The sequence below is a fragment of the Yoonia sp. genome, from assembly GCF_014859355.1.
In the GTDB taxonomy this organism is placed as follows: Bacteria; Pseudomonadota; Alphaproteobacteria; order Rhodobacterales; family Rhodobacteraceae; genus Yoonia.
Map to the genome: position 1 here is coordinate 1 of NZ_JACUUJ010000004.1, position 110,356 is coordinate 110,356.

Here is a 110,356-nt window from a genome sequence, read left to right on the forward strand (position 1 = left end):
CGCCGGTGAAGGGGGTTCTAAGCCCAGTAACAAACACCCGCAACCCCTTTTTTCGACAAAGATGCATTTTTTGTGACAAAGCCCATTTTTCTTATGTTTTCAGCAATCTAGCGAAACTTCCATGCGCGGACCCTGGGTCATTTCGCAATTTTCTTAGGCGGAATGAAAACAGAACACCCTACATCTTGGGTTATCCACAGACTTGCCCACAAGACCCTTTGGACAGTTTGCAGACTCACCCCGCAAATTCGGAATGGATCGCCTCGATTCAACCTTTCTGCGCCACGGGAAAAGCGAGTCGGCGGGATGAATCGGCAAAATGAATCGTCAAAAAATCATAAACCCGGCAGATTTTTCTGCCGGGTTCCCGGATTCCACCACATCCGGCGATTCATGCAGGCTGTCGATGGCAGTTACGGGTCACGTAGCGCATAGCAATCAGACCAAGAATGACGAACAGATAGACGATCGGCGAGATCTGAAACCCTTTGACCAGCCAAAGATAGTGAACCGCCCCGAGGATGGCTGCCGGATAGGTCAGCATGTGCAACTTGCGCCACCGCAATGGGCCAAGTTTGCGGACCGACAGATTGTTCGATGTCGCCGCAAGGGGAACCATCATCAAAAATGCCGTCATCCCAACAGTGACATAGGGGCGTTTGAGGATATCTTGCCAAACGCGATCCAGCGTCTGCACATCCAGCACGGCCCAGACCACGAAATGCGCAACGATCACGAAAAAAGCCGTCACCCCGATGGCACGCCGAAATTTCAGCAGGTTCACCCCGGTCCATTTGCGCAAGGGCGTAACCAGCAGACCCAGAACCAACAGCTTTAGCCCCAGTTCACCATAGGCGCGTTCCAAGGTATTTATCGGCTCGACCCCCAGCCCCCCGGTCAGGCCAAAATAAAACAGCCGGCCAACCCAAAGCACCGCCACAATATACACAGCCCACGGTGGAACCTTGCGCAACGCGCCATTGATCGTCCGGGATACCGACATATTCTAGTAGAACGCAGTCAGGTCCATACCTTCGTAAAGGCTGGCAACCTCTGGGTAGCCGTTGAACATCGGCGTTGGTTGACGCGCGGCAAACAGCCCCCCGCCCACCTTGCGTTCGGTCGCCTGTGACCAGCGCGGGTGATCCACCGTCGGGTTCACATTACTATAAAAACCGTATTCGCGCGGATTGGCCTTGTTCCAGCTTGTCGGGGGTTCCTGATCGGTCAGGGTAATGCGCACGATCGACTTGATGGATTTAAACCCGTATTTCCACGGCACCACCAGACGGATCGGCGCGCCGCACTGGTTCGCCAGCGGTTCATCATAGACCCCCGTTGCCATGATCGTCAGCGGGTGCATCGCCTCGTCCAGGCGCAAACCTTCGACATAGGGGAAATCCAGCACGCGCCGCCGCACGCCGATCATGTTCTCGGGCTGCACCACGGTTTCAAAGGCCACGTATTTCGCACCCGCCTGCACGCCCACCTTGTTCAGGATATCGGCCAGTTCGATGCCGTTCCATGGAATCACCATCGACCACGCCTCGACGCAGCGAAACCGATAGATCCGGTCTTCGACAGTCAGGCCGGCCAACAGATCGTCCAGCGCGTAATCGCCGGGATTATCTACCATCCCGTCAACCTTGACCGACCAAGGCGATGTGACCAGCGCACCTGCGTTTTGGGCCGGGTCTGTCTTGCCGGTGCCGAATTCGTAGTAGTTGTTATATGTTGTGATCTCTTCCAGCGTATTCGGCTCTAGCGTTTGCGCCTGCGCGCCCGTGCCGACAAGGCCGATCGCGCCCAGCCCTGCGGTGCCCGCCAATATCTGACGACGATTCAGAAATGCAGCCTTTGGGGTAACGTCCGCGCGGGTCAGATCGTTGTTCCAGCGATGTGCCATGTCAGTCTCCGGTCATTTTGTTTCTGTCTCTATATACGCAGACATCCGGCAATCAGTTTCATGATCACGCGAGATCAGTGAAATGCGCTGAAAACTGGGCAAGTCGGATCACGTATTTTCACACAGTTGTGACTGGAAAAAACGATTTACCCCAGCTTAGGCGGCAAAGCGTTTTCGTCAACTCACATCAGCGGAAAACCCCGCTGATCCAGGACCGATCCCGGCCGTAAAAACCATGATGCCAACAAAGGCATCCCAAACACAAATGGGAGATCGACAATGCTACGCAGAACTTTTCTTGCACTGACAACAACCGCAGCCATGTCCACCAGCGCCTTTGCCGGGGGTCATTCGATGGATATCGTTGATACTGCCGTCGGCGCCGGTTCCTTCACCACGCTGGTCGCCGCCGTTGAGGCCGCCGGTCTGGTTGACACACTCAAGGGTGATGGCCCCTTCACCGTTTTCGCACCAACCGATGATGCATTCGCCGCCCTGCCCGAAGGCACTGTCGAGGCCCTGCTGGCCGACCCAGAAGCACTGGCCGCCATCCTGACCTATCACGTGGTTGCTGGCAAAGTGATGTCGGGCGACCTGTCTGATGGTATGACAGCCGCGACTGTCAACGGCGCAGACATCACCATCGGCACCGAAGGCGGCGTGACCGTGAACGGTGCCAACGTGGTGACAGCCGACATCGAAGCATCGAACGGCGTGATCCATGTCATCGACGCGGTGATCCTGCCGCCAAGCTAAGCAACGCAAAAGCCGCAAAACAAAGCCCCGGTCACCTGGCCGGGGCTTTTTTGTTCAGGTCATGACACCCCGCCATACGCAATGCCCGACAGCGCAGCCATGTCGCGTTTCCAGGTTGTAAGGTCATTGTTGTTAAAGTTTGACAGGTGACTATGGCCGCAGGCCCGCGCCATCACCTGCATCAGTTCAATACTGGCCGCAAAAAAGTTTGCCAGTTGTCTGGCGGAATTTTCCACGATGATACGGCTGGCCAATTCCGGTTTTGTTGACGCAATTCCAACCGGACAATTGTTGGTATGACAGGCCCGCATGGCCAGACAGCCAATCGCCTGCAGCGCCGCGTTTGACAGGGCAATCGCATCCGCCCCCAACGCCAGCGCCTTGATGAAATCTGCCGGCTTGCGCAGCCCGCCGGTAATCACGAGCGTCACATCCTTGCGCCCCAGTTTGTCAAGGTGACGCCGCGCACGTGCAAGCGCCGGAATTGTCGGGACCGAGATATTATCACGAAAGATAATCGGTGCCGCCCCTGTGCCACCGCCGCGCCCGTCAAGAATGATGTAATCCACCCCAACCTCCAACGCGGCATCGATATCTTTTTCGATATGCTGTGCAGACAGTTTATAGCCAATCGGTATGCCGCCCGTCCGGCTGCGCACTTCATCCGCAAAGTCACGAATCTGCGCCGGTTCTGTCCATTCGGGAAAGCGGGCTGGCGATATGGCATCCTGACCCTCCTGCAACCCGCGCACCTGCGCTATCTTTCCGTTTACTTTGGCACCAGGCAAATGCCCGCCGGTTCCTGTCTTGGCCGCCTGCCCGCCCTTAAAATGAAAAGCCTGCACATGGTGCAGCTTGTCCCACTCAAACCCGAATCGGGCAGACGCAAGTTCATAGAAATACCGGCTGTTCGCTGCCTGTTCTTCGGGCAACATCCCGCCTTCACCCGAACAAATGCCCGTGCCGGCCATTTCCGCCCCCATCGCAAGCGCGACTTTCGCCGGTTCGGACAAAGCACCAAAGGACATATCCGAGACAAACAGAGGAATTTTCAAGCGGAGAGGCTTTTGTGCGTTTGGCCCGATCACGACATCAGTGCCAACAAAGTCATCATCCAGCAACGGTGCCTTGTGCAATTGGGCGGTCAGCAGTTGGATATCATCCCAATCGGGCAAATCCTGCCGGGGCACACCCATCGCCGCAACTTTACCGTGGTGTCCCGTTTTTGAAAGCCCGTCGCGCGCATATTGCTGGATCAGGCCAGTGTAAGGTTCCTCTGACGCGCCAGATGTCGGATCGGCGTAAAGCCCAAGATATGCTGCGCGGTTAAATGGCTGCGGATTTTTCAGCGCCCAGGCGGCGATTTCATCGGCATCCACCAGCACATCATCCCCTTCCACCCAGGATGTAAATTTGGGCAAGACTTCTTCGTTGGCATAAGCTGACACACCACTATCAAGGCGATAATCCCAATTATGCACGCCGCAAATCAGGTCTTTTCCCCGGACAAACCCGTCCGACATCAGCGCGCCACGGTGCAGGCAACGGCCATAAAAGACCGAAATTTCATCATCAAACCGCACGACGACCAGATCAACGTCAGCCACAAGGGCATATTGCGGTTTGCGGTCGGGCAGAACGCCCAACGCTGCGACAACAGTTTTCTTCATGGCATGTGCTTTCTGTTTGTGATGCCACAGACAAAGCACGAAACCCTTAACAAACCCAGTCCGCCACAGACGTTATCACCACAGCGTGAAAAGGGCGCCCGCAGGCGCCCTTTTTTACAAGATCAGTGAACCACCGCGTCCTCTGGTGGTTGCCGGGTGCTGGATGACACCCGATCCCCAACCTTCAGTCCATCCGGCCCGGCGCTGACCCGCACCGTGTCACCTTCGCCCACATCACCGGCAAGGATCATTTCCGCCAGTTGGTCCTGCAACGAGCGCTGGATCACCCTTTTCAGCGGACGTGCGCCAAACACCGGGTCATAGCCTTCGTCGGCCAGCCATTTCAGCGCAGCATCATCCAGTTCAATCTGGATATTGCGCCCGGCCAGCCGTTTGGCCAGCAGACCCAGCTGGATCGTGACGATCCCGGCCATATCCTCGCGGGCAAGACGATCAAAGATGATCGTTTCATCCAGACGGTTCAGAAATTCAGGCCGGAAATGCGACCGCACAGCCGCCATCACTTCGCGCTTGGCTTCACCAACATCCGCACCATCGGGCAGCTGGCTCAGGGCTTGTGCGCCAAGGTTGCTTGTCAAAATGATCAGCGTTTGCTTGAAATCGACCGTGCGCCCCTGACCATCGGTCAGCACACCGTCATCTAGCACCTGTAACAGAACGTTGAACACATCAGGATGCGCTTTTTCAACCTCGTCGAACAGGATCACCTGATAAGGCCGCCGACGCACAGCTTCGGTCAACACGCCGCCTTCGTCATAGCCGACATAGCCGGGAGGCGCCCCAATCAGGCGGGCCACAGCGTGCTTTTCCATGAATTCCGACATGTCAATCCGCACCATCGCGTGTTCATCATCAAACAGATATTCGGCGACTGCCTTGGTCAGTTCGGTCTTGCCCACGCCGGTTGGCCCAAGAAACAGAAATGAACCCAGCGGGCGCGCCTCGTCGTTCAAACCCGCACGCGCACGGCGCACGGCATTGGCCACGGCGCGCACGGCCATCTTTTGTCCGATCACGCGCTTGCCCAACTGGTCTTCCATATGCAGCAGCTTGTCGCGTTCGCCTTCCAGCATCTTGGATGTGGGGATACCGGTCCAGCGTTCCACGACTTCGGCAATCTGTTCGGGGCGCACCGCCTCTTCGACCATCAGGTCTTCGTTGGCTTCCACCTCGGCCAGTTTGCGTTCCAGTGCGGGGATCACGCCATAAGACAATTCACCGGCCTTAGCCAGATTGCCTTCGCGTTTGGCGATATCCAGATCGGCGCGGGCCCGGTCCAGCCGTTCCTTGACGCCACGGGTGTCTTCCATCTTGTCCCGCTCGGCCTGCCATTTCGCCGTCATTTCAGAGGCGCGTTCCTGCAGATCGGCCAGTTCCTTTTCCAGCTTTTCCAGACGATCCTTGGACGCCTTGTCGTCTTCTTTCTTCAACGCCTCGGCTTCGATCTGTAATTGCAGGATTTGCCGATCCAGCGCATCCAGCTCTTCTGGTTTGCTGTCCACCTCCATGCGCAGGCGGCTTGCGGCCTCGTCCATCAGGTCGATCGCCTTGTCAGGCAGAAACCGGTCGGTGATATAGCGGTGCGACAGCGTTGCCGCCGCCACCAGCGCGCTGTCGGAAATCCGCACGCCATGGTGCAGTTCATATTTTTCCTTGATCCCGCGCAGAATGCTGATGGTATCGGTCACGGTCGGTTCTTCCACCATCAAAGGTTGGAAACGCCGCGCCAAAGCTGCGTCTTTTTCCACATACTTGCGGTATTCGTTCAGCGTGGTGGCACCAATGCAATGCAATTCCCCGCGCGCAAGGGCGGGTTTGATCAGGTTGGCCGCATCCATTGCGCCATCAGATTTTCCTGCACCGACCAGCGTGTGCATTTCGTCGATGAACAGGATGATTTCACCGGCGGCGGCTTCGATTTCCTTCAGCACGGACTTGAGCCGTTCTTCGAATTCGCCGCGATACTTTGCACCGGCGATCAACGCACCCATATCCAGCGCCATCAAGCGTTTGTTGCGCAGGGACTCCGGCACGTCACCGTTGACGATCCGCAGCGCCAACCCTTCGGCAATCGCTGTTTTCCCCACCCCAGGTTCACCGATCAGCACCGGGTTATTCTTGGTCCGGCGCGACAACACCTGCATGGCACGGCGAATTTCCTCGTCCCGACCGATGATCGGGTCGATCTTGCCCTGTTCGGCGGCTTCTGTCAGGTCGCGGGCGTATTTTTTCAGCGCCTCAAAGCTGTCTTCGGCCGTGGCACTATCGGCGGTGCGGCCCTTGCGGACATCATTGATCGCGGCATTCAGGTTCATCGCCGTCACGCCGCCAGCGTCCAGCGAATCCTTGGCCTTGGATTTCACAACCGCCAGCGCCGTCAGCAAACGTTCAACGGCAACAAAACTGTCACCGGCTTTCTTGGCAATCTTTTCCGCCTCGTCCACCACTTTGGCGGTCGTGTTATCCAGATAGACCTGCCCAGTATCGCCACTGACCTTGGGTATCTTGGCAATGGCAGCATCAACAGCCATCTGCACCATCTTGGCATTACCGCCCGCACTGCTGATCAGGTTGGATGCAAGCCCTTCTTCATCGTCCATCAGGGCCTTAAGCAGATGTTCAGGCGTCAACCGCTGGTGGTTTTCGCGCATTGCGATCGTCTGTGCGGCCTGCATAAAGCCGCGCGACCGCTCGGTGAACTTTTCAAGGTTCATGGGTCTCTCCTTTGTTAAGCGCCCGAATGTCGGCATGCCCGGCTTGCGGCACATGCCCTTGGTGGGCCTCATAGCCTAGATGGGAACAGAGTGTCGTTGACGCAAGTCAGTTGATGAAGATTCCGTTTCACATCGTCTGGGCAATTGCGCCCCACCGACCCAGCGGATAGACCGCGCCAAACCAAATCTGAAAGGAACCCCCATGTCCGATGACCGCCTGATCGTTGCGCTGGATCTGCCAAATGTGATTGCCGGGCTGGAATTGGCCAAAACGCTGGGCGATGCCGTCAGTTTTTACAAGATCGGGTTGGGGATGCTGACCGGTGGCGGGCTGGCGCTAGCGAATGAATTGAAGCAAGAACACGGCAAGCGCATTTTTCTGGACATGAAATTTTTTGATATCGGCGCCACAGTCGAAGCCGCGGTGCGTGGCATCGCGCAATTCGATCTGGATTTTCTGACCGTGCATGGCGACCCACATGTCGTGCGCGCCGCACGTGAAGGGGCCGGCGGGTCTGATCTTAAAATCCTTGCGGTGACGGTGCTGACATCACTCGATCGCGCCGATCTGGATGCATCCTGTATCAAGGCGGGCAATATGACCGATCTGGTGCAGGAACGCGCAGCACACGCCTTTGACGCCGGGGCGGATGGTGTGATCGCATCCCCGCAAGAGGCCGCGCTGATCCGTGCGCTACCCCAAGCGGCGGGCAAGCTGATTGTCACACCGGGTGTGCGCCCTGCCGGTGCCACCTTGGGCGACCAGAAACGGGTGACAACACCAGCACAGGCGATTGCCAACGGGGCCGATCATATCGTTGTGGGCCGCCCGATCTGGCAGGCAACTGACCCGCGCGCCGCAGCACAGGCCATTCTGGATGAATTGGCATCTGCCTGAACAGCGCCCCTTAATCGTTGATATCGGTGTCCCAGATTTTCACCTGACCTTTGCGCAGGGCAAAGAACTTGCGCATGGCAAGATAAGATACCAGCGACATCACCGCAAAGATCGCGGTGGTCAGCGCGAATCCGGTCGCTGACAGGCCCAGCAGGGTCAAAATCCCCATGATCACCGCGCCGATTGCAAACCCCAGAAAGATATATCCTGGGATCAGCACCTCCAGCGTGGCAAGGACCAACGCCGCCGAAAACCACGCCCACCACATTGTCCAAAGCGCCATTATCCGCGCCCTTTCAACATCTTAAAGGCATCGGCGAAGGCATCCAGCGCATTGGCGGGCAGCACGACAGTCTGGCTGCCCTGCCCTGCGCCAAGTTTCTGCAATGCCTCGACCTGTTTCAGCGCCACTTGATACTGGGCTGCCTCCAGCCCGTTTTCTGCAATCGCCACGGCGACGACCTGTGTGGCATATGCTTCTGCATCGGCCAGCACGCGGCGGGCCTTGGCCTCTTGCTCGGCTGCGTAAAGGTCCGCATCGGCCTGCAGTTCAACCGCGCGTTTCTTGCCCTCGGCCTCGGTCACTTGGGCGCGACGGGCGCGTTCGGCGTTCAGCTGTTGCAGCATCGCGGCGCGGGTCGCCTGATCAAGGTTCACATCCAGAATTTCGGCGCGCGTCACCTCGATCCCCCAATCATCCACCTGTTGGGCAACTTGTTCACGCACCGCATCAATCAGCGTGGCGCGATTGGCCTGCACCTGATCCAGTTCCATCCGGCCAATTTCAGACCGGACAATGCCAGCCACCGTCGTGGAAATCGCCGCATCGACATCACGAATGCGATAAACCGTCTTTTCCGGTTCGATGATGCGATAAAAGACCGATGTTTCCACCTGCACCAGCACGTTATCGGATGTGATGGCATCCTGCGTCATCGACGGCAACTGCCGTTCCAGCACCGATACCTGGTGCCGCACCCGATCCAGAAACGGCACGATAAAGTTGATGCCCGGCCCCAACACCGACCGCAGCCGTCCCAAGCGTTCCACCACGAATTTTTCGGATTGCGGCACGATCCGCACACCTGCCGAAATGCTGACAACGATAAACACCGCCAACAAGATCAACACAATATTCTGACCGAAAAATTCGGCGATCACGCTTTCAACCGGCATATGTCCATTCCCTGAAATCTAGAGAATGGACATATGCACGCATCAGGCATCCTGCAACGTCGCTGTTTTGTCCTGCGCGGTAGTGTTGCGCCGAAAGCGCGCCGCAACCGCAGCCCCGATCACATCCGCCGTTGCCGGGCTGAGCGTCCAGCCCAGATGACCGTGACCGGTGTTATAAAACACGCGGTCATTCTTGCCCGGTCCGACACGCGGCATCATGTTGGGCATCATCGGGCGCAAACCCGCCCAAGGCACATAATTTTCGGTAGAAACGTCAGGGAAATGCGTTTCACACCACGCGACCAACGGGCGCACACGCCGTTCCAGAATATCGCGGTTTTCTCCGTTGAATTCGGCTGTCCCAGCGATCCGCAGGCGGTTCAGCCCCAAGCGCGAACTTACGATCTTGGCCTTGTCATCCAACAAAGATGTGGTCGGTGCCGCCCCCTGACTGGCCGCATCATCAAGATTAACCGTGATCGAATAACCCTTGACAGGATAGATATTCACCCGGTCGCCCAGGATCTGCGCAAACTTGCGGCTGGCCACACCGGCCGACACGACGATCCCGTCAAATCGGGTTTCATCGCCGCATTCCACATAAACGCCATCATCGCGCAAATGCAGATCTGTCACCGGCACGCCCAGACGAAACGTCACACCCTGCGTTTCCAGCCAGCGCGCCAACCCCATGGTGAATTTATGAATGTCACCGGTGCTGTCGCTTTCGGTCCAGAAACCGCCAATAATGTCGCCGCGCAGGGCGGGTTCGCGGGCCATCACCTCATCCACGGTCAGCTCACGCCGTTCCAACCCGCCTTCGGCCAACAGGTCATTGACCATGCGGGCATGTTTCAAGTCTTTTTCGGCCTTGTAGAAATGCAAAATCCCGGCTGGGCTGAAATCGAAATCAACGCCCGATTTTTCCGCCATCTCGGCCAGCCCGACACGGGCCGCCACGGCCATACGTGCCGTTCTCACGGTGTTTGTCTTGTAGCGCGGGATATTGGCCAGAAATTCGGTCATCCAGCTAACCTTGTGCCAGCCCGGACGCGGGTTGACGAACAGGGGCGCATCGCCCTGCAACATCCACTTGATGCCCTTCAGCACCGTAGACCACTGGTTCCAGACCTCGGCGTTCGATGCGCTAAGCTGGCCACCATTGGCAAAACTGGTTTCCATTCCGGCATAACGCTGGCGGTCATACACCGTCACGTCAAAGCCGCGGATCATCAAGGAATAGGCCGTTGTGACTCCGGTAATTCCGGCACCAAGGACAGCAATAGTAGGCATGGCATTTCTCCGCCAATCGGCGCTTGCGCGCGTTGCCCCCACCGTGTCTGGGCCTGAGAGATTCACCGCATGTCGCGGCTTGCTCCTTCGGCGGGCCAATGGCCACTCTTCGGCGTGTTGCACCCCAACCGGTCCGTTTGCCTGAGAGTGACCGGGGCGGTTGCTCCTTCGGCGACGGGCTTGACCGTTCTCTCCCGGTCGGCGTGTACCTGTCGCGGCTGATACGGCAAAATAATGCACCAAGCAAACAAAATCGCTGCCTGCCTCATGCTTCTTCCGCGCACATATATCCCCGCCGGAGACACCAAATTTCTAGAAATTTGGTTCGCCGGCGCAGACCAAGGCGCATTGTGTCCGTTTCAGGCGATCCGTATGATGCATCATGCCTGCACTTTGCCGCGATTGCCTGACCACATTCGACAGTGAAACCCGCTGCCCGGTCTGCCGCAGCCCGCGCGTGACGCTGCATCCGGAACTGTTTGACCTGACCATCGCGCATATGGATTGCGATGCATTTTATGCATCCGTCGAAAAACGCGACAATCCTTCACTCGCCGACAAACCCGTCATCATCGGTGGCGGACGGCGCGGCGTGGTATCGACTGCCTGCTACGTGGCGCGGATTAAGGGTGTGAAATCGGCCATGCCGATGTTTCAGGCGCTGAAACTCTGCCCCGAGGCCGTGGTCGTAAGGCCCCGTTTCGACGCCTACACCGAGGCATCCCGCGCGATCCGCGCGATGATGGATGACCTAACACCTGTGGTCGAACCCTTGTCACTGGACGAGGCGTTCATGGATATGACCGGCACCGCCCGCCTGCATGGCGCACCGCCTGCGGTCATGCTGGCGCGGCTGATCAATCGGATGAAAACCGAACTTGGGCTGACCGGATCGATCGGGCTAAGCCATAACAAATTTCTGGCCAAAGTGGCCTCTGATCTTGATAAACCGCGCGGTTTTTCAATCATCGGCAAGGCGGAAACCCCCGCATTCCTGCGCCCAAAGTCCGTGCGCCTGATCTGGGGGATCGGCCCTGCGGCACAGGCCAGCCTGAACAAGGCGGGCATCCGCACTTTCGATGATCTGCTGCGCTGGGACAGGCGCGACCTGCATGACCGTTTCGGCGGCATGGGCGAACGGCTCTATAGTCTGGCGCGGGGCGAGGATGCGCGGCGTATTTCAGCCCATACCCCAGTCAAGACACTTTCCAACGAAACCACCTTTCACGAAGACACGGGTGATACCGACATTCTGGATGGACACATCTGGCGCATGTCCGAAAAGGTCAGCGCCCGCGCCAAGGCAAGGGAAAAGGCCGGGCGCGTGGTGACGCTGAAGCTGAAAACATCCGATTTCAAACTGATTTCCAAACGCCACAGCCTGCACCACCCCACCCAACTGGCTGATACGATCTATCGCACCGCGCGCGCGCTTTTCGATCAGGCGGGCGATCGCGGCCCTTATCGCCTGCTGGGTGTGGGACTGTCAGAAATCACGTCAGCCCAAGATGCCGACCGCACCGGAGATCTGCTTGACCCTGACGCAGGTAAGCGCGCCCGCGCCGAACAGGCCACGGACTTGATCCGCAAAAAATATGGGGCCGAAGCGATTATCAAAGGCCGGGCGCTGCGATGACGCGTTTATTCCGCCGCGACGCGCTGTTCTTTGGCGCGGCCAATTGCGGTAATCGCTGAAATAACCCTGTCCAGCAGCACCTTGAAGGCGTCAAAATCGACGTGCGGTTCCAGTGTGCGTTCGTTCATATAAAGCGCACGGTCAATTTCGACCTGAATCGCGTGCTGATTCCGGACCGGCTTTCCATAATGTTGCGTATTATACGCCCCCGCAAAGGGCATGTTGCGCGCCACCCGCAGACCAGCGTCGGTAAACGCAGATTCAACCTGCGCGATCACATCCGCACCTGCAGCCGCCCCAAAACGATCACCCAATACAACCTCGGGACGGATCCCACCGGCGGCGCCGATGTTTTCCAGGGCTTCATGCGGCATGGAATGGCAGTCGATCAAGATCGCCTGACCAAAGGCATTATGGCCTTCGTCCAGCAATGTCTGAAGCTGGTCATGATAAGGCCACCAGTTATTTGTGATACGATGATGCGCCTCGGCCAAGGTGATCTTGCCGCGATAAATATGGCGGCCATTGGCAACCACCCGTGGCACAACCCCCAGCCCGCTGGCGATCCGGGGGTTATGCGGCACGCGGCGCACCCCCATGATCAGTGCGGGATCCAGTTCATCCGGGGCGCGGTTCAGATCAAGATATGCGCGCGGCGCTGTAGCTGTCAGCAGGGGCGCACCATGATCGGGTGCCGACGCAAACAGCTGATCAACAAAAGCATCTTCGGATGACCTGATTTCGCGCGCGTCCAACACCGCCTGCCCCAGAAATGTCGCCGCATAATCCCGCCCGCTGTGCGGCGAGGCGAAAACGACGCTGCTGGTGCGTGTCGCCGGACTAAAAAGATGATAAGGTGAATGGGACAATGGCGGCTCCTTCAAGATAATAGATAGCGCAAAAGATGAATTCACCAAAAGCCCTTGATCCCTGTTCCGACTCCTTTTATAGACCGCACACCTGACGCGGTTTGCCCCGCGTCCTGTTTCGTTATGGGACGGGCGGCAAGACGTGTTGGTCATGGATGATTAGCTCAGCGGTAGAGCACTTCGTTGACATCGAAGGGGTCACTGGTTCGATCCCAGTATCGTCCACCATGAATTCGACAGGCTTCGGCCTGAATTGTAACCCAAGGCGCAATCCGCGCGCCGCGACATGAAGGACACGCGACATGAAAGTCCGTAACTCCCTCCGCTCGCTCAAGCAGCGCCATCGCGATTGCCGCGTCGTGCGCCGCAAGGGCCGCGTCTATGTAATCAACAAGACGCAACGCCGGTTCAAAGCCCGTCAGGGCTGAACCTGTAAAAAAGCAGTTGTAAAAGGGTCGCGTAATATACGCGGCCTTTTTTCATTTAAAATCAATAACGTAGCAAAAGGCCCCGCCGTTGATGCAGGCGGGGACATGGGCGCGTGGACGATGGCCAGCGTCATCGCCCAAAGGTATCCGCCAACAGCCGCGCCAGCGTTGGCTGGTTCAGATAGCCTGTAGCGGGCAGGTTTCGCTGGGCCTGATACCGTGCCAGGGCCCGCCGCGTGTCATCGTCAAACCGCCCGTCAACCGGACCCGGATCAAAGCCAAGCTGGTCCAGTCGGCTTTCGATCAGCCGCGCCAGAACAGGGTTGATGTTCAGCGCCTCTTCCTCGGCGCGGGCCAGATCGTTTCCTTGCGATTGGTTGGCTTGCAATTTCTCCAGCGCTGCGCGGGCTTCTCGGGCGAAAAGCCCCTCGGGGTAACGGTCCAGATAGGCGCGATAGCCTGCCTGATCGCCACGCGCGCCGGTTTCTTCCCAGAATGCGCGGTCAAGGCGTTCCGCCGCAGCGCGGGCCTCTGCTTCTTCTGCAGCGATGGCCGCGGCACGTCTGCTGGCCTGACCATCGATTCGGCTGATCTGTTCGGCTGTCAGATACCCGGTCTGGGCAAACCCGTTGGTTTGTTGCCAGTTTCGGATCGCGCCGCGAGTCCCGGGGCCAAAGATTCCGTCCACCCCGCGTGTGTTATAATCCAACAGCGTCAGATTTTGCTGAAGCGCGCGCCGTTCGTTGCGCGACAGGTTCAGCGCCTCCTCGGCCAATTGGGCTATGCGAAGGGGGTCATTTTCGATGTCGCCCAACCGGCGGCGCGCCTCGGCGGCATAGGGGCTGTTGGGATGGGTTGACAAAAAATCGCGGTAACTGTCGGCCGTATTGGCCGCTTGCGCGCGTTCCCAAAGCACCAGTGTGGAGTCCAAAACAGGCGTTTGAACGGCCGGGGTGCCTTCATCAGGCTGCAATACCAGAACTTGCGGGGCATAGCCCTGCACCGCTAGCCGACGATTACCGCTGACATAGGCCATGATGTTGCCACCGGGGCGGGCCACGGCATCGGACAGAACGTCATCTGTCAGATTGGGCGGGCTGATAACAACGCTGACACCCTGTGGAATGTTCAAGCGGCCAAGACCTTCACGCAGGTATTCATCCTGCGTGGCATTGGCGCTGGCATCCAATCCCAGCACCAGCACGGCCTGCCCCGGAACACGCGCCAACACAGCCATCAGGCTTTCCAGCGACACCGCAGTGCTGGCGATCGTGAACAGGCTGGGTTGCCTTGCATCGGCCGTCAGGAACCATGTGCGTTCCCCGTCGGTCATAAATCGCCCCGACAGGCCGACAACCAGCCGGTCGGCATTGCCCACATCGGACATAAATTCCCCCAAAACGCGCTGTGTGTCGCGGGCAGACCCGTTTGTCAGCGCTGTGACGACATAGCCCGCGTCGCGCAGATCACGGTTTGCGCGTGCCACATCGGCCCCACCCGACAAACGGCGCAGATCCTGATAGCGTTCCACCCCGATCAGCAGGGCCGCATCATCGGCCAGCGCAGGCAGCCCCAGCGCGATCAGGGCAGTTGTCAGCATCAGGTTACGCATCGGGTTACTCCTTTAAGTCTCATAGGTCCGGCGATCCTCGATCACGAGTCCATCGCGCGGCAATGTTCCGGGGGCGCAGCATTGCACATCGCCCTTCAGTTTCAGCACATCCTGCACCGCAGCGGCGATGACAGCAGGGTCAAACCCCGCACCTTCCAGTTGCACGGTCATGATGTCGGCATCGCCGGCACGGTCCGCAATCACGCGGGCGCGGGCGGCACCGGTTTTCACCACCAGATCGGCAACCTGTTCGGGGCGCACGAACATCCCCTTGATCTTGGTGGTTTGGTCGGCGCGACCCATCCAGCCCTTGATGCGCATATTGGTGCGCCCGCAAGGGCTTTGCCCCGGCATCACGGCGCTCAGATCGCCTGTGGCAAAACGGATCAGCGGGTAATCGGGGTTCAGCGATGTCACGACAACCTCGCCCACCTCGCCCGGTTCTACCGGCGTGCCGGTTCCGGGCGTGACAATTTCAACGATCACGCCTTCGTCCACGATCATCCCCGCGCCGGGCGTGGTTTCATAGGCGATATGCCCCAGATCGGCAGTGGCATAGCATTGCAGGCAAGCGATACCGCGATCGGCGTAGAACTGGCGCAGTTGCGGGAACAGCGCCCCCCCCGACACTGCCGCCTTGGTGATTTGCAGGCTCACGCCCATTTCATCGGCTTTTTCCAGAATAACCTTCAGGTAATCCGGTGTTCCGGCATAGGCGGTGGTGCCCAGATCGACAGCGGCACGCACCTGCAATTCAGTCTGGCCCGTGCCGGCGGGCAGCACCGTCGCACCGACCGCCCGCGCCCCGTTTTCAAACATCGTGCCCGCCGGTGTCAGATGATAGCCGAAACAGTTCTGCACGATGTCACCCCTGCCGATGCCACAGGCATGCAAGAACCGACCAAAGCGCCACCAGTCGTGCGACACACCACCCGGTTCGTAGATCGGGCCGGGAGACTGAAAAACGTGGCTGGGGTGCGAAACAGCCATGCCCCCAAAGGGGGGGGTCGCCTTTTGCCGCGCGCCCAATTCGGATTTACGCAGCACAGGAAACAGCACCAGATCGGCCAGCGATGTCATCTCGACATCTGGCAAGGCAACCTTTTCGGTCGCACGCAGGCGCAGCAGCTGCTTTTGCAACAGCGCCATGTGCCGGGCTTCGCGGCTGGCTGCGGTCTGCACTTCCAGATCGTCATATTGGGTCGTCATCGTATTCTCCTGTCCGTCATTGTGGCAATGCGGACAAGCAACGCTAGGCCCGGCACCGCCTGCTATTCAATAACCAGCATGAAATTGCCCGTGCAACGCTTACGCCAGCCACCGCTTGCGGCGGCGATAACTGCGCACGTCACGAAACGATTTGCGGCCCTCGTCCGACATCCCCAGATAGAATTCCTTCACATCCGGATTCTCGCGCAACTCGTCTGCTGGCCCTTCCATGACAACGCGCCCGCTTTCCAGAATATACCCCTGATGGGCAAAGCGCAGCGCGACATTGGTGTTCTGTTCAGCCAGCAGAAACGACACGCCTTCGTTTTCGTTCAGGTTCTTAACAATCGTGAAAATCTCTTCCACCAGCTGCGGGGCCAGCCCCATCGACGGCTCATCCAGCAAAATCGTCTCGGGTCGCGACATCAGCGCGCGCCCAATGGCGCACATCTGTTGTTCCCCACCCGAAGTATAGCCCGCCTGACTTTTGCGGCGCTCACGCAGGCGCGGGAAATAGTTATAAACCAATTCAAGATCGGCACTGACTGCGGCGGCACCATCGCTGCGCGTGTAGGCCCCCGTCATCAGGTTTTCCTCGATGGTCAGATGCTCGAAACAATGTCGGCCTTCCATCACCTGCACGACACCGCGTTTCACCAGATCGGATGGTGACAAATGCTGCACCTTTTCCCCGCGGTAGATAATCGACCCTTTGGTCACCTCACCCCGCTCGGATTGCAACAAATTCGATATCGCCTTGAGAGTCGTGGTCTTGCCCGCGCCATTGCCACCGAGCAAGGCCGTAATCCCGCCCTTGGGCACGTTCAAAGATACCCCCTTCAGCACAAGGATCACGTGATTATAGATCACCTCGATATTGTTGACCTCTAGCAGGGTCTCGGTCTTGGCGGTGTCTTGGGGCATGGGCACTGCGTGCTCCTACTTCATCTTGGCCAAAAAACTCAAATCGGGTGGCCCAACGGGCCACCCGAACACGACAGGTTACATACAGCCCGGCGTGATGTTGTTTTCCGCAGCAAATGCAGCGGAATCAGCGGCGATCAGCGGGTCGATCACCGATGCATCTGGCGTGATGAAACCGGTCAGCGGCACCCAGACACGGTCAGCCGCATTCCACTGTTGCAAAAGCCCCTGACCAGACCCGCCATGGTTTTCGCAAGTGACCGCAAACTCTGGCCCGATGCCCGCCATGCCCAGTTTTTCCATCCGGGCCTCGGTGATGTTCAGCGCCTCCATGCCGTCACGCACCATCGCAGGGGTCACAGCCGCGACGCCATGGATTTCCTGCGCATTGGTAATCGCCTCGGCTGCCAGCATCGCAGCATACATCCCCCGCACATAAAGCACGGAACCAAGATTGCTGCCGTCACCGGCCGCATTGCCCGCATCATGAACCTGCGCTTTGATTTCAGCCAGAACCGGATAATCTTGGACGGGGTTCATGTTCAGCGATTTGTAACCATTTGCCGCCATGCCCGCAGGTGTCACATCATGTTCGGCTCCGGCCCACCAGTTCCCGATAAAGTTTTCCATCGGGAAACCGATATTCGCGGCTTCCTGCACGGCGACCTGGTTCATCACGCCCCAGCCCCACATTACAACGTAATCGGGACGTTCGCGGCGAATTTGCAGCCACTGCGATTTCTGCTCCTGACCGGGGTGGTCTACGGCAAGCTGGCTCAATGTGAACCCGTGTTTCGCGGCCAGGTCTTCCAGCGTGCGGATCGGCTCTTTGCCATAGGCAGAGTTGTGATAAATCAGCGCAATTTTCTTGCCGCTCAGATCACCGCCGTTTTCGTCCAGAAGGTAGTTGATGGCCACCGATGCCGCATCCCAATAGTTCGCAGGGTAGTTGAACACCCAGTTGAACACCTCGCCATTGGCCGCCGATGTACGGCCATAGCCCATCGTGTGCAGCGGGATGCCATCCGCGGTGGCCTTGGGGATCAACTGATAGGTGATGCCAGTGGACAGCGGTTGATAGATCAACGCACCTTCACCCTTGGTCGCCTCATAGCATTCCACGCCACGTTCGGTGTTATAGGCGGTTTCACATTCGATCACGCGCACAGGTTCACCGCCGATGCCGCCATCACGCGCATTCAGCAAGGCAAAGTAATCCTGGTAACCATCCGAAAACGGTGCGCCGCCTGCCGCATAGGGGCCGGTCCGATAGCTTAGGTCAGGAATGACCAGTTCGGCCATCGCAGGTCCGGCGGCCATTGCCCCGGCCAGGGCCATTGCGGCCAGTGTTTTCAGTGTCATCGGTTCTTTCCTCCCATTGGTTGATCCGATTGTAGGCCGGGGTTTACCCCGACTCGTTTCTTAATAAGGAAACGGCCAAAGCCGCAGCTTTTCTTTCGTCAGGCGCCACAGTTGCGCCAACCCGTGCGGTTCCTTGATCAGAAAGAACATGATCAACGCCCCCACGATGACCAGCTGCAAATGTGCCACCAGATCAGTGGGCCAGCCCAGCAGATCAACGCCAATCACCTTAAGTGCGACAGGCAGCAGCACCAGAAACGCCGCACCCGCAAAGCTGCCAAAGATCGACCCAAGCCCGCCGATGATCACCATGAACAGCACCAGAAACGATTTCTGGATACCGAATGCCTCGCCCACTTCGACGGCGCCCAGATAGACGGCAAAGAACAGCGCCCCCGCGATCCCGATGAAAAACGACGACACCGCAAAGGCCGTCAGCTTGGCCTTGAGCGGGTTCACCCCGATAATCTCGGCCGCAATATCCATATCGCGGATCGCCATCCACGACCGGCCAATCGTCCCGCGCGTCAGGTTACGCGCGATCAACGCACAAACGGTCAGGAACACCAGACAAATCAGGTATTTCGCTGGTGCCGCCGTATTCGCTCCGGTCACGGCAAAACCGCCGACAAACCGTTCAGGCGCACTGATCTGCCCCGATGCGGAATAGTTGTAGAACCACGGCACCTTGTTGAATAACCAGATCAGGAAAAATTGCGCCGCCAGCGTCGCCACCGCGAGATAAAACCCCTTGATCCGCAGCGATGGCAGGCCAAATGCCGCCCCCACCACCGCCGTGATGCCGCCCGCAAGGATCACATGAATGATGATCGACACATCGGGAAAGCTGGTCATCAGCTTGTAACAGGCATAGGCCCCCACCGCCATGAACCCCCCCGTGCCCAAGCTGACCTGCCCGCAATATCCCGTCAGGATATTCAGCCCGATGGCCGCAATCGCGTAGATCAGAAAGGGCACAAAAATCGCATTGGCCCAGTAATCATTGATCATAAACGGGATCACGCCAAAGGCGATGGCCATGATCACCCAGAACCCGATGCGATCAAACCTGATCGGAAAGGTCTGGCTGTCGGCCTCATAGGATGTCTTGAAGTCACCCGCTTCACGATAAAGCATCAAAAATCCTCCGTTGCATCATACGACCATCAGAGGCGGAAATACCATCACACACGTTCAATGATCTTCTCCCCGAACAGGCCCTGCGGGCGGAACACCAGAAAAATCAGCGCTAGCATATAGGCAAACCAGTTTTCCGTCGCGCCACCCAGAAACGGCGCACCGATGGTATATTCGAACAGCTTTTCACCCACCCCGATGATCAGCCCGCCCACAATGGCCCCGGGGATCGAGGTAAAGCCGCCCAGCATCAACACCGGCAAAGCCTTGAGCGCGATCAGCGACAGCGAAAACTGCACGCCCGATTTCGCGCCCCACATGATACCGGCCACCAATGCCACCAGCCCGGCCAACGACCACACCAGCACCCAGATAAAGTTGAGCGAAATCCCCACGCTCAATGCCGCCTGATGGTCATCGGCCACCGCCCGCATCGCGCGCCCCTGCTTGGTATATTGGGCAAAGATGATCAAACAGATCACCAGCACCGCCGCCACAACCGTTGCCACCATGTCCAGCTTGTCGATGAAGAACCCGTAAAAATCAGCGCCACCGAACCCCGATGTCAGATCCTCGACCCAGATAGACCCGCCCTGCGGCAGCCCCAGCGCCAGCGTCTTGATGTCCGACCCCCACATCAGATCACCGACCCCTTCCAGGAAATAGGCCAAACCAATGGTTGCCATGAACAAGATGATCGGCGCCTGCCCCACCAGATGCCGGAACACGAATTGCTGCACCGCCCATGCAAAGACAATCATCACCACCAATGTCAGCAAGATCGCCAGCAGCGCGGGCACCTCCCATCCGAAATTGTGGATGTTCGTGCCAAAAACAGCATTGATCAAATGGCTGAACGGCACCTGCCCTTCCATGATCCCCACCAGCGTCAGCGCCGCGAACAGCGCCATCACACCCTGGGCAAAATTGAAAATCCCCGACGCCTTGAAGATCAGCACAAACCCCAACGCCACCAGCGCATAAAGCACACCCGCCATCATGCCGTTGATGACAACCTCGATGCCGTAAAGAAAATCAGCAGACATCGGTCATACCTCGCTTAATCATGGGCCACCCCCAGATAGGCATCAATCACCTCTTGGTTGCCGCGCACCTCGTCCGGCGTGCCATCCCCGATCTTGCGCCCGTAATCCATCACGACAACACGGTCGCTGATATCCATCACCACCCCCATGTCATGTTCTATCAGCGCAATCGTGGTGCCAAATTCATCGTTCACATCCAGAATAAAGCGGCTCATGTCCTCTTTTTCCTCGACGTTCATGCCGGCCATGGGTTCGTCCAGCAGCAACAGCTTGGGTTCAGCCGCCAGCGCCCGCGCCAGTTCGACACGCTTCTTCAACCCATAGGGCAAGCGGCCAACGGGTGTCTTGCGAATCGCCTGAATTTCCAGAAAGTCGATGATGCGCTCTACCACTTCGCGGTTCGCCACCTCCTCGGCCTGCGCCCGCCCATACCAGAGCGCCTGTGACAGCATCCCCGTCTTCATATGGGTCAAACGACCGGTCATGATGTTATCCAGCACGGTCATCCCTTCGAACAAGGCGATATTCTGAAACGTCCGGGCAATCCCTAACCGGGCCACCTGATAGGGCTTCATCGCAGCACGCTTTTCCCCGCGAAACCAGACCTCGCCCTCTTGCGGATGATAAAATCCCGAAATGACATTCAGCATGGATGATTTGCCCGCACCATTCGGCCCGATGATCGCCCGAATTTCCCCCTCGCGGATATCAAAGGAAATATTCTTGATCGCCTCGACCCCACCAAACCGCAGGGTGATGCCGCGCATGTCCATCAGCACACCACCAATGGTGCGGCCATCGGCGGTCACATAAGGCTCAACACTGTCCAGCATGCGACCCTCCTTCATCTTGGCCAAAAAACTCCCGCCGGAGGCAACGGGATGGCGGGCGGGGCGATAGCGAAGCTGAGCGCCGCACCGTCATTCCGCCGCCACCTGCCGCGTCGGGGCCACAATCGCATCCCGCAGATCCAGCGTTGCCTTGATCTTGCCTTTGCGGCCATCCTCATAGGTCACTTCGGTCTCCGTATAAATTTCGTCCTTGCCGCCATACAGCGCGGCAATCAGATCAGCGTATTTCTCTTCCACCGTCCGGCGGCGCACCTTGCGGGTGCGGGTAATCTCGCCATCGTCAGGGTCCAATTCCTTGTGCAGCACAAGGAAACGGTGCACCTGGCAGCCCGCCAGCATCGGATCGGCAGCGACTGATTTATTCACTTCCGCCACGTGGTCGGAAATCTGCGCCAGGACCTGCGGGTGCTGCGACAATTCCTGATAGCTGGAATAGGCGATATTGTTGCGCTCGGCCCAGTTGCCCACCGCCGTCAAGTCGATGTTGACAAACGCTACGCAAAAATCGCGCCCTGCGCCGAACACCACCGCTTCAAGGATATTCGGATAGAATTTCAGCTTGTTTTCAACGTATTTCGGCGCGAATAGTCTGCCATCGGCCATCTTGCCCACATCCTTGGCGCGGTCGATAATCCGCAAATGGCCGCTGCCTTCCTCGATGAAACCAGCATCGCCCGTGGCAACCCAGCCTTCGGCGTCCTTGGTGTCTGCCGTGCTTTCGGCGTTCTTGTAATACGCGACGAAAACCCCGGGCGAGCGATAGAACACCTCGCCATTCTCGGCGATTTTCAGTTCCACCCCCGGTGACGGCACGCCCACGGTATCGCTGCGCACCTCGCCATCGGGTTGCTGGGTGATGAACACCGTCGCTTCGGTCTGGCCGTAAAGCTGTTTGAGATTGATGCCCAGCGCGCGGTAGAAATCGAAAATCTCGGGGCCAATCGCCTCGCCTGCCGTATACCCCACGCGGACACGGCTTAGCCCCAGCGTATTTTTCAGCGGGCCATAGACCAGCAAATTGCCCAACCAATACCGGAACCTGTCCACCCCGCTGACCGGCTTGCCATCCAATATCGCGGGGCCGACACGGCGCGCCACGGCCATGAAATGATCAAACAACCATTTCTTGATCCGGCCCGCATCCTCCATCCGGATCATGACGGTGGTCAGCTGGTTTTCGAACACCCGTGGCGGCGCAAAGAAATAGGTCGGCCCGATCTCGCGCAAATCGGTCATCATCGTGTCGGGGCTTTCGGGGCAGTTCACGCAGAATCCCGTCCACATCGCCTGCCCGATAGAAAAGATGAAATCGCCAACCCAGGCCATCGGCAGATAGGCCAGCACTTCGTCGCCCGCTTTCAGGTGATCGAATTCAGCAGAGTTTTTAGAGGTCTCGATCACGTTGCGGTTGGACAGCACCACGCCTTTGGGGCGCCCTGTGGTGCCGGATGTATACAGCATCACGCAAGTGTCGTCATAGCTGCGCGCGGCGCTACGTCCCTCGACATCGGCGATCCTGCCTGATTTGCGCCCGGCTGCCTGCACATCGGCATAACTGGTCATATGGGAATGGTCGTATTTGCGCAGACCGCGCCCGTCCAGATAGATGATATGTTCCAGCGCATGCAGACTGGCGCGCACATCGGCAATCTTGTCCACCTGTTCCTGATCACCCACAACGGCAAACCGCGCGCCGCAGTGATCCATCGCATAGGCGACTTCCTCGGCGGCGGCATCCTGATACAGCGGCACCGGAACGCAGCCGATCCGCTGCGCCGCGACCATCGCCCAATACAGCGCGGGGCGGTTGCGCCCGACAATGGCAATGTGGTCACCCACATCCGCGCCCATCGTCAGCAGCCCCGTGGCCAGCGCGTCGATTTCGGCGGCGGCCTCGGTCCATGTCCAGCTTTGCCAGATCCCGAATTCTTTTTCGCGGTAGGCGGTTTTTGTGCCATGCCGCGCCACGTTCCGGGCCAGAAGGTCCGGAATGGACTTGATTCCGCTGCTGGCGGTCTCGTTCATCGCAATGATCCTCCCTCACTGACGTTACGCCAGCGCCGGGGCGAGTCGCCTCCTCGCGATCCACCCCTTTACGGTATACTGTGGGCAAGCCCCCGATCCGTCAAATCATTTTTTGAACAAGCGTTCAGTTAACTGGGCTGGTAACGTCAAGGCCGCCGTTGCCAAGCGTTCGCTTTAAACCCAGAGTTGTCGTTAGACTTACCTTAGCTTGACCGCTAGCATCACTCCAACGAAAACGAGGAGACACGATGAAAGGTAGATTTTTGGATGGCTTGGCGCTGGGCTTGCTTCTAGGATTCGCCATTAGCACAGGATCACTTTGGCTAATTGACAGCACGCAGGGTGTGGTCCGCGAATCTTTCTACGACCACCTTACACACTTCTTCACTCTGACCGCAGCTGGCCTCGCGCTATGGGGAGTCTCTCGTCAAATCCAAAGCAATGTTGAACTCGCGGAGCATCATCGGAAAGCGAAACTAGATGCGGCTCGCAGCAGTCTACCGATCGTGCTCTCGAATATTCACGAAATGTCTGAAGCGCGGTGCGATGCTATTTCGCGGGGCAACAAGACGCGACCTGAAGACAAACACTGGGAAATCACGGATTTTGAACTCTCTACTTTACGCTCTTGTATCGAACACGCTGAAGGTATCGAGAAGGATTTGATGCAGCAAATCATACGAGTTATCAAGTGCTCATTGCTCGTTGGAGAGGGTTGGAATTGACCGATCTGTTCTCCTCAGAAGTTTTGGCTGAAGGCGATCATCGACTTCTGGCCCGCCGAGAGCAGTTCAATGCAATGCTAAATTGGATCACCTTGAGGACAATAAGTGACGCGCTGTTTGACTATTCAAGAGGTAAGGACTCAAACCCTGACAGAGACGCGATGAAAAAATCTATCTTCTTCACGCTTAAACATATTGGGTGCGGCGGTTCCGTTGGCGACGGTGGTTGGCTTCTGGAGAACAATGCTAACTACTCAGGTTTTCTAAAACGCAGCATGGAAAGCAACCATGTTGCCTTTATCGACGACGACTGGAAGTGAAAGATGGTTCCTTTCATACGACACTTTGCTTGCGCCACCGGATTGGGAATCATGATTCTATAGGCTTAGCAGTCACACGGAATCTATGAGCGGAACACGCACCGAACGCATCATCAACAGACTTTCGATTTACTTTCGTCCGGTCAGCACGCACCGGAGGACACGGATTTGTCTGCTGATTGTTGAGTGGTATCGTTTCTATAGGAGCAAGATCAAGTTCGAAGGCGCGAACGAACAAGCTCACTTGCGTCAGCATTACGCAAATCCGTTCCGCAAATCGACAGCAGCCGTCCCCCTTCCACTACTCCGCCGTGACATCTTCCTCTACCCTCTCCACCCGCACCGCTGCAAACTTGAACTCGGGGATCTTGCCGTAGGGGTCCACTGCCGAATTGGTCAGGATGTTCGCCGCAGCCTCTACATAGGCGAAGGGCAGGAATACCATGTCGGGCGATACGGCGCGGTCGGCGCGGGCCATGACGGTGATGCTGCCGCGCCGTGTGGTCAGGCGCAGCATGCCGCCGGGTTCAACCCCAAGCTGGCGCAGGGTGGCGGGGTGAAGGGAACAGTTCGCCTCTGGCTCTACCGCATCCAGCACCTTTGATCGCCGCGTCATCGACCCGGTGTGCCAGTGTTCCAACTGCCGCCCCGTCGTCAGGATCATCGGATAATCTGCATCGGGGGTTTCATCTGGTGCGATCACGCTGGCGGGCGTAAACCGTGCGCGCCCGTCGGGCCGGGGGAAACCATCGGAAAACACGATGGGCTGGCCCGGGTCAGTCGGCGACAGCGACGGATAGGTCACGGCGCTATCGGTTTCCAGCCGGTCCCACGTGATGTTGTTCAGCGACCGCATGACCTGCGTCATTTCGGCAAACACCTCGCGCGGGTGGGTATAGGGCCAGTCAAGGCCAAGGCGTTTGGCCAGTTCCACGGTGATCCACCAATCCTCGCGCGCGTCACCGGGTGGCGGCACGGCAGGGCGACCCATCTGCACCTGACGGTTGGTGTTGGTCACGGTGCCTGTCTTTTCGGCAAAGGCCGATGCGGGCAGGATCACATCCGCGAAATTCGCGGTTTCGGTGATAAAGATATCCTGCACCACCAGATGATCCAGCTTGGCCAGCGCATCGCGCGCGTGGTCCACATCAGGGTCGGACATGGCGGGGTTTTCGCCCAGAATATACATCCCCTTGATGTCGCCCGCATGAACTGCATCAAGGATTTCCGTCACCGTCAGCCCCTTGTTCGGGTTTACATCGGTGTCGTCCCAGATGCGGCGGAATGCGTTGCGCACGCGCGGGTCGCCGACGGGCTGGTAGTCGGGCAGGAACATCGGGATCAGGCCCGCGTCAGATGCGCCCTGCACGTTGTTTTGCCCGCGCAACGGGTGCAGACCCGCGCCGGGGCGGCCCACCTGCCCTGTCATCAGCGCAAGGCTGATCAGGCAACGCGAATTGTCAGTGCCGTGAATGTGCTGGCTGACCCCCATCCCCCAGAAAATCATTGCCGCCTTGGCACCGGCGAACGTGCGCGCCACGTCGCGCAGGGTATCGGCATCAATCCCGCAAATACCGGCCATCTTTTCGGGCGCGAAATCGGCCAGATGCGCTTTTTCGGCCTCCCAGTTTTCGGTATAGGCAGCGATATATTGCTGGTCATACAGCCCTTCTTCGACGATCACGTGCATGATCGCGTTCAGCATCGACACATCGGCGCCGGGGCGGAATTGCAGCATATGGCTGGCAAAGCGTTTCAGCGCCTGACCGCGCGGGTCCATCACGATCAGCTTGCCACCGCGTTTGGTGAACTGTTTGAAATAGGTCGCGGCGACAGGGTGGTTTTCAATCGGATTGGCCCCGATGACGATGGCCACATCGGCGTTTTCAATTTCGTTGAACGTGGCCGTCACGGCCCCCGATCCCACGTTTTCCATCAATGCCGCCACGGATGACGCGTGGCACAGCCGCGTGCAGTGATCCACATTGTTGTGGCCAAAGCCCTGCCGGATCAGTTTCTGGAACAGATACGCCTCTTCATTTGTGCATTTTGCTGACCCGAAACCGGCGATTTCCTGCCCGCGCCCCTTCATGCCCTTGGCGGCGGCATCCAACGCCTCGTCCCACGTTGCCTCGCGAAAGTGTGTCTGCCAGTTGCCAGGGTCCACGTTCAACCCCTTGGCGGGGGCGTCATCACGGCGAATCAGCGGTTTGGTCAGCCGGTGCGAATGGTGGATATAGTCAAAGCCGAACCGCCCCTTGACGCACAACCGCCCTTCGTTCGCGGGGCCGTTGATACCTTCGACGAACTTAACCTTGTCGTCCTTGATCTTCAGGCTGACCTGACAACCAACACCGCAGAACGGGCAAACCGATTTCACCGCGCGGTCATAATCCGCCGTATCGCCCTGCTGGTTTTCATCCGTCACAGTGGCGGGCAGCAGCGCACCCGTCGGGCAGGCCTGCACACATTCCCCGCAAGCCACGCAGGATGACGCGCCCATCGGATCATCCATGTCGAACACCGGATAGGCATTGTGCCCGCGCCCCGCCATGCCGATCACGTCATTCACTTGCACCTCGCGGCAGGCGCGCACACACAGGCCGCATTGGATGCAGGCATCAAGGTTGACCGACATCGCCACATGGCTGTCATCCAGCAGGGGGATATGATCGGCATCCATCGTGGGAAAACGGCTTTCGTGCACGTCCTGACGTGCGGCCATGTTCCACAGGTGGCTGGATTTGTCATGCGCTGCGGCCTGTTCCGGCTGGTCGGCCACCAGCAGTTCCATCACCATGCGGCGGGCCTGCACCTCGCGCGGTTGGTCGGTGGTGACGACCATGCCTTCGCTGGGCTCGCGGATACAGGATGCGGCCAGCGTGCGTTCGCCCTCGATCGCGACCATACAGGCGCGGCAGTTGCCATCGGACCGGTAACCGGGGCTGGGTTTATGGCACAAATGCGGGATCACCAGACCGCGGCCATGGGCGACCTCCCAGATCGTTTCGCCCGGTCGGGCGGTGACTGTCTGGCCGTCAAGCGTGAATGTGATCGGGTCTGGCATGGGGCATCTCCGCCTTGGTGTTAGACAGACTAGACCACGCGCCCCAAATCACCGAAAGGTCAGGGGCGACCGCGTTAGGCGTTTTTGCGGCAACCCAGATTTCCGATAGGCAACATTGGTTGCGTTTCGCACCGCGCAGGGTGGGTTTTAATCCACCTGACCTGCCAGTTCGCGTTCAACCTGCAACAGGTTCGCGCGCACTTCGGGGATCGTCGGATCCATTGCGCGGGCCTGTCGCAGCGCGCGGCGCGCACCGTGCAGATCGCCCATGCCATAGCGGGCATTTGCCAATCCAAAGGGCCACAGCCAGTTGTCGGGCCAGCGCGCTGCCCCCGTCTGATACAGCATCGCAGCCGCCTGATACTGGCCCACCCGTTCCAAGGCGGCACCAGCGTTCAAGACATCAACTTGCGGCGCGCTGGCAGGAAGGCGATCAGGCGGCAACACAACCAACCCCCAATGATCCCCCCGCCGCCACGTCCGTTCAAAAACGGCAAAGGGCATCACCATCTGATCGCGCTGGCCTGAATTCAGGTAAACCGCATCCTGCACAAAATCATAACCCGTCACGACACCGTAGTGCCAGACCGGCGCGACCCCCAGCCCAAGGTTCTGAAACACAATCACCGGATGACCGGCGGCAACTTCGGACAGAAGCTGATCAAATGTTCCAATCTCGACGGCCAGTTGCCCCTGACGCCGGGCACTGCCGATCATATCCGCCAGATAGGTGCCGCCCGCACCGGGGCTGAAGGCAAGCGCCGCGATCTCGTCTTGGGTCACATTACTGCCGGCCCACTGCATCACCATGGCAAGCGATGCAGGGCCGCAGTAGAACGCGGCTTGCTGGATCAGCGGCACGTCGGGCACCATCGCCCACGTCGGCCTGTCCGCGACACCACGCGCGACCGGGTCAAACGGCGGCGCGCACCCTGCCAGCCAGACACAGACCAACAGACAGGCGGCGCGGCGCAAAATCCGCCTTAGCGGATACAACGGGTAAAGTTATAGATGCGGGTGAAGCACAAAAAGTCCGTCACCAGCAGGATGATGAACACCGTAAACAATGTGCCGACGATGTCTGCCCCGGCCGAGCCATCTTGCATTTGCTGCACCATCGTGGCGACTTCGGCGTCTGATAGGGCGGCAAGACGCTGTTCCGCCTCTGCGGGGTCCACGCCCTGTTCTATCATCGCGGCCTGCACATCGTCGCGTTGCAATTCATTCAACAGAAAACTGCGGTCTGCATGTGTGGCATATTTCGTAATTGCCGCATTGGTGCCAATCATTTCAGCCTGCGCCATTGTCACCGCTTGGGTGGCCAGCACCAATTGCGCCGAAAGAAAAATTGCGGCACCTGTTTTGGTCAGATTCAATAGGCCCATTCGCTTATCCCTCTTGTTTGGCGTGCCCTCAGCAAGGTGCGTGCCTGTCATCAACATTTTATGGTGCAGTTTTGAGGAATTTCAGCCCTTGTGCAACCCTTCGACCGGCCCGCGCCGGTAGGATCAGCGAAAACCCGTTTCCCTCTGCGATCAATAGAACATGGCCGCATTGTTTATCAGCAAAATGCGCAAAATCTCGATCCCGATCAGCGCCACGATGGGCGACAGGTCAATCCCGCCAAGGTCAGGCATGAACCTGCGGATCCGCGAATACAGCGGGTTCAGGATCCGTTCCAGCGTATACCAGACCTGCCCCACGAATTGCTGGCGAATATTCAGCACCTCGAACCGGATCAGCCAGCTCATGATGAAATGCGCAAACACAAAGAACCGGGCGACCCCAAGGATCAACAGCAGGATTTGAAAGATAGATACCATGATTGCGCAGTCCTTTGTTTTTCCCCGCCTGATCTAAGGCTTTGCGCCCAATCCGGCAAGGCCGCAGCTTGCCCCAAGGTTAAAGTTGACCTTGCGCTCGATTTTCTGCACCCCCAAGCTATCGAAAAAGGGGCCGCAATGTATCCGCTGATCCGACTTGCAAAGGAATATCTGCTGCAACGCAAGGCACCTGCGCTGTCCATTCTAGGCACCCATGTGTCGCATCACCGTTGCTGGCCGCAGGATATCGACATTTTCATGGAAATGAACAACGGGCGCATCCTGACCATCCTTGATCTGGGGCGCACGACGCTGGCGTATCGGGTGGGGATGTTGCGCGCCTTGCGGCAAAATGGCTGGGGGTTGACCATGGCGGGCGTTTCCGTGCGCTATCGCAAACGCATTCGCCCCTTTGTCAAATTTCGCACTGTCAGCAAGGCGGTGGGCTGGGATCACCGGTTTTTATATCTGGATCAATCTATCTGGATTGGTGACGACTGCGCAGTGCAGGCGCTGTATCGGTCTGCTGTGACAGACAAAAACGGGATTGTGCCACCGCAGAAAATCGCCGACGCGATGGGGCATCAGGGCGTCAGCCCACCCCTGCCCGCATGGGTGCAGGCGTGGATTGATGCCGATGCAACACGGCCTTGGCCCCCCGTCGATGACGGGTCAACCCAAGGGTAAACCATTGCTTGCCAATCCCCTGCGCGCCGGTGTTCTATCAATGCAATGAACAAAAGGTCGGGCACATGGCAGTCAGCAAAAAACGCATCTGGGGGTGGATGGCCTTTGATTGGGCCTCGCAACCCTATTACACGCTTGGTCTGACCTTTATTTTTGGCCCTTATTTCGCCTCTGTTGCCACAGATTTCTTCATGACGCAGGGCACAGACAGCGGGCAGGCCCGTGCGCAGGCGCAAAGCCTTTGGTCATCGGGGCAGACCATCGCAGGGTTGATCATTGCGTTTTCTGCGCCATTCCTGGGGGCATGGGCCGACAGATCAGGCCGTAAGATTCCGTGGATTGCTTTCTTTTCAATTGTCTATGTCATCGCATCCTGGATGCTGTGGGGGCTGACGCCCGACGGCAGCCGCCTGATCTGGACACTGGTGATTTTCTACATCGGCTTTATCGCAGCCGAATCCGCGCTGAATTTCGTCAACGCGATCCTGCCGTCGCTGGGCAATGATCATGAGATCGGGCGCATTTCGGGGTCAGGTTCTGCATTTGGCTATTGGGGCGGGGTGCTGGCACTGTTTGCAATGCTGCTGTTTCTGGCTGAGAACGATCAGGGCGTCACATTGCTGGGCATTGCGCCGCTGTTCGGGCTGGATCCTGACATGCGCGAAGGCACGCGGTCGGTCGGGCCGTTTATCGCCATCTGGTTTGCCATTTTCATGGTGCCGTTTTTCCTGTTCGTCCGCGATGCCCCCCGCATAAAGGGTGCTGCGATGCGCGGCGGCACGGTATTCAGCGAACTGGTCACGACCTTCAAATCCCTGTTCGTGCGCCGCAGTCTGGGGGCTTTCCTGCTGGCGTCGATGTTTTATCGCGATGCGCTGAACGCGCTTTATGCCTATGGCGGGGTCTATGCGCGGCTGGTGCTGGATTGGAGCATCATCCAGATCGGTGTCTTTGGCATCGTCAGCGCGATCACGGCAGCCATTGCCACGTGGATCGGCGGATTGGCCGACCAACGGATTGGGCCAAAGCCCGTGATCACGACAACGATCATTCTGTTGGTGGTCGTCAGCACCATCATCGTGGGCATGTCGCGCGCCAGCCTGTTCGGTATTCCGCTGGCCGAAGGATCGCTGATCCCCGACATCATCTTTTATGTCTGCGGCGCTGCGATTGGCGGGGCGGGCGGGGCGGTTTATGCTGCATCACGGTCGATGATGGTGCGCCACACCCACCCCGATCGCCCAGCCGAGGCATTCGGCCTGTTCGCCTTGTCCGGCAAGGCAACGGCCTTTCTTGCACCTGCGCTGATCGGCCTTTTCACATGGCTGACCGGCAATGTGCAACTGGGATTCATGCCCGTGATCATCCTTTTCCTGACGGGTCTTTTCCTGTTACGGTGGGTCAACAAGGAAGGAGACCGCGCCCAATGGTCCGCATCATCATAGCCGCATGTCTTGCCCTTGTTCTGGCGGCCTGTCAGGCAGGTAACCCGGAAGAAATATCGCTTTCCACCCAAAGCGCGCAGGATACACGCGTGGCCAAACTGTTGTTCGGGGCCATGCCGCGCGCGTCCAGTCAGCCGCCTGCGCCCTATGGCACATATGCCGGCGGCTGTCAGGCCGGTGCCACAGAACTGGCCGAAACCGGCCCTACATGGCAAGCCATGCGCCTGTCGCGTAACCGCAACTGGGGGCAACCCGAAATGATCCGCTTTATTGAGGATCTGAGCAAATTCGCCACGACCCAACCGGGGTGGGCCGGGCTTTATATCGGCGATATCAGCCAGCCGCGCGGCGGCCCGATGCTGACCGGTCACGCCAGCCACCAGACCGGGCTGGATGCCGATATCTGGATGCTGCCACCCCAACGGTTGAACCTGAGCGTGCAGGAACGTGAAACGATTTCTGCGGTATCCATGCGCCGCAGTGCTGGCGCTTTTACCAACGACCAATGGACCCCGCAGCACCAGGCGATCATCCGCGCCGCCGCATCCGACTCAAGGGTTGCGCGCATCTTTATCTTTCCCGGCGCCAAGGTCGCGATGTGCAACGCCGCAACGGGCGATCGGGCCTGGCTCAGCAAGGTCAGGCCCTGGTGGGGGCATCATTATCATTTCCACGTGCGGCTGACCTGCCCTGACGGGGCTGCAGGCTGTGTAAACCAGCCGCTACCGCCCGATGGTGATGGCTGCGAAGAAGCACGGGGCTGGGTGGACCAGATCCTGAACCCACCGCCGCCAGACCCAAGCGCGCCGCCGCCCACACCGCGCGCTGACCTGACCATGGCGCAACTGCCGGGTCAGTGTCTAAACGTCCTGAACGCCAACTAAGTGCTGCACGTCATCTGGATTTGCGCCCTTGCCTGGGCCATCCCTGCATGGGCAGACGCGGTGCTGGTCGGGCAATACCGCTGGCAAAAAGATGACGACCCCGCCTTTGGTGGATTTTCGGCCATCGAGGTGATCAACGATGGCATGGAATTTGTGGCCATCAGTGACCGGGGCGGTTTCACAAAGGGCCGTTTTGAGCGGGAAAACGGGATCATTACCAACATCGTCGCATCGCCCGTGCAACGCTTGCGCGGCACCGACGGCGCCCCGATCCCTGCCGGCGAAAACGACAGCGAAGGTCTGGCGATCGGCGCGGATGGGCGGGTGTTCATTTCGTTCGAAGGTGTGCATCTGGTGCGTGCGTTTGACGACCTGAGCGCTGCATCGATGCCGCAGCCGCAGCCGCGTGAATTTGCGAATATGCAAATCAATGCATCGCTTGAGGCTCTTGCAATCGGCCCTGACGGCGCGCTTTATACCCTGCCCGAACGGTCGGGGCGGGCGGATCAGCCTTTTCCTGTGTATCGGTTCAAGAACGGGCGCTGGGACCAGCCCTTTGATATTCCCCGGCGCGGAACGTTTCTGGCGGTTGGGGCTGATATCGGCCCGGACGGGCGGTTTTACCTGCTGGAACGCGATTTTTTTGGCATCGGCTTTCGCAGCCGGGTGCGCCGGTTCGACCTGACGGGCGGGTCCGAAGAAAGGCTGCTGCAGACGCGGATCGGCCTGCACGACAATCTGGAAGGGATCAGTGTCTGGCGCGCAGAGGACGGGCTGCGACTGACCCTGATATCGGACGATAATTTCCTGTTTTTCCAGCGGACAGAGATCGTGGAATACCGATTGACGGATTGAGGGGCCGGCGTTACATCACGGCGTCCCCGATCGGGGGCCAAGTGCCGCACCCTTGTCAAAACGGAAAATCATATGACACGTATCCTTCCCGGCGTTCTCGCCATGGCCACCATTGTCGTGGCGTCCAATATCCTTGTGCAATTCCTGATCCTTGATGGTTTCCTGACTTGGGGGGCGTTCACCTATCCGCTGGCCTTTCTGGTCACCGATGTGATGAACCGGATCTACGGAACATCGGCGGCGCGCAAGGTCGTGTTTTCCGGGCTGGTCGTGGGGATCATCTGTTCGCTGATCGGCAGCCAGATCATGCTGGAATTCGGGCCTGCCGTGCCGATCCGGATTGCGATTGCATCGGCAACCGCCTTTGCCGTGGCCCAATTGCTGGATATTGCCGTGTTCAACAGGTTTCGTGGCGGGGTCTGGTGGAAGGCACCGTTGATCAGCACGCTGACGTGTTCGGTTGTAGATACCGCGATTTTCTTTTCCATCGCTTTCGCTGCGTTTTTCAACCCATTCAGCGCGATGGCCGCCGAACAGATCATCTGGGCGCAGGATACGGTGCCATTTCTGGGGGCCGGGGCACTGGTGCCGTTGTGGGTGTCGTTGGCCATAGCCGACTGGGGGGTCAAGGTCGCCGTGGCCCTGATCGCACTGGTGCCATTCCGCCTGATTGTGGGGCAGCGGGCGCAGCCGATCACTTAATTGCTATCCGTGGTATATTTTTACTTGAAATATACCAAATCTGTGCGAATCTAAGCACAGGCAAAACAATTGAAAGGAGGTGATCCAGTGCATCATGAGGTATTGGAGACGTGTGGCGGGACAACTTGGGGGGTGTGCAGCTAAGGCAGCCCTTGGCTGAATTAACCCCAAGGTGGTGATCCTAACCGAACCACCTCCGACATTCAGGAAAGGGCTATCCATATCGGATAGCCCTTTTTGTTTGACGTTGGGGGCTATGACTCGACAGAAGGTGCGCAGAGCCTGAACATCCGCAATGCTGCCAGTGTCGGAGCCTCCGGCGGGAGTTTTTTTACCAAGATGAAGATTAACGACCAGATCACGATTGCCGATTGGGAGCTGACGGAGAGCTTTACCCGCGCGTCCGGCCCCGGTGGGCAGAACGTGAACAAGGTGTCCACAGCGGTCGAGTTACGGTTCGAGGCGGCGCGGTCCCCCCACTTGCCTGATCCGGTAAAGTCACGGCTGCGGCGGCTGGCGGGGCGGCGGTGGACGACGGACGGCGCTGTGGTGATCTTTGTACAAGACACCCGCAGCCAGGCCCGCAACCGCGACATCGCGCGGGAGAGGTTAACGGAGTTGATCCTGAAAGCCTGCGAGCGGCCCAAACGGAGGCTGGCGACGAAACCGACCTATGGGTCGGTCAAGCGGCGGCTAAAGGCGAAAAAGGTGCGCGGGGATGTGAAGGCGTTAAGGGGAAAGATAGAGGAATGACCATGCTGATCTATCAACTGCTTTAGCACCGCGATGACCTGTACCATGCTTACATTAGTATCTTCATTCGAAACTCTCCTGGTTATCAGGAAGAATTCTAATTCTCGACCACTTACTATCGGCGGCTTGACCCAAAAGAGTTATTTAACGAACGATGAATTCAGCATGTAAAGCCCCACTTGCCTTGATGCTTTTTAAGATGTCGATCATATCCTGCGGCGCAACGCCTAATGCATTTAGACCCGCCACCACCTCGCTAAGGGACGTGCCGCCAGACACTTCAGCCAGCCCGATACCGGGTTCATCGATGATTGCGGCCTGCGTGCGCGGCACAACAACCGTTTCCCCCGGAGCAAAGGGATTTGGCTGTACCACCAGTGGCGCCTCTTGAATTCTCAGTGTCAAATTGCCCTGACTTACGGCAACACGACTGATGCGTACGTCCTCCCCCATCACAATAGTGCCAGACCGTTGATCAACGACAACGCGCGCACGACGTTCCGGTTCAACCAAGATATTTTCAATCCGCCCCAATGCATGCGCAGGCGATGACATCTGCGTTGCCATGATATTCAATTCAACCGTTCCCGCATCCAGCATCATGGCGACCGGGCGCGCGAAATCATGGTTGATTGCCTGTTCAATCCGGCCAGCTGTTGTAAAGTCCGGAGTCCGCAGCGCCAACCGCAATGTTGACATGCCGCGAAAGTCGAATTGCACCTCGCGTTCTACGGTCGCGCCGGACGGGATCACACCCGCTGTCGGAACGCCGCGGACAACCGATGCTCCTTCGCCATTGGCGGCCGTACCGCCTGCGATGATCGTCCCCTGCGCCACCGCATAAATATCCCCATCAGCTGCGTTTAATGGCGTCATGATCAGCGTGCCACCCATCAGACTGCTGGAATCACCAATTGCTGAAACCGTGACATCCACAGGGCTTCCTGCGCGTGCGAAAGGAGGAAGGCTGGCCGTCACCAGCACCGCAGCAACATTTTTTGGCCGAAACTGTTCACCAGTGACGTTGACGCCAAGACGTTCCAGGATGCTCGAGAGTATTTCTTCGGTAAACGGCGAATTGCGCAACCCATCCCCCGTACCATTCAAGCCAACGACCAAGCCATAACCAACCAGATCGTTCGTGCGAACACCGTCAAATTCCACAAGATCCTTGATCCGGATGGGTGCGGCCTGGCCGCACAACGGAAACAGAAAGATCAGAACGGCGATAAGGCGTTTCATTATATATACCTTAAAAGACTTAATTGCGACATTCGGGCGGTCACAGTGTAATGCGTCTCGAGTTGCAGCTGCACTGCCTGCAAACGGGAGGCTGTGTCAAAAGGATCCGCTGAAATCAAATCGTTTGCGACAATTTTCAACGCAGCCTGCTGCGCATTCATCTCAACCTCTGCTCGCTGGACCGTTTCTTCGACGAGACCGATACGAGACTGCATCGCAACCAATCCACTTGACGCTGCAAAAAGCCGGGTTGCAGCCTCTTGCAAAAGCTCATATTTTGCTGCGTCGACTAGGGTTGGCACCTCGGAAACCAGCGCGGCAATCGCCGCCGCCTTGAGGGTTTGTTTGACGGCTGGATCATCGGCACGCGCATCCACACGCACTAAAGTATCGTTGTTCAGGCGCTTCTGGATTGGGTCACCGGTATCCCCAAGATAACCAATTGTGGCAAAACCACCTGCTGGATCATCAAACCAATTATCGACAGCAGTCATGATTGCAATCGATGTTGTCGCACCACCCACAAAGACCTGAAGGTTTGCCAACATGTCATCAGCGTCCGCCAAAGGTTGCATGTCAACACTGACCCCACCCATAAGCGCTCGATCCGCCAAACGCGTGTTCAATGCGCTGACCATCGAGGCAAAAGCACCACGCGCAGCGGTGGCTGCTTCGTTGATTTGCGTTGGCTGACTGTCTGGCGTGATCGACAGTAGCTGCCGGCTAGTTTCGGCCCGCACAAGGTCCACCCGTTGAAATATCATTTGCATGTTTGCAAGCATCTGCGAGGTTTCGCGCGCTGATTGCAGATGTCCATCCAGCTGCGCGATGCTGTGCCTGACACCCGAAAACCTTTCCGTTCGTCCATTCAAATGGGTGGTCACATCCTCTACCCGGCCGCTGGACATGCGCTGGGTTAATCGGGACAGTTCCGATTTTATTGTACCGCCATTGCGCATCGCAGAGAACTGTTGGGCCATATCACCCAGGGAAATAACCGGCATTACGAGATCTCCATCAGGCGTTGCATCATGAATTCGGCAGACTGAATAACTTTGGCATTAGCCGCATAAGCCTGTTCGATCCGAAGCAGCATTTGCAGTTCAACATCAGTATCGACCCCCTGCGAAAGCTCTGCCTCGCGCAAGAAATCCCAGCGTGCTGCCGCAAAGCTTAGGTTCTCTTCTGCAAGAAGGCGGGTGCTTCCCAGATCAGCTGCAAATGCGCCAATACGCCCCGCTGCGGAACGGACCGGCGTCCCGGCCACGTCTGCGCGCACCATAGCAAGACTTGTAACCCAGCGGTTCAATTGTGTCGCGTCACCCACTGGCCCTGGGGTTGGGTTGTTCATCCCATCACGGACCAAACGTAGCGTTCCTCCAGTCGCCGGATCAATGGCCGTGTTGACCTGAATGCGCCCCGCCAAGCCAACCAGATCGGAGAAATCAAGCGATCCACCAAGATCAGTCAACAAGCCCGGATTACCAGCGGTTAAGGTCGGGTCATTTCCAGGGTCTTGAAACCGCGCGATCAGGTCAGCAGCAATTCCATCAAGCCCCATTTGCATGTCAACCAGGGTTTGATCGCGCAAGGCGAAGGCTGCGCCGAGTGTCCCCCCCGAAAGCCGGCCGACCCCGTTCACCGGATCAAGTGGTTGCCCATCAAGCGTGATCCCGGATAACGCACCAGACATCAGCGTCATATCGGCCGTGATCGTCGGAGTTGGTGTAAAGCCGAACTGCATTGGCCGACTTTCCAACAGTAGGACACCATTCGTCGTGCGCAAACCAATTGTGCCGTTCTCACGAACCATTTCACGCACGGGGACGATCTCGGCAATTTGATCGACGACCTGCTGCCGCGCATCAATCAGGGCCGAAGGATCATTGCCAATAGAGCCAACACGCAAGATATCACGGTTCAGGTCGGCAACCTGCGCCAACGCGCGATTAAGCTTTTTGACGTCTTGGTGAATGAGCGCATCCGCCTCTTGGCGCAGTGTCTGGGTTGTCGACGTGTTTTCCCGAAGAGTCATCGCGACATTGCCAAGGCGATCCACAACAGTTGCAAGGCGCAAGTCGGACGCCGGATCGCTGCTGGCGCTGATCAATGCTGATTCGAACGCGGCCAACCGCGACCCCAAGCTTGTAGCATCATCAGGCTGACCCAATGTCTGTTCAAGGCGCGTCAATATTGCAGCACTGCGATCTTCACTCCCCAAGGTCGCACTAGCTTGTCTGCGGTCGGATAACAGACCCGCGTCAACAAAACGGCTGATCGTTTCGAGCCGGACGCCGCCCCCCACCTTGCCAACCTGCGATGCATTGAGTTCAACGGAACGGCGGCCATATCCATCGGTCAAAGCGTTCGACAGGTTTGACGACACGACCTCGGCCATGCGCGCGGTGGCGCTCAGGCCGGAAAGGGCGTTGTTGAGGGCGCTGGAAATACTCATCTGCCAGTTATCCTGTCAATTTAACGTTTGATGTTCGTCGTTTCCTGCAGCATTTCATCCACGGTCTGAATGACCTTTGCATTTGACGAATATGCGCGCTGGGTCTGGATGAGTTCAGTCAGTTCGCCTGCCACATCAGTGGCGGATTCTTCGCGGGCATAGCTAACGATATCGCCTGTGGGACCATCGCCTGCGTCCCAAAGGAAGAAGGTGCCGCTGTCAGGGGTAACACGATAGCTTTGTTGATCAAGCGTTTCCAATCCATTCACATTTGGCACGTCCACTAAGGGAATTTGATACAGCACGCGGTTGATACCAATATCGAAAGACGCCCGGACAAATCCGTTCTGGTCAACCTCCACCGATGTCAGGCTGCCAACCGGCGTGCCATTCTTGGAAATGGACACAGGAGCAAACGCATCCGACAATTGTGTCAATCCCAGCGAACTGCCAAGTTCACCAATTTTTATCTCCATCGGGCCGCCATCCACTGCAACGGTCACTGTCCCGGTCGCGGCATCATAAGCGCCACCAGTCGTTGTTCCAACAGCGGCAAGCGTGCCACCACCGCCGCGCGTCGCGTCGAATTGCAAAGTGTATTCGCCAACAACATCGGGAATGCCGTCCAGATCAACATCCGACTCGCTGTCGCGGACAACCATCGTCCATTCATTAGATGCCCCCGTGGCAGGCACCGTTGGTGTAAAGGTGAAATTCAAGTTGGAAGACGCCCCAAGGTTGTCAAAATATTCAACCGACAACGACTCCGATTGGCCCAGATCCCCGGCCCGGGTCGCGGTTGCAGGTAAATTGACCGAAAGATCAACCCGCGTCGTAGGTTCGCCCGCAAACTGGTTTGCGTTGATCTGAACCGGCACAAGACCATCGATCGAATCACGTGGATAATTCGGTATTGTGCCGTCAGCCAAAGCAGGCACACCCAACAAGACCAATCCGCCCGCGCTGCGCAGATACCCCTGTGCGTCTGGGCGAAATGACCCTGTTGTCGTTAGCAAGAGTGGGTTTTCACCGTTTGCAACAGCCACGGACGTTTCAGTTGTCACGGGCAACATTCCGCGCCCACGAACTGCCAAATCTGTTGGATTCGATGTCGAGACCAGCGCGCCACGTTCGTCAATCAGGCGCTGTGTTGTTGTGCGCACCCCTCCCGCCGAATAAGTGCCGCGTCCGCTTTCAATCACCATTGACTCGAAATCGGTCACCGCACGTTTGTAGCCATACGTGGATGAATTCGAAATATTGTCAGAAATCGTGGCAAGCCGGGACGCGTTGGCCGCCAGCCCCGCCACGCTTGCATTCAAAGAAGACGAAATTGTCATGTTGAGCCTTTCTGAAATGGGGTGACTACACCTGTTTCATTCCACCTAAAGGTATCGGCTTAACATTGGCCTAACGGATAAAATCCAACACAGTTTGCCCCTAAATATCTGTGCGGAGCAGAACGACTTCGATCCGGTTGTTGCGCAGGGCAGTTGTGTCGCGCACTGCGGGCACCCGGTCGGCCATTCCCGTCAGCCGCGCGATGCGCGCAGATGACAGGCCCGCATCCTCGAGCAGCACACGCATTTGTGCCGCGCGCCCCAGCGACAGATCCCAGACAGGGTTATCCAATTGCAACACGGATTTCGCGCGCAAATGGGCTTGGACGGCGACAGGATTGCGAACGCTGCGGAATAAACGCCCGAGAATTCCCCCGATTTCAACGGCAATAAGGTTTGGTGTGGTGCTATCTTCTGCAAAAAGAGCTGCCCCAGGCAGATCAAAAATTTCGATCACCAAACCTTCATCGGTCAGACGGGTCACAATGTGACGCAAAGCCTGCTCTGACAGCATGCTTTCACCGCCCAGCCCCAACAACACCTGTTCGATATCCCGCAGGGCCGCAACCTGTGCGGCAATCGCACTATCATCGCCATTCGTTGCCTCGGCGCGGACAGGGGCCATGCCGATGGTCGGCTGGTTGATGCCGGTCCCGCTTTGCGCAAGGGTTTCTTCCGTGAAAATATTATCGCCGCCAAACGCCCCTGATCCCCCACCAGACACGCGGTTGATCGGTATGGTAGGCGAAAAATAATCCGCAATCCCCTTGCGCTGCTGTTCCGTGGTCGCGTTCAGCAACCACATCAACATGAAAAACGCCATCATCGCAGTCACAAAATCGGCGTAGGCAACTTTCCATGCACCGCCATGATGCCCGCCGCCCGACACAACCTTTTTGCGTTTGATAATTGTCGGCGCATTTGATCGCGTATCCATTCCACACCTCTGTTTTCACCCAAGATGCGGCGTAGCAGGTCAAAAATGAAAGCGAACTTAATGCCCACATTTTATGAAAATTTGCTGATTTCCCCCAACCTAATGGGTGTGCCCGGTGTGGGGCTGGTCGGCATTTTCCAACAGCGCATTGATTTGCTCCTTGATCTGGTGGCGGCTGTTTTGGGCGACAAGATAGGCTCGGGACATGGCCACAAATCCGGGGCCAAAGTCTGACGTATCCTCGCAGCGGCACAGATCAGCCCAAAGCGCAAACAGATCTGCATTGGTATCAGCAAGGTCAGACCAGAGACGTGACAGACAGTCCTGAGCCGGCAGCGCATGGTCAGCAGCTTGCTGCAACTGTGCGATCTGCCGCAAGAGCGCGGCCCGGGCCATTGGCGGACGCGCCTGTTGCAGCGCAAGCTGGAGCCGGGTCAACCTGTCAATCAGTTCAGCAGGCGAGACTGGGACCAATATCTTTGTCATCAGTTGCGCCCTAGCTGTGACTGTGGTGACAATATGCGCATTTGTTCTAACGTGACTTTCCTTTTGGGTGGTGATCCATCTCAACGCAGCTATCGCAGAAGACGCGCAACCCCTGATGAATATGCCGCCAAAGGTGTAAAAAATCGGTTCCTCCGGGCCAAGATGGCAGAAGCGAACGCTATCAGCGCCGTCTTGTCAAAGTCACCCCACCGAACGCTGCCTCGAATAACCCACTTGATTCACATGCGATTCCGTGCATTGCCATGCTACAGCGACATGTTGGCGCAGTGTCTAGTTGTGTTTACACTTGCCTATTCGAATAATGTCTAGATAAACTGACATAATGAGTGTCACATCCGCCTTGCCCTTGCCCGATACCGTCCGCCGCTGGCCACAGCCGCGCGCGACGCTGCGCCTGATCAAGCCGGTCACATGGTTTCCACCGATGTGGGCCTATCTGTGCGGCGTGGTGTCATCAGGGGCTAGCCCCTCTGGCCAATGGTTGCTGGTGGTTCTTGGGGTGATCCTAGCCGGGCCGATTGTCTGCGGCATGTCACAGGCCGCAAATGACTGGTGCGACCGGCATGTAGATGCGATCAACGAACCGGACCGGCCTATTCCATCGGGGCAAATTCCGGGGCGCTGGGGGCTTTATATCGCATTGGCGATGACGGTGTTGGCGCTGGTCGTGGGGTATCAACTGGGGCCTTGGGGCTTTGGCGCGACCATTCTGGGCATCGCGGCTGCATGGGCCTATTCCGCCGAACCGATTCGCGCCAAACGGTCGGGCTGGTGGGGGCCGGGGCTGTGCGGTCTGGCTTATGAAACGCTGCCTTGGGTTACGGGGGCGGCGGTTGTATCAGCGGGCGCGCCCAGCCTGCAGGTTATCGTCATCGCCGTGCTTTACGGGCTAGGTGCGCATGGCATCATGACGCTGAACGATTTCAAGGCGATCGCGGGCGACCGGCAAACCGGCCTGCGGTCACTGCCCGTGACACTTGGCCCGGACAAGGCCGCGCGCGTTGCCTGCTGGATCATGGCGGTGCCACAGATCGCGGTGATCGGCCTGCTGACCTATTGGGACAAACCGTTTCATGCGCTTGGCGTTGCCGCGATGCTGGCGGTGCAACTGGGCGCGATGCGCGTTCTGCTGCGCGACCCCGAAGGCAAAACGCCGTGGTATCAGGGCATGGGCATTCTGTTCTACATCAGCGGCATGATGATCGCCGCCACCGCACTGCGCGGCATCGGAGGCTGATATGACCCTTTCATGGTTCCAGATTTTCCGTCTTGGCCTTGTGCAAATGGCGCTTGGGTCCATCGTCGTTCTGACCACATCGACACTGAATCGGCTGATGGTAGTGGAACTGTCCTTGCCCGCCATCCTGCCCGGTCTGCTGGTCGGGCTGCACTATGGTATCCAGATGACACGGCCGCATTGGGGGTTCATGTCCGACGCAGGCGGTCAGCGGACACGCTGGATCATTGGCGGCATGGCGATGCTGGCGTTGGGGGCGTTTATCGCGGCCTGCGGGGTGCTGGTGCTGGAAAGCAGCTTTGCGATGGGCCTGGTAATCTCTGTCATTGCCTACGCGCTGATCGGGCTGGGCGTGGGCGCATCGGGCACATCATTGCTGGCGTTGCTTGCCACGACCACCGCACCACACAGGCGGGCAGCAGCGGCGACAATCACATGGTTGATGATGATTTTCGGAATCGCGATGACCGCCGGTGTCGTCGGGTCGCTGATCGACCCCTATAGCCCGCAACTGTTGATCGAAATTGTGGGCATTGTCGTGCTGACCGCCGTCGCCGTGACCTGCCTTGCCGTCTGGCGGATTGAACGCGGGCTGAAAGTCGTGCGAGAGCCCGACCCGACCCCGTTCCGCCAAGGTCTGGCCGAGGTCTGGGCCGAACGCCGCGCACGCAATTTCACGCTGTTCGTATTCCTCTCGATGACTGCCTATTTCATGCAGGAACTGATCCTTGAACCTTACGCCGGGTTGGTCTTTGGATTTACGCCGGGGCAGTCCACCACGCTGTCAGGCGCACAGAACGGCGGCGTCTTTATCGGGATGCTGGCTGTGGGGATAATGGCGACAGGCCTGAAAATCGGCGCGCTGCGCAATTGGGTCATGGCCGGATGCCTTGGGTCTGCCGCCACGCTTGCGGTGATCACGTTGCTTGGGCCGCTTGGCCCCGGTGCGCCGCTGCTGCCTGCCGTTGTGGGCCTGGGCTTTTTCAACGGCATGTTCGCCGTCGCCGCCATTGGGTCGATGATGGCGCTGGCCGGTCAGGGGCGCGGTCAACGCGAAGGCACCCGCATGGGGCTTTGGGGTGCCGCACAAGCGATTGCCGCTGGTTTTGGCGGGCTGGTGGGCGCAGGCTTGGTTGATCTGTTGCGCCTATCCTTCACTGACGCGCAGGCCTTTGGCGCGGTGTTTCTGTTCGAGGCCACACTTTTCATCGCCGCCACCATCATGGCCGCCAAAATCATGGAGGGCAAAGCGCCCTCTGCCACCCTGGTTCCGGGAGAATAGCAAATGCAATATGATGTCGTTGTCGTGGGCGCAGGCCCGTCCGGGGCCACTGCCGCCGAAGACCTTGCAAGGTCGGGCCATTCAGTCGCCTTTATTGACCGCGAGGGGCGGATCAAACCCTGTGGCGGGGCCATTCCACCGCGTTTGATCGCCGATTTTTTCATTCCCGACGACAAGCTGGTGGCGCGCGTCAACACCGCACGCATGATTTCGCCCACCGGGCGGCACGTGGATATCCCCATCGAAAACGGCTTTGTCGGGATGGTTGACCGCGAATCATTTGACCCGTTTCTGCGGCAACGGGCGGTTGATGCCGGCGCGCATCGCTATGCGGGCACATTTACCCGCATTGACCGCGATGCCAATGGCACACATGTCATTTACCGCGACAAGATCAGCGGCAATGAAATGAAACTGTCAGCAAAGTTGGTCATCGGTGCCGATGGCGCGCGATCAAACGTCGCACGCGCCGAAATCAAGGACGGCGACAAGATCCCCTATGTGATCGCCTATCACGAAATCATCGAAGCGCCGCAAGCAACCGCAAACTATGATCCGCTGCGCTGTGATGTGATCTATGATGGCCGCATTTCCCCTGATTTTTATGGCTGGGTGTTTCCGCATGGCGGACAGGCCAGCGTTGGCATGGGGTCGATGATCAAATCGGTCGATGTCAAACAGGCCACCGCCGATCTGCGCGCAGCATCCGGACTTACTGACTGCAAGACGATCCGCAAGGAAGGCGCGCCCATTCCACTGAAACCGCTGGATCGCTGGGACAACGGGCGTGACGTGGTGCTGGCGGGCGATGCGGCGGGCGTTGTCGCACCGTCATCGGGCGAAGGCATTTATTACGCGATGGTCGGCGGTCGTGTTGCGGCAACGGCGGCAGCGGCGTGTCTGGCCAGTGGGCGAGTCAAAGATCTGCAAATCGCCCGACGCCTGTTCATGCGCGAACACAAACAGGTTTTCAGGGTTTTAGGCGCGATGCAAAACGCCTATTACCGCAGCGACGAACGGCGCGAACGCTTTGTGTCGCTTTGCCATGACGTTGACGTACAAAAACTGACGTTCGAGGCATATATGAACAAGAAACTGGTCAAGGCCCGGCCTATGGCGCACCTGAAAATCGGGATCAAGAATCTGGCCCACCTGACCCGGCTTGTGTCGCCTTTGCGCACATGACGGTCATGATCCCGGCTTGGGTGAACGGCACGCTGACACCGGTGGAAAAACTGGAAGCCCATCAAAAGGGTCTGAAACACAAGGCCGTCAGCGTTTTTGTGATGAACCGGGGGCGCGTGCTGATCCAGCAACGCGCCATGCATAAATACCACACACCGGGGCTGTGGGCGAACACCTGCTGCACCCATCCCGCATGGAACGAGGACGCCACCGACTGCGCTATGCGCCGTCTGGACGAAGAACTGGGGATCACCGGGCTTTACCCCAGCCACCGCGATCAGATCGAATATCGTGCCGACGTCGGAAACGGGTTGGTCGAACATGAGGTGGTTGAAGTTTTCGTCGCCGATGCCCCCGACACGCTGAAAGTCACCCCGAACCCGGACGAGGTGATGGCGACGCGCTGGGTCGACTTCTATGACCTGACAGCAGATGTTGTGCGGCACCCGGGTGAATATACGCCTTGGCTACAAATCTACCTGCGGGACCATCAAACCGCCATATTTGGCGACTTGATCCGCGCCTGATCCGGTCAACCTGCACCTATTCCTGTTGGCCCCCTCTTCCTGTTGCACCTGTCCGATGCTATGGCAGTGGGGCACGAAAAAGGGCGGATCACCATGTCATTTTGGGTTTTTGGTTACGGTTCACTGCTCTGGAATCCCGGTTTCACACCTACACAATCTGTCAAGGCGCGTTTGCACGGCTACCACCGCAGTTTTTGCATGTTGTCGATCCATCACAGAGGCACTGAAACCGACCCCGGGCTCGTGCTGGCGCTGGATGCAGTCCCAAGCGGGCAATGCACCGGAGTTGCCTTGCAGGTCGCAGCCACAGAACAAGACAGCGTATTGACGGCCCTGCGCGAACGCGAACTGATCTCGTCCGCCTATATAGAACAGCACGTGGACCTTGAAACGGACGCAGGCGACGTGATCAGCGCACTCGCCTATGTGATCGACCCTGATCATCCGCAGTACTGTCAGTTTGAACTTGAAAGACAGGCACAGATGATTGCCCGTGCCGCTGGCGGCCGCGGACCGAATACAGAATATCTGTATAACACCGCCGCACATCTGACTCAGTTGGGCATCAAGGATTCCGACATGGACTGGCTGGTAAAGCGTGTGCGTGCTTTGACAGCAACATAAACGACCTGCGATTTTATTTGGGTTTGTGTCAACCCGGACCTATGGTCCAAATCGAGGCAGATCAGCAACAACACACAAGGACTCCCATCCGTGACGGACAAACGGGAACCAAAGACAACACCGCAGTTTTCACAACCACTCCGCCAGATCCTGTTCATGTCAGTCGTGCTTGGGCTCGCAGCGGTTGGTGTTTATTTGGGGCAGAGACAGTTTATCGCGATCTATAACTCCAACCCCTATTTGAACGGGGTGATCGTCGGTGTTTTTGTTCTCGGGGTGTTGTCATGCATCAACCAGGTGTTCCTGTTGATCAAATCGGTGCGCTGGATCGAACATTTTGCACGCGAAACCGGCGGCCATGGCTATACAAAGGCACCTTCGCTATTGGCACCTTTGGCGACCTTGTTGCGCTCACGCGGGGCCCGCACACAGGTGTCGTCCAGTTCCGGTCGGTCGATCCTTGATTCCGTCGCGCAACGTATCGACGAAGACCGTGAAATCACCCGCTACATCGGAAACGTTCTTATTTTCCTTGGTCTTTTAGGCACGTTTTATGGGCTGGCCACCACTGTGCCGGCCCTGGTCGAGACGATCCGGTCGTTGAACCCGGTCGAGGGCGAAGACGGCGCGGGCATTTTCGCCCGCTTGCAATCGGGCCTAGAAAGCCAGCTTGGCGGCATGGGCACGGCTTTTTCCAGCTCGCTTTTGGGGCTGGCAGGATCCTTGGTGGTGGGGTTGCTGGAACTGTTCACCGGTCACGGGCAAAACCGCTTTTACCGCGAACTGGAGGAATGGCTGTCCACTATCACACGCGTCGGTTTTGACGGTGATGACGGGGTCAGCGCGGACATGGGGGCCATGGCGGGCTTTGTCGAACATCTGGGCGAACTGATGGACACCATGCAAATGATGATGGGCCAGACCGATGCCGACCGCGAACAGAACGACCATAGGTTTGCCAGCTTGGCCTCCGCCATGGAACAGTTGGCAACAGCCCAACGCGCCGACGATAGCGCAGACCTGCTGCGCCGGGTCGCGGAAGGGCAAGAAAAGCTGATAAAGAAACTAGATGACAGTGGCATGGAAGGAATCGATGCCGAAAGCCGGATGCGCCTGCGTTCGATCGACGTGCAATTGCTCCGCATTCTCGAAGAAATGTCCACCGGCCGTTTGGAAAGCACCGGCGACCTGCGTGGCGACATTGCCAAACTGACCGACGCCATCAAAGATAGGGGTTGATCCATGGCACTGCGCCGCAGGTCATCCAACAGATTTCAAAACGCCATCTGGCCGGGGTTCGTTGATGCCATGACCGGTCTGCTGCTGGTGCTGATGTTCGTGCTGACGATCTTCATGGTGATCCAATTCGTGCTGCGCGAAACGATCACCGGGCAAGAAAGCGAACTGGACCTGCTTAGCAACGAAGTAGCCGCGCTTGCCGCGACATTGGGGATGGCCGAAGATCGCAACGCCGCACTGACCGCTGATCTGGACGCAGCCAATGCGCAAGCCATCCAACAAGCGAACCGGATCGCCGGGCTGATTGCAGAACGCGATGCGCAAGCCAGCGCATTGGCGCAAGCGCAAAGCCAGATCACCACCTTCGAAGCACAGGTTGCCGGGCTTCTTGCGGATCGCGCCACAGCGCAGGTCACCATCGCTGACCTGCAAGACACGCAAGCCCGCTTGTTATCGCAGCAAGAGGCATTGAACCTCGCCCTTGCCCAGGCGCGCACCGAAATCGACGCCGGGGCAGAGGCTGCGCGCCTTGCCGCCGCCCGCCGCGAAGCGTTAGAGGCGCTCGTTGCCGATCTGCGTGATGAAACCGATACCCAGGCCGCAGCAATCACTGAACTGGAAGCCGCGCGCCTGACCGACGCCGCCGCAGCAGCAGCCCTGCGCGACAGGTTGGAAAATGCCGACACCGAACTGACCGCGATGACCCTGAACCTTGAACAGCAACGTCGCGAGGCCGAGGAAACGCTGACCTTGCTGGCCGCCGCCCGTCTTGTCCGCGCCGAACTGGAACAAGAGCTTGCCGCGATACGCAGCGCCCAATCCGAAAGCGCCCGTTCGCTGACTGCAGCAGAAGCCGCGCGCGAGGCCGCCGAAGCGCAAGCCGCGGCCACTACCGCTGAAAATGCCGACCTGAACGCCCGGTTGATCGACGCGCTGGCTGCATTGTCACGTGCGCAAGGGGATCAATCAGCAACTGCGACAGAGGCAGAGCGCCAGGCGGCCCTGCTGGCCCAAGCCAATCGGGCGCTGGCCGAGCAAGAGGCGCGATCGGCTGAAAGCCAACGGCAAGTTGCCTTGTTGAACGAACAGATTACCGCGCTGCGCATGCAGGTTGGCAATTTGCAGGATTTGCTGAACCTCGCCGAAGACGCCGATCGCGCAGCACAGGTGCAAATCGAAACGCTTGGCGCACAATTGAACACCGCACTGGCCAGGGTCGCGTCCGAAGAACGCCAGCGTCGCGTGCTGGAAGAAGCAGAGCGTATCCGGCTTGAGGCCGAAGCTGCCCGCCTGGAACAAGAGGCCGAACGGCTAGCTGCCGAGGCGCAAGACCTCGCGCGGTTCAAATCCGATTTCTTTGGACAATTGCGGCAGGTGCTGGAAGGACAAGATAGAATTCGCATCGAAGGTGACCGTTTCGTCTTTGCATCCGAGGTGCTTTTTGCGCCGGGGCGGGCAGAACTGTCTGCCCAAGGCGAAGCTGAAATCGCCAATATCGCGGGCATCTTGCGTGGCATCGCCGATGATATTCCACCGGGGATCGACTGGATCATCCGGGTGGACGGCCACACCGATGATGTCCCCATCGCACCCGGTGGACGCTATGGAGACAACTGGGAACTTAGTCAGGCCCGTGCGCTATCGGTCGTGCGGTTCATGTCCCAGGATCTTGGCATTCCATCGAACCGGCTGGCGGCCAATGGTTTTGGCGAATACCAACCAATCGTCCCCGCAGATACGCCACAGGCCCGCGCCGCGAACCGGCGAATCGAGTTGAAATTAACTGAAAGGTAAACCGGGCCTGCGTTAACATGTGCAACCGCAGAAAATGACGGTTTCATCATTTCAAACAAATTGGCCTGCCACACAACAGGTGACAGGCCAATTTTCATGGGTACAAGTTGCAGCTCACTCCGCCGTTAACAGCGGGGGCTTGTCGCCACCGCTGGTCAGGCGGCCTTGCTGCGGGGATTCGAACGTCAAGTCCAGTGCGCCTTTTTTGACCCCTACCTTGACGATGCCACCTTTGACCAGCTTGCCAAACAGCAATTCTTCGGCCAGCGGCTTTTTGATGTATTCCTGAATGACACGACCCAAGGGCCGCGCGCCCATTTTTTCATCATAGCCTTTATCGGCCAGCCATTCAGCCGCAGCCTTGGTCAGTTCGATATGCACGTTACGATCGATCAACTGCGCCTCAAGCTGGAGGATAAACTTTTCGACAACTTGCATGATCACCGGTTTCGGCAGGGCACCAAAGCTGATGATCGCATCCAGACGGTTGCGAAACTCTGGTGTGAATGTCCGTTCGATTGCGGCCGTATCTTCGCCAGTGCGCGCTTCACGGCCAAAGCCTAGCGCATTCTTTGACATTTCAGCCGCACCCGCGTTCGAGGTCATGATGATGATCACATTGCGGAAATCCGTTGTCCGGCCATTGTGGTCGGTCAATTTCCCGTGGTCCATCACCTGCAACAGGATGTTATAGACATCCGGGTGCGCCTTTTCCATTTCGTCCAACAGCAACACACAATGCGGGTTCTGGTCCACACCATCAGTCAGCATACCGCCCTGGTCGAACCCGACATAGCCCGGAGGCGCACCAATCAGCCGGCTCACAGCGTGTTTTTCCATGTATTCCGACATGTCGAACCGCAGCAGTTCCACACCCAACGTATCGGCCAGTTGTTTCGCCACCTCGGTCTTGCCCACACCAGTCGGCCCAGCGAACAGATAGTTACCAATCGGCTTTTCAGGTTCACGCAACCCGGCCCGCGCCAGTTTGATCGCAGAAGCCAGCGATTCGATCGCATGATCCTGGCCAAAGACAACGCGTTTCAGCGACCCTTCCAGATCTTTCAGCACCTCGGCATCGTCCTTCGACACATTTTTGGGCGGAATGCGCGCAATCTTGGCCACCACGGCCTCGATCTCTTTGGTGCCGATGGTTTTGCGGCGCTTGGATTCGGACAAAAGATGTTGCGCGGCACCGGCTTCGTCGATCACGTCAATCGCCTTGTCGGGCAGTTTGCGGTCATTGATGTAACGCGCAGAAAGTTCCACCGCCGTTCTGATCGCATCTGCGGTGTATTTTATGTTGTGATGTTCCTCGAAATAGGGTTTCAGCCCGCGCAAAATTTTCACGGTATCTTCCACCGACGGCTCTGTGACGTCGATTTTCTGGAACCGGCGTGACAGCGCGCGGTCCTTTTCAAAATGCTGGCGGAATTCCTTGTAAGTCGTGGACCCCATGCAGCGCAGTTTGCCGCCCTGCAAGGCGGGTTTCAGCAGGTTCGATGCATCCATCGCCCCGCCTGATGTCGCACCAGCCCCGATCACGGTGTGAATTTCGTCGATGAACAAAACCGCGTCCTTGTGGTTTTCCATCTCGTTCATCACGGCCTTCAGCCGTTCTTCGAAATCACCGCGATAACGGGTGCCGGCCAACAGCGCGCCCATATCAAGCGAATAGATTGTCGTATGCGCCAACACTTCGGGCACTTCGCTATTGACGATCTTGTAAGCCAAGCCTTCGGCGATTGCCGTTTTGCCCACGCCGGGGTCACCCACCAGCAAGGGGTTATTCTTGCGGCGACGGCACAGCACCTGAATACAGCGTTCCACCTCGTTGGCGCGCCCGATCAGCGGGTCAACGTCACCCTTGGACGCCTTGGTGTTCAGGTCCACACAGTATTTCGCCAGTGCGCTTTCCTTGTCTTGGCCTTCACCGCTTGAAATCGTTTCCGATTCTTCATTTGAGCCGGTCACGGGGCGCTGTTCGCCGAATGCCGGATCCTTGGCCACGCCATGTGCAATGAAATTCACCGCGTCATAACGGGTCATATCCTGTTCTTGGAGAAAATAGGCCGCATTGCTTTCGCGTTCGGCAAAGATGGCGACCAGCACATTTGCACCGGTCACTTCGTTGCGGCCAGACGATTGCACATGGATCGCGGCACGTTGAATCACGCGCTGAAACGCCGCTGTTGGCACAGCTTCCGACCCTTCAACATCGGTGATCAGCGTTGACAGATCATCTTCGATGAATTCTTCCAGATCCTTGCGCAACTCGTCAAGGTTCACCGAACAGGCCCGCATCACGCGCGCCGCGTCAGGTTCGTCAATCAGCGCAAGCAGCAGATGTTCCAGAGTCGCAAGCTCGTGCTTGCGCGCATTTGCCAGCGCCAACGCGCCATGAATGGACTGCTCAAGTGTTGTCGAGAATGATGGCACCTTCGTGCTCCTTCACATCGGGGGTCGGCATCTGATGCACATCTGCAAACCGTGGCCTCTTATCCTTAAGGTTTGGTTTTATTCGCCAAGCTTCAAGGACTATTTTTCAATTCTTCGTCACAAAGCGCGTCAATCTTTGTTAAGACGGTGATTTCATCGGCTTTGATCACGGTATCACACATCCGTGGTCAAAATCTGTCTTTTCGCGCCCTGATTTCGGCAAATACGTCAACATCAGGGCTGTCAGTCATCGTCAAAGCAACTTTCATACCCGGATCGTCTGCACGCAAAAACGGATTGGTGCGTATTTCATCATCAAGCGCCGAGGGAACAGTGGGCCGGTTCGCCGCGCGTGCGGCCGTGATCCTCTTGTAACGAGAGATAAGCGCGGCATTGTCCGGGTCAAGGGACAGCGCGAAGCGCGCGTTCGATTCTGTGTATTCATGCCCCGAACAGACGGTCGAATCCGCAGGCAACGCCCGCAACTTTTGCAGACTGTCCCACATTTGCGCTGCTGTCCCTTCAAACAAGCGACCGCATCCCAGCGCCATCAGGCTGTCACCGGTAAACACAAGCCCCGCGTCGGGCATGTGATAGGCAACATGGCCCAAGGTATGCCCTGGCACCTCCATGACATGGGTTTTCACACCACAAATTTCAATCATATCGCCATCAGCGACATTCACATCAATCGCTGGCAGGCGGTGGGCATCGCGGGCGGCCCCGATAACACGGGCACCGGCGCGCAAATCCGCCAAGGCACCGATGTGATCATCGTGATGATGGGTGATCAAAATATCAGTCAGGGCCCACCCTCTGGCTTGCAACACACGCCTGACAGGCAGGGCTTCGGGCGCATCGACCAAGGCTGTCTGCTCTGTCTGATTATTGTGCACCAGAAAGGCATAATTATCCGACAGGCAGGGCACGACCACCAGTTCGATGGGTGGCAAATCGTTTGTCATGGCAAAACCGCTTTCTGTTGTTATGCTTGCCCCGAGCTTTGCCGAAGGAGAGCCGAACCGCAATGCATCTGGACGTTTTGGACCTGCAAAACTTTTATTATCGGAGCGCTTTGGGACGTGCAGCGCAAAAGGTGATCCGCGATGAATTGACCGGGCTCTGGCCCGAGGCGAAGGGCCAGATGGTCGCAGGTTTTGGCTTTGCGGTACCTCTGTTGCGGCCCTATCTGAAAGATGCGCGCAGGGTGGTCGGCCTGATGCCAGGCCCACAGGGTGTAATGCGCTGGCCCCCCGATGGTAAAAACGTCAGTGTTCTCTGCGAAGATACGCTTTGGCCTATTGAAACGGGCCATGTGGATAAACTTGTGGTGATGCACGGGCTAGAAACAACCGATCAGCCCGCGGCCTTGCTGGACGAAGTGTGGCGCGTTCTTGGCCCCGGCGGGCGCGCGGTATTCGTGGTGCCGAACCGCGCCGGCCTATGGTCACGGTCGGACAAGACGCCGTTCGGCTATGGGCGGCCCTATTCGCTGGGCCAGCTTGAGGCGCAGTTGCGCAAACACAGGTTTTTGACCGAATGCACAATGTCGACGCTGTTTCAACCACCATCGACCCGCAGGATCTGGCGCAAATCCGCAGGGTTTCTGGAACGTATGGGCCACCGGATGCCCCTGATTGCAGCAGGCGGTGTGCTGATCGTCGAGGTCAGCAAACAAACTGTCGCCCCCACCCGCCCCGGGTTGGGCGAAACCGTCAAACGCCCCCTGCGCGTGTTGGAAGGCATCGGAAGACCGCAGCCCAAGCCCAAAGGTGCCTGACGTGGCTTGCGCCCGACCTGATCGTAGCGCAAACACAGGACGATGACGCAGCCGTTTGAAATTTTTATGACCGCCACGCCTGGGCTGGAACGCGCCCTGCACGCCGAGGCGTTGGAAAACGGCTTTGCCGATGCGCAAATAACCCAAGGCGGCGTGACCGTCATGGGCACATGGCCGGATGTCTGGCGCGCCAATCTGACGATGCGCGGGGCCAGCCGTGTTCTGGCGCGGGTGGGCGATTTCATGGCGTTTCATCTGGCGCAACTGGACAAGCGGGCGCGCAAGTTTCCATGGGGCGACATCCTGCGCGCCGATGTGCCGCTGCGGGTCGAGGTGTCGACGAACCGCAAATCGAAAATCTATCACGCCGGTGCGGCGATCCAGCGGTTTGAAACCGCCCTTACGGCGAATGGCTATCAGATCAGCCCCGATGCGGCGCTGGCGCTCAAGGTGCGGATCGACGACAACCGCGTGACGATCAGCATCGACACATCGGGCGAAAGCCTGCACAAACGCGGCCACAAGGAAGCGGTGAACAAGGCGCCCATGCGCGAAACGCTGGCCAGCCTGTTTTTGCGCGAATGCGGCTATCGCGGAACCGAACCGGTGCTGGACCCGATGTGCGGATCGGGCACATTCGTGATAGAGGCCGCGGAAATCGCCGCCGGCCTGCACCCCGGACGCACGCGGCATTTCGCCTTTGAACAGCTGGCCAGTTTCGATGCGGATGCATGGCAGGATCTGCGGAAGATGGGTGATATCACCCATCCTACCGGCCTGCGATTTTACGGATCAGACCGCGACGCCGGTGCCACCCGGATGAGCCGCGCCAACGCGGAACGCGCGGGTGTGGCGCACCTCACGACATTCGAAACCCTTGCTGTTCGTGACTTGCAACGCCCCCACGGTCCTGCCGGATTGGTCATCTGCAACCCGCCCTACGGCGAACGCATCGGCAACCCCAAACTGCTGTTCGGGCTTTACGCAAACCTTGGGCAAGTGCTGCAAGAACGATTCAAAGGCTGGCGCGTGGGGATCATCACCAGCGACGCAGGATTGGCCAAGGCGACCGGCCTGCCCTTGAAACCCAAAGGCGCGCCGGTGCCGCATGGCGGAATCAAGGTCTGGCTGTTTCACGCCCACCTGTAGGATGGGTGATTTCACCCATCCGTGACGCGCATCTTGTGCACATCCACCCCAGCCGCCTGCATCGCCATTGCGGCGATATCAACCGCCGTCATGCCCGCATCGGCATACATCGCATCGGGGGCGGCCTGATCAATGAAACGATCTGGCAATGTCATCGTGCGCACCTGGCAGCGCCCATCCAGCAGGCCATCATTGGCCAGATCATGCAACACCATCGCGCCAAAGCCGCCGCGGCTGCCCTGTTCCACCGTCACCAGCGCCTTGTGATGGCGCAGCAACTGCCGGATCAGTGCATGGTCCAGTGGTTTGGCGAAACGCGCATCGGCAATGGTGACAGACACACCGCGCGCTTCCATCGCACGGGCGGCCTTGCGGCATTCGCCCAGATGCGCCCCAAAGGACAAAAGCGCCACATCGGTGCCTTGCTGCACGATCCGGCCCTTGCCGATCTCGATCACTTCACCCCGGTCAGGCAGGTCCAGCCCCTCGCCTTCGCCGCGTGGATAACGGAACGCGATGGGGCCATCGTCATAGGCGGCGGCTGTGCGGACCATATGCATCAGCTCCAGCTCGTCGCCCGCCGCCATCACCACCATATTGGGCAGTGCGGCCATATAGCCAATGTCGAACGCGCCAGCGTGCGTCGGCCCGTCAGCCCCGACCAGCCCTGCACGGTCAATCGCGAAACGCACAGGCAGGTTTTGCAGCGCGACATCATGCACCACCTGATCGTAACCGCGTTGCAGGAAAGTGGAATAAATCGCGCAGAAGGGTTTCAGCCCGCTGGCCGCCATCCCGGCGGCAAAGGTCACGCCATGCTGTTCGGCAATGCCTACGTCAAAAACACGCGCCGGAAAACGCGCACCCATGATGTTCACACCCGTGCCATCCGGCATCGCCGCTGTCACCGCCACAATGCCAGGGTCAAGTGCTGCCTCGGTCGTCAGGGCGGTGCCGAATACCTTGGTATAGCTTGGCGCGTTCGGTTTTGATTTCGCCTGTGTCCCGCTGACCACATCGAATTTCGATACCCCATGCCCGCGGTCGGCACTGGTTTCAGCGGGGGCGTAGCCCTTGCCCTTTTTCGTGCAGACATGGATCAGCACAGGGCCGGTCGCCCGCGTGCGGGCCGCGCGCAAAACCGGCAAAAGCTGCGACATGTCGTGCCCGTCAATCGGGCCGATATAGCTGAACCCCAATTCTTCGAACAAGGTGCCAGACCCGCCGGTCTGCATCCCCGTCACCAACTGCCGCGCACGGCGGGCGTGGTCGCGCAGCGGGCCGGGCAATGCGGCCTCGAACCCTTCAGCCATCTTGTGCAATTCGCCCATAGGGGAAGCATAAAGCCCCGACAGGTATTTCGACATCGCGCCCACAGGCGGGGCGATGGACATTTCATTGTCGTTCAGAATGACGAACAACCGCCGCCCTTCGGCACCGGCGTTGTTCATCGCCTCATAGGCCATGCCCGCGCTGATCGACCCGTCACCGATCACGGCAATCGCGTCGCCGGTGGGCATCCCCATGTCGCGGCCAATGGTAAACCCAAGGGCTGCGGAAATCGACGTGCTGGAATGCGCAGCACCAAAGGGATCATAATCGCTCTCGGTGCGTTTGGTGAACCCGCTCAACCCGCCTTCCTGGCGCAGTGTGCGGATGCGATCGCGCCTGCCGGTCAGAACCTTGTGAGGATAGCATTGATGGCTGACATCCCAGATCAGTTTATCCCGCGGGGTGTCGAACACCGCGTGAATGGCAACAGTCAGTTCCACCACGCCCAGCGATGACCCCAGATGCCCGCCGGTCTCCGACACCGCCGAAATAACCTCGGACCGCAGATCATCGGCCAGATTGGCCAGCGATGTGTCATTCATCCGCCGCATATCCGCGGGACTGGTCACACAATCAAGAAACGGGGTCTCGGGGCGATTGGTCATGACGGCACCTTTATATGAAAAAGGCGTCGCAAGCGGGGCAAACCGTCTGCGACGCCAGTCTCCTGTAGCCAACAGGAAGGGAACTGGGGCTATACCCCAAGACGGACCCACCAGGGAGGGTTGGTCCGACGGCGAAGGGCCGTGGGCGGCAGCGTCACGCGCCGCCCGGGCCCAATCTGCTCAGCCGATCGTAACCTCGGGGGCCATGATCACCAGCGACGACAGCGGGGTTGGATCAGGCTGTTGCCGGCTTTCCTCGGGCAAAGCCCGCCCGATCAGCGCGATCACCGCGATCACAAACCAGACCGACAGCACGAACACAGCTGCATAACCGGCCCCTTTGAGCATCAAGAGCGTGATATCAGCGGTTAACCTGCTTTTTTCGCTCATATGGAGGATGTTTTCGTTTTTCATCATCTCTCTCCTTAGTTGACTGGCGCATAGCCATGGATTTGTGCCCAGACGAACCAGTTGTCCACAACCGTGCCTGACAAAAGGATCCCGATCCCACCAGTCAGCGGGGTCAACACGGCAAACCACCAGGCCCAACGGTGAATCCCTTCCATCGTGGCGTTGAAACCCATAGTCCAGCGCCAGAACAGGGCGGCCCGTTCGGTGGCCGTGCCACGGTCAACGATCTGTTCCAACTCGCGGTCGCCGCCGAAACGGGTTACCGCCAGAATGGTCGCACCATGCATCGCAAACAGCAGGGCCGATCCATAAAGGAACGCAATCGAAAGCGCGTGGAACGGGTTATAGAACAGGTTGCCGTGGGTGATCGAGAACAGGTTGGTCCAGTCCAGATGCGGGAAGATGCCGTAGGGCACTGCCTCTGACCACGACCCCATCAGGATCGGACGGAAAAAGTTCAGCACAAAGATCAGCCACAGCAGCGCCGCAAAGGCCCATGCCACGTGCAATCCCATGCCCAGCGCCTTGGCGCGGGTATAGGTCCGCATCCACCACGCCCCGCAACCGACAGCAAAGAAGAAGCTGGCGATCATCCACCATCCGCCTTCGGCCAGTGGCGCAAAGCCCAGCCCGTATTCCGGGCCCGGTGGTTCCAGCGCCAGCCAGAACAGATCGCGCAGGAACACACCGGGGCTATAATCGACCTGCGCCCAGAAATTCATGCCGATGATAAAGAACCACGCAGCAAACCCGATGACAGCAACCAACCCGTAAGAGCCATAGTGCACCGGCCCGACCTGGGCGTTCCCGAACAGACCAAACAGCGTGTTGAACCCTGCCTTGCCGGACCTTTCGCGCATCGTGTCAGCGTCGGCGGGTACGCCCATTTCGGGCGGCCCCTGCACCTGAACCTGCGTAAAGATATTCTGATATTCAGCCATTTTTCATACCCTCCTACAGGTTCACCCACCAAGGCAGTTCATAGTACCAATCCCACCACACGATCCATTCGTCGAACCAGATGGTGCCGGAAATCACGATGCAGACCGCGCTCCAGAAACCAGCCATCAGCGCAAGGAACAGGCCCAGACGGTGAATGCCAAGTGGCCCGATCGAGTAACCGATCAGATCGCGGAAATAGGTATCTTCGTGGTCTGGCGTGCGGATTTCATCACCCTTCTTGCCCGGATTGATCGCCGACAAAATCAGCGACCCGTGCAACGCAAGTGCAACCGCATTGATCCAGAAGAAACTGATCGCGATCATATGGGCAGGGTTGTAGTGAAAGTTGCCATAGGCATAACCCACGTTGTTCACCCAATCGAGGTGGCTGAAGATGCCATAGGGAAACGCATGCCCCCAGGCCCCCATCAGCACCGGACGGATAACGACCAGCGTGACATATGCAAAAATCGCCACACCAAAGGCAAACGGCACGTGATAGCCGATGCCCAGTTTGCGGCAAATCTCGACCTCGCGCATCATCCAGCTGACAAAGGCGCCGATGGCGCAAATCGTGATGACCTGCCACAACCCGCCTTCCAGCAGCGGTGCCGCACCCAGACCATACTCCAGCGATGGCGGATTGATCGAGATCAGCCATGGATTCCACGTGGGGCCTTGGCTGGCCCCGTAAAATATCAAAATCGTCCCAAGGACGGCGAAAAAGAACGTCGTGACCCCGAAGAAGCCAACGTAAAATGGCCCCACCCAAAAGTCGAACAGATCACCGCCAACCAAAGTCCCGCCACGGACCCGGTATTTTCTTTCGAAGCTGAGCTGTGCCATCTTCCTACTCCATTCATGGACAGGCCCTGCATCCGCGTTCCGGTGCGCCCTGTCATCGTCAATGTCTTGCGGTTGCCCCGGGCGGGTCTAGCCCCGCCCGTCGCTATGATATTGCCGTGAAACGGCTGGTTATTGTGCGCCAAAGGCGAGTGTGAACCAGTTTGTTTCAGGGTTGCTAAGCAGGACGAGGTGAATCATCGCTGCCAGCAGGAACAGGAAAACGCCCTGTGCCACGAAAACGCGGCGTGGGTCGAAAACCAGCCAGATCTTGTAGAACTGTGCCATGTGAATATTCCTCTTCTTACCAGCTGAACCAAGGAAGCTTGATGTACGTCAGGACATGCGCAACGACGGCGACGATCGTGAAGATCGTGAACCCGCTCATGTACACTGTGTGCAGCTCTTGGGCCTGCTCGTCAGTGAGACCTGTGAAAGAAAGGTCAGATTTGTCAGCCATGTTTTGTCTCCAAAAATAAGTACTGACGCCGCGCACCCCCCGCGGCCGGGTTACGACAGAAGCTCGTCTTCTGCCCCAATCCATCATCCCGGGGGGGAATGATGAACATCGGATGCCCCGTAGGGCAAATGTCGTGCCAGCAGATCAAGCGCTGAAGATCTGCGGCGTAATGATACGGGCCTGTGTCCACGCTTTGGCCAGCGGGCCCTTTTCGGGCAATGCCATCCGACGCGCCGCACTCAGCACCCATGTCAGGATGCAAAGCGGCAATGTCGCCAGAAAGATCAGCGCGAAATAGGCATAGTATTCACGTTTGGGCGGCGTTGTGCGGGCCCGTAGAACCGGTGCGTCGGTTGTGAAATCAGTCATTTGCGTCCTCCAAAGGATGGTTGCAGTGTCTCGACGGTTTCCAGCACGACCCTGTCGTTGCCGGCATCAAGCGCGGCCCGTTCTGCGGCATCGCGCAGAGTCTTGGCCGCGGAAATTCGTGTCAAGATCGGGTGCGTCGCCACGATCTCGTCCAGCTTGGCCTGCGCATCGGCATCCCAGGGGAAATCGCGACGCAAGGGTGTCAGCGTGGCGTCAGTCGCGTCCATATCCGACCCCAGCGGCAGAATGTGGAACAGCGCGTCAAACAACCCGTTGCAAACCTCTTGCAGCACATATGTCGCGCCGGCATAGCCCATGAATGGCGTGCCCGTAGCGCGCCGGATCGCGGCACCGGGAAAACTGGCAGGGATAAACACGGGGCTTGGCCCATGCCCGGCCTTCATTTCGGCCAAATACATCTTTTCATTGATCGATCCCATCACGATCAGCGGACGCTTGGTGTGCAACATGTTGCGCACCTCGTCATTGTTGGTTTTCTTGCCACGACAGCGCGCCACGGCAAAGGCGCAAGGAAAGCCCAGATCACCTTCTAGGTAATGGCGAATGCCGCGGGCATAGGTTTCATTCGCGACAATCGCGAATTCCGCCGTAGCAAAGAAATCCTGTGTCACCGACCGCCACAAATCCCAGACCGGTTTGATCGTCGAATGTTTCTCGCGTTCGATGAACGGTTCGGGGTCCAGCCCCGTCAATTCACCCAGCTTGCGCAGGAACTTGGTGGTTGAATCAATCCCGAAGGGCGCTTGTAGATAGGGCTTGCCCAACACCTCGCAGAGGCCCCGGCCAAATTCGCGGTACATGCAGATATTCACATCCGCATTCACAAGGTTGCGCATCTCGGCCAGATGTGCGCCCAGTGGCATCACCATATTGACCTCGGCCCCGATCCCTTCGACAAGGCGGCGGATTTCAGCCAAATCGGATGGCATGTTGAACGCGCCATACATCGGCCCAAGGATATTGACGCGCGGTGCATCACCCTCTGCCCGCTTCTTCTCGGGCGGCATCCGGCCCTTGGTCATGCCGAATTCGGTGAAAATCCACGTCATCGCACGGTCGGCGCATTCCCACTGATCCTCGTCAATGGTGCGCGGTAGGAACCGCTGGATATTCGTGCCCTGCGGTGTCACGCCGCCGCCGATCATCTCGGCAATCGACCCGGTCACGACAACGGCAGGTAACGCAGGGTCCAGAACCTTCCAGGCGCGTTTCATCGCAGCCTCGGTGCCTTCGCCCATTTCGCTTTCGCCCAGACCCGTCACGACAATCGGCAATTCATGCGGAGGAAGGCCATCAGTATAGTGCAGCACCGATGTCACCGGCAGGTTTTCACAGCCCACAGGCCCGTCGATGACAACCTGCAATCCCTTCACGGCGCAGAAAGCATAGACCGCCCCCCAATAGCCGCCAGCGCGATCATGATCAGTGACAAGCATGACGCACCCCCTGCTTCATCTTGGCAAAAAAACTCCGGGGGAGCGAAGCGGGGGCAGCGCCCCCTCCAACATATGCAGAACGCACCATCATATCATCTGCTCCGCCGCTGCCACACGCGCTTGCTTTTCGAGCTTTTTCTGATGCTGGGCGCGGAAATCCGGGCGCAGGTTCGGCGCACCTTCCCAGACACCGGCGGTATCACCATTACCGACGCCTTCGAAAAACGCGCGCATCGTGTCCATCTTTGCCTTGCCCGCAATCGCGGCATTCACCACCTGCGCCAGTGAACCAGCACCCGCCGGCCCCATCAGTGGACGGGCCGAAATTAGGTTCGTGAAATAAAGCGCCGGGATGCCATGTTCCTTGGCGTGCTGCACCACGGGTGTCGTGCCAATCGCCAGATCTGGCTTGATCGCATCGACCGCCGCCAGATCATCCTCAAGCGAGGCACGATAAACCACTTTTACACCACGCACAGACAGCCATTCAGCATCGGCGCGGGACCATTCCGTTTTCGGGCAGGCAGTCCCGACATAGGGCACATCCGCGCCGCTTTCGATCAGCAGACGTGCAACCAGCAATTCAGATCCTTCGTAGCCGGACAGTGTGACCGTGCCAGTGATCTGCGATCCGGCCAATGCGGCCTTGATCGCGGGAAGGAAAGCATTTTGCGCTGCTGCAATCTGGTCGGGGCTGACGTTATACGCGTCGCCAATCGCGGCCAGCCACGCAGCGGTGCCATCATGCCCCACCGGAGCCGATCCGATAATCTTGCGGCCTGCGGCCTGAAATTCACGGATACTGGCGGTATAAAACGGGTGGATCGCCGCCGCGACACCACAATCAAGTGCTGCATAAAGCTCGCGCCATTCGCGGGTGGGCACAACCGGACCAGCGGCCAGGCCCATGGGGGCCAGCATCGCGCCGATCATCATCGGATCAGCGGGGAACATTTCCCCCAACAGCGCCACGGTCGGACGGTCCGATTTACCGCCCACAGGGCGGGCAACGGGGCCTGCCTTGATCTCGGCGCGGGCGTAATTCAGCATGGCACCTGCCAGCACATCCTTGGCCTCGGCATGGGTCGGGATGCCGAAACCGGGCACGTCTATGCCCACGATGCGCACGCCGTTGATTTCCTTTGGCAGCAGCCGCAGCGGCACACCCGATGCCGTCGGCACGCACAGGTTCGTCACCACGATCGCGTCATAACGATCAGGATCGGCCATATCATGGACCGATTCGCGGATATCCTCGAACAACTTGCCCGTGACCAATGTTTCGGAATTGAACGGCACATAGCCGACTGACCGGCGCGCGCCATAGAAATGCGACACGAATGTCAGGCCATAAACACAGCAGGCAGACCCTGACAACACCGTCGCCACGCGTTTCATCCGCAGGCCCACACGCAAAGATCCGAACGCAGGGCACATCGACTGTGGCTGGTCATGTGGCCCTTGCGGATAATCCCGCGCATACTGATCCAGAATTTCCGATTTGCCAGCGGCACGGGCCGCGGCTGCCATCGTGGCAGCACCGGCGCTGCAACCGCCATCCAGCGCTGTCTTGGCAACATCAGGCGACAGGTCATGCGGCACGTCATCGCGCGCCACACCTTCGATGATACGGACCTTGCCCGCCTCGTCATAGCCGACTTCATAACCTTGGGTGTCTGCATCATGCGTCATCATAAATGACCTCAAGGCTTTCCATCGGCTTGGCGTTCTTACCGCGCATGTCGATGTCGGTGGCTGGAACAAGCTTGTAATCGCCGCCGGTATCCTTGGCATCGAACAACCCCAGCAGTCCGTCCTGATCCAGCGGGTTCGGGCGTACGGGCGGGGCAATACCCACGGCATCGGCCAGACCTTCAAACATCGCGCCCCATTGGCTTTGGTGGGTGCCGACAATCTGGTAATTCGCGGATTTCTTGCGCAGGTCATCATCTTGTGGAATTGCTGCCAAAATCGGAATGCTGACCGCCTTGGCAAAGGCCTGCGCCTCGCCGGTGCCGTCATCCTTGTTGATCACAAGACCAGCCACACCGACGTTGCCACCCAGCTTGCGGAAATATTCCACCGCCGAACAGACGTTGTTGGCCACATAAAGCGATTGCAGATCGTTGGATGCGACCAGAATGACCTTTTGCGCCATATCGCGGGCAATCGGCAGGCCAAAGCCGCCACACACCACATCACCCAGAAAATCCAACAGGACATAGTCGAAATCCCAATCATGGAACCCCAGCTTTTCCAGCAGTTCGAACCCGTGGATGATCCCGCGACCGCCGCAACCGCGGCCCACCTCTGGCCCGCCAAGCTCCATCGCAAAGACGCCGCCGCGTTTGAAACAGACATCGCCAATCTTGACCTCTTCACCGGCGATTTTCTTTTTCGCCGATGTTTCGATGATCGTCGGGCAGGCCTTGCCGCCGAACAGAAGGCTGGTGGTGTCGGATTTCGGGTCGCAGCCGATCAGCAGCACGCGTTTGCCCATTTCGGCCATCATGTGCGACAGGTTGGCCAGCGTGAACGATTTGCCGATCCCGCCCTTGCCATAGATTGCGATAATCTGGGTTTTCGATGTCGGTTCGCCCTGCGGCACTTCCAGCGACGGTTCTTCATGCGCTTCGTCACGCAGACGCTGATCGAAATCCTTCAGGTTCGGAATTTCGTCTTTCATGCGGTTCCCCAGTTCAAAATCATTTTCAGGCAGGCCGGATCGGTAAAGGCCGTTTCATAGGCCTGCGGCGCTGCGTCTGCCGGTTGTTGGTGTGTAATCAGATCGGCCAATTCCAACGCGCCCGCCTCGACCAGTGACTTGGTTGCGGTCATGTCGGCAGGTGTCCATTCCGCGCTAACGCGGAAACGGGCCTCTTTCATGAAAGCGGGAGGAAAGGCGAATTGCAGCGGCGCGGTATAAAAGCCCGCCAGCACGATTTCGCCACCCTTGGAGATGCGGCCAATCAGGTCATTCAGTAAATCACCGCGACCCGATGCATCGTAGATCGACATGTAATCGCGGCGCGGATCCGATTCCGGTGTCATCACCTGATATCCATCAGCGCCATCCATGCGCTGCGGGTCAATTTCCCAAACAGTCGGCGCAGGCGCACCGGCGGCAATCGTCAGCCGCGCCAGCAAACGCCCCAGCACACCGTGGCCAATAATCAGGTCAGGCACAGCCTTGTTCGGCCCGGCCATCGCGTGGCGCGCCGTGGCAGCCAACGCAAACAACGCGCCCGCAGCGCCCATGCCGGGATCAATCCGTGTGACGCGCGCAGCCTTGGTGACAAGCGTTTGCGCCGCACCGCCGAACAGGCCAAAGGCCCCGTCGTAACAACTGGCCCCCGGCACAAAGACATGTTCACCAACGCGAAAACCGCTATCGGCGCCCGCCTCGACAACTTCGCCGGCGGCCTCGTATCCGGGGATCAACGGGTATCCCATGCCGGGAAACGGCGGCATCTTACCGGACCAGAACAGTTTTTCGGTGCCCGTGGAAATGCCGGAATGCCGGATCGCAACAATAATATCATCCGCAACCGGCGGGATCAGCCCAACGGTATCAAGCCCCAATTGGCCCGGTGCGGTTAATATTACGGCGTTGCTTTCCAACGGGTTTTCCTCCTGTCGCGGCCCCCTGGTAGGGTTTCTCACGACGCTTTGTCCTATCTGTCAGTTTAACCTGACATTACGATCTGTCAATTACTTTAGACATAATTGGTGTCAACTTTACCTGACACCCTGCACAACCGACGTGACAAAGGGCCGGGCGCTGCGCATTTTGCTGACATTGGTGAACCCGGCTTTTTGCAGCAGGGCGCAAATTTCATCTGCAGACCGCGCCCGCCCTGTGCGCATCGCCATGCAATACAGGGCAAAATACGCATCCCCCGCGCGCTGCGGTTTGTTACCGCCGGTCATGGGTTCGGAAATCACGATGCGGCCACCAGCGGGCAGGGCAGCATGGGCCGCGCGCAACAGCGCCACGACAGTGCTGTCAGCATGATCATAAAGCACCCGCACAAGGCTGATCACATCCGCCCCGGTTGGCAGCGAATCATCCCGGAACGACCCGGACACAATCTTTGTGCGCGCGGCGATGCCGGCCTTTTCGAATCGTTCCTGCGCGGCAGGCACCACGGCAGGCAAGTCAAACAGCGTCAGCGACAGGTCGGGATAAGCGGCGCCAACTGCCTGCACAAATGCCCCGGTGCCGCCGCCCACATCCATCAGCCGCGCAGCACCACGCAGATCGACAGCGGCCAGCGTATCATCGGCCACCAGCACTTGGCTGTCAGCCATCAATCGCGAATAGGTGGCGGTCACCTCTGGGTCGGTCGCGCCGCCAGCGCCAAAAACATAGGGCCAGAAACCGGCCAGTTCGGTTTCCACCTCTCCCCTGAAGAACGCGACCGGATCGGCCAGATCACGATACAGCACATCATGATGGGCGATCATCCCCGCCAGCCCCGGCACACCGGCCAGCGCAGCCCCGCGCGTAGTCAGCGCATAGCACCCGTTGCGCCGCCGTTTCAGCAGGCCAAGGGCCACGGCGCCCGATAACAAAACCTGCATACGCGGCGATGGCACTTGGCAGGTAGAAGCCAGCGCATCCAACGGCATTTCGCGCTGCAACAACATCAGCGGCACATCCAGTTTAACCAGCGCCTGCAAGATTTGCGAATGGCAAAACCCGGCCACAAGGTCGAACATCGCGTCGCCTTCGGACCGGACAATGCGCCGCGTCAATGGAAACCGCGCCGCCCATTTCTGAAAACCGCGCGATGCGGCAAGCCGCGTCAGCCAAGACGACGCGTGCCCGGTGTCACGCGCAGGCCGCAGCCCCGGCAGATCCACGTCGGCCATTATTCACCCGGCACTGTCGGTTTCACGCGGGCACCGGCGGGCACCAGTTTATCCGCATAGGCGCGCACCATCTGCGCCAGCGCCGCTTCGCCCGGGCAGGCCGGAATCGACGAAATCGCGCCGCCAAGAATATCATCAAACCGCCGGATGGCCCCCTGCACACCCAAGGACGCCACCGCGTTGGGCCGCCCGTGCAGATCATCCTGACCGGCGGGTTTACCCAGTTCATCCACATCGCACAACGCATCGCGCAGGTCGTCAGCGACCTGAAACGCCTCGCCCAGTCGCGCGCCCAGCTCTTCCCATGGCTCGGCGTCCTGTCCGGCGGCAACAGCGCCCATTTGCGTCGCCGCAATGAACAGCGCGCCGGTCTTGGCTTGGTGATAAGCCGACAGATCAATCTGATCTTCGCTTTCCCATCCTTGCCCCGCGCAGATGCCAAAGGGCATGCCGGTGCGCTTGCCCAGAATGTCGATCAGGCCCAGCGCGCGTGCGGGCGTCACAGCCCCGGCCTGGGCCAATATCTGAAACCCCATGATGATCAGGCTGTCACCCGTCAGCACCGCCAATGGTTCGGAAAACGCGCGATGCACAGCGGGTTTGCCCCTGCGCAAATCGGCATCGTCAAAACAGGGCAGGTCGTCATGGACAAGGCTCGCGCAGTGGATCAGTTCAAGCGCGACAGCCGCCGCATTGGTCAGACCGGGCCGGTCATCGCCACAGGCCATGGCCACCGACATCAGAATGGTCGGCCTGATCCGCGCACCGCCCGGCGTCACTGCATATTCCAACGCCGCCGCCAGCCGCGCCGGGGCAACCCCGCCCTGACCTTGCTGAATAGCCGCCGTCATCGTCGCCGCGATCCGGTCCGAGATTTTCATGCGCGTCTCCTTTTCCATTCCATAGTGTCCATTTTAGTTTACATGTGTCAATGTAAATCCAATGAGACACAGCGATAGAAAGATCGGATGACGCAGAAATCACCCAAGGTGGTCATCATCGGTGCAGGCATCGGCGGGTTGGCGACAGCGCTGCGGCTGGCCCATCAGGGGTATGCGGTCACGGTGCTGGATATGCATGGCGCGCCTGGCGGCAAAATGCGGGTGGTGCCATCTGCCGCCGGGCCGGTTGATGCAGGCCCAACTGTGCTGACCATGCGTCCGGTGTTCGACGCATTGTTCGCCGATGTGGGCACGGCGCTGGACGATCACCTGACACTGACACCCCTTGCAACATTGGCGCGGCATTATTGGGACGATGGGGCCATGTTGGACCTGATGGCAGACCCGGATGCCAGCCTTGCCAATATCATCGCCACATTTGGGGCCAAGACGGGCGCAGAATTTGCCGCCTTTTCGGCCCGCGCCAAACGGCTGTTCGTGGCCTTTGACCAACCCATGATGCAAACACCCGAACCGGACAGCGGCGCAGTCACCCGCACCGTCCTGCGCCGTCCCGCCCTGATCCGCGACATGGCCCCGCATTGCAGCCTTGCTGGCCTTTTGCGCCGGTCTTTTTCTGATCCACGTCTGGCGCAGCTTTTCGGGCGTTATGCCACTTATGTTGGCGGCTCACCTTACCAATCCCCTGCGATACTGTCGCTGATCTGGCAGGCCGAGGCGCTTGGCGTCTGGACCGTTGCAGGCGGGATGCACCGGCTGGCGCAGGTCATTGCCGGACTGGCCGCAGATCGGGGTGCCGCGTTTCACTATGATACGACCGCCACGCGCATCACGCGGCAAGGAAGGCGAATCACCGGCGTGGAAACCCCGGGCGGGCATATCCCCGGCGATATCGTGGTTTTCAACGGCGATCCACGCGCACTGCGAACAGGATTGCTGGGCGATACCTTGCGCGAAACGGTGTCCCCCCGCGCCACGGAACCCCGCAGCCTGTCGGCCTATGTGCATGCCTTTGCCGCAGCCCCTATCGGGCCGCCGCTGGCGCATCACACGGTGTTTTTCGCGCATGAGCCAAAGGCGGAATTTGCCGCAATCGCCAAGGGCCGGATGCCGCTGGATGCAACGCTGTATCTTTGCGCACAGGATCACGGCACCGTTGCCGCCGATGCGCCGCAACGGTTCGAAATCATCATGAACGCCCCCCCCGTGTTACAAGACCCCGAAAAGGAAAAACCCCAATGTCAGACACTGATTTTCGACCGTTTCCGCCAGTTCGGGCTGCGGTTCAGCCCGGAGCCGGGACCAGAGACCCTGACAACGCCGCAGGGGTTCAACACACTCTTTCCGGCCAGCAACGGTTCACTTTACGGGCGCAGCCCACATGGGATAATGGCGGCATTCAAACGCCCGACAGCACGCACGACAGTGCCGGGGCTATACCTGTGCGGGGGGGGCGCGCATCCGGGGGCGGGGGTGCCGATGGCGACACTCTCCGCCCGGCACGCGGCCGCGGCGATCATGACGGACCATGCTTTGCCCTTGACGTCCCGCCCAATGGCTACGCGTGGTGGTATGTCGATGGGATCAGCGATTGCGGGACCAAAGCGGTCAGCGTGATCGGGTTTATCGGGTCGGTGTTTTCACCGTGGTATGCGTGGTCAGGGCGGCGCGATCCGGCCAACCACTGTTGCATCAACGTCGCCACCTATGGCCCCGGCGGACGGTTCACCATGACGGACCGCGGACGCGCGGCGCTAAAATCAGAGACGAACACACTGCACGTCGGCCCATCATCAATGCACTGGACCGGCGATAAGCTGGTCATCGACATCGACGAAATCAGCAGCCCGCCGGTCATTTCGCGGGTGCGCGGGCAAATCACCGTCACGCCCCGCGCGGTCACATCGGTCGAACTGCCGCTGACACCTGACGGCGCCCATGTCTGGCGGCCCTTTGCGCCTTCGTCAGACATTACCGTCGATCTGGAGGCAAAGGGCTGGCAATGGTCCGGCCACGGGTATTTCGACGCAAATTTCGGCACCCGCGCGTTGGAACAGGATTTCAGTTTCTGGACATGGGGCCGGTATCCGACCAAGTCAGGCGCGACCTGTATCTATGACGCGACCCGCCGCGACGGCACAACGCTGGACACCGCCGTGGCCTTTGATGCGGATGGCACCGCGCGCATCGTCGATGCCCCGCCGCGCACCCCGTTCAAACGATCCCTATGGCAGGTGCGCCGCGAAACCCGCGCCGACCCCGGCGTGACGCCGAAACAGGTGCTGAACATGCTTGACGCGCCGTTCTATTCAAGGTCCGCCGTGCAAACCCGGCTGAGCGGGGAAGTCGTGACCGGGGTGCACGAAGCGCTTGACCTGAACCGCTTTGCATCGCCCTTGCTGAAACCGATGCTGGCAGTCCGGGTGCCAAGGCGGAAGGGGTGGCGCTCTTAAAGCGGCATACGCGCACTGCTCACCCATCTCCCAAAGTCACAATCACCCCACCTGCGGCCCGTGCATCCTCGGCGTCATGTGTCACCATCAGCACCGGTAGCGCGCGGGCCTTGGCGCGGTCAAAGACCATATCGCGCACTTGCGCGCGCAGGGCGGCATCCAGTCGGGAAAACGGCTCGTCCAGCAGCAGCGCGCAGGGGTCTGACAGCAGCATCCGCATCAACGCGACCCGCGCCTTTTGCCCGCCTGACAGGGTGGCGGGGTCGCGGTCAGCGAAACCGGCAAGGCCAACCTCGTCCAGCGCCTCATCGACGCGCGCCTGCCGATCGGCGGCGCGGCCACCGGGGCGCAGGCCAAAGGCAAGGTTCGCCCCCACCGACAAATGCGGAAACAACAGATCATCCTGAAACAAAATGCCCACGCGGCGCATGTGCGGGGCGGCGTGGGTAATGTTGTGGCCGTCCAGCCAGACCGTGCCAGAGGCAGCAAAATCCGGCGCCAGCGTGCCGGTGATGAACGCCAGCAGCGTTGATTTCCCCACACCCGACGGCCCCATGACCGTCAGCACATCGCCCGGCCCGATATGGTGATCGACGCTCAACAGTGGCGCACCGCCCTTGGTGATCGTCACGTCGCGCAGGGTCAGCCCCTTATCCATGCCGTAGCCCTTTCCTGTTGCGCCAGACCAGCGCGGGGATCATCAGCGCCAGCGCAAATGGCACCAGCGCCGCACCCGTCTGCATCAACCCGTATACCCCGATGGCGCGGCGATCACCCCCTGATGCCAGCGCCACGGCTTCTGTCGTCAGCGTCGCCACACGCCCCCCACCGATCAACAGTGTCGGCAGGTATTGCCCGACAGATACCGCCAGCCCCACCGCCAGCGCCGTCAGCACCGGACGCAGCAGCATCGGCAGGCGCACGCGCCACAGCACACCGCCGGGGCTGGCCCCCAAGGCCGCGGCAATCGTGCCCATGCGCAAATCCCACGCGCGAAACGGATCGGCCAGCGACAAAAACACATAAGGCAGCACGAACACCAGATGCGCCAGCATCACAGGCCCGCGCCCGATATCGGCACCCATATTCAACAAAAGCGTCTGCAAACCGGGCAAAAAGGCTGTTTGCGGGATCAACAGCGGAAGATACAACAGCCAGATGCCCCGCTGGCTGATCCGCAGGCCATAGCGGTATTCGGCCTCAAGACAACCGATGGTCAGCAACAAGGCGACAACGGCAACCGTCACGGCGATCAGCGCGGTTTCGCCCAGCGCATCCAGCGTGCCGGGGCCGTGGCGCAGCCAGTTGCGCCACGTGAATTGATCAGGCAGCAGGTCGGGAAAGCTCCAGAATCCGGCCACCGACCAGACTGCCAGCACCGCCAGCCCCAGCAAAACCGCCAGCGCCGACACCGCCCCAAGGCCCAGCGCCGCACCTGCCACCATACCGTCGCAGCGCCCGCGCGCGCCCGTCGCGATCCAGCGGTGCCCCAGCCGGCCCACCACGATTTCCCCCAGCCGCCAGAATGCCAGCGCACCAATGACCAACACCAGTTGCAGCAGCGCGCCCGCCGCGGCCTCCAGTCGCATGGCAAGGTCGGGGTTCGACATCCATTTCACGATCTGCACCGACAGCGACGGCGGCGTGTTCGGCCCCAGGATCACGGCAACATCGACGACCGACATGGCATAGGCCAATACCACGTAAACCGGCGGCCTGATCTGGGCATAGACGCGGGGAAACACGGTTTTCAGCCAACCGGTCAACCGCCCGTAACCCAACGCCTGCGCGATGGTGACACTGCGGCGCGCGTCGGTCTGCCCCAATGCGGCCAGCGTGATCAGCAGCAGAAAAGGCACCTCTTTCACCACCAGCCCGGCGGTCATGGCCAGCCCCCATGTGTCCTGCACGATCAGCAGATCGGGGGGTCTGTCCCAGCCGGTGACATGCGGCGACAGCACGCGCGCAATCCACCCCGACGGCGCAATAAGAAACGCCAGCCCGAATGCGGCGGCGGCATGCGGCACCGACAAGAGCGGCGACAACAGCCGTTCCAACGCGCGAAAGGGCCGCGTGCCGGACCAGCCCGCGGTGATCAGCACAACGATGGACAATGAAATGACCGTCGCCAACACGCCCGTGGTCAGCGACAGGAGCACCGCGCGCGGCAACCCCGCCCATGCGAACAGATCGCGAAACGGATCAAGCGATGGCCCGGTCAGCCCTGCGGCTGGCAAATGCCCGAACGCGGGCAGCAGTGTGCCCCACAGCCCGGCCACCACCGGCCCCAACATCGCAAGCAATGTCAGAACCGGCAAGGCAGGCGGCAAACGCCAGATACGCGCCGAACGGGTCACGTCTTACTGCGCGACACCATAGCGGGTCATCCAGTCGTCTGCGACGCGGGTCATCCAGCTTGGGTGGGGTTCCGCCTGCACGGCACCCAGTTCAGCGGGCGAAAGCGTTGCAACGCCAAGTTCCAGCGCATCGAACAGCGCCCGGTCATCCGCAGACAGCGCATCCATGTTCAGAACGGTGCCATATCCAAGGATCGCAGGATCTTGGGCGCGCGCCTGTGCATGCGGCGACATCAGGAAATTGGCGACAACCATGGCACCGGCCTTGGACCCCGAATTATAAGGGATCGCGACAAAGGACGCATTGCCGATCGTCCCTTTTTCCAACACGAAAGTGCGCACCGTGTCGGGCAGTTCAAAGTTTGCAATCGCAGTCGAGGCCGCACCGGGGCTGAAAGAAATCGACAAATCCAGTTCGCCGTCTGCGATCAGCGGGAACATCGCCGTGCCGGTCGCCGGATAGGCGCGGCCTTCGCGCCAAAGATTTGGGGTCAGCGCATCAAGATAGTCCCACAAGGGGGCTGTGACCTCGGCGTAGTTTGCATCAGTTGCCGGCTGCGCGAGCACTGATGGATCATCAAGAATATCGACGATCACCTGCTTCAGGAACGTCGTGCCAAGAAAATCCGGGGGCTGTGGATAGCTGAAACGCCCCGGGTTCGCCTGCGCCCATTCCTGCAATTCCTGCATCGACCCCAAGCTGTCAGGCATCGTTGCTGTATTATGGACAAACACGACCTGCGCCATGGCCCAAGGCGATTCATAACCTTCGACAGGCACGGTGAAATCGGTCTGCACCGTCTTGCCATCCACATCGACCAGTGCCCAGTTCGGCAGTTGTTCGGCATAGGGACCAAACAACAGGCCCGCATCCTTCATCGCGGCAAAGTTGGCGCCGTTGATCCAGATCATGTCAATCGCGCCGTCATCATCTTCGCCTGCCTGTTTTTCTGACAGCACGCGGGTCACGGCATCGGCGGTGTCGGTCAGTTTGACGTGTTCCAGCGTGACACCGTATTCCGCCGCCACCTGTTCCCCGACCCATGCGATGAATTCATTTGTGGTCGTGGACCCGCCCCAAGCGTTCCAGTAAACGGTCTGGCCTGCAGCCTGTTCCAACACGGCATCCCAATCGGCGGGGTCGGGGTTGGCAAGTGCGGGCAAAGGGGTCAGCAGGGCAGCAAGAACGGCAAGGTGTTTCATGTATTCAGTCCTTTAGTTGGTATAGATCTGTTTGGCGGCGTAAATCCGCAAAGTGGCTGTCAGAAAACATAGCGTTCCGAACACCCACGCAAACGGGGCGAAATAGGTTTCAAACAGACACAGCAGGACAAAAAACACGATAGTCTCTGTCCCTTCCAATATACCGTTTGAGTAATAAAGCGTTTTCTGCCCCTGCGCATCGGTCTGATGCCCGTGCTTTTCAGCCAGAATTGCATAGCCCAGAAAGCTGGTGCCGTTAAAATAGAATGAAGCAAGCAGAAACGCACCCGCCGCCCCGTTCCCTGCCGGATCGGCCCAGACAAAGGCCATGGGAATCGCGCCGTAGAACAGAAAATCGACTGCGATATCCAGATAACCGCCAAAATCCGTCTTGCACGTGGCCCGCGCCACCGCGCCGTCCAACCCATCGGCCAAACGGCTGGCCAGCAACGGGATCAGCGCCCAAACAGTCCATCCCAGCGCGATCAGCAGGGCCGCGAACAGCCCCAGCGCCAACCCGATCAAAGTGACGCCATTCGCCGTAAAGCCGCGCGCGGCCAGGCCAACGCCAATGGCGTTCAGCGGTGGGTCAATCCATTGGCGGGCATGGCGATCTAACATCTGGACCCTTCAAGGTTTTGCCATCTTTTGACCCACGCAACCCGCGCGCGCAATCTGGGTTACGGAAATGTGAGCAATCGCGCACAAACTGACACAATCAGATCAACCCAGCGCGATCCGCGGGCGGCCCTGTGCGGTGACCCTGATCCGCGCCTCGATAAACATCGGCTGACCCTCGATCGCAACCTCGTCGATGTCGCGGTCGGTGGTCAGGCGCATTTCTTCGACACCAGCGGCGCGTGCGCGGGCGCGGGCATCCTCTGTCAGGGCCAGTTCAAGCGCGGTCATCGCCGCATCGCGGTCGGCAAAGCGTTGTGGCCCATCCGGCAGATGCACCACGTACACACCCGCGCCGGCACTGGTGACAACCCCGCTGGCCTGCATTGCGACCTGCCCCACGACCGCGCCAATCGCATTGGCCACATCGGCATGTTCGGGCACAATCATACGCGTGCCCAGCCTGTTACCCACAGGCCCGTAATAGGCCCCTGCCGACGCCCCCAGCCCGATCACCGGCACCCCCAGCGCGGTGCGCATCTGCAACAGCCCCTGATGCCCGTCCAACCCCGCCATGGTCAGCGGGTGGCGGGCCAGTGCGGCGGGATCATCCCAATCGCGGCTGTCCTCGGCAAAGGCGGTTTGCAACAGGCAATCGACCGTCTGCACGGTCAACTGGTCCACGATCATCTGCGCCAGCGCGACAGGGCCATCCGCAACCCGCTGCCCTGATCCGATCCGTCGACGGGCAAACAGCGTTAGCGCCTTGATGGCCGCATCGCTGTCCCATGCGCCGACCCGGCCCAGCACATGTGCGGCGTCGGATGGCGTCACGCCCGCCAGCATCACTAGCCCGCGCGCGGCCAGTCGCACCAGCGCCGGGGTCTCGGTGCGCGATTGCACGGCGTGGCCCAACCGCAGCGGCCCATCCGTCAGACGCGCGACTATCGCGGCTTCGCGTTTTTCCAGACCGACGGGCGCGGCATCCCATTGCGGGATAACGAACTGCCCGCCATCCAGGGCGGGCACATCATGCGCCAAGGCGCGGTCCAGCGCGTCATGCACCAGTGCGGGAAACCGTTTTGCCGCCAGCGAAATCGGCATCAACCGGCGCGGGCCAAGGTGCAGGCCACTCTCCAACCCGTCAACCACATGCACCGCGCTGTCGCCCCCCAACCCTGTGGTGCGCATCGCGACCGCCTCGACCATGGTGCGATGTGGGCCGACGCGGGCGCCCTGCGGGTCAATCATCGGGCGCCCGCCCTGCAGCATGCAGACATCGGTCGTAGTTCCGCCGATATCGCTGACCAGCGCGTCCGCCTCGCCTGTCAGCCAGCGGGCGCCTGCGATTGATGCGGCGGGGCCACTCAGGATCGTTTCAATCGGTTTCTCGCGGGCAACTGCCGCCGATACCAATGCCCCGTCACCACGCACGACCATCAGGCGGGCGTGGATACCTGCCGCAGCCAGATGCCGCTCGCACGCTGTGATCAGCCCGTCGATCATCCCAATCAGCCGCGCGTTCAGCACAGCGGTCAGCGCCCGTTTCGGCCCGCCCAGCGCATTTGACAACTCGTGCGAACAGGTCACAGGCTTGCCCGTCAGGTCGCGGATCATATCACGCGCGGCCAACTCATGCGCGGGGTTGCGGGTGGCAAAACTGGCAGCGACGGCAAAACCGGAAATCCCCGCATCCAGCCCATCAAGTGCTGCACGCAGGGCCACCAGATCAAGCGGCGCCACCTCGCCGCCCGCGTGGCTGTGCCCACCGGCCAGCGTGATGACAGGATCACCGCGCAACGCGTCCTCCAACCCTGCACGGCCCAGTTCGGCGGCGGCAAACCCTATGAACACCAGCGCAATGCGCCCACCCTGCCCTTCGACCAGCGCGTTGGTCGCCAACGTTGTTGACAGCGACACCATCGCGATATCGGCAGGCACGACACCGGCCTGCGCGACGGCGGCGTCAATCGCCGCACCCACACCGACTGACAGATCGGGCCGCGACGTCAGCGCCTTGGCCTTGGCGATCACCTGATCTGTCACCTCGTCCAGCACAATCGCGTCAGTATAGGTGCCGCCTGTGTCCACGCCCAAAAGATACGCCATGCTCTGTCCCTGCCTTGTCTGCGCTCTCTTAGCCATGAATTGGCGATTGTGTCGATGCGTTCCTTTACCAATAATCGGGTCATGACCACGAATTTGACCCAAGCCATCACCGACCGACGCGAAGTGGCGTGGGCGGGTGATTGCATGCATTTCAATAGCCATATTGACATGGTTGCAGTTGGCCGCGACTGGACGGTGGACCCCTTTGGTGGTGGTTTGATCGACGGAAAAATCTACGGACGCGGGGCCAGCGACATGAAATTCGGGCTGGCAAAGATATTGATGCCGTAGGATGGGTGATTTCACCCATCATTAACCTTCTTCCGCCACAACCAAGAAATGACCCGTTATCGCAGGTATCGTCGAACTGGCGGCACCTATTTCTTTACCGTGAACCTTGCCGACCGAACGTCAACGCTTTTGGTCGATCACATCGACACATTGCGTCAGGCGTTTGTTCAAACCAGTGCTGAGCGGCACATCATCGTCAACGCCATGGTCATTCTGCCCGACCACCTGCACGCTGTCTGGACCTTGCCAGAATGTGACGCCGATTATTCAACAAGGTGGCGATTGATCAAATCGCGATTTTCCAGAACCGTTGGAACACGTCAGCCGCGAAGTGCTTCGCAGGTTGCCAAGCAGGAACGGGGTATCTGGCAGCGGCGGTTTTGGGAACATACAATTCGGAACGAATGCGATTATAACGCACATATTGCATATTGTTGGGGCAACCCCGTCAAGCACGGGCTTGTGGCACGCGCAGCAGATTGGCCTTTTTCATCCATCCATCGCGACATCAAGGCGGGTTTGGTGAACGCGGATTGGTAGGGACGGGGCATGGGTGAAACGGGCATGGGTGCAAGCACCCATCCTACATTGATAGAAATCGCTAAACCGCGATGTTGTCGATCAAACGCACGCCGGCCAGCCATGCCGCCGCGAACAGCCGCGCACCGGGTTTGGCCTGATCCAGCAGCGACAGGTCATCGCCGTCGCGCAGTTCCAGATAGTCGATTTTCGTGAACCCCGCCGTCAGTATCCGCGCCTTTGCGTCGGGTGTAATCTGGGCCATCGTCGCACCGTTCAGCAGTTGCGCCCGGATGTCCTGCATCACCTCGGCCAGCATGGGCGCCTTGATGCGTGCCCGGTCCGACAACAGCAGGTTGCGCGACGACATCGCCAGCCCGTCCTCTTCGCGGATCGTTGGGCAGCCAACGACCGTGACCGGAATATCAAGATCGGTGGCCATGCGCCGGACCACCTGCAATTGCTGGTAATCCTTTTCGCCAAAGAACGCGAAATCGGCACTGGTCTGCAAAAACAGTTTGGGTACCACCGTCGCCACGCCATCGAAATGCCGGGGGCGCGTGGCACCGCACAACATATCGGTCAGACCCGCGACAGTGACCGTGGTGGCGAAACCTTCGGGGTAAATCTGATCCGGCGACGGCACATAGATCAGGTCAACGCCGGTCGATTCCAGCTTGCGCGCATCGTCTTGTTCCGTGCGCGGATAGCTGTCCAGATCAGAGGGGTTGTTGAACTGTTTGGGGTTCACAAAAATCGTCACTATCACCCGGTCACAGGCGGCCCGCGCCGCACGCGCCAGCGACAAATGCCCCTGATGCAGCGCGCCCATCGTCGGCACGACGCCGATGGTGTCGCCCGCCTTGCGCCAGATCGCGGTCTGCGCCCGCAGCCCCGCCAGCGTCCGTTCGATCGGCGCGATCACTTTGGGGCCTCGTCCGCGAACACATGTTCCGCTGCCGGAAACGCCCGCGCGCGCACGTCGGCAGCATAGGCGGCAACGGCTGCGGCCCCGTCATCGCCCAAATTGGCATAGCGTTTGACGAATTTCGCCTTGAACGCGGTGAACAGCCCCAACATGTCATCCACCACCAAGATCTGGCCATCGCAGCCCGCACTGGCCCCGATCCCAATGGTCGGGATCGGGACAAGCGCCGTGATGTCATCCGCTAACCGCTCGGGCACCTTTTCCAGCACCACGGAAAACGCGCCCGCATCGGCCACCGCCTGCGCATCGGCCAGCAGCGCATCGCGCGCCGCGCCCCGCCCCTGCACCTTGTAGCCGCCCAGCGTGTTGATCGACTGTGGCGTCAGCCCGATGTGGGCCATCACCGGAATGCCGCGCGCCACCAGAAAGGCGATGGTTTCGGCCATCGTCACGCCACCTTCCAGCTTGACCGCACCCGCGCCGGTTTCCGCCATCAGCCGGGCGGCATTGCGAAACGCTTGTTGCGGGCTTTCCTCATATGACCCAAATGGCATGTCGATCACCATCATCGCGCGCGACAACCCGCGCGCCACGGCCTGCCCGTGCATGATCATCATCTCCATTGTCACGCCCAGCGTCGACGGCAAACCGTGCAGCACCATGCCCACGCTGTCACCCACCAGCACAAAGTCGCAGTGTGCGTCCATCATCTGCGCCATCGGCGTGGTGTAGGCCGTCAGGCTGACCAGCGGCGTGCCCCCTTTGGCGGCGCGGATATCATCCGGCAGGGGGTTGCGTTTTTTCGCTGTCGCGCTCATCTCGTCCTCCGGCATGATGCGTGTTGCGGCGGCAGATAGCAGCACGCCCGCGCGCTTTCCAGTGGCAAGGGCTTGATTTGCCCACACGTTGGGTCAAGACTGCCCTGAACAATGGGGGATACCATGCACCATTTCAAACGCATCATTGCGGCGACTGCCATTATCCTTTGCGCGCCCGCCGCCATGGCGCAGGACAGCATCACCGTCGCGATCCAGTTGGAGCCACCGAACCTTGACCCCACCAGCGGGGCGGCACAGGCGATTGACAGCGTGCTTTACGCCAATGTGTTTGAGGGGTTGACCCGTTTCGCCGCTGACGGCGCAATCGTTCCAGCGCTGGCCGAACGCTGGGCGGTGTCGGATGACGGGCTGACCTATCTGTTCATGCTGCATGACGGCGTGACCTTTCATGATGGCACACCGATGGACGCAGAGGATGTGAAATTCAGCCTTGACCGCGCCCGCGCCGATGACAGCACCAATGCGCAAAAGGGGCTGTTTGCAGGCATTTCCAATGTCACCGTGGTTGATCCGCTGACCGTACAGATCACGCTGGACCAGCCCGACGGGATGTTCCCGTTCAACATGGCGTGGGGTGACGCGGTGATCGTCGCACCCGAAAGCATCGACAACATCGCCAGCACCCCTATCGGCACCGGGCCTTTTGCCTTTGCCGACTGGGTGCAGGGCGACCGCATCGAACTGGTGCGCAATGCTGATTATTGGGGCAATCCGGCCGCGTTAGGGTCTGCAACCTTTCGTTTCATCAGCGACCCGACCGCCGCCTTTGCCGCCGTCATGGCCGAGGATGTGGATGCCTTTGTCGGCTTTCCCGCCCCTGAAAACCTGCCACAGTTTCAAGCCGACCCGCGGTTTCAGGTGCTGATCGGCAATACAGAAGGCGAGACGATTCTGGCGATGAATAATCAAAGACCGCCTTTCGACAACCGGCTGGTGCGCCAAGCCGTCGCCCATGCGATCGACCGGCAGGCCATCATTGACGGTGCGATGTTCGGCCTTGGCACACCGATTGGCACGCATTTCGCCCCGCATCACCCCGATTATCTGGATATGCTGGGCAATTCGCCCCATAACCCCGAAAAGGCGCGCGCCTTGCTGGCCGAGGCGGGTTTCGCAGACGGCTTTACCACCACGTTGAAACTGCCCCCGCCCAGCTACGCCCGACGCGGCGGCGAAATTATCGCAAGCCAACTGCGCGCCGTTGGTATCCAGACCGAAATTACCAATCTGGAATGGGCGCAATGGATCGAGGAAGTTTTCACAAACAAGGATTTCGGCCTGAGCATCGTCAGCCACACCGAACCGATGGATATCGGGATTTACGCCAACCCTGATTATTATTTCCAGTATGACAACCCATCCTTTCAGGCCGTCATGACCCAGTTGAACGCAACAACAGATGAAGGCGGGCGCAGCGCCTTGCTAAAGGCAGCGCAGCGGATCATCGCAGATGATTACGTGAACGGCTATCTGTTCGAACTGGCCGTGGCGACAGTGGCCAAGGCCGATATTCGCGGGTTATGGGTGAACCAGCCAACCGCTGCGGTTGACTTGACTGCGGTCCGCCGGGCTAACTGATCTGATGCAGGCGGCAGGTTCATTGGGGCCGGCATGATCCGTTATACCCTTGGCCGCCTGACATCGCTGACCGTCAGCCTGATTGTCGCCTCACTGGTGATTTTCGCGGTGATCGAGGTGATCCCCGGCGATCCTGCGGCATTCATGCTGGGCGTCAACGCACGGCCCGATACGATCGCCGCGCTGCGGGCGGAAATGGGGCTGGATCAGCCACTGTTCCAGCGGTATTTCGCATGGGTCGCAGGCATGTTGCAGGGCGATTTCGGCACATCATGGACGTATAAAACCCCCGTGGCCGACCTGATTAGCGCCCGGATCTGGGTGTCGCTGCCGCTGGCGGCCTATGCGCTGATCCTGTCCACTGCCATCGCCTTTCCTGCGGGCATATATGCCGCCAGCCGCAGGGGTGGCGCGGGTGACATCACGATCATGGGGGCCACGCAACTGGGTGTTGCCATCCCGAATTTCTGGTTCGCGATGATCCTTGTGCTGATCTTTGCCGTCAATCTGCGCTGGTTTTCCGCAGGCGGCTTTCCTGGTTGGGGCAACCCCGCACTGGCACTGAAATCGCTGACCTTGCCCGCCATTGCACTGGCCCTGCCGCAGGCGGCGATCCTTGCGCGCGTAATGCGGTCATCGCTGCTGGACATGCTGGGCGAGGATTTCATCCGCACCGCCCGCGCCAAGGGGCTGACCCGCCGTCAGGCGCTTTGGCGGCACGCGGTGCGCAACGCGCTGATTCCGGTGCTGACCATTTTGGGGCTGCAATTTTCGTTCCTGCTGGCGGGTGGCATCATCATTGAACAGGTGTTTTTCCTGCCCGGTCTGGGGCGGCTGATCTTTCAATCCATCAGCGCGCGCGACCTGATCGTGGTGGAAAGCGTGGTGATGCTGTTGGTCTTTCTGGTGATCGTGGTGAATTTCGCGGTTGATCTGGCCTATGCTGCCGTTGACCCAAGGCTGCGGCGCAGATGAGGGCACGCAACCTGATCATCGGGGCGGCGCTGACGGCGGTTTTCATCGCGCTTGCGGTGATGTCGTTCTTCTGGACGCCCTATGACATTGCAACGCTGGATATTCCGGGCAGGTTGAAAACGCCGGGCGCTGCGCATCTGTTGGGCACCGATCATTTCGGGCGCGATATCCTGTCGATGATCATGATGGGTGCGCGCACATCCATCGCGGTGGCGCTGGTTGCCGTGGGGATTGGTATGGCACTGGGTATCCCGTTGGGGCTGCTGGCGGCCGCACGGCATGGCTCGCTACTGGATGAAATCATCATGCGCGGCAATGATCTGATCTTTGCCTTTCCGTCGCTGGTGATTGCCATTCTTATCACGGCTGTTTTCGGTGCCTCTGCGGTGAATGCGATCATCGCGATCGGAATTTTCAACGTCCCTGTCTTTGCCCGCCTGACGCGCAGCGCGGCCCTGCCCCTGTGGGAACGTGATTTCATCCTTGCCGCCCGCGTCTGCGGCAAATCGGCGGCGCGCATTTCGGTGGAACATATACTGCCCAACATCGCCAACCTGATGATCGTGCAGGGCACGATCCAGTTCAGCCTTGGGATACTGGCCGAGGCGGCGCTGTCCTACATCGGCCTTGGCGCACAGCCGCCCACGGCCAGTTGGGGGCGGATGCTGGCGGACGCGCAAACGCTGGTCAGCATCGCGCCGCATGTCGCACTGATCCCCGGTTTTGCGATCCTGCTGATGGTGTTGGGGCTGAACCTGCTGGGGGACGGGCTGCGCGACTGGTTGGACCCACGGTTGCGGGTGGCGCGGGTATGAAGCTGCTGGACATCAAGAACCTTTCGCTGCGGATCAACACCGCGCCAATCCTGCATAACGTCAGCCTGACCATGCAGCCGGGCGAAATCACCGCCATCACCGGCGAAAGCGGGTCAGGCAAATCCATGACGGCGCTGGCGATCATGGGGTTGCTGCCGCAGGGTGCTGTGCCCGGCGGGCAGATCATGCTGGATGGCACCGACATTTTGCAAACGCCCGAACCTGCCCTGTGCAAGATGCGCGGCAACACGATGGGCATGGTATTTCAGGAGCCGATGACCGCGCTGAACCCGCTACAGACCATCGGCGCACAGGTGGCCGAAACGATCCTGATCCATGAAAAGACGACCAAGGCGCAGGCCCATGCGAGCGCCGCAGCAATGCTGCAACGTGTCGGGTTGGACCAGCCACCCAGCCGTTACCCGCACGAACTGTCCGGTGGGCAGCGTCAGCGCGTTTGCATCGCCATGGCCATCGCGCGGCATCCAAAACTGCTGATCGCGGATGAACCGACGACTGCGCTGGATGTAACAACGCAGGCGCGCATCCTTGCTTTGCTACGCGGCATCGTGCGCGATTTTGACATGGGGCTGTTGCTGATCACGCATGACCTTGCCGTTGTGGCCGATGTGGCCGACCGGATTGTTGTGATGGAAAAAGGGCGCGTGGTGGAAACAGGCCCAACGCAGCACCTGCTGCAAAACATGCAGCACCCCTACACCCGCGCGCTGTTCGCCGCCTCGACCCACCGTGTCGATCTGCCGGCGCACAAAGCGGCGCCACCGCTTTTGACAGTGCGCGGCGTGACCCGCGCCTATCCCCCGTCGCGCAAAACCCTGCTTGGCCCGCGCCATCGGTTCAAGGCGCTGGATGACGTCAGTTTCCATATCGACCATGGAGAACGCGTCGGGCTGGTGGGCGAAAGCGGCAGCGGAAAATCGACACTCACACGAGCCATATTGGGGTTAGAGGCCGTCCAGCAAGGCCAGATCACGCTAGACGGCCAGCCCGTTTTCACAGGCCACAAACCCAACATCGCGGTGCGGCGCCAGATGCAGGTGGTGTTTCAGGACCCCTATAGCAGCTTCAACCCCCGCCACCGGGTCGCGCGGCTGATCACCGAACCGTTTCACCTGCTGGAAAATCCGCCCAATGGTGCGGCACGTGACAGGGCGATTGCCAATGCCCTGCGCGATGTCGGCCTGTCGCCGGATGATGCGAATAAATACATTCACGAATTTTCCGGCGGCCAGCGCCAGCGGATCGCCATCGCGCGCGCGCTGATCGTGCAACCCGAACTGATTATCTTTGACGAAGCGGTTTCCGCGCTGGATGTTTCCGTGCGCGCGCAGGTGCTGGATTTGATCGCAGACCTTTGCCGCAAGCGCCCGCTGGCCTATCTATTCATCAGCCATGACCTGTCGGTCGTGCGGTCCATCACTGACAGGGTGCTGGTGATGCAGGCGGGCAAAATCGTGGAACAGGGCGCAACAGAGACTGTCTTGACCCGCCCCCGCCACCCCTACACCCAATCCCTGATCGCCGCCGCCCCCCGTTTGCCCGCGACAGGCGCGGCATAGTGGCGGCCTTGTTTTTCACCCCCGGCACAGCAATGATGCGCACCAACAGCAAAAGAGGTGACACGTGGCCCATGCATTCACACCCGGCCCGCGCAATCTGATCACCGATGTGGCCGGGCTGCGTGTTGGCAACGCGCAGGACGATCATATCAAGACCGGCACCACCGTTCTGGTCGGTGACGCGCCCTTTGTCGCCAGCGTGCATGTCATGGGCGGCGCGCCGGGCACCCGCGAAACCGACCTGCTGGCCCCTGACAAGACCGTGCAACAGGTCGATGCGCTGGTGCTGTCGGGCGGGTCTGCTTACGGGCTTGATGCCTGTTCCGGCGTCATGGACGGGCTGCGCGCGCAGGGGCGCGGATTTGTCGTGGGGCCTGTGCGCGTGCCCATCGTGCCGGGGGCAATTATATTCGACCTGATCAACGGCGGGGCCAAGGATTGGGATGAAAACCCCTATCACGCGCTAGGGCGGGCCGCGCTGGAGGCCGCAACACCCAATTTCGCCATCGGCACGGCAGGGGTGGGCACCGGTGCGCTGGTCGCGATGCAAAAGGGCGGGCTGGGGTCTGCCTCGTTTGTCTTGCCAGATGGCACAACCGTCGGTGCGCTGGTTGCTGTCAACGCCTTGGGCAGCGTGACCACCCCGGGGGACCGGCATTTCTGGGCCGCGCCATTCGAATGGAATGGCGAATTTGGCGGGCTTGGCCCTGATCCGCGCAGTGGGCTGTTCAACCCGGAACCCAGCCGCAAGGAAAATGCCATGATGCTGCGCAGCATGCAGGGGGCCAATACGACCATCGCAATCGTGGCGACCGATGCGCCACTGACAAAAACCCAATGTCACCGCATGGCCGTCGCCGCGCATGACGGCATGGCGCGCGCCATTGTGCCGGCCCACACGCCGATGGATGGTGATCTGGTGTTTGCCGTGGCAACCGGGTCCGGTCATCCCGTTGATCATTCCGCGATCCGCGATCTAGGGGCTGCCGCAGCCATATGCCTGAGCCGGGCGATTTGCCGCGCAGTTTACGCAGCAACCCCGACGACTGGCGACATCATCCCCACCTATCGCGACCTGCCGCCAGCACCGTGACGTGACCCGCCCCTGCGCCTTAACGCTGGTTAAGGTGCGCGTTCTTTTGACTGGTATCTGTCCAAAGTGATACGATCAGTCAGGTCAACCGGCCCGGATTTTCTTTATACAAAATAGAAGGACACCAACCTTGAAACTTGCACATAAAACTTGGGTTATCGTTGCGGATGGCGAAAAATTTCTATTGCTGAACAACAAGGGCGATCAGGATTTCCTGAATCTTGAGGTCGTAAAAGCAGAAACCAACCGCACCCCACCCGATCATGAACTGTCCGCAGATCGCCCCGGGCGCCAAAACGATGCGGCGCGGCAGGTCACCGGCGGAGTGGAGGCATGGGGCAAAAGCGCCATGGAAGAAACCGATTGGCACCGCGTTGCAGAAGAACGCTTTGCCAAGGAAACAACGGCAAAACTGCGCGAATGGGCCGCATCCGGGCGTTTTGGGCAGTTGGTTGTCATCGCCGATCCGCGCACATTGGGTGAAATGCGCGCCGCCTATGATGATGGCCTGCGGTCCGTCATTATCGCCGAAATCAACAAGGATCTGACAAAAATGCCGCTGGACAAGATTGAAAAATCAATTCTTGCTTATGAAACCGCCTAGATCGTAGCAGTCGCAGCAAGTGTTTTGACCCCACACAAAGCCGCAGACCGGGCGCGCATATTCAAGTTCGGTCATGGCGCGTCGGTATCGGGGCAAACCTGATCCACAGCTGGCCAAAGATCAACGGCACAACGCTTGCCCCCGCTGCCAGCAAAAGCCCTTTTGCCCCCGGCGGATCAAGGTTGAGCATTTTGGCAAGCGGCGGCAGCCAGACTGCCATTGCAATCAACCCAAGGCACAAAACGATCGCCCCCCAGACATAGGGGTTTCGGGTCACGTCATTGCGCAAGAATTCAGCGTCGTGATCGCGCAGATTGAAGACGTTCCAAAGCTGCGCCAGCGCCAGCGTCACAAAAGCCACGGTAATGGCACCGCCGATGCCCAGCATCAGCCAGTAAAGCGCCAGCACAAACGCACCCAGCGTTGCCATTGTGATGGCCAGACCCAGCACCGCAATCAGCACCCACCGCGGTTTGTCGATGATGGATTCTGACGGATCACGCGGCGGTTGCTGCATCACATGTTCATCACCTTGACCCAAGCCCAGCGCAAAGGCAGGAAACACATCGGTGACAAGGTTTAGAAAAAGGATTTGCAGTGGCAAAAGCGGCATGGGCAAACCACCACCGACAGCGATGCCGACGACCAGCACCTCGCTGACATTGCACGACATCAGATAAACCACAAATTTGCGGATATTATCAAAAATCACCCGCCCTTCACGCATCGCCGCAACAATCGACGAAAACGCATCATCACGCAGCACCATATCTGCGGCCTCTTGTGCGACTTGCGTGCCATGTGCGCCCATGGCAATGCCGATATCGGCTTTTTTCAGGGCAGGTGCATCATTTACACCGTCACCGGTCATCGCCACCACATGACCTGCGTTCTGAAACATCGCCACAAGCGTCAACTTTGTCTCGGGGGTGACACGGGCGAATACATCGGCATCCAGCATCTGCGCGCGTTGTTGGTCATCTGCTGTCTCAGGGTCCAGATCAGCGATCGCCGCGCCTTCGACGACGTTCAGTTCGCCATCCGACAGGCCAGCCTGCTGTGCAATGGCCCGTGCCGTATCGGCATGATCGCCGGTCAGCATGACAACGCGCACACCAGCCGAGCGGCTGGCCGCAATCGCATCTGGCACTTCTGCACGGATCGGGTCGCGCAAACCAACCAGGCCCACAAGCGTCAGCGCGTCAAATGGTGGCGACTCTGCATCGGCGTATTTCATTGCAAAGGCCAGAAGCCGCAGCCCGTCACTTGCGGCCTGCGCCTGACGGTCAGACCAGTCACGGCGGGCGGTATCATCCAGCGGCACGGGGCCATCCGCACCTGCCACCTGTGTGCAAGCCGCAATCACGGCTTCGGGCGCGCCTTTGACCGCGAACAGATATCCCCCGTCACCAACATGAACGGTGGCCATCATTTTCAAGCCAGGGTCAAAAGCATATTCGCGTTCCTCTGGATACGTCGCCAAAAGATCGGCGCGCGGCATTCCCGCTGCCTGCGCGGTGGCCAGCAACGCAATTTCCATCGGGTCACCTGTTGGCCCGTTCCGGGAATCTGCGCCCAGCTTGGCGTTGTTGCAAAATGCGCCGAGGCGTAGCGCCCAGCCAAGCCGATCATCAGTTGCAGGATCAACCGCTTGCCCCTGTGTGACAAACCGCGCACCATGATCCTGCACCGCAACATCACCACCCGCCAGAAAGTAACGCACCACCGTCATGCGATTTTCTGTCAGCGTGCCTGTCTTGTCTGTCAGGATCACGGTGGTTGCGCCCAATGTCTCCACCGATGACAATTGGCGGATCAGTGCATTGCGTGCGCTCATTCGCCACATGCCGCGCGCAAGACAAAGGGTTGCCACCACCGGCAACCCTTCTGGCACGGCAGCCACCGCCAGCGCGACCCCGGTTTGCAACATGATCATGATGTTATGGCCATGCAAAAGACCCGCACCAATCGTCAGGATCGCCAGCGCAACTGTCAGCCAGATCAAACGGTGCCCAAGCTGATCAAGCCGACGTTCAAGCGGCGCCGCGCCGGATAAGGAACGTTGCACCAGATCACTGATCTGGCCAAGCTCGGTTTGCATACCGGTGCCAACCACCAGCCCCACACCTGCGCCCTGCGTAATCGAGGTGCCTTTGAATACCATGCTAGTGCGGTCGCCAAGCACCGCATCAGCACGCACTGGCGCCACATCTTTGCCGACGGGAACTGATTCACCCGTTAGAACGGATTCATTTGCTTGAAGATTTGACGCCTCTGCCAACCGCAGATCGGCGGTCACTACGTCACCTGCGTCAAGCACGACCACATCGCCGGGCACCAGCTCTTGTGCTGGAATCAACTGCTCTGCACCGCCGCGTCGCACCCGTGTCTGCACCTCTGCAATCTGCATCAGCGCCTCCATTGACCGTGTGGCGCGCAGTTCCGTGACCAGACCGATCAAGCCATTGATCAGCAAGACGACGATGATGGCCAAGGCCTCGGGCAGATCGCCCATCATAAAGGACAGCGCCGCAGCGCCGGTCAAAAGCCAGACGATCAGGCTTTGGAACTGGTGCATGAGGATCGCAAAAAAGCTTTTGCGCCCGGCACGCCGCAGCTGATTGGGCCCGTGGGTTTCCAACCGACGCCGCACCTGCGCAGCAGAAAGCCCCGACACAGGATCCGTCGCAAGCTGTTTTGCGACGTCTTCGATCGTTTGCGCAAAGGCCGTCATGCGCCGGTCGCTGGTCATCTCGCGTTTCTTTGATTCCTTTACGAAACGCTCCATCATATCCATCAGCACACCAAGCGATGCATAAAACAGCCACTTTTTCGGCAAGCACACATTAACCCAGATCAATCTGACGATGACCTCACAATTCGCGCCCGGTTTTTGCGCCCGCTTGCCCCTGCCAGACCGCTTCTTATTGATCCATCATCGCGGACAGTCTTTCGGGGCCAAAACTCAGGTTATGCCCGGCCCGTCATAAATCAGTGGCCGTCATAGATGTCATCCGCCCCGAACAGCACACCTGTGCTGCGTTCATAAAGCCCGATGCCACCGGGCGAATGACCCGGCAGGTGCAAGACCTCGTAGATATGAACACCCAGATCGAAGGTATCGCCATTTCATCGGCTTCAGCTGGATGAACCAGGCGTATTTCAAATTCATGCGCAGCGGCCTGCAGCATGTTTTCGCGCTTTTTGCGCATTGCCGGCATGCCATATTGCGCCACAGTGTCGGGTGTTGACCCGCCACTCAACGCGTCAAGGGCACCGCCGCTGTCCTCAATGATCGACAGCATGACGCGGCAAATGTCGGAAAAGATTACGCGCCGCTTCGTCAGATCGGTCGTCCATTGCAGTTTGACCGTATCAGGCAGGCACATTCTTTCAGGCGTATCGCGCATAAACCACGTTGCCACCAATCCCGCTGATCCTGCGCCACCGGGCGCAAACCTCTGCGCCCTCTGGCGTGTCAGCGGTCATCAGGGCCGCGTTTTCATACCAGATGCCCGCCAGCACCCTGCCGAAATCGGGATTATCGGCCGACATATCAGTATTGGCGACCATCAGGTCGATGATTTCACCAGGAACCATGAAGCTGTCAAAAACCTGCACTGCATCCGGCAGCGCGGCAATTTCCGAAACCATCGGATTCCACGTCACAAGGGTGGTAACATCAGCTGTCTGGAATGCCCCAACCATGTCAGGGCCGGCATTATTGATGACCGACATGTCACGTTCAGACAAACCAACCGAATCCAGCGACCGGGCCAACAGGTAATGCGACACCGAAAATTCGAACAGATTGACAGAACATCCCGCGGCCGCCGACAAGGCCGATCACCAAAAACGTTCAAAATTATGCGGGTATAAAAACTGGCGCGCACTTTTTAGGCATCTTGCTTGTCTGCCGGTCTCGGGGCACAGCCGTCAGACCGGCAGACGGCATCCCCAAAAATAACGACGCCTAACGCTGCTCCATGGCATTTTCCCATTCGGTCACAAATGCCCTGCGGTTCAGCGGGTCAAGATACACCATCAATGCCGGCCCCAAACGGATCGGGCCAAAGCCCGTGGTTTCGCCCAAGCCGGCCGCGCGCAAAGAAGGCAGGGGCCAGTCACCTGCCACATCGCGCAGCCCCAGCCTGACCAGCATGTCGATCATGGCGCCTGCTGCATCGGTTTCCTTTGCAGTGGCCGGAATAAGCACGGTGCGCAGCATCACATTGGTGAAGTCCTGCATCTGAAGGATTTGCATCCGCCCGCTTTGATCCTGTTCCAGTCGCGTGGTCGCATAGCTGCCCAGCACATTATAGGCCAGCGCCAGCCGCCCCGAAGCGACGTCTTCGATCATCAATGAAGAACAACAATAAAGCTTGGGCCCAAGGCGGCCCATCACCTCGTTCAGGCGCCAGTATGCGTCAGAAGACCTGTCCTCTTGGGTGGCGAACAGAAAACCCAGACCGCTTTCGCGCACATCATAAGTGCCAAGCGCACCACCGAAACGTTCAGGATTGTCCCGCAAGATCGCGATCAACTCTTGTCGGGTGAAAGGCAGGTCAAGATCAGCAAAGAACGCGCTGTTGATCACGACAACGGCAGGTTCTGTTGTGAAGGCAAAGATCAGGTCACGCCAACGGGCCCAGTCGGGAAGCGTTTCGGTCGCCCCAGACCGGTAACGCCGTGCATAGCCGTCATTGGCAAGCTGAAACTGCAAGTCCATCGCAGATGACATGGCAAGATCGAACTGCGCGCCTGCACGGATCGCGCCGTGCAGCGTGCTTGAGGAAACAACGGTATAGTCGATTGAAAGTTCGGGATGATCATTTTGAAAGGCACGGATGTAGGGTTCAAAAACCGCCAGATCCGTCGTCGAGATGATCCGTAAGACCCGCGCGCTTGTGCCAGGAAAAACGCGCTGGTCCTCTATCTCTAGCGGCGATGCTGCGGTAACGGACCAAATAATCAGACCAATGGCAAGACCAAGGATACGCATGCGCCTCCACTCCCGTTTGTGGCGGTGGCAAGGTCCAGCCGCCCGCCATGGGCGCGCAGGACATCCGCCGCAATTGTCAAACCAAGGCCCGAACCGACGATGCTTTCGGTGTTCTTGCCGCGCTTGAATCGTTCGATCAGGTCATCGACGGGTTCGTCGCCCAACCCCGGACCCTGATCAGTAATCGTCAGGCGCGCCGCGCCTGCGGCATGGGTGATGCCGAGCGTGACAGTGGTATCTTCGGGCGCGTATTTGATCGCGTTGTCAAGCACATTGCGGATCGCGCTTTCCAGCAGGACGGCGTCACCGCTGATCGGCGTGGGGACACCGTCAACTTGCAGATGGATGTCGCGCATCGCGGCTGTTGGTTCCATCGCGGCAACCGTTTGTGCGACCAGATCAGCCAGATCCAGCCGATCGCGCGCCAGGTCTTCGGTCCGGTAGGCCACGGTGGCGTGGTCCAGCAATTGCCCCGCCGAACGCGAGCTTTCATCGACGGCGCGAATGATCCGGCGCAACCTATCCTTTTCGGGTTCACCGGATACCGTGCGTAATGCAATTTCAGCCTGTGCACGCACCGTGGCCAGCGGTGTCCGGATGCGATGCGCCGCCTCGGCGATGAAATCCTCGGACCGGCGAATGGATTGCTGCAAACGGTCCATCAGCCGGTTCAGCGCGTTCAGAAGCGGGGCCAGATCGGCCGGTGCTTCACGATACAACGGGCGCAAGTCTGACGGGCCGCGTCGCGACACTGCGGCCGCTATTTCGTTGAGGGGTCTGAGCGAGGTCTGCGCAACAAAAGCCGAAAGCGCGACCGCAACAAGAAAAAACGCCACTGAAAAAATGGCAGCCAGTTGCGACAGTTCCGCTGCGATGGCACCAACTCCGTCTCGGGTTTGGCCGACCGTCACCGTGACAAGGACCGGGCCGTCACCGGCCAGAACCAGCCGCGAGATTGACGCCATACGAATTGGCGCATCCCGGTAATTGGCCGTATCGAACATAACCTGACCCTGCCTGCCCGGCACCGGGGGCGGCATGTCTTCATAGCCGGTCAATGTTTCATCGTCGGCAGTCACGCGATAGAATACCCTGTCTTGGCTGATCGCACCCAACATCGCAAAAGCGGCGTAGGGTAACTCTAGCCGCACAGCCCCCTGTTCGCTGCGCAGGGTTTCGGCAATGGTGGTAGCAGAGGCCGCCAACACATTATCTTGTGTGCGCTGCGTCGCTTCGCGGGCCAGCCCTGTCACCATGCTCCAGCTTAGAACAGAAAGAAGCGCCGCAACCCCCGCCAGCAGCAGCGTCAGCCGTTTCCCAATAGATCTTGTTACTACCATCATGCAGCGTCGATCTCGATCCGGTATCCCAGACCGCGGACGGTTTCGATGCGCAACCCAACGCTGTCGATCCGGCGGCGCAGGCGGCCGACATAAACCTCGATCGCATTTTCTGTAACGGCTGTATCATAGGAAAACAGCCGATCCATCAATTGTGATTTTGACATGATCTGGCCCGGGTGACGGGCGAAAACTTCTAACAGGCGAATTTCGCGGCTGCGCAATTCCAGCGTTTCGGTGCCGCGCTGCAACGTGCCCGCCAGCAGGTCGAAAATAACCGGTCCAAGCGCGATTTCATTGCGCGCCGATCCACCGCGCCGCCGCAAAACTGCCCGACACCGCGCCTCCAGTTCCGAAAAATCAAAAGGCTTTGTGATGTAGTCATCGGCCCCCTGATCCAATGCGCCGACACGGTCAGACACCTGGCTGCGGGCCGTCAGCACGATCACCGGCGTTGCAAGATGCGCGCGGCTGCGCACCAGAAAATCGCGGCCGTCTCCATCGGGCAGCATGACATCCAGAAGGATCAGATCGTAACTCGCCGCAGCAAGGCAATCCTCGGCCTCGGAAAGGGTCGTTGCATGGTCCACCGCGTGACCATCAAGCGCCAGCCGTTTGATCACGGCTTCCGCAAGCTCGATATTGTCCTCAACCAATAGATAACGCACCTGCCCCCCCGCGACCACACCGTGCTTGGCTACGATCAGGGCCCTGTCAGGGTTCTGTCAGCTTTGTGTGATTGAAGCAAACTATGGGCGGAGGAGAATCGCCTGTCAAATGGGAGGATAACCAATGAACACTCTTGCGTGGTCACGCCGTGCGCTTATCGCTGCGGCAACTGCAACTATCGCGCTGTCCGGCATGGCCCGGGCCGACGGACACCAGATGATGGATTCCGTGCATTTCCTGATCCCCGGCGGCGCCGGCGGCGGTTGGGACGGCACGGCACGCGGCACAGGCGAAGCGTTGATGAACGCAGGTCTGGTGCGCAATGCGACATACGAAAACATGTCGGGCGGCGGCGGCGGTGTCGCGATTGCGAACCTGATCGCGAACGCCAACAGCAGCCACGGCACACTGATGGTGAATTCCACACCAATCGTGATCCGGTCTTTGACGGGGGAAATTGCACAAAGCTTTCGCGACCTGACGCTAGTGGCGGGCACCGTCGGCGACTACGCGGCACTGGTCGTGACGGCAGACAGCCCGATCAATTCGATGGAAGAAGCCTTGGCGCAGTATCGCGAAGATCCAGCAGGTTTTGCCATTGGTGGCGGTTCAGTTCCGGGGGGCATGGACCATCTGGTTGCCGCGATCATCATGCAGGGTGCGGGCGAAGATCCGACTGCCTTCAACTACATCGGCTATGACGCCGGTGGTGAAGCGATGGCCGGTCTTTTATCTGGCGAAATCAAGGCACTATCTACCGGATTTTCCGAAGCCATCGCGCTGGCCGAACAAGGTGAAATTCGGATCCTTGGCGTCACCTCGCCTGATCGTGTGCCGGCCTATTCAGAAGCGCCCAGCTTTGCCGAACAGGGCATTGACGCGCAGTTCGTCAACTGGCGTGGATTCTTCGCCGCGCCAAACCTGCCCGACGAAAAACTGACCGCCTATCAAGACATGCTGGCTGCCATGATGGAAACCCCTGAGTGGGAAGAAATCCGCGCCCGGATGGGGCTGGTCAACATCTTCCGCCCCGGTGATGAATTTGCAGCCTTTCTTGAGGCGCAAGAAAAGCAGATCGGCGATCTGATGCGCGACCTCGGTTTTCTTTAACCAAGCCAAAGACCCCAAAAGGGTCGCAGGATAAACGCAAGACGGATATTCCGGCAGGGTGCGCCCCGCCGGGATGACTGCCAGCGACATCAGAATCAAAACAGGAAAGGAATTATCAATGGCGCTGGATCGCTGGATCGCGCTGGTCTTTGTCGCGTTTTGTTGCGTCTATGGCTATGCCGCCTTTTTCACGATGGATGATCTGTTGCCGCCAATCCTGCGGCGCAACCCCGTCTGGCCTTCGACATTCCCAAAGATACTGTCAGTGCTTGGAATCATAGTTGGGCTGATCATTCTATTCACCGCCAAACCGAAACCCCAGGATGACGAGGGCACCGATGGTGCAATCGATATCAGACGGCTTGGCGACTACCATGTGGGGCAAGCTGTCGGGCTTCTTTTCCTGATGGTGGCCTATGCGCTGACGCTAAGGCCGCTTGGGTTTGTCGGGTCAACCATCGGATTTTTGCTGATCGGATCAATCATTCTGGGCGAACGCAGATTTCATATCCTGATCCCCGTCGCGGCCATCGCCGCCGGGTCAATCTGGTATCTGGTGCAAGAGGTTCTGGGAATTTTCCTGCGCCCCTGGCCCGCGCTTTTGATGTAGGAGGGCAAGAAAATGCTCGAAGGTCTTTTGATCGGACTATCTGCGGCCATTACGCCATTCAATCTGATAATGGTGGTCATGGGCTGTGTGATCGGCACTTTTATTGGTATGTTGCCCGGCTTGGGGCCAATGTCGATCATTGCAATCATGATCCCTGTGGCCATCGGCATCGGTGATCCGACGGCGGCGCTGATCCTGTTGTCGGGGGTTTATTACGGGGCGATCTTTGGTGGCTCCACATCGTCGATCCTGTTGAATGCGCCGGGGGTCGCGGGCACGGTCGCCACCAGTTTCGACGGCTATCCGATGGCGCGAAAAGGGCAGGCCGGCAAGGCGCTGACCATTGCTGCCATCGCCAGTTTTGCGGGTGGCACCATCGGCGCGATCCTGTTGATGATCTTTGCCCCCGCGCTATCCTCGGTGGCGCTACTGTTCCATTCGGCGGAATATTTTGCGCTGATGGTTGTGGGGCTTTCGGCGATCGCTGCCTTTTCCGGCACCGGGCAGGTCGCCAAGGCAGCGATGATGACGATCCTGGGCCTGATCCTGGGCACCTTTGGTGAAGGTGCGCTGTCAAACACGCCGCGCTTTACGTTCGGGCTGATGGAACTGCAATCGGGCTTTTCCTTCATCACGCTGGCAATGGCAATGTTTGCCCTGCCCGAAGCGTTGTTTCTGGTGATGAACCCGGCACGGGCCGCAACCGGCAGTGGCAGCAGCGGCAAGATTACCGGAATGCGGATCACTCGGGCCGAGGCGCGCAGCATCACACCGGTCATCGGCAGGCAGTCCGTGCAGGGCTTTTTCATCGGGGTTTTGCCGGGGGCAGGCGCGACAATCGCGTCATTTCTTGGCTACGCGGTGGAACGCAATATTGCCAAAGGCGCAGAGCAAGCGGAATTCGGGAAAGGCTCTGTCAAGGGGCTTGCCGCACCGGAATCCGCGAACAACGCAGCTTGCACAGGGTCTTTCGTTCCGTTGCTGACGCTTGGCATCCCCGGGTCTGGCACCACGGCGATCTTGCTGGGCGCGCTTTTGGCACTGAACGTCACACCGGGGCCGCGCCTGATGGTCGATACGCCCGAAGTTTTTTGGGCCGTGATTATTTCAATGTATATCGGCAATCTTGTGCTTTTGGTCCTGAATCTGCCGCTGATTCCGTATATTGCGCGTATTCTTACAATTCCGCGCAGCTTTCTGATCCCGTTCATCCTGTTTTTCACACTGATGGGCAGCTATCTGGGGCAAAATAACGCGACCGAACTGCTGATCCTTGTGGGGTTTGGTGTGATAGCAACGATCTTGCGCTTTGCTGATTATCCGCTGGCACCGCTGCTGATCGGTTTCATCCTTGGCACCATGATGGAAAACAATTTCGCCCGCGCCATGCAGTTGTATCGTGGTCCCAGTTTCATTCTGGAACGGCCGATGACGCTTGCGCTTTTGGTGCTGGCGGTGCTGTTGGTGCTATTGCCTAGCTGGCGGGCATATCGTGCCCGCAGACGCGCCGAAGGGGTTGCTGATGGCGACTGAGACTTGCCCCGCGCAGCAGCCGTTGCGCGGGGTTCGTGTGCTGGACCTGACCAATGTGCTGGCTGGCCCTTTTACCTGCCACCAATTGGCGCATCTAGGGGCCGAGGTCATCAAGGTCGAGACACCGGGCCGGGGTGATCTGGCCCGCAGCCTTGGCGCCGATCCTGATCTGTCGGCCTGCGGCATGGGGATCAGTTTTCTGGCCCAGAACGCGGGCAAGAGGTCGCTGACGCTGAACCTCAAGGAACCGCGCGGCAAGACGGTGCTGAAACGCCTTGCCGCGACATCCGACATATTGGTCGAAAATTTTCGCCCCGGGGTGATGGACCGGCTGGGCCTTGGGTACCCGACCCTGAAGGCTGAAAACCCCCAGTTGATCTACTGTGCCATCTCGGGCTTTGGGCAAAACGGCCCCTGGGCGGATCGCCCTGCATATGACCAGATCATACAAGGCGCATCTGGCGTCATGTCCATCACGGGCGATGCGCAAAGCGCGCCAATGCGCGTGGGTTATCCGCTAGCCGATACCGTGGGCGGCTTGACAGCGGCGATGGCAATCCTTGCCGCCCTGCATGGCAGGCCCCGCGGCTGCGTCATCGACGTATCCATGCTTGACAGCGTATTGGTCACAATGGGCTGGGTTGTGTCAAATTATCTGATCGGTGGCGTCGTGCCTGTGCCGCATGGCAACGAAAACCCGACATCTGCGCCTTCGGGTGCGTTTCAATGCGCTGATGGGCTATTGAATATCGCGGCTAACAAAGATGAACAATGGCAGGCCCTTGCCCGTCACCTGGGACGCACGGATCTGCTGGATACCCCCGCCTTTGCCACCCGCGAAGACCGCAAGCGCAACCGCCTAAGGCTGAGGGCTGAACTGGAAACTGTCCTGACAACGCGGAATGCCGAAGACTGGGCAGAAGAGCTGAATGCCATTGGTGTGCCTGCCGGGGCGGTGATTGGTGTGCCGGATATCCTTGCACATCCACAGGTGATCGACCGCGCATTGCTTGGGCGGTTTGAAAATGTGCCGGGCGTCAACCGCGCGATTGACGTGGCGCGCATTGGTGCGATGTTCAACGGTGAACGCCCTGCGGTTACCACACCGCCGCCGGAATTGGGGGCTGATAGCACAAAGATACTGCACGATCTGGGATATACGTCCGAAGAAATTGGACAACTACGGGCGGAGGGCGTGATTTGAACGATGGCAGCGATGTATCCGACTGGTGGCGGACAAAGATCATCGACATGGAACCGGGCCGCATCCACCTGCGCGGCCGCCCCGTTCAGGATCTGATCGGAACGACCGGCTTTGCCCAGATGATCTGGCTTTTGGTGACGGGTGAAACGATCGAAGGCCCGCGCGCGGCGCTGTTCGAGGCGGCATTGGTCGCGGCCGTGGACCATGGCCCGCAAGCCCCGTCCATTGCAGCGGCGCGTATGGCGGCAACCTGCGGCATCGGGCTGCAATCGGCCATGGCGACAGGGCTGAACATGTTGGGTGACGTGCACGGGGGCGCAGGCGAACAGGCAGCAAGCCTTTACCATGCAATCCACGCGGCCGGGCCGGATGCCTTGGGTGACACGCTTGACCGGTGGCGGGCAGCGCATGGGCGCTATCTGCCAGGGTTTGGGCACCGTTTTCACAAACCTGTCGATCCGCGCGCGCCGCGGTTATTGGCGCTGGTGGATGATGCAGCGGCAACCGGCGCGGTTTCGGGCGCTTTTGCCAACATCGGTCGGGCCATCCAGACGCAACTTGCGGATGAACGCGGTAAACCCGTGCCGATGAATATCGACGGTGCAACGGCGGTGATCTATGCCGAACTGGGCTGCCCGCCACCGCTTGCGCGCGGTTTCTTCTGCCTGTCGCGTTCGGTAGGGCTGTTGGCCCATTCGTGGGAACAGATGCAGCAGGGCGGGCGGAACAAGGGGCCCACCCCGCCTTCTTATCGCTGGACCTATGATGGTGATTGATACGGACTGGAAGGAAGCCCTGCCAACGCTGGGGATCGGTGTTGCCGGTGCCTTTCTGTTCTGGTTGATCGGTTTTCCGGCGGCGGTGCTGACCGGACCGGCTGCTGCCGTTTCACTGGCAACCATTCTAGGTGTGCCAACGGCTATTCCAGTAGGCTTGCGCGATGCGGTATTTGTTGTGATCGGCAGCACAATCGGCAGCACCGTTACGCCCGAGGTGATCGCAACCGCGCTTGCGTGGCCTCTTTCACTTCTTGTTCTGACCGTGACCTTGTTTGCCACCCTCATCGTCGCCCAAACGACCCTGATGAGGGGTTTCGCCTATGACCGAATGACCGCCCTTTTGTCGGCGACACCGGGCCATCTGAGCTACGTGCTGAGCATGTCAACAGAAGTTGCCGCAGATGTGCGGCGGGTGGCACTGGTGCAGACCGTGCGCGTCTTGATGCTGACATTGCTTGTGCCGGTTCTGATTTCGCTTTGGGGGGTAAAGGGGACAGCACAGGTTGCACAAAGCGGCCCAATATCCCCAATTGCGCTGGCGCTGACCTTTTCGCTGGCGATCGCAGCGGGCCTGCTGCTCAAACGGCTTGCCGTGCCCGCGCCGCTGCTGATCGGGGCGATGACGGTATCGGCGATTGCCCATGGTGCAAACCTGACACCGGGAACAATCCCGCCTTGGTTGACGGTTATCGCTTTCATCTGCATGGGGTCGCTGATCGGCACGCGGTTTCGTGGCTTTGACCGGGGTCAGCTTGCCGGTGCCCTTTTCGCCGGTATCGTGATGACCTTGATTGCCTGCGTTTTTGCCGCCTTGGGCGCAATGATTGCCGCAAGGCTCGTTGGATTGCCTTCTGCGGTATTGCTGCTTGCGTTTGCGCCCGGCGGGGTAGAGGTTATGGCGGCTCTGGCCGTCGAAACCGGGCTAGAGCCGGCGTTTGTCGCAGCACATCATGTGTTTCGGCTGTTGGTTCTGGGGGTATTGATTCCACCTATGATTGCGCGAAACCGGTCATCCTAAACCGCCGTTCATCCCAGTCTTTCAGACGCATACCCGCCGGGGCTGGCAGGAAAGTCGCCAGCGGCGGCGCGCATGTCATCGTTCCACAGCGGGCCAATGATCGACAGCATCATCAATCCCCGCAGCGGCCGCGGCGGCCGCTTCTTCGGGTTTGTCAACGTAGTGCATGGTCAATTGCCGCTTGCCCTTTAGCGCGCGAATTTCTGCGACAGTCAGCCGTTTGTGATATTGTGTCATGGTCGTCCTCTTTTGCTCAGGCTGTCGTTTAAGATCTGAGGAGTCTTTTCAGGCTTTCCGCCGGATCGCGCAGGCGTTCAACGTCGATGGTGATACCGGATTCAACAAGCTTTCGCACCAGCTTGACATCCTTAGAGACCGCATTGCCGACCCCCGGACCATAAGCCCCCATCATCTGCCCAACATCATTGTTGTTCCGAGCCTGCTGGCTGAGGATTCCACGACAACCGGCCCGAACCAGAAATGGGCAGGTGACATCAGTTATATTTGGACCCAGGAGGGCTGGCTGTATCTGGTTGTCATCATTGATCTGTATTCACGGCGCGTCGTCGGCTGGGCCGTCAGCAACAGGTTGAAGAAGGATCTGGCAATTCACGATTTGAAGATGGCGATCAATCTGCGCCAATCACCGAAGGGCTGTATCCACCATACGGACCGTGGAAGCCAATATTGTTCATATTATTACCAGAAGCTGCTGAAAAAACACGGCCTCTTACCGAATTTGCCCCTAGACCTCGCCGGACAAATCGTAACCGATGTCAAGTCCGAGGTGAAATTCTAAATGGCCCTAGCCCAGTCCCGCGCATAGGCGCGGAGCGCCACCGCATTGTCGGGCAGCTGCACGTCCTGCGTGGCGGGTTTTGCTGCTGACGCCACCACCAGCAAAGCCGCCCCCGCCGAGGTGCCGGTAGCTGAAGCCGCCGTCTCCACCCCGTCAGGCGAAACGGCAGCCAGCATTGCCAGATAGTCCGCATTGCGGGCGAATGGCCCCTCGACAATTACCGGTCCGCGCGCGCCGGCAAGATCCAGACAGGTCCGCGTCATCAGCGCCAGATAATATGCCAGCGCAACAGCATTTTCGCCCGCGTTGCTTGGCTTGCCCGTCCAGCGCATACGACGCCCTTGGAACGGTCCAGATTCTGACACGACGGCAGGCAGCAGCATAATCTGCGCATCCAGCACAGCGTTGCGGTCTTGAAACGCGGGCAGCGCATCGCCTTGCCGGATGAGATCATATTCGCGCCCGCCCATGAACCGCGCCGATAGCACGGGATCGCCAAAGGCGTTCACATTGACAAGCACATCACGGGTGCAATCGGGTGCGACCGCATCGCCACCGACTGTCAAGCATACGACCCAAGTGCCGGTCGAAACCACCGCAAAAGGCGGCATCCGCCCCGCAAGATAAGGATAAAGCGAGGCGTTGGAATCGTGTACCCCGACACTGACCGAAATCTGCGGTGACAGGCCAGTCGCATCTGCAATGACAGGCAACAGATGCCCCAATTCTTCATCCGGCCTGCGGGGTGCAGCCAGCTTGCCCGTCAGCCCAAGCCGTTCGACCAGTGGCGAAAACTGCCCGGTCCATGGGTTCCACAGATCGGTATGGCAGCCCAGTGACGACACATCACAGGCCATCTGCCCGGTCAGCCGGTAGCCCCAATATTGCGGATAGGTCAAAACATGCGCTGTCCGCTCGCGCAGATCGGGGTCCACCGCCAGCATCCAGTGCAACTGTGCGCCAAGGTTCAGCCCCCCGGGCAAACGCGGCGATCCGGTAAGGGTGAAATCAGGCCGCAAAGCATCATACTCGGCCGCCAGATCATCAGGACCGCTGTCTTCATAATCCAGCATCGGGGCGGCGAGCCCACCCGCCTTGTCCAGCAACACGGCCGCCGCCCCATGGGTGGTCACCGATATTGCATCCACGCCCCATGTCGCCTGAAACGCCGCCAGATGATGCAGAAAGAAATCCCAATGTCCGTCCAGATCGAAATGCGGCCATGGTGGAGCGGGCAACACCTTATTGGGTCGCGTGACCACAGCGATTTCACGCAGCGACCCTTCTTCGACCAGCGCCAGCTTGGCGTTGGTTTTGCCCACATCAATAACCGCGATTTTCCTCATGGCATTTGAAACACGGGAACCAGCGGCGTGGCAACTGGCGCATTATCCAGCCCTGTTTGCATGACATCAGCCATATGCGCCCACCAGCGCTGCATCACCGGATGATCCGGCAGCGCATCCATCCCGTGATCATCCTGCCGCCACAGCACGCCGAACAGAATATGCGTATCCGGGTCCAGATGGATCGAATAATCGCTGACACCTGCGGCGCGCAACAGATCGACCAGTTCGGGCCAGATCTCATCATGGCGGCGTTTATATTCGGCTTCCATTCCCGGATTAAGCTGCATTTTGAATGCGTATTTTTCCATTCACCTTTTCCCAAACAGCCGTGGCAGGGCGATGACACTGATCAGCAGAGCACCCAAGAAAATGCTCATCACGATCCCCGGCACGTTCAGCAGGCCAAAGCCGAATGTCACCATGCCGATGATCAGCGCGGCCAGCACGATACCCGGAATACTGCCCGACCCGCCAAGGATATTGACCCCGCCAAGCACGACCATCGTCACCACCTCCAGCTCGAACCCCGTCGCGATGGACGGCCGTGTCGACCCCAGCCGCGATGTCAGGCAGACCGCCGCGATGCCCGACATCAAACCGGTCAGCAGAAACAGGATGAATTTCACCCGCGCCACGCGGATGCCCGAAAACTGCGCTGCCGTGGCATTGTTGCCAATGGCATAAACCGCACGGCCAAAGCTGCTGCGATGCAGCAGTGCCCAATAAATTACCGCCAGCACCGTGAACAGCACAAGTTCAAAGCTGAAGACCCACCAGACATAACCCTGCCCGAAATAGGCAAAACCGGGCGGATAGCCCGTGAACGCACGATCCCCCAGCACGATATAGGCAATGCCGCGAAACAGGCTCATGGTGCCGATGGTCACAACGATGGATGGCAACCCCAGTCCTGCCACAAGAAAACCATTGAACGCACCACATAAAAGCCCCGCGCCGATGCCGACCAGAACCAGAATCGGCACGTCGGCACCCGCCTGCATTGCCAGCCCCATCGCGGTCGATGCCAGCGCAATGATCGACGCGACCGAAAGATCAATCTCGCCCGAGATAATCAGCAACGCCATGGCCAGCGCGATCATTGCCTTTTCGGTAAAGTTGAAAGTCGCGTCCGACAGGTTCCACGCATTCAGGAAATAGGGCGAGGTAAAGGAATTGGTGACAAAGATAGCAATCGCCACCGCGACAAGGATGGATTCCCAGGATCGCAACGCCCGCGCAGCAGGCGATTGCAGCCGGTCAGGGATCGCGCGGGCGGTGTGTGTTTGTTGGGTCATGCGGGCTCTACCTCTTTGAGGATGATGCGGCCTTTGGGGCGGTTCTGGGTGGCATTCAGGGCGACGGCAATCACGATGGCGCTGCCGGAAATCGCCATTTGCCAGAAGGGCGAAATGCCAATCACCGGCAGCGCGTTATTGATCACGCCCAGAAACAGCGCCCCCAGCACCGCGCCGATCACGCTGCCCGCGCCGCCCGCGATTGCAATTCCGCCGATCACGCAGGCGGCGACGACCTGCAATTCAAACCCGGCGGCCACATCGACATAGGCGACAGCATAGCGCGCAACCCAAAGATAACCCGTCAGCCCCGCCAAAGCACCAGAGATGACAAAGGCAATGCATTGCGTCCGCCCGACATCAATGCCGGTATAAACCGCCGCATGTGGATTGCCGCCCACGGCATAAAATGACCGGCCCAAAGGCGTGCGCGTCAGGATCACGAAGAATAGCGCGATAACCGCAAGCGCGATCCAACTCATCACCGGCAGGCCCAGCAGCACAGTGCGTGGCAGGGCCTTGAACGCGGCGCTCATCTGATGCGCGTTAACCCATGCACCGCCGGTCATCAGAAAGATCGTGCCGCGATAAATCGTCATGGTGCCCAATGTAACCACGATAGCAGGGATACCCAGTTTCCACACCAGCAACCCGTTGACCGCGCCCAAGGCACCGCCCATCAGCACCACGGCGATCAGGATCAGCGGCAGCGGCACGCCCATGCCATTCAGCAGCGCCGCCGCCATGCCGCAAAGCGCGAGGTTCGCCGCGACGGACAGATCAATGCATTTGGTCAGGATCACGATCATCTGGCCAATCGCCAGCAGGATCAGTGGCGAGGTGTCGTTGAACACATTCACCAGATTGCCGGGCCGCACAAAGGCGGGGAAACGCGCAGCCACCCCGCCAATCAGCAGCACGATGGCGAAAGCCAGCAAGACATCGCGGTTTTTGAGAATATTCATGCAGCCTCTGCTATGCCTGCGGCAGCGCGGACCAACCGTTCGGGGGTCATCGCATCGCCTGTGACTTCATCCACGATCCGGCCTTCGCGCATCACGATCACACGGTCGGACATGCCCAGCACTTCGGGAATTTCGGAACTGACCATGATCACCGCCAACCCTTCGGCGGCAAGCTCGGCCATGAATTCATGCACCGCCGCCTTGGACCCGATATCAATGCCCTTGGTCGGTTCATCCAGAATGATCACGCGCGGTTTTGTGGCCAGCCATTTGGCGATGACCACCTTTTGCTGGTTGCCGCCTGACAACAGCCCCAGTTCCTGATCTAGACTGGCGGCGCGCAGGTCGAGCCGCTGGGTATAATCGCGTGCCAGCTTGAATTCCTCGGCCATGCGCAAAAAACCGTTGCGCCCGACACGCGCCAGCGACGGCAAGGTGATGTTCTGGAAAATCGGCAGGCCCCGAATCGCCCCCTGCCGCCCGCGATCTTCGGGCACATAAACGATGCCAGCAGCAATCGCATCATGGGTGGACCGGATCACGCGGACCTTGTCGTCGATGCGCACTGCCCCTTTGGACGGGGTGGTGATGCCGAACAGAGCCTGCATCACCTCGGACCGGCCTGCGCCAACAAGGCCATAAAATCCCAAAATCTCGCCCTCATGCAGGGTAAATCGGATGTCGGCAAATTCGGTGGGGTGGTCATAGCCCGCCACCGTCAGCACCGGCGGGCCGATCTTGGATGTGCGGGTCGGGAAAATCTGGTCGACGCTACGGCCCACCATCATGCGGACAAGGGCGGTTTCGCCAATCTCGTGCATCAGCCCCTCGCCGACGAATTGCCCGTCGCGAAACACGGTGTAACGGTCGGCGATGCGGAAAATCTCGTCGAATTTATGGCTGATGAACAGGATCGCCTTGCCCTGCGTCTTGAGCGTTTCAACCAGATCGTAAAGTTCGTGAATTTCCTTGTGGCTCAATGCCGCAGTCGGTTCATCCAGCACCACAACCCGCGCATCGGTGGACAAAGCCCGCGCGATAGCCACCAGATGTTTCGACGCGATGCCCAGATCACCCAACCGCAGATCAGGGTCGAGCGTTGATCCGATCCCCGCCAGCAAATCCCGCGCGCCATTTCGCATCGCCCGCCTGTCGATCAACCCGAACCGGTTGCGCGGAGCATGCCCAAGCCAGATGTTTTCAGCCACGGACAATTCGTCAAACAGCACCGTTTCCTGATGGATCGCGGTCACACCGGCATCGGTGGCAGCCTGCGCATTGGCAAATTGCACGTCTTGGCCATCCAGTGTGATCGCGCCGCTTTCGGGCTGGTAGATGCCGGTCAGCACCTTGACGGTCGTGGATTTACCGGCACCGTTTTCGCCAATCAGCGCGGTGACCTGTCCGGGGTAAAGGTCAAGCTGGACGTTTTGCAGCGCCTTGACCCCCGGGAATGACTTGGAAATGCCGCGCAGTGACAGGATCGGTTTCATAAAACTGGCCCTTGGAAAAGTGACCCCCGGCAGGCAGGCCCGCCGGGGGAAAGAAAGATCAAAAGATCGACTTGAATTCGTCGATGTTGGACGCGTCATAGGTGAACGGGTCCGACATCGCGGCCTCGTTGTTGTCGTCCAGCACGGCGTCACCGATCCGGCCCATCGGGATGGATGCGCCAGGTTCCGCCGTCGCATTGCCCGAGGCAAGACCATGCGCAATCATCGTCGCGGCATAGCCCAGATCAATCGGGTTCCAGATCGCAAAGCTCAGCGTGGCACCCGATTCAACGGCCCCCGCCATTTCCGATGGCAGGCCAAGCCCGGTGACATTGATTTCACCGATCTTGCCCGCATCGGTCACAGCCTGCGATGCGGCCAGAATACCCACTGTCGTTGGCGCAATGATGGCGCGCAGATCGGGGTAGGTCTGCATCAGGCCCTGTGCTTCGCGGTAGGATTTATCGGCCAGATCGTCGCCATAGACCGTCGCCACTAGATTGATACCCGGATATTCGGGCAGGGCTTTGGTGGCTTCTTCGATCCAGATGTTCTGGTTGGTGGATGTCGATGTCGCCGACAGGATCGCCACATCGCCACCATCTGGTAAATGGTCAGCGGCCAGACGGATGATCGTATTGCCGATCAGTTCGGGCGAGGACGGGTTCAGATGCATCTGCCGCCCTTCCGCAGCAACACCGCTGTCCCATGAAATCACTGTGATACCACGATCCATCGCGCGGCGCAGCGCAGGCGCCACGGCGTCTGGGTCATTGGCGGAAATCGCGATGGCATCGACACCTTGTGCGATCAGCGCATTGATCACCTCGATCTGGCCTTCGGCCGTGGTGCTGGTGGGGCCGGTATAAATAATCTCGACTCCGCCAAGTTCGGCGGCGGCTTCTTCGGCGCCTTTGGCAGCGGCTTCGAAAAAACCGATGCCAAGCGCCTTGACCACCAGCGCGATGCGCATGTCATCGGCCAAGGCGGGTTGCGCCAGCATCACCGTGCTCATCGCCACTGTGGCGAGGGTTTTCTTGATAATAGACATTTCGTTCCTCCCTAAAGTTAACGTCGCTCAGGCACCGCCTGCGCTGTCCTTCGTCCTGTCAGCAGCTCCTGTGCGGGCCACGATCAGCTTGATATCCGCCGCATCCAGCATGGCGGCATCGCGGTCGGTGATCCCTTCGTCGGTGATGACGGTATGGATCCGCGAAAGCGCGCACAGCAGCAGGCTGGAACGGGCGGAAAATTTCGTGCTATCGGCAAGAACCACCAGTTCATCGGCCTGATTGATCAGCTTTTGTTCGGCCTGCACCAGCATCGGGTCGCCTTCCATCAGGCCCAGCGCGCCAAGGCCACGACAGCCCATGAACATGCGGCTGGCATAGAAATTGCGGCTGCCATCCTCGTCAAAGGGTGACAGAATGATATTCTGTTCGCGGTAAATCGCGCCTGCGGGCAACAGCACCGTGTTCTTGGAATGCTTCAGCAGATGTTCGGCAATCGGAAAGCTATTGGTGAAAACCTGACAGCGGCGCGCGGTCAGCGGATGGACCATCTGGAATGTCGTGGTCCCGCCATTGATGATGATCGCCTCACCATCATTGCAAAGATCGACAGCCGCCCGCGCAATTGCGCGCTTTTCGGCCAGCCGAATGGTTTCATTCACGCTGAAAGGCCGCGCATTGATGCTGACGAACTGCGGCGGAGAGATGGATTCAGCCCCGCCCCGCACCCGGCGCAGTTTCTTTTGCAGATGCATGGCCGCGATATCCCGGCGGATCGTTGCTTCGCTGGCACCTGTCAGGGTCACAAGATCGGCTACCGTCACAACGGGCCGCCCTTCGACTGAAGACAGAATGATCCTGTGGCGTTCGCTTTCGTGCATCGCTTCCTCCTGTGGTAAGTTTCCACTCAAAACAATCACTGTCAATCATTTTCAGTCATCATCAACATTTCTGCAGCGCAGCATGATTGAATTTGATTGTTGCTGATTGACTTCCGCAATTTTCTCGGCGCATTTTCCTGACATAGGTCAAAGGAGGACACCATGACAGCAGCCGACAACCATCTGAAAAATCTGTGGGATGACGCGCAGACGGCCCGCATGAGCGAATCGGAAAAGCTGCTTTACCGCTCCAACCTGCTCGGTTCTGACAAGCGCGTCACCAATTACGGCGGCGGCAACACCAGCGCCAAGGTGCTGGAACGCGACCCGCTGACCGGTGATATGGTCGAGGTGTTGTGGGTCAAAGGGTCCGGCGGCGATATCGGATCCATCAAAATGGACGGGTTTTCCACGCTTTACATGGACAAGCTGCAAGCCCTGAAAGGCATGTATCGCGGTCTGGAACACGAGGATGAAATGGTCGGCTACCTGCCGCATTGCACCTTCAACCTCAATCCGCGCGCGGCCAGCATCGACACGCCGCTGCATGCCTATGTGCCACGCAAACATGTGGATCACGTCCATTCAGATGCGATCATCGCCATCGCCGCCTCGGTCAATTCGCGTGACCTGACGGCAAAGGTGTTCGGCGATGATATAGGCTGGCTGCCGTGGAAAAAGCCCGGTTATGAATTGGGTCTTTGGCTAGAAAAACTGGCCACCGAAAATCCACAGATGCGCGGTGCCGTACTGGAAAGCCATGGCCTGTTCACTTGGGCCGATGACGCCAAGGAGTGTTATCTGACCACGCTCGAAATCATCAACACAGCGGCGGATTGGCTTGCGGAACAATCCGCAGGCAAGCCCGCCTTTGGCGGCGTCAAACGCCCGGACCTCCCCGCAGACGAACGCCGCGCAGTTGCAGCACAGCTAATGCCGGTGATCCGCGGGCTGATCTCGGGCGACCGGCACAAGGTTGGCCATTTCGATGATTCTGCTGCGGTGCTGGAATTTGTCGGCTCTGAAATGTTGGACACGCTCGCCCCGATGGGCACTTCCTGCCCGGACCATTTCCTGCGCACCAAAATTCGCCCGCTGGTCGTGGATTTTGATCCGGCAAACCCGGATATCGCCGCAACGCTGGCCAGCCTTGCCCCCGCGATTGGGGATTACCGCGCCGATTACGCAGCCTATTACGACCGCTGCAAACATGACAACAGCCCTGCCCTGCGCGACCCCAACGCGGTGGTCTATCTGGTCCCCGGCGTCGGCATGATCACCTTTGCGCTGGACAAGGCGACGGCACGGATATCGGGCGAGTTTTATGTCAACGCGATCAACGTGATGCGCGGAGCCTCTGCCGTCTCCACCTATCAGGGCCTGCCGGAACAGGAAGCGTTCGACATCGAATATTGGCTGCTGGAAGAGGCCAAGCTGCAAAGGATGCCAAAGCCGAAATCCATGGCTGGTCGCATCGCCCTTGTCACCGGCGGCGCGGGCGGCATCGGATCGGCCACCGCCGAACGGCTTTTGAAAGAAGGCGCTTGCGTGATGCTGGCTGATATCGACAGCGCGGCGGTGCAGGATGTGGCCGCAGGCATGGCCAAGACCTTTGGCGCTGATGTCGTGCGCGCCGTGGAGATGGATGTCACGGATGAAACACAGGTCATCGCCGCCTATGCCCGCACAGCACTGGAATTTGGCGGTATCGATATTCTGGTCTCGAACGCCGGTATCGCATCCTCTGCGCCGGTCGAAGAAACCACATTGGCTTTGTGGAACAAGAACATGGATATCCTGTCCACCGGCTATTTCCTTGTCAGTCGCGAGGCGTTCAAACTGCTGCGCACACAAGGGATCGGCGGTTCAGTGGTTTTTGTCGCCTCCAAGAACGGTCTGGCCGCCAGCCCCAATGCCAGCGCCTATTGCACGGCGAAGGCCGCCGAAATCCACCTTGCCCGCTGTCTGGCGCTGGAAGGGGCCGAGGCCGGTATCCGCGTCAACACCGTCAACCCCGATGCCGTGCTACGGGGGTCGAAAATCTGGTCTGGTGAATGGCTCGACCAGCGCGCCAGCACCTACCAGACCGACAAGGACGGACTGGAGGAAATGTATCGCCAACGCTCCTTGCTGAAACGGTCAGTGCTGCCAGAGGATATCGCCGAAGGCGTCTATTTCCTCGCCTCCGACCTGTCCGCGAAATCCACTGGCAATATCCTGAACGTCGATGCCGGCAATAAAGAAGCGTTCACGCGCTAGGGGATGATGATGAGTAAGGATTACGACTCTGCGCGCGCGCAATTCGCTGATTGGGGCGTCGATACGGATGCGGCGCTGGCCACCCTGTCCACAATCCCGATTTCCGTGCATTGCTGGCAAGGCGACGATGTGCGCGGTTTCGAGAAAAGATCCGGCACCTCTGGTGGCGGTATTCAGGCCACTGGCAACCATCCGGGACGCGCGCGCAATCCTGACGAATTGCGCGCCGATCTGGATTTCGCCTTTGCGCAGATCCCCGGCAAGCACCGGCTGAACCTGCACGCCTGTTATCTGGATACGCACGAATCCCCCGACCGCGACCAGATCGCATACCACCATTTCACGCCTTGGGTCGATTGGGCCAAAGACAAAGGCTTGGGCCTTGATTTCAACCCCACCTTCTTTGCCCACGCCAAAGCAGACGACAACCTGACCCTTTCGCACCCCGATGCGGGCATCCGCGATTTCTGGATCGAACATGGCAAGCGCTGCCGCGAGATTGCAGCACAGATGGGCCGGGAACTGGGGACGGCTGCGGTCAACAACATCTGGGTGCCCGACGGGTCCAAGGATACGCCGGTCGACCGGATGGCAGCACGGCGCAGGTTGGAAACGTCATTAGACACGATGATGGCCGACAAGCTCCCGAAAAGTGAACTGATCGACGCGGTAGAGTCAAAACTCTTCGGCATCGGCGTGGAATCGATGACCGTGGGCAGCCACGAATTCTACCTCGGCTATGCGATCCGCAAGGGCACCGCGCTTTGCCTCGACATGGGCCATTTTCACCCGACCGAAAGCGTGGCCGATAAACTGTCATCCGTGGCGCTGTCGGTCGAAGATATCCTACTGCACGTCTCGCGCCCGGTGCGGTGGGACAGTGATCATGTGATCTTGTTGAATGATGACCTTATAGCGATGGCACAGGAACTGGTTTTTGCAGATCTCTTGCCACGCACAAGGATTGGGTTGGATTTCTTTGACGCCACAATCAGCCGCACAGCGGCCTGGGTTATCGGCGTGCGCAATATGCAAAAGGCATTGCTGCGCGCGTTTCTGTTGCCGCAGGACAAGCTGAAAGCGGCAGAAAACGCGCTCGACTTCACCACCCGTCTTATATTGACTGAAGAAGCCCGCGACTTGCCGTTTGCTGCCATCTGGGCCGAGCATTGCAACCGCGCCAGTGTGCCAGTTGGGCAAGGGTTGCTTGCAAAGTTGCAAGGTTACCAAGACCGCGTCGCGGCACGTGGCTGATAGGGCGTCACCAAACTGCGACAGGTCCAATGCGTTGACCTGCCGGGGTTTGGCTGTCGATATCCGGCAGCGTCCGCACGCGATTGATCTTGTGGTCGCATCCGAGATGATCCGGCTGTTTTTCTCCGATCTGATCGCCCGCCCCAGGTGCAAAAACCGAGCGATGATGAACCCTGGCCGCCGCCAACCTGAACAAGTTGGTTAGGGCGATCATATCAACCAAAAATGCGGCTAAAGCATCCGCTTAAGCCCGGCCTGCACTTTTTGCAGGGGCGACAGATATGCGGTCAGCAGGGCGGTCGCTGCTTCATGGGTGGCGGCCATGCCGGTATTCAGCGCCGCCACCACGCGCCCGCGCGAATTGTGCAACGGCACCGCCAGCGAACGCAGCCCCAGTTCGATTTCCTGATCGTTCAGCGCATACCCGTCAGCGCGCACTTGCGCCAGACGGGCCATGATCTCGTCCGGGTCGGACAGCGTGTGCGGGGTGCGCGGCGACAGGTCCGAGTCGTCGATGATCGCGCGGGCCTGATCGTGCGGCAGTGCCGCCAGCAGCACCCGCCCCATCGAGGTGCAATGCGCCGGCAGCCGCGATCCGGGCATCAGCCCGATCGACATCACCCGTTTCTGTGCAGCGCGCGCGACATAGACAATTTCGGCCCCGTCCAGAATGGATACCGAACAGGATTGGTTGATCTGTTCGGCCAGTTGGTCCAGCCAGGGCTGCACGATCTGCGGCAGCGGCATGGCCGCCAGCGCCCCCACTCCCAGCCGCAGCGCCCGCGATGTCAGGCTGAAAAACTTGCCGTCATGATCGGCATAGCCCGCCTGGTGCAGTGTCAGCAGGCAGCGCCGCGCCGTGGCCCTATCCAGCCCGGTTTTTCCCGCCACCAGCGTTGGCACCGATCTGGCACAGGGCAAACCCGTCGCCACATTCGACGGGCGCACCTATGTGCAGGAACGCTGGTTGCGGGCCGATTTCGCACTGATCAGGGCGCTGCAGGCCGATCCGCATGGCAATCTGACTTACCGGATGGCCGCGCGCAATTTCAACCCGCTGATGGCCATGGCCGCAACAACAACGATTGCACAGGTGT

General features: G+C 59.3%; 101 protein-coding genes, 1 tRNA gene, 3 pseudogenes and 1 riboswitch. Of the genes and pseudogenes, 42 read left to right on the forward strand and 63 right to left on the reverse strand.

The window, feature by feature from the left end:
* Window positions 1-391: 391 nt before the first annotated feature.
* Together msrQ and msrP are read right to left on the reverse strand one after the other, a co-directional pair.
* Window positions 392-1,003 (reverse strand): protein-methionine-sulfoxide reductase heme-binding subunit MsrQ, encoded by a 612-nt coding sequence (msrQ, locus tag IBX59_RS02715; protein ID WP_296372142.1) that lies wholly within the window; start codon window positions 1,001-1,003, stop codon window positions 392-394.
* A gap of 3 nt (window positions 1,004-1,006) precedes the next feature.
* Window positions 1,007-1,906: a protein-methionine-sulfoxide reductase catalytic subunit MsrP gene (msrP, locus tag IBX59_RS02720; RefSeq protein ID WP_296372143.1), complete on the reverse strand. Its 900-nt coding sequence runs from the start codon at window positions 1,904-1,906 to the stop codon at window positions 1,007-1,009.
* Between the two features lie 279 nt (window positions 1,907-2,185).
* Between msrP and IBX59_RS02725 the strand changes: the two genes are divergently transcribed.
* On the forward strand, window positions 2,186-2,662 hold the full coding sequence (locus IBX59_RS02725) for a fasciclin domain-containing protein (RefSeq protein ID WP_296372145.1): 477 nt from the start codon (window positions 2,186-2,188) through the stop codon (window positions 2,660-2,662).
* Window positions 2,663-2,721: 59 nt separating this feature from the next.
* Here IBX59_RS02725 and IBX59_RS02730 read toward each other — a convergent pair whose 3' ends face one another.
* A complete protein-coding gene (locus tag IBX59_RS02730) occupies window positions 2,722-4,332 on the reverse strand; it encodes a glutamate synthase-related protein (RefSeq protein WP_296372147.1) in 1,611 nt (536 codons plus the stop codon).
* Between the two features lie 122 nt (window positions 4,333-4,454).
* Window positions 4,455-7,067: an ATP-dependent chaperone ClpB gene (gene clpB, locus IBX59_RS02735; protein WP_296372150.1), complete on the reverse strand. Its 2,613-nt coding sequence runs from the start codon at window positions 7,065-7,067 to the stop codon at window positions 4,455-4,457.
* A 202-nt stretch (window positions 7,068-7,269) separates the two neighbouring features.
* Here clpB and pyrF point away from each other — a divergent pair, with 202 nt between their 5' ends.
* Complete coding sequence (pyrF, locus tag IBX59_RS02740) at window positions 7,270-7,965, forward strand: orotidine-5'-phosphate decarboxylase (RefSeq protein WP_296372152.1); 696 nt, start codon at window positions 7,270-7,272, stop codon at window positions 7,963-7,965.
* Between the two features lie 10 nt (window positions 7,966-7,975).
* On the opposite strand, the gene IBX59_RS02745 is transcribed toward pyrF, so the two are convergent.
* From IBX59_RS02745 to IBX59_RS02755, 3 genes are read right to left on the reverse strand one after another with little or no spacing between them, the layout of a single operon-like run.
* Window positions 7,976-8,248 (reverse strand): hypothetical protein, encoded by a 273-nt coding sequence (locus IBX59_RS02745; RefSeq protein ID WP_296372153.1) that lies wholly within the window; start codon window positions 8,246-8,248, stop codon window positions 7,976-7,978.
* Complete coding sequence (locus tag IBX59_RS02750) at window positions 8,248-9,141, reverse strand: SPFH domain-containing protein (protein ID WP_296372154.1); 894 nt, start codon at window positions 9,139-9,141, stop codon at window positions 8,248-8,250. The genes IBX59_RS02745 and IBX59_RS02750 overlap by 1 nt, the downstream gene beginning before the upstream one ends.
* A 42-nt stretch (window positions 9,142-9,183) precedes the next feature.
* Entirely contained in the window at window positions 9,184-10,434 is a 1,251-nt protein-coding gene (locus IBX59_RS02755; protein ID WP_296372156.1) for a D-amino acid dehydrogenase, read from the reverse strand.
* A 119-nt stretch (window positions 10,435-10,553) separates the two neighbouring features.
* Window positions 10,554-10,641: riboswitch (glycine riboswitch) on the reverse strand.
* 175 nt (window positions 10,642-10,816) lie between these two features.
* On the opposite strand from IBX59_RS02755, the gene IBX59_RS02760 reads away from it, so the two are divergent.
* On the forward strand, window positions 10,817-12,070 hold the full coding sequence (locus IBX59_RS02760; RefSeq protein WP_296372158.1) for a DNA polymerase IV: 1,254 nt from the start codon (window positions 10,817-10,819) through the stop codon (window positions 12,068-12,070).
* Between the two features lie 5 nt (window positions 12,071-12,075).
* Here IBX59_RS02760 and IBX59_RS02765 read toward each other — a convergent pair whose 3' ends face one another.
* Window positions 12,076-12,939, reverse strand: a complete 864-nt coding sequence (locus tag IBX59_RS02765; RefSeq protein ID WP_296372161.1) for an N-formylglutamate amidohydrolase — start codon at window positions 12,937-12,939, stop codon at window positions 12,076-12,078.
* 153 nt (window positions 12,940-13,092) lie between these two features.
* Here IBX59_RS02765 and IBX59_RS02770 point away from each other — a divergent pair.
* Together IBX59_RS02770 and ykgO are read left to right on the forward strand one after the other, a co-directional pair.
* Window positions 13,093-13,167, forward strand: a tRNA-Val gene (locus IBX59_RS02770).
* A gap of 74 nt (window positions 13,168-13,241) precedes the next feature.
* A complete protein-coding gene (gene ykgO / locus IBX59_RS02775) occupies window positions 13,242-13,367 on the forward strand; it encodes a type B 50S ribosomal protein L36 (protein ID WP_010141322.1) in 126 nt (41 codons plus the stop codon).
* A 130-nt stretch (window positions 13,368-13,497) separates the two neighbouring features.
* On the opposite strand, the gene IBX59_RS02780 is transcribed toward ykgO, so the two are convergent.
* The 8 genes from IBX59_RS02780 to IBX59_RS02815 all read right to left on the reverse strand — a co-directional run bounded on the left by IBX59_RS02780 (window position 13,498) and on the right by IBX59_RS02815 (window position 23,533).
* Window positions 13,498-14,979, reverse strand: coding sequence for a peptidoglycan-binding protein (locus tag IBX59_RS02780; protein WP_296372181.1), 1,482 nt, complete (start codon window positions 14,977-14,979; stop codon window positions 13,498-13,500).
* Between the two features lie 12 nt (window positions 14,980-14,991).
* Window positions 14,992-16,188 carry a phenylacetate--CoA ligase family protein gene (locus IBX59_RS02785; RefSeq protein ID WP_296372182.1) on the reverse strand — a complete coding sequence of 399 codons (1,197 nt, stop codon included), beginning with the start codon at window positions 16,186-16,188 and terminating at the stop codon, window positions 14,992-14,994.
* A 99-nt stretch (window positions 16,189-16,287) separates the two neighbouring features.
* Entirely contained in the window at window positions 16,288-17,112 is an 825-nt protein-coding gene (locus IBX59_RS02790; protein ID WP_296372184.1) for an ABC transporter ATP-binding protein, read from the reverse strand.
* Window positions 17,113-17,190: 78 nt separating this feature from the next.
* The gene (locus IBX59_RS02795; RefSeq protein WP_296372186.1) at window positions 17,191-18,474 is read right to left on the reverse strand and encodes an ABC transporter substrate-binding protein; all 1,284 of its coding nucleotides are present in this window, start codon (window positions 18,472-18,474) and stop codon (window positions 17,191-17,193) included.
* A 60-nt stretch (window positions 18,475-18,534) separates the two neighbouring features.
* Window positions 18,535-19,611, reverse strand: a complete 1,077-nt coding sequence (locus IBX59_RS02800) for a branched-chain amino acid ABC transporter permease (RefSeq protein WP_296372188.1) — start codon at window positions 19,609-19,611, stop codon at window positions 18,535-18,537.
* A 47-nt stretch (window positions 19,612-19,658) separates the two neighbouring features.
* Entirely contained in the window at window positions 19,659-20,657 is a 999-nt protein-coding gene (locus IBX59_RS02805) for a branched-chain amino acid ABC transporter permease (protein ID WP_296372190.1), read from the reverse strand.
* 14 nt (window positions 20,658-20,671) lie between these two features.
* Window positions 20,672-21,490 carry an ABC transporter ATP-binding protein gene (locus IBX59_RS02810; protein ID WP_296372192.1) on the reverse strand — a complete coding sequence of 273 codons (819 nt, stop codon included), beginning with the start codon at window positions 21,488-21,490 and terminating at the stop codon, window positions 20,672-20,674.
* 87 nt (window positions 21,491-21,577) lie between these two features.
* Window positions 21,578-23,533 carry an AMP-binding protein gene (locus IBX59_RS02815; RefSeq protein WP_296372194.1) on the reverse strand — a complete coding sequence of 652 codons (1,956 nt, stop codon included), beginning with the start codon at window positions 23,531-23,533 and terminating at the stop codon, window positions 21,578-21,580.
* Between the two features lie 248 nt (window positions 23,534-23,781).
* On the opposite strand from IBX59_RS02815, the gene IBX59_RS02820 reads away from it, so the two are divergent.
* Together IBX59_RS02820 and IBX59_RS02825 are read left to right on the forward strand one after the other, a co-directional pair.
* Window positions 23,782-24,258, forward strand: a complete 477-nt coding sequence (locus IBX59_RS02820) for a hypothetical protein (protein ID WP_296372196.1) — start codon at window positions 23,782-23,784, stop codon at window positions 24,256-24,258.
* On the forward strand, window positions 24,255-24,578 hold the full coding sequence (locus IBX59_RS02825) for a hypothetical protein (RefSeq protein ID WP_296372198.1): 324 nt from the start codon (window positions 24,255-24,257) through the stop codon (window positions 24,576-24,578). The genes IBX59_RS02820 and IBX59_RS02825 overlap by 4 nt, the downstream gene beginning before the upstream one ends.
* Before the next feature lie 301 nt (window positions 24,579-24,879).
* Here IBX59_RS02825 and fdhF read toward each other — a convergent pair whose 3' ends face one another.
* The 4 genes from fdhF to IBX59_RS02845 form a co-directional block, all read right to left on the reverse strand.
* Window positions 24,880-27,645, reverse strand: a complete 2,766-nt coding sequence (fdhF, locus tag IBX59_RS02830; RefSeq protein WP_296372199.1) for a formate dehydrogenase subunit alpha — start codon at window positions 27,643-27,645, stop codon at window positions 24,880-24,882.
* Window positions 27,646-27,792: 147 nt separating this feature from the next.
* Window positions 27,793-28,620: a PA2778 family cysteine peptidase gene (locus tag IBX59_RS02835; protein WP_296372200.1), complete on the reverse strand. Its 828-nt coding sequence runs from the start codon at window positions 28,618-28,620 to the stop codon at window positions 27,793-27,795.
* An 8-nt stretch (window positions 28,621-28,628) separates the two neighbouring features.
* The gene (locus tag IBX59_RS02840; protein ID WP_296372202.1) at window positions 28,629-29,030 is read right to left on the reverse strand and encodes a PA2779 family protein; all 402 of its coding nucleotides are present in this window, start codon (window positions 29,028-29,030) and stop codon (window positions 28,629-28,631) included.
* Window positions 29,031-29,180: 150 nt separating this feature from the next.
* On the reverse strand, window positions 29,181-29,468 hold the full coding sequence (locus IBX59_RS02845; protein ID WP_296372204.1) for a YggT family protein: 288 nt from the start codon (window positions 29,466-29,468) through the stop codon (window positions 29,181-29,183).
* Between the two features lie 138 nt (window positions 29,469-29,606).
* On the opposite strand from IBX59_RS02845, the gene IBX59_RS02850 reads away from it, so the two are divergent.
* The 6 genes from IBX59_RS02850 (at window position 29,607) to arfB (ending at window position 34,794) form a co-directional block, all read left to right on the forward strand.
* Complete coding sequence (locus IBX59_RS02850) at window positions 29,607-30,155, forward strand: acyl-CoA thioesterase (RefSeq protein ID WP_296372205.1); 549 nt, start codon at window positions 29,607-29,609, stop codon at window positions 30,153-30,155.
* Window positions 30,156-30,220: 65 nt separating this feature from the next.
* Window positions 30,221-31,600 carry an MFS transporter gene (locus IBX59_RS02855; RefSeq protein ID WP_296372206.1) on the forward strand — a complete coding sequence of 460 codons (1,380 nt, stop codon included), beginning with the start codon at window positions 30,221-30,223 and terminating at the stop codon, window positions 31,598-31,600.
* Window positions 31,582-32,484 carry a penicillin-insensitive murein endopeptidase gene (mepA, locus tag IBX59_RS02860; protein WP_296372208.1) on the forward strand — a complete coding sequence of 301 codons (903 nt, stop codon included), beginning with the start codon at window positions 31,582-31,584 and terminating at the stop codon, window positions 32,482-32,484. Before IBX59_RS02855 ends, mepA begins: the two co-directional genes overlap by 19 nt.
* Window positions 32,485-33,339 carry an esterase-like activity of phytase family protein gene (locus IBX59_RS02865; RefSeq protein ID WP_296372210.1) on the forward strand — a complete coding sequence of 285 codons (855 nt, stop codon included), beginning with the start codon at window positions 32,485-32,487 and terminating at the stop codon, window positions 33,337-33,339.
* A 72-nt stretch (window positions 33,340-33,411) separates the two neighbouring features.
* Window positions 33,412-34,041 (forward strand): queuosine precursor transporter, encoded by a 630-nt coding sequence (locus IBX59_RS02870; RefSeq protein WP_296372212.1) that lies wholly within the window; start codon window positions 33,412-33,414, stop codon window positions 34,039-34,041.
* Window positions 34,042-34,380: 339 nt separating this feature from the next.
* Entirely contained in the window at window positions 34,381-34,794 is a 414-nt protein-coding gene (gene arfB / locus IBX59_RS02875; protein ID WP_296372349.1) for an alternative ribosome rescue aminoacyl-tRNA hydrolase ArfB, read from the forward strand.
* A gap of 144 nt (window positions 34,795-34,938) precedes the next feature.
* On the opposite strand, the gene IBX59_RS02880 is transcribed toward arfB, so the two are convergent.
* The 6 genes from IBX59_RS02880 to IBX59_RS02905 form a co-directional block, all read right to left on the reverse strand.
* Entirely contained in the window at window positions 34,939-36,036 is a 1,098-nt protein-coding gene (locus IBX59_RS02880; RefSeq protein WP_296372214.1) for a flagellar basal body P-ring protein FlgI, read from the reverse strand.
* Window positions 36,036-37,040, reverse strand: a complete 1,005-nt coding sequence (locus IBX59_RS02885) for a flagellin (RefSeq protein WP_296372217.1) — start codon at window positions 37,038-37,040, stop codon at window positions 36,036-36,038. Before IBX59_RS02885 ends, IBX59_RS02880 begins: the two co-directional genes overlap by 1 nt.
* The gene (gene flgK, locus IBX59_RS02890) at window positions 37,040-38,491 is read right to left on the reverse strand and encodes a flagellar hook-associated protein FlgK (RefSeq protein ID WP_296372219.1); all 1,452 of its coding nucleotides are present in this window, start codon (window positions 38,489-38,491) and stop codon (window positions 37,040-37,042) included. The genes IBX59_RS02885 and flgK overlap by 1 nt, the downstream gene beginning before the upstream one ends.
* A gap of 20 nt (window positions 38,492-38,511) precedes the next feature.
* Window positions 38,512-39,831 carry a flagellar hook protein FlgE gene (locus tag IBX59_RS02895; RefSeq protein WP_296372221.1) on the reverse strand — a complete coding sequence of 440 codons (1,320 nt, stop codon included), beginning with the start codon at window positions 39,829-39,831 and terminating at the stop codon, window positions 38,512-38,514.
* A gap of 100 nt (window positions 39,832-39,931) precedes the next feature.
* A complete protein-coding gene (locus IBX59_RS02900) occupies window positions 39,932-40,768 on the reverse strand; it encodes a flagellar motor protein MotB (protein ID WP_296372223.1) in 837 nt (278 codons plus the stop codon).
* A 99-nt stretch (window positions 40,769-40,867) separates the two neighbouring features.
* Window positions 40,868-41,254, reverse strand: a complete 387-nt coding sequence (locus tag IBX59_RS02905) for a hypothetical protein (RefSeq protein ID WP_296372225.1) — start codon at window positions 41,252-41,254, stop codon at window positions 40,868-40,870.
* Between the two features lie 343 nt (window positions 41,255-41,597).
* Here IBX59_RS02905 and chlG point away from each other — a divergent pair, with 343 nt between their 5' ends.
* The 7 genes from chlG to IBX59_RS02940 all read left to right on the forward strand — a co-directional run bounded on the left by chlG (window position 41,598) and on the right by IBX59_RS02940 (window position 49,163).
* The gene (gene chlG / locus IBX59_RS02910) at window positions 41,598-42,512 is read left to right on the forward strand and encodes a chlorophyll synthase ChlG (RefSeq protein ID WP_296372227.1); all 915 of its coding nucleotides are present in this window, start codon (window positions 41,598-41,600) and stop codon (window positions 42,510-42,512) included.
* A 1-nt stretch (window position 42,513) separates the two neighbouring features.
* Window positions 42,514-43,794 (forward strand): BCD family MFS transporter, encoded by a 1,281-nt coding sequence (locus IBX59_RS02915; RefSeq protein WP_296372229.1) that lies wholly within the window; start codon window positions 42,514-42,516, stop codon window positions 43,792-43,794.
* Between the two features lie 3 nt (window positions 43,795-43,797).
* On the forward strand, window positions 43,798-44,979 hold the full coding sequence (locus tag IBX59_RS02920; protein ID WP_296372231.1) for a geranylgeranyl diphosphate reductase: 1,182 nt from the start codon (window positions 43,798-43,800) through the stop codon (window positions 44,977-44,979).
* Window positions 44,976-45,506, forward strand: a complete 531-nt coding sequence (gene idi / locus IBX59_RS02925; protein ID WP_296372233.1) for an isopentenyl-diphosphate Delta-isomerase — start codon at window positions 44,976-44,978, stop codon at window positions 45,504-45,506. Before IBX59_RS02920 ends, idi begins: the two co-directional genes overlap by 4 nt.
* A 93-nt stretch (window positions 45,507-45,599) precedes the next feature.
* Window positions 45,600-46,130, forward strand: a complete 531-nt coding sequence (locus tag IBX59_RS02930; RefSeq protein WP_296372236.1) for a gamma-glutamylcyclotransferase — start codon at window positions 45,600-45,602, stop codon at window positions 46,128-46,130.
* Window positions 46,131-46,286: 156 nt separating this feature from the next.
* Entirely contained in the window at window positions 46,287-47,369 is a 1,083-nt protein-coding gene (locus IBX59_RS02935) for a biopolymer transporter ExbB (protein ID WP_296372351.1), read from the forward strand.
* Between the two features lie 3 nt (window positions 47,370-47,372).
* The gene (locus tag IBX59_RS02940; protein WP_296372237.1) at window positions 47,373-49,163 is read left to right on the forward strand and encodes a peptidoglycan -binding protein; all 1,791 of its coding nucleotides are present in this window, start codon (window positions 47,373-47,375) and stop codon (window positions 49,161-49,163) included.
* Window positions 49,164-49,277: 114 nt separating this feature from the next.
* Here the strand turns inward: IBX59_RS02940 and clpA are convergent, their stop codons facing one another.
* Window positions 49,278-51,602 (reverse strand): ATP-dependent Clp protease ATP-binding subunit ClpA, encoded by a 2,325-nt coding sequence (clpA, locus tag IBX59_RS02945; RefSeq protein WP_296372239.1) that lies wholly within the window; start codon window positions 51,600-51,602, stop codon window positions 49,278-49,280.
* Between the two features lie 188 nt (window positions 51,603-51,790).
* On the reverse strand, window positions 51,791-52,567 hold the full coding sequence (gene gloB / locus IBX59_RS02950; protein WP_296372241.1) for a hydroxyacylglutathione hydrolase: 777 nt from the start codon (window positions 52,565-52,567) through the stop codon (window positions 51,791-51,793).
* Between the two features lie 62 nt (window positions 52,568-52,629).
* Between gloB and IBX59_RS02955 the strand changes: the two genes are divergently transcribed.
* The gene (locus IBX59_RS02955; protein WP_296372243.1) at window positions 52,630-53,382 is read left to right on the forward strand and encodes a methyltransferase domain-containing protein; all 753 of its coding nucleotides are present in this window, start codon (window positions 52,630-52,632) and stop codon (window positions 53,380-53,382) included.
* 42 nt (window positions 53,383-53,424) lie between these two features.
* Entirely contained in the window at window positions 53,425-54,531 is a 1,107-nt protein-coding gene (locus IBX59_RS02960) for a class I SAM-dependent RNA methyltransferase (RefSeq protein WP_296372245.1), read from the forward strand.
* Window positions 54,532-54,542: 11 nt separating this feature from the next.
* Here IBX59_RS02960 and dxs read toward each other — a convergent pair whose 3' ends face one another.
* From dxs to IBX59_RS03025, 13 genes are all read right to left on the reverse strand, one after another.
* A complete protein-coding gene (gene dxs, locus IBX59_RS02965; protein WP_296372247.1) occupies window positions 54,543-56,468 on the reverse strand; it encodes a 1-deoxy-D-xylulose-5-phosphate synthase in 1,926 nt (641 codons plus the stop codon).
* A 180-nt stretch (window positions 56,469-56,648) separates the two neighbouring features.
* Window positions 56,649-56,882: an RC-LH1 core complex protein PufX gene (gene pufX, locus IBX59_RS02970; RefSeq protein WP_296372249.1), complete on the reverse strand. Its 234-nt coding sequence runs from the start codon at window positions 56,880-56,882 to the stop codon at window positions 56,649-56,651.
* Window positions 56,883-56,893: 11 nt separating this feature from the next.
* Window positions 56,894-57,820 (reverse strand): photosynthetic reaction center subunit M, encoded by a 927-nt coding sequence (gene pufM, locus IBX59_RS02975; RefSeq protein WP_296372251.1) that lies wholly within the window; start codon window positions 57,818-57,820, stop codon window positions 56,894-56,896.
* A gap of 13 nt (window positions 57,821-57,833) precedes the next feature.
* Entirely contained in the window at window positions 57,834-58,667 is an 834-nt protein-coding gene (pufL, locus tag IBX59_RS02980) for a photosynthetic reaction center subunit L (RefSeq protein WP_296372252.1), read from the reverse strand.
* Between the two features lie 129 nt (window positions 58,668-58,796).
* Complete coding sequence (gene pufA, locus IBX59_RS02985; protein ID WP_296372254.1) at window positions 58,797-58,952, reverse strand: light-harvesting antenna LH1, alpha subunit; 156 nt, start codon at window positions 58,950-58,952, stop codon at window positions 58,797-58,799.
* Between the two features lie 16 nt (window positions 58,953-58,968).
* Complete coding sequence (gene pufB, locus IBX59_RS02990; RefSeq protein ID WP_296372258.1) at window positions 58,969-59,124, reverse strand: light-harvesting antenna LH1, beta subunit; 156 nt, start codon at window positions 59,122-59,124, stop codon at window positions 58,969-58,971.
* A gap of 144 nt (window positions 59,125-59,268) precedes the next feature.
* Complete coding sequence (gene pufQ / locus IBX59_RS02995) at window positions 59,269-59,493, reverse strand: cytochrome PufQ (RefSeq protein WP_296372260.1); 225 nt, start codon at window positions 59,491-59,493, stop codon at window positions 59,269-59,271.
* Window positions 59,490-60,950, reverse strand: coding sequence for a chlorophyllide a reductase subunit Z (gene bchZ, locus IBX59_RS03000; protein WP_296372262.1), 1,461 nt, complete (start codon window positions 60,948-60,950; stop codon window positions 59,490-59,492). The genes pufQ and bchZ overlap by 4 nt, the downstream gene beginning before the upstream one ends.
* A gap of 87 nt (window positions 60,951-61,037) precedes the next feature.
* Window positions 61,038-62,642 (reverse strand): chlorophyllide a reductase subunit Y, encoded by a 1,605-nt coding sequence (gene bchY / locus IBX59_RS03005; protein WP_296372264.1) that lies wholly within the window; start codon window positions 62,640-62,642, stop codon window positions 61,038-61,040.
* Entirely contained in the window at window positions 62,632-63,636 is a 1,005-nt protein-coding gene (locus IBX59_RS03010; protein ID WP_296372267.1) for a chlorophyllide a reductase iron protein subunit X, read from the reverse strand. Before IBX59_RS03010 ends, bchY begins: the two co-directional genes overlap by 11 nt.
* Window positions 63,633-64,571, reverse strand: a complete 939-nt coding sequence (gene bchC / locus IBX59_RS03015; protein WP_296372271.1) for a chlorophyll synthesis pathway protein BchC — start codon at window positions 64,569-64,571, stop codon at window positions 63,633-63,635. The genes IBX59_RS03010 and bchC overlap by 4 nt, the downstream gene beginning before the upstream one ends.
* A gap of 117 nt (window positions 64,572-64,688) precedes the next feature.
* Complete coding sequence (locus tag IBX59_RS03020) at window positions 64,689-65,825, reverse strand: methyltransferase (RefSeq protein WP_296372273.1); 1,137 nt, start codon at window positions 65,823-65,825, stop codon at window positions 64,689-64,691.
* Window positions 65,825-66,706, reverse strand: a complete 882-nt coding sequence (locus IBX59_RS03025) for a polyprenyl synthetase family protein (protein ID WP_296372276.1) — start codon at window positions 66,704-66,706, stop codon at window positions 65,825-65,827. Before IBX59_RS03025 ends, IBX59_RS03020 begins: the two co-directional genes overlap by 1 nt.
* A gap of 87 nt (window positions 66,707-66,793) precedes the next feature.
* On the opposite strand from IBX59_RS03025, the gene crtD reads away from it, so the two are divergent.
* Window positions 66,794-68,344, forward strand: coding sequence for a 1-hydroxycarotenoid 3,4-desaturase CrtD (crtD, locus tag IBX59_RS03030; RefSeq protein ID WP_296372278.1), 1,551 nt, complete (start codon window positions 66,794-66,796; stop codon window positions 68,342-68,344).
* The gene (crtC, locus tag IBX59_RS03035; RefSeq protein ID WP_296372353.1) at window positions 68,311-69,180 is read left to right on the forward strand and encodes a carotenoid 1,2-hydratase; all 870 of its coding nucleotides are present in this window, start codon (window positions 68,311-68,313) and stop codon (window positions 69,178-69,180) included. The genes crtD and crtC overlap by 34 nt, the downstream gene beginning before the upstream one ends.
* A gap of 19 nt (window positions 69,181-69,199) precedes the next feature.
* Here crtC and IBX59_RS03040 read toward each other — a convergent pair whose 3' ends face one another.
* The 5 genes from IBX59_RS03040 to IBX59_RS03060 all read right to left on the reverse strand — a co-directional run bounded on the left by IBX59_RS03040 (window position 69,200) and on the right by IBX59_RS03060 (window position 75,467).
* Window positions 69,200-69,838: an ATP-binding cassette domain-containing protein gene (locus IBX59_RS03040; protein ID WP_296372279.1), complete on the reverse strand. Its 639-nt coding sequence runs from the start codon at window positions 69,836-69,838 to the stop codon at window positions 69,200-69,202.
* Window positions 69,831-71,474: an ABC transporter permease gene (locus IBX59_RS03045; protein ID WP_296372355.1), complete on the reverse strand. Its 1,644-nt coding sequence runs from the start codon at window positions 71,472-71,474 to the stop codon at window positions 69,831-69,833. Before IBX59_RS03045 ends, IBX59_RS03040 begins: the two co-directional genes overlap by 8 nt.
* A 66-nt stretch (window positions 71,475-71,540) precedes the next feature.
* Entirely contained in the window at window positions 71,541-72,740 is a 1,200-nt protein-coding gene (locus IBX59_RS03050) for an ABC transporter substrate-binding protein (RefSeq protein WP_296372281.1), read from the reverse strand.
* Window positions 72,741-72,752: 12 nt separating this feature from the next.
* Window positions 72,753-73,361 (reverse strand): CDP-alcohol phosphatidyltransferase family protein, encoded by a 609-nt coding sequence (locus tag IBX59_RS03055; protein WP_296372282.1) that lies wholly within the window; start codon window positions 73,359-73,361, stop codon window positions 72,753-72,755.
* A 102-nt stretch (window positions 73,362-73,463) separates the two neighbouring features.
* Window positions 73,464-75,467, reverse strand: a complete 2,004-nt coding sequence (locus IBX59_RS03060; protein WP_296372284.1) for a hydantoinase/oxoprolinase family protein — start codon at window positions 75,465-75,467, stop codon at window positions 73,464-73,466.
* A gap of 114 nt (window positions 75,468-75,581) precedes the next feature.
* On the opposite strand from IBX59_RS03060, the pseudogene IBX59_RS03065 reads away from it, so the two are divergent.
* Together IBX59_RS03065 and IBX59_RS03070 are read left to right on the forward strand one after the other, a co-directional pair.
* A pseudogene (locus IBX59_RS03065) lies at window positions 75,582-75,752 on the forward strand (M20/M25/M40 family metallo-hydrolase); the annotation flags it as partial.
* Between the two features lie 54 nt (window positions 75,753-75,806).
* Window positions 75,807-76,298, forward strand: coding sequence for a transposase (locus IBX59_RS03070; RefSeq protein ID WP_296372286.1), 492 nt, complete (start codon window positions 75,807-75,809; stop codon window positions 76,296-76,298).
* 61 nt (window positions 76,299-76,359) lie between these two features.
* Here the strand turns inward: IBX59_RS03070 and panC are convergent, their stop codons facing one another.
* Both panC and panB read right to left on the reverse strand, forming a co-directional pair.
* Window positions 76,360-77,202, reverse strand: coding sequence for a pantoate--beta-alanine ligase (panC, locus tag IBX59_RS03075; RefSeq protein ID WP_296372288.1), 843 nt, complete (start codon window positions 77,200-77,202; stop codon window positions 76,360-76,362).
* Entirely contained in the window at window positions 77,199-78,023 is an 825-nt protein-coding gene (panB, locus tag IBX59_RS03080; protein ID WP_296372356.1) for a 3-methyl-2-oxobutanoate hydroxymethyltransferase, read from the reverse strand. The genes panC and panB overlap by 4 nt, the downstream gene beginning before the upstream one ends.
* Before the next feature lie 123 nt (window positions 78,024-78,146).
* On the opposite strand from panB, the gene IBX59_RS03085 reads away from it, so the two are divergent.
* The 6 genes from IBX59_RS03085 to IBX59_RS03110 all read left to right on the forward strand — a co-directional run bounded on the left by IBX59_RS03085 (window position 78,147) and on the right by IBX59_RS03110 (window position 84,689).
* Entirely contained in the window at window positions 78,147-79,622 is a 1,476-nt protein-coding gene (locus IBX59_RS03085; protein WP_296372290.1) for an ABC transporter substrate-binding protein, read from the forward strand.
* Window positions 79,623-79,655: 33 nt separating this feature from the next.
* Entirely contained in the window at window positions 79,656-80,597 is a 942-nt protein-coding gene (locus IBX59_RS03090; RefSeq protein WP_296372292.1) for an ABC transporter permease, read from the forward strand.
* Window positions 80,594-81,412 (forward strand): ABC transporter permease, encoded by an 819-nt coding sequence (locus IBX59_RS03095; RefSeq protein ID WP_296372295.1) that lies wholly within the window; start codon window positions 80,594-80,596, stop codon window positions 81,410-81,412. The genes IBX59_RS03090 and IBX59_RS03095 overlap by 4 nt, the downstream gene beginning before the upstream one ends.
* Window positions 81,409-82,992, forward strand: a complete 1,584-nt coding sequence (locus tag IBX59_RS03100) for an ABC transporter ATP-binding protein (RefSeq protein WP_296372296.1) — start codon at window positions 81,409-81,411, stop codon at window positions 82,990-82,992. Before IBX59_RS03095 ends, IBX59_RS03100 begins: the two co-directional genes overlap by 4 nt.
* Before the next feature lie 64 nt (window positions 82,993-83,056).
* A complete protein-coding gene (locus IBX59_RS03105; RefSeq protein ID WP_296372298.1) occupies window positions 83,057-84,085 on the forward strand; it encodes a P1 family peptidase in 1,029 nt (342 codons plus the stop codon).
* A gap of 130 nt (window positions 84,086-84,215) precedes the next feature.
* A complete protein-coding gene (locus IBX59_RS03110) occupies window positions 84,216-84,689 on the forward strand; it encodes a host attachment family protein (protein ID WP_296372301.1) in 474 nt (157 codons plus the stop codon).
* Window positions 84,690-84,750: 61 nt separating this feature from the next.
* Here the strand turns inward: IBX59_RS03110 and IBX59_RS03115 are convergent, their stop codons facing one another.
* The 6 genes from IBX59_RS03115 to IBX59_RS03140 form a co-directional block, all read right to left on the reverse strand.
* Window positions 84,751-87,528, reverse strand: coding sequence for a cation-transporting P-type ATPase (locus tag IBX59_RS03115; protein ID WP_296372303.1), 2,778 nt, complete (start codon window positions 87,526-87,528; stop codon window positions 84,751-84,753).
* Window positions 87,529-87,673: 145 nt separating this feature from the next.
* Entirely contained in the window at window positions 87,674-88,114 is a 441-nt protein-coding gene (locus IBX59_RS03120; RefSeq protein WP_296372304.1) for a DUF1989 domain-containing protein, read from the reverse strand.
* On the reverse strand, window positions 88,083-88,529 hold the full coding sequence (locus tag IBX59_RS03125) for a hypothetical protein (protein ID WP_296372307.1): 447 nt from the start codon (window positions 88,527-88,529) through the stop codon (window positions 88,083-88,085). Before IBX59_RS03125 ends, IBX59_RS03120 begins: the two co-directional genes overlap by 32 nt.
* Before the next feature lie 133 nt (window positions 88,530-88,662).
* Complete coding sequence (locus IBX59_RS03130; protein ID WP_296372309.1) at window positions 88,663-89,691, reverse strand: extracellular solute-binding protein; 1,029 nt, start codon at window positions 89,689-89,691, stop codon at window positions 88,663-88,665.
* A complete protein-coding gene (locus tag IBX59_RS03135; protein ID WP_296372311.1) occupies window positions 89,661-91,034 on the reverse strand; it encodes a sensor histidine kinase in 1,374 nt (457 codons plus the stop codon). The genes IBX59_RS03130 and IBX59_RS03135 overlap by 31 nt, the downstream gene beginning before the upstream one ends.
* Complete coding sequence (locus IBX59_RS03140; protein WP_296372313.1) at window positions 91,031-91,699, reverse strand: response regulator transcription factor; 669 nt, start codon at window positions 91,697-91,699, stop codon at window positions 91,031-91,033. Before IBX59_RS03140 ends, IBX59_RS03135 begins: the two co-directional genes overlap by 4 nt.
* A 124-nt stretch (window positions 91,700-91,823) precedes the next feature.
* On the opposite strand from IBX59_RS03140, the gene IBX59_RS03145 reads away from it, so the two are divergent.
* From IBX59_RS03145 to IBX59_RS03170, 6 genes are all read left to right on the forward strand, one after another.
* Window positions 91,824-92,810 carry a tripartite tricarboxylate transporter substrate binding protein gene (locus tag IBX59_RS03145; protein ID WP_296372315.1) on the forward strand — a complete coding sequence of 329 codons (987 nt, stop codon included), beginning with the start codon at window positions 91,824-91,826 and terminating at the stop codon, window positions 92,808-92,810.
* A gap of 118 nt (window positions 92,811-92,928) precedes the next feature.
* A complete protein-coding gene (locus IBX59_RS03150) occupies window positions 92,929-93,420 on the forward strand; it encodes a tripartite tricarboxylate transporter TctB family protein (protein ID WP_296372317.1) in 492 nt (163 codons plus the stop codon).
* 12 nt (window positions 93,421-93,432) lie between these two features.
* Entirely contained in the window at window positions 93,433-94,953 is a 1,521-nt protein-coding gene (locus IBX59_RS03155; RefSeq protein ID WP_296372321.1) for a tripartite tricarboxylate transporter permease, read from the forward strand.
* Window positions 94,943-96,157 (forward strand): CoA transferase, encoded by a 1,215-nt coding sequence (locus IBX59_RS03160; protein WP_296372323.1) that lies wholly within the window; start codon window positions 94,943-94,945, stop codon window positions 96,155-96,157. Before IBX59_RS03155 ends, IBX59_RS03160 begins: the two co-directional genes overlap by 11 nt.
* Entirely contained in the window at window positions 96,154-96,933 is a 780-nt protein-coding gene (locus tag IBX59_RS03165) for a citryl-CoA lyase (protein WP_296372325.1), read from the forward strand. Before IBX59_RS03160 ends, IBX59_RS03165 begins: the two co-directional genes overlap by 4 nt.
* On the forward strand, window positions 96,923-97,954 hold the full coding sequence (locus IBX59_RS03170; protein WP_296372327.1) for an AbrB family transcriptional regulator: 1,032 nt from the start codon (window positions 96,923-96,925) through the stop codon (window positions 97,952-97,954). Before IBX59_RS03165 ends, IBX59_RS03170 begins: the two co-directional genes overlap by 11 nt.
* 75 nt (window positions 97,955-98,029) lie before the next feature.
* Here the strand turns inward: IBX59_RS03170 and IBX59_RS03175 are convergent, their stop codons facing one another.
* Window positions 98,030-98,191 carry a hypothetical protein gene (locus IBX59_RS03175; RefSeq protein WP_296372329.1) on the reverse strand — a complete coding sequence of 54 codons (162 nt, stop codon included), beginning with the start codon at window positions 98,189-98,191 and terminating at the stop codon, window positions 98,030-98,032.
* Between the two features lie 232 nt (window positions 98,192-98,423).
* On the opposite strand from IBX59_RS03175, the pseudogene IBX59_RS03180 reads away from it, so the two are divergent.
* A pseudogene (locus tag IBX59_RS03180) lies at window positions 98,424-98,681 on the forward strand (DDE-type integrase/transposase/recombinase); the annotation flags it as partial.
* A 68-nt stretch (window positions 98,682-98,749) separates the two neighbouring features.
* Here IBX59_RS03180 and IBX59_RS03185 read toward each other — a convergent pair.
* The 7 genes from IBX59_RS03185 to IBX59_RS03215 are packed head-to-tail and all read right to left on the reverse strand — an operon-like array spanning window position 98,750 to window position 105,746.
* Window positions 98,750-100,099 (reverse strand): FGGY-family carbohydrate kinase, encoded by a 1,350-nt coding sequence (locus tag IBX59_RS03185; protein ID WP_296372331.1) that lies wholly within the window; start codon window positions 100,097-100,099, stop codon window positions 98,750-98,752.
* Window positions 100,096-100,410: an L-rhamnose mutarotase gene (rhaM, locus tag IBX59_RS03190; RefSeq protein WP_296372333.1), complete on the reverse strand. Its 315-nt coding sequence runs from the start codon at window positions 100,408-100,410 to the stop codon at window positions 100,096-100,098. Before rhaM ends, IBX59_RS03185 begins: the two co-directional genes overlap by 4 nt.
* Complete coding sequence (locus tag IBX59_RS03195) at window positions 100,411-101,397, reverse strand: ABC transporter permease (protein WP_296372335.1); 987 nt, start codon at window positions 101,395-101,397, stop codon at window positions 100,411-100,413.
* On the reverse strand, window positions 101,394-102,362 hold the full coding sequence (locus IBX59_RS03200; RefSeq protein WP_296372337.1) for an ABC transporter permease: 969 nt from the start codon (window positions 102,360-102,362) through the stop codon (window positions 101,394-101,396). Before IBX59_RS03200 ends, IBX59_RS03195 begins: the two co-directional genes overlap by 4 nt.
* On the reverse strand, window positions 102,359-103,855 hold the full coding sequence (locus tag IBX59_RS03205; protein WP_296372339.1) for a sugar ABC transporter ATP-binding protein: 1,497 nt from the start codon (window positions 103,853-103,855) through the stop codon (window positions 102,359-102,361). The genes IBX59_RS03200 and IBX59_RS03205 overlap by 4 nt, the downstream gene beginning before the upstream one ends.
* Window positions 103,856-103,913: 58 nt before the next feature.
* Entirely contained in the window at window positions 103,914-104,906 is a 993-nt protein-coding gene (gene rhaS / locus IBX59_RS03210) for a rhamnose ABC transporter substrate-binding protein (RefSeq protein WP_296372340.1), read from the reverse strand.
* Between the two features lie 27 nt (window positions 104,907-104,933).
* Complete coding sequence (locus IBX59_RS03215; RefSeq protein ID WP_296372342.1) at window positions 104,934-105,746, reverse strand: DeoR/GlpR family DNA-binding transcription regulator; 813 nt, start codon at window positions 105,744-105,746, stop codon at window positions 104,934-104,936.
* Between the two features lie 162 nt (window positions 105,747-105,908).
* On the opposite strand from IBX59_RS03215, the gene IBX59_RS03220 reads away from it, so the two are divergent.
* Window positions 105,909-108,005 carry a bifunctional rhamnulose-1-phosphate aldolase/short-chain dehydrogenase gene (locus tag IBX59_RS03220; protein WP_296372344.1) on the forward strand — a complete coding sequence of 699 codons (2,097 nt, stop codon included), beginning with the start codon at window positions 105,909-105,911 and terminating at the stop codon, window positions 108,003-108,005.
* Between the two features lie 9 nt (window positions 108,006-108,014).
* Window positions 108,015-109,259 (forward strand): L-rhamnose isomerase, encoded by a 1,245-nt coding sequence (locus IBX59_RS03225; RefSeq protein ID WP_296372345.1) that lies wholly within the window; start codon window positions 108,015-108,017, stop codon window positions 109,257-109,259.
* Between the two features lie 231 nt (window positions 109,260-109,490).
* Here the strand turns inward: IBX59_RS03225 and IBX59_RS03230 are convergent, their stop codons facing one another.
* Entirely contained in the window at window positions 109,491-110,150 is a 660-nt protein-coding gene (locus IBX59_RS03230; RefSeq protein ID WP_296372347.1) for an IclR family transcriptional regulator C-terminal domain-containing protein, read from the reverse strand.
* Here IBX59_RS03230 and IBX59_RS03235 point away from each other — a divergent pair.
* Window positions 110,149-110,356, forward strand: a pseudogene (locus IBX59_RS03235) (CoA-transferase); the annotation flags it as partial. The gene IBX59_RS03230 and the pseudogene IBX59_RS03235 overlap by 2 nt on opposite strands.

Excerpts from the sequence above, each read along its gene's own strand:
- IBX59_RS02760 (WP_296372158.1), top strand. The coding sequence starts at position 10,817 with ATGCCTGCACTTTGCCGCGATTGCCTGACCACATTCGACAGTGAAACC.
- gloB (WP_296372241.1), bottom strand. The coding sequence starts at position 52,567 with ATGACAAACGATTTGCCACCCATCGAACTGGTGGTCGTGCCCTGCCTG.
- arfB (WP_296372349.1), top strand. The coding sequence starts at position 34,381 with ATGAAGATTAACGACCAGATCACGATTGCCGATTGGGAGCTGACGGAG.
- IBX59_RS03195 (WP_296372335.1), bottom strand. The coding sequence starts at position 101,397 with ATGACCCAACAAACACACACCGCCCGCGCGATCCCTGACCGGCTGCAA.
- IBX59_RS03085 (WP_296372290.1), top strand. The coding sequence starts at position 78,147 with ATGCACCATTTCAAACGCATCATTGCGGCGACTGCCATTATCCTTTGC.
- pufB (WP_296372258.1), bottom strand. The coding sequence starts at position 59,124 with ATGGCTGACAAATCTGACCTTTCTTTCACAGGTCTCACTGACGAGCAG.
- IBX59_RS02790 (WP_296372184.1), bottom strand. The coding sequence starts at position 17,112 with ATGCCCCAAGACACCGCCAAGACCGAGACCCTGCTAGAGGTCAACAAT.
- bchY (WP_296372264.1), bottom strand. The coding sequence starts at position 62,642 with ATGACGCATGATGCAGACACCCAAGGTTATGAAGTCGGCTATGACGAG.
- IBX59_RS02795 (WP_296372186.1), bottom strand. The coding sequence starts at position 18,474 with ATGACACTGAAAACACTGGCCGCAATGGCCCTGGCCGGGGCAATGGCC.
- IBX59_RS03155 (WP_296372321.1), top strand. The coding sequence starts at position 93,433 with ATGCTCGAAGGTCTTTTGATCGGACTATCTGCGGCCATTACGCCATTC.
- IBX59_RS02780 (WP_296372181.1), bottom strand. The coding sequence starts at position 14,979 with ATGCGTAACCTGATGCTGACAACTGCCCTGATCGCGCTGGGGCTGCCT.
- IBX59_RS02755 (WP_296372156.1), bottom strand. The coding sequence starts at position 10,434 with ATGCCTACTATTGCTGTCCTTGGTGCCGGAATTACCGGAGTCACAACG.
- IBX59_RS03220 (WP_296372344.1), top strand. The coding sequence starts at position 105,909 with ATGACAGCAGCCGACAACCATCTGAAAAATCTGTGGGATGACGCGCAG.
- idi (WP_296372233.1), top strand. The coding sequence starts at position 44,976 with ATGACGGTCATGATCCCGGCTTGGGTGAACGGCACGCTGACACCGGTG.
- IBX59_RS02900 (WP_296372223.1), bottom strand. The coding sequence starts at position 40,768 with ATGGATACGCGATCAAATGCGCCGACAATTATCAAACGCAAAAAGGTT.
- msrQ (WP_296372142.1), bottom strand. The coding sequence starts at position 1,003 with ATGTCGGTATCCCGGACGATCAATGGCGCGTTGCGCAAGGTTCCACCG.
- IBX59_RS02725 (WP_296372145.1), top strand. The coding sequence starts at position 2,186 with ATGCTACGCAGAACTTTTCTTGCACTGACAACAACCGCAGCCATGTCC.
- IBX59_RS02850 (WP_296372205.1), top strand. The coding sequence starts at position 29,607 with ATGTATCCGCTGATCCGACTTGCAAAGGAATATCTGCTGCAACGCAAG.
- IBX59_RS03135 (WP_296372311.1), bottom strand. The coding sequence starts at position 91,034 with ATGATGGTAGTAACAAGATCTATTGGGAAACGGCTGACGCTGCTGCTG.
- IBX59_RS03060 (WP_296372284.1), bottom strand. The coding sequence starts at position 75,467 with ATGGCGTATCTTTTGGGCGTGGACACAGGCGGCACCTATACTGACGCG.
- IBX59_RS03130 (WP_296372309.1), bottom strand. The coding sequence starts at position 89,691 with ATGCGTATCCTTGGTCTTGCCATTGGTCTGATTATTTGGTCCGTTACC.
- IBX59_RS02815 (WP_296372194.1), bottom strand. The coding sequence starts at position 23,533 with ATGAACGAGACCGCCAGCAGCGGAATCAAGTCCATTCCGGACCTTCTG.
- pyrF (WP_296372152.1), top strand. The coding sequence starts at position 7,270 with ATGTCCGATGACCGCCTGATCGTTGCGCTGGATCTGCCAAATGTGATT.
- IBX59_RS03185 (WP_296372331.1), bottom strand. The coding sequence starts at position 100,099 with ATGAGGAAAATCGCGGTTATTGATGTGGGCAAAACCAACGCCAAGCTG.
- IBX59_RS02885 (WP_296372217.1), bottom strand. The coding sequence starts at position 37,040 with ATGCCGGTTATTTCCCTGGGTGATATGGCCCAACAGTTCTCTGCGATG.
- IBX59_RS03205 (WP_296372339.1), bottom strand. The coding sequence starts at position 103,855 with ATGAAACCGATCCTGTCACTGCGCGGCATTTCCAAGTCATTCCCGGGG.
- IBX59_RS03040 (WP_296372279.1), bottom strand. The coding sequence starts at position 69,838 with ATGGATAAGGGGCTGACCCTGCGCGACGTGACGATCACCAAGGGCGGT.
- ykgO (WP_010141322.1), top strand. The coding sequence starts at position 13,242 with ATGAAAGTCCGTAACTCCCTCCGCTCGCTCAAGCAGCGCCATCGCGAT.
- IBX59_RS02785 (WP_296372182.1), bottom strand. The coding sequence starts at position 16,188 with ATGACGACCCAATATGACGATCTGGAAGTGCAGACCGCAGCCAGCCGC.
- IBX59_RS03145 (WP_296372315.1), top strand. The coding sequence starts at position 91,824 with ATGAACACTCTTGCGTGGTCACGCCGTGCGCTTATCGCTGCGGCAACT.
- IBX59_RS02730 (WP_296372147.1), bottom strand. The coding sequence starts at position 4,332 with ATGAAGAAAACTGTTGTCGCAGCGTTGGGCGTTCTGCCCGACCGCAAA.
- IBX59_RS02930 (WP_296372236.1), top strand. The coding sequence starts at position 45,600 with ATGTCATTTTGGGTTTTTGGTTACGGTTCACTGCTCTGGAATCCCGGT.
- IBX59_RS03150 (WP_296372317.1), top strand. The coding sequence starts at position 92,929 with ATGGCGCTGGATCGCTGGATCGCGCTGGTCTTTGTCGCGTTTTGTTGC.
- IBX59_RS03100 (WP_296372296.1), top strand. The coding sequence starts at position 81,409 with ATGAAGCTGCTGGACATCAAGAACCTTTCGCTGCGGATCAACACCGCG.
- IBX59_RS02805 (WP_296372190.1), bottom strand. The coding sequence starts at position 20,657 with ATGTCTGCTGATTTTCTTTACGGCATCGAGGTTGTCATCAACGGCATG.
- IBX59_RS03215 (WP_296372342.1), bottom strand. The coding sequence starts at position 105,746 with ATGCACGAAAGCGAACGCCACAGGATCATTCTGTCTTCAGTCGAAGGG.
- IBX59_RS03200 (WP_296372337.1), bottom strand. The coding sequence starts at position 102,362 with ATGAATATTCTCAAAAACCGCGATGTCTTGCTGGCTTTCGCCATCGTG.
- pufQ (WP_296372260.1), bottom strand. The coding sequence starts at position 59,493 with ATGACTGATTTCACAACCGACGCACCGGTTCTACGGGCCCGCACAACG.
- fdhF (WP_296372199.1), bottom strand. The coding sequence starts at position 27,645 with ATGCCAGACCCGATCACATTCACGCTTGACGGCCAGACAGTCACCGCC.
- IBX59_RS02935 (WP_296372351.1), top strand. The coding sequence starts at position 46,287 with ATGTCAGTCGTGCTTGGGCTCGCAGCGGTTGGTGTTTATTTGGGGCAG.
- clpB (WP_296372150.1), bottom strand. The coding sequence starts at position 7,067 with ATGAACCTTGAAAAGTTCACCGAGCGGTCGCGCGGCTTTATGCAGGCC.
- pufX (WP_296372249.1), bottom strand. The coding sequence starts at position 56,882 with ATGAAAAACGAAAACATCCTCCATATGAGCGAAAAAAGCAGGTTAACC.
- rhaM (WP_296372333.1), bottom strand. The coding sequence starts at position 100,410 with ATGGAAAAATACGCATTCAAAATGCAGCTTAATCCGGGAATGGAAGCC.
- IBX59_RS03045 (WP_296372355.1), bottom strand. The coding sequence starts at position 71,474 with ATGTTGGGGCCGGTGGTGGCCGGGCTGTGGGGCACACTGCTGCCCGCG.
- IBX59_RS03050 (WP_296372281.1), bottom strand. The coding sequence starts at position 72,740 with ATGAAACACCTTGCCGTTCTTGCTGCCCTGCTGACCCCTTTGCCCGCA.
- IBX59_RS02810 (WP_296372192.1), bottom strand. The coding sequence starts at position 21,490 with ATGCTGGACAGTGTTGAGCCTTATGTGACCGCCGATGGCCGCACCATT.
- IBX59_RS02915 (WP_296372229.1), top strand. The coding sequence starts at position 42,514 with ATGACCCTTTCATGGTTCCAGATTTTCCGTCTTGGCCTTGTGCAAATG.
- crtD (WP_296372278.1), top strand. The coding sequence starts at position 66,794 with ATGACGCAGAAATCACCCAAGGTGGTCATCATCGGTGCAGGCATCGGC.
- IBX59_RS03010 (WP_296372267.1), bottom strand. The coding sequence starts at position 63,636 with ATGAAAGACGAAATTCCGAACCTGAAGGATTTCGATCAGCGTCTGCGT.
- IBX59_RS02905 (WP_296372225.1), bottom strand. The coding sequence starts at position 41,254 with ATGACAAAGATATTGGTCCCAGTCTCGCCTGCTGAACTGATTGACAGG.
- IBX59_RS03175 (WP_296372329.1), bottom strand. The coding sequence starts at position 98,191 with ATGACACAATATCACAAACGGCTGACTGTCGCAGAAATTCGCGCGCTA.
- IBX59_RS02960 (WP_296372245.1), top strand. The coding sequence starts at position 53,425 with ATGACGCAGCCGTTTGAAATTTTTATGACCGCCACGCCTGGGCTGGAA.
- IBX59_RS02800 (WP_296372188.1), bottom strand. The coding sequence starts at position 19,611 with ATGCTTTATCGTGAAGCGGGTGACTTCAAGACATCCTATGAGGCCGAC.
- IBX59_RS02955 (WP_296372243.1), top strand. The coding sequence starts at position 52,630 with ATGCATCTGGACGTTTTGGACCTGCAAAACTTTTATTATCGGAGCGCT.
- IBX59_RS03090 (WP_296372292.1), top strand. The coding sequence starts at position 79,656 with ATGATCCGTTATACCCTTGGCCGCCTGACATCGCTGACCGTCAGCCTG.
- bchZ (WP_296372262.1), bottom strand. The coding sequence starts at position 60,950 with ATGCTTGTCACTGATCATGATCGCGCTGGCGGCTATTGGGGGGCGGTC.
- IBX59_RS03025 (WP_296372276.1), bottom strand. The coding sequence starts at position 66,706 with ATGAAAATCTCGGACCGGATCGCGGCGACGATGACGGCGGCTATTCAG.
- IBX59_RS03070 (WP_296372286.1), top strand. The coding sequence starts at position 75,807 with ATGACCCGTTATCGCAGGTATCGTCGAACTGGCGGCACCTATTTCTTT.
- panB (WP_296372356.1), bottom strand. The coding sequence starts at position 78,023 with ATGAGCGCGACAGCGAAAAAACGCAACCCCCTGCCGGATGATATCCGC.
- pufM (WP_296372251.1), bottom strand. The coding sequence starts at position 57,820 with ATGGCTGAATATCAGAATATCTTTACGCAGGTTCAGGTGCAGGGGCCG.
- pufL (WP_296372252.1), bottom strand. The coding sequence starts at position 58,667 with ATGGCACAGCTCAGCTTCGAAAGAAAATACCGGGTCCGTGGCGGGACT.
- chlG (WP_296372227.1), top strand. The coding sequence starts at position 41,598 with ATGAGTGTCACATCCGCCTTGCCCTTGCCCGATACCGTCCGCCGCTGG.
- dxs (WP_296372247.1), bottom strand. The coding sequence starts at position 56,468 with ATGACCAATCGCCCCGAGACCCCGTTTCTTGATTGTGTGACCAGTCCC.
- IBX59_RS02895 (WP_296372221.1), bottom strand. The coding sequence starts at position 39,831 with ATGACAATTTCGTCTTCTTTGAATGCAAGCGTGGCGGGGCTGGCGGCC.
- flgK (WP_296372219.1), bottom strand. The coding sequence starts at position 38,491 with ATGAGTATTTCCAGCGCCCTCAACAACGCCCTTTCCGGCCTGAGCGCC.
- IBX59_RS02920 (WP_296372231.1), top strand. The coding sequence starts at position 43,798 with ATGCAATATGATGTCGTTGTCGTGGGCGCAGGCCCGTCCGGGGCCACT.
- IBX59_RS02940 (WP_296372237.1), top strand. The coding sequence starts at position 47,373 with ATGGCACTGCGCCGCAGGTCATCCAACAGATTTCAAAACGCCATCTGG.
- IBX59_RS03170 (WP_296372327.1), top strand. The coding sequence starts at position 96,923 with ATGGTGATTGATACGGACTGGAAGGAAGCCCTGCCAACGCTGGGGATC.
- IBX59_RS02840 (WP_296372202.1), bottom strand. The coding sequence starts at position 29,030 with ATGGGCCTATTGAATCTGACCAAAACAGGTGCCGCAATTTTTCTTTCG.
- IBX59_RS02820 (WP_296372196.1), top strand. The coding sequence starts at position 23,782 with ATGAAAGGTAGATTTTTGGATGGCTTGGCGCTGGGCTTGCTTCTAGGA.
- IBX59_RS02845 (WP_296372204.1), bottom strand. The coding sequence starts at position 29,468 with ATGGTATCTATCTTTCAAATCCTGCTGTTGATCCTTGGGGTCGCCCGG.
- IBX59_RS03095 (WP_296372295.1), top strand. The coding sequence starts at position 80,594 with ATGAGGGCACGCAACCTGATCATCGGGGCGGCGCTGACGGCGGTTTTC.
- IBX59_RS02880 (WP_296372214.1), bottom strand. The coding sequence starts at position 36,036 with ATGAAACGCCTTATCGCCGTTCTGATCTTTCTGTTTCCGTTGTGCGGC.
- IBX59_RS02870 (WP_296372212.1), top strand. The coding sequence starts at position 33,412 with ATGACACGTATCCTTCCCGGCGTTCTCGCCATGGCCACCATTGTCGTG.
- IBX59_RS02855 (WP_296372206.1), top strand. The coding sequence starts at position 30,221 with ATGGCAGTCAGCAAAAAACGCATCTGGGGGTGGATGGCCTTTGATTGG.
- mepA (WP_296372208.1), top strand. The coding sequence starts at position 31,582 with ATGGTCCGCATCATCATAGCCGCATGTCTTGCCCTTGTTCTGGCGGCC.
- pufA (WP_296372254.1), bottom strand. The coding sequence starts at position 58,952 with ATGGCACAGTTCTACAAGATCTGGCTGGTTTTCGACCCACGCCGCGTT.
- IBX59_RS03160 (WP_296372323.1), top strand. The coding sequence starts at position 94,943 with ATGGCGACTGAGACTTGCCCCGCGCAGCAGCCGTTGCGCGGGGTTCGT.
- IBX59_RS02745 (WP_296372153.1), bottom strand. The coding sequence starts at position 8,248 with ATGGCGCTTTGGACAATGTGGTGGGCGTGGTTTTCGGCGGCGTTGGTC.
- IBX59_RS03055 (WP_296372282.1), bottom strand. The coding sequence starts at position 73,361 with ATGTTAGATCGCCATGCCCGCCAATGGATTGACCCACCGCTGAACGCC.
- msrP (WP_296372143.1), bottom strand. The coding sequence starts at position 1,906 with ATGGCACATCGCTGGAACAACGATCTGACCCGCGCGGACGTTACCCCA.
- IBX59_RS03225 (WP_296372345.1), top strand. The coding sequence starts at position 108,015 with ATGAGTAAGGATTACGACTCTGCGCGCGCGCAATTCGCTGATTGGGGC.
- IBX59_RS02750 (WP_296372154.1), bottom strand. The coding sequence starts at position 9,141 with ATGCCGGTTGAAAGCGTGATCGCCGAATTTTTCGGTCAGAATATTGTG.
- rhaS (WP_296372340.1), bottom strand. The coding sequence starts at position 104,906 with ATGTCTATTATCAAGAAAACCCTCGCCACAGTGGCGATGAGCACGGTG.
- IBX59_RS03020 (WP_296372273.1), bottom strand. The coding sequence starts at position 65,825 with ATGGCCGACGTGGATCTGCCGGGGCTGCGGCCTGCGCGTGACACCGGG.